The sequence below is a fragment of the Aliivibrio fischeri ATCC 7744 = JCM 18803 = DSM 507 genome, from assembly GCF_023983475.1.
Taxonomy (GTDB): Bacteria; Pseudomonadota; Gammaproteobacteria; order Enterobacterales; family Vibrionaceae; genus Aliivibrio; species Aliivibrio fischeri.
Map to the genome: position 1 here is coordinate 285,613 of NZ_CP092712.1, position 115,343 is coordinate 400,955.

Consider the following 115,343-nt stretch of genomic DNA (forward strand, 5'->3'; position numbering starts at 1 on the left):
GGGAGCACCCAATGATTCAAGGTGGTATTGATCTTGTTTTAACCGAAGGGGTAGGGGCAACAGCGGTTTCTTTATTGAAGAATAAAGCATTACCAGCAGGCACTTTATTATTAGAACTGGTTTATGTAGTAGATGCGCAAGCTCCTAAACAGAGTGGTATTGCTCGCTTCTTACCTAAAACGCCTATTCGTATCATGATGGATGGTAAAGGTAATGATCTTTCTGCTCAGGTTGAATTTGAAAGCTTTAACCGTCAGCTAAGTCCAGTTAATCGTCATATGGCGAGCAAGTTGGTTAATTCGGTTCAAAAAGAGATCCATGGATTAATCGATAAAGCGGAAATTAGCATGGAAGAGCGCTTAGAAAGCGTTCGCACTGATGCTGAAAAAGAGATGAAAGCAGCACTTAATTCAGAGCTTGAACGTTTACAAGCTTTGAAAGCAGTCAACCCAAATATTCGTGATGAAGAGTTAACTCAAATTGAAACTCAAATGAGCGAACTATCTGGTTATATTGGTAAAGCACAAGTTCAGTTAGATTCATTACGTCTAATTGTAGTGAGCCATAATTAAGTAACATCATGCTCTCTGAATAATGGTATGTTTCAGAGAGCATGCCTATAGTGAGTATAAGCATGGCAATGCTGGAATATTTACCACCCCAAGATCCGTGGATAGACATTGTTTATCAAGACGAATTTATTTTAGTGGTAAACAAGCCATCTGGTTTATTATCTGTACCTGGCCGAGCTCCTGAGCATTACGACAGTATGTGGAGCCGTTTAAAGGTTGAATTCCCTGATATTCAAGTTGTACATCGTTTAGATATGTCTACGTCAGGGTTAATGTTGTTTGCGATGAATAAATACAGCGAACGTCATTTAAAGAAACAGTTTCAGTACCGTCTAACGCATAAAATTTATTATGCGCGAGTATGGGGAAACATTGAGCAAGATGAAGGTGAAATTGATTTACCTTTAATTTGTGATTGGGAGAATAGACCAAAACAGAAAGTGTGTTTTGAGCATGGCAAACCTTCTCAAACTCGCTATCAAGTTGTAAGACGTGAAGAGAAAACGACGATTGTTCGGTTGTTACCGATCACTGGGCGCTCTCATCAATTACGTGTACATATGCTATCGATTGGGCATCCGATTGTTGGGGATGAGTTTTATGCGAATGAGGAAGCGAAAAATTTCTCTTCTCGTTTGGAGCTGCATGCGGCTGAATTGAGCTTTTACCATCCAAAATCGGATTGGGTTCGCTCTATTTTTGTCCCTTGTGATTTTTACCCTGAAGCACAAGAGATGATGTTCTCTATTTATGATCCAATAAGAAAGCTACCAGATTATAAAACATTGAAATCATCTTAATAAAAAATCAGTTCGAGATGAATGTCTCGAACTGAATCTTTTCATTATGGTTAGCCTTGTGGCTTTACAACCATGACATTGATTGGTGAGTTTTCAACAACTTTACTTGCCACCGAACCAAGCATCACCTTATCAATTTTTGAGCGTTTGTGACTTGGCATAACAATAAGATCAGCACCTAAGCGTTCTGCGTAATCAAGAATTGTGACATAAGGTTTTCCTTCTGACACATGAACTCTATATACGACTTCCTCATCAACAAACTTCGCAGCAAACTTGTTTAATTGTTCGGATACATCAGCTTTCATTTGCTTTGCCGCATCTTTCGGAAAGTATGTAGAGACCATAGACATATGAATCCCCGGCAATACATTTAAAAGATGCAGCTCTGCATTTGATTGTTTTGCATGCCAAACCGCTAATTCAACGGCTTTATCTGCAAACCCTTTTTCGTTTAAATCTACTGGAACCAAGATCTGTTTATACATATTTTTATTACCTAATTTGGGGAGATGATACTCCCCATAGATTCCATTCAATTATGCCGCTAAGTTATCCTTTTTTGCTCGGCGACGTTGATTTAAGCCTAATGCCAAAAGTAGTAGTAGAGTTGGAACAAATACCCACTCTTTTAATGGACGATCTGCATCAAGGACAACTTGTTTGATTTCCCAATCAAAATCAATACCAGATGCTTCAGCAGGACTTCCAAACTCAACCATATCGACAATCATTTTGTTGTCGACTTCAGATAGCATTAGCCCCATTGAACTGACTCGTTCTTCACCTGTAATAGCTCTCTCATCAAAAGGTAAACGAACAGTTTTGTTTATGATGTCACCTTCTAGGTTTTCACCACTCACTTGTAATTCCAGTGATTGTCCTATATTTAGCCCTTCTGCGATTTGAGCAATCTCAATTCCTTGGTGATAATCTTTTGCTGGATACAATTGATCCCACCAGTACCCCGGACGGAATAAAGAGAAAGTAATTAACAATAAAAGAGCGGTTTCCCACCATTTTGTTTTAGTAAACCACCAACCTTGTGTTGCTGCAGAAAAAGTAAGCATAGCAATGATCGATGAAATAACCGTTAATGCTAGGTGCCACCATGAATCAATCCCCATTAACAATAGTTGAGTATTGAAAATAAACATAAATGGCAGTATTGCAGTACGGATATCATAGGTAAAACCTTGGATACCTGTTCGTATTGGATCGGATTTCGCAATCGCTGCTGCTGCAAATGCAGCAAGACCTACTGGCGGTGTATCATCCGCTAAAATACCAAAATAAAAGACAAATAAATGAACAGCAATTAATGGAATGATTAATCCATGAGCAGCACCTAGTGTCACAATAACTGGAGCCATAAGGGTTGATACAACAATGTAATTTGCTGTTGTTGGTAATCCCATACCAAGAATTAAACTGATCACCGCAGTAAATAACAGCATTAATATGATGCTACCGCCAGAAATAAATTCTACGAAATCAGTCATAACAAGGCCGATTCCCGTAAGTGTTACTACACCAACAACCGTACCAGCTGCTGCCGTTGCAACACCGATACCAATCATGTTTCTAGCACCTGATACTAGACTTTCTAGTAAATCATCAAATCCTTGTTTTACACTTTCGAACATATCGTCATCTTTAGTAAAAAAGCTGATTAATGGTCGTTGAGTTAACAAGATAAAGATCATAAATACTGATGCCCAGAATGCAGATAGACCAGGAGAAAATCGCTCAACAGTCAAACACCACACTAATACCACGATAGGTAATAAGAAATGCAAACCTGATTTGATTGTTGGACCAGGATCTGGCACTTCAGTTAACTCTTCATCAATTGCCATCATGGCATGTTCTTGATATTTAGCTGAAATACGAATTAAGCCAACATAAGACAGCAGCAATGCAATAGTAACAATTGGGGTTGCTGCATCTCCAAAGACACCTTTTGTCCAACCGATACCATAATAAACAGCAGCACTAATAATACACAAACCAAGAATGGTTCCTGTAAAAGAGAGCAAACTTTGAACGAGTGTTGGGTTATGACGACGTGGTAAACCTTTCATACCTGCTTTACAGGCTTCAAGGTGGACAATATAAAGTAATGCGATGTAAGAAATAAGCGCTGGTAATAAGGCCGCTTTAATTACTTCAACATATGAAATACCCACGTACTCCACCATTAAGAATGCCGCAGCCCCCATAATAGGTGGTGTTAATTGACCATTCGTTGATGCTGCAACTTCAACGGCACCCGCTTTTGTTCCTGGGAAACCAACACGTTTCATTAGTGGAATGGTGAATGTGCCTGTTGTTACAACATTGGCAATAGAAGACCCTGAAACTAAACCTGATAAACCTGAAGCAACAACCGCTGCTTTTGCTGGGCCACCTTTCATATGACCGAGTAGAGAGAAAGCCACTTTAATAAAGTAAGCACCAGCACCTGCTTTTTCTAACATGGCGCCAAAAAGTACAAATAAGAAAACAAATGAGGTTGATACGCCTAAAGCAACACCAAATACCCCTTCAGTTGTTAGCCATAAGTGAGACATCGCTTTATTTAAGCTTGCACCTTTATGAGCAATAACATCTGGCATATGTGGACCAGCAAAGGTGTATAGAAGAAACACTGCTGCCACAACCATGAGTGGTGGACCTAATGCTCGTCGAGTTGCTTCAAGTAGTAAAATCATACCGGTAACAGCAGCCACAATATCAAATGTGGTTGGCGCACCAGAGCGACCTGCAAGTTCGGTATAAAAAATATAGATATAAGCAGCAGCGAAGCTGCCTAATAAAGCCAGAACCCAATCAATCGTAGGAATACGGTCTCTTGGTGAGTTTTTGAGTGCAGGGTAAGCGGTGAATGCTAAAAAAATAGCAAAAGCTAAGTGTATAGATCGCGCTTCTGTATCATTAAGTATGCCGAAATCAAAAATGAACGGTAAAGGGGAGGCATACCAAAGCTGGAATAAAGACCAACATAGTGGAACAAACCATAAAATACGGCCAGATAATCCTTGCGGCGAACGAGCCCCGGTATCAGATTGGGCCACCATTTCTTGCACATCTTGTGACGATGAAGATTGCGTCATGTACCTTTCCTTAGTGATGGTCGAATTTAATACTCTTTCAATTAAGTATTAGGTTTCCGAATATAGCCAATGTATAGGCCAAAAAAGCTGATCTTTAAATCCGTTTATCGTTATAACCATCGTATTTATTTTTGTTATAGCTTACTTTTTTAAAGTGAAGTTTGAACATTGAATAATAAGATAGCTATTACCAATTGAGCGGTTGGTATTATTATTGTCCGTTTAATAGAAAGATCAGAAAGTAGAGCGAAGAATAAAAGAGGCCATATGACCTCTTTTACCTAAAGAAGTGTTTCTATTTTAGTAGGCCGACTTCTTTGTAGTATTTCACTGCACCTGGGTGTAGTGGGATAGAAAGACCTGCTTTAACCATGTCTTCTTTTTTCAACGTTGCAAATGCAGGGTGTAAACGTTTAAACGTATCAAAGTTTTCAAATACCGCTTTTGCAACACTGTAAGCGACTTCATCTGAAACATCTGATGTAGTTACCATTGTCGCCGCTACACCAAAGCTATTTACATCACCTGTAGTACCACGGTACATACCTGCTGGCACAGTACTGTATGCATAGTAAGGATTGTCCGCTACGATCTTATCGATTTTAGGTCCAGTTGCTGAAACCAGTTTTGCATCACAAGATGTTGTCGCTTCTTTGATTGATCCATTTGGGTGACCAACCATATAGATGAATGCATCAATTTTATTATCACAAAGAGCTTGTGAACGTTCAGAACCTTTAAGTTCAGAAGCTAGCTTGAAGCTGTCGTTTGTCCAACCCATCGCATCCATAACAACTCCCATGGTTGCACGGTCACCAGAACCTGGGTTACCAATGTTTACACGCTTGCCTTCAAGATCAGCAACATTGTTAATGCCTGAGTCAGTACGAGCTATGATGTTAAAAGGTTCTGTATGAAGAGAGAACATCGCACGCAGTTTTTTGTAAGGACCTTGAGCTTCAAATTTACTAGTACCGTTATAACCGTGGTATTGCCAATCTGACTGTACAATACCAAAATCAAGCTCACCTGAGCGGATCGTATTTACGTTGTAGATTGAGCCGCCTGTTGATTCAACAGAACAACGAACATTGTGTTCTTTACGATCTTTGTTGACTAATTTACAGATTGCACCGCCTGTTGGGTAGTAAACACCTGTTACAGAGCCTGTACCAATAGTTATGAATTCTTGGGCACTCGCAGTTCCCATACCTGCAGTCATCATTGCCGCAGCTACAGCAGTTGCTTTAATTACATTTTGTAATGCCATGTTATTCCCTTCCTTTATTATTTTGTTTCTTATCACGCCACCTAATGAAAAGTATAAGATAAAAAACAGTATTTATTCACTTCATCATAAAGTGTTTTAAATTTCCTGTTACAGAAATGGCGTCCGAATGATAGCAAATTAACACAAGCAGTTTAAATTGATGTTAAATAAATTCTATCAAAAATGTGAAATAAACAACTATTGATAGAGTTATTTGTTGAAGCTTTTATCTAATTTAAGCGGTTTATGGCATGTTTAGTGTGGTTAATGAGAAGTGCAAAAATAGGGGAAAGCACTTTATAAGGGCATAAAGTGCTTAAAATTTTGAGGATTAAACTGAGTATTCAAATAAGTCACAAACTGAATCAAACAGTTCAGCAACTTCAATATTACGGGTTGGTGTAATAAAGATAGTATCGTCACCTGCGACAACACCTAAGATGCCTTCCGCTTTACCTAAAGAGTCAAGTAAGCGAGCAATTAGTTGCGCAGCACCAGGGCCAGTATGAATAACAACTAATGCATTGTTGTAATCAATATCCATGACAAGTTCACGTAAGGAGCTTGAAACAGTAGGTACACCAAGTTCAACAGGTAGGCAGTAAACCATTTCCATTTTTGCGTTGCGTGTACGCACTGCGCCAAACTTAGTTAGCATTCGTGATACTTTGGATTGGTTAATATTATCAAAGCCAGATAGACGAAGAGCGTCAACGATTTCACCTTGGGAGCCAAATCGTTCAGCTTTAAGAATGGCTTTAAACTCTTTAACTAATAGTTCTTGTTTTTCATTATTTCGCATACTGTTTTGATTCTTTTTGCAATAATTCCTACTATTCTCGCATAATTATTTATTTATAACCAAGTCAAAATGGCAAATTTGTGAATAATTACCAGTGATTAATCGGTATCATTGGTAACGAATTTGTAGCACGGATCAGATGTCATTGCGTAAGGTCGCAAAGCGAGGAAAACTTCGTTGAATTTCCATTGTCCTTACTATAACGTCAGATTCAGTCTGAAAGTAAAATCTTTAAATAATAACAATATTCCTACCATATCAAGGAGAACGAACATGAAAGTAGCTGTTATTGGTGCCGCTGGCGGCATTGGACAAGCGTTAGCATTACTTCTTAAGAACCGTTTACCAGCAGGATCAGATCTTGCTCTGTATGATATTGCCCCTGTAACTCCGGGTGTAGCAGCAGATCTAAGCCACATCCCAACACCAGTATCAATCAAAGGATATTGTGGAGAGGATCCAACTCCAGCACTAGAAGGTGCCGATGTTGTACTTATTTCAGCTGGCGTAGCTCGTAAACCAGGAATGGATCGTTCTGATCTTTTTAATATCAATGCCGGTATTGTTAAATCGTTAACTGAAAAGATTGCGGTAACTTGTCCAAAAGCATGTATTGGTATTATTACGAACCCAGTAAATACAACGGTAGCGATTGCTGCGGAAGTACTTAAAAAAGCTGGTGTGTATGATAAAAATAAATTATTCGGTGTAACTACACTGGATGTGATCCGTTCAGAAACGTTTGTAGCTGAGTTGAAAGATAAAGATCCAGGCGAGATCCGTGTGCCTGTTATTGGTGGTCATTCAGGTGTAACGATTCTACCTTTATTATCTCAAGTTCAAGGTGTTGAGTTTACTGCTGAAGAAGTGGCTGCGCTGACTCCTCGTATCCAAAATGCGGGAACAGAAGTGGTTGAAGCTAAAGCTGGTGGCGGCTCTGCAACACTATCTATGGGTCAAGCGGCATGTCGTTTTGGTTTGTCACTAGTAAAAGCATTAAGTGGCGGGCAAGGTGTTGTTGAATGTGCTTATGTAGAAGGTAACGGTGAACATGCTCGTTTCTTCGCGCAACCAATTCTACTTGGTAAAAATGGGGTTGAAGAAATTCAATCTTATGGTGAGCTAAGTGCATTTGAACAAGAAGCACTAGAAAGTATGCTAGATACGCTAAGAGGCGATATCAAAATTGGCGAAGAGTTTGTTCAATAAATACTAGATATTAATTGAAAGAGAAAGGGGCAGATAGTTTAACTATCCTGCCCCTTTTTATGTTTGAAAAAATTGAGGATTATTTGCTACGTTTAACGGCTAAGTGCGCTAATGCTTTCAGTGCTTCTTTATAATCTGATTCAGGGAGAATGGCTAATTCAGCAATCGCTTTATCAGCTTCTTCATCTGCTTTTTGTTTTGTGTACTCTAAAGAGCCAACTTCTTTCATACAAGCAAGGATTGGCTCTAGTTTATCTAAACCATTACCATTTTCTATTGCTTCACGGATCATTGCGTTTTGTTCTTTATTTCCGTGCATCATGGCATGTAATAGAGGCAGTGTTGGTTTACCTTCTGCAAGGTCATCGCCTACATTTTTACCCATGTCTTCACCATCAGAGGTGTAATCCATGACATCATCAATCAGTTGGAAGGCGGTACCTAAATACTTTCCGTAATTTTGTAATGCCGTTTCAATTTCTTGTGGGGCATCGTTTAGGATCGCACCGATCTGCGTTGCAGCTTCAAATAAACGAGCTGTTTTAGAGTAGATCACTTGCATATAACTTTCTTCAGTCGTATTAGGATCGTTACAGTTCATTAATTGAAGGACTTCACCTTCGGCGATCACATTTACAGCTTCACTCATTAAACTAAGGATCTTTATGGATCCTAAGCTAGTCATCATTTGGAAAGAGCGGGTATAGATGAAATCACCTACAAGCACACTTGCTGCATTTCCGAACTCGGCATTTGCCGTTGCTTTACCGCGGCGCATGTCTGATTCATCAACAACATCATCGTGCAATAGGGTCGCAGTATGAATAAATTCAATAAAAGCAGCTGCCATTGTATGGTCTTTGCCTTCGTATCCAAGAGCTTTAGCAGATAAAATGGCAAGAACAGGGCGTAGACGTTTACCACCGCCACTTACAATGTAAAAACCAAGTTGGTTGATTAGCGCAACATCTGAGTTGAGTTGAGCTAAGATGGTCTCATTGACGATTGCCATGTCATCAGCCGTTAGGGCTTGAATAGCTTTAAAATCCATTATTCTTCCAGCAAGGTTAGGGCCTAAATCAGGCTAAATTATAATAAGTGATTAACTAAATAATACACTAAAATGGGCCTAGCAATACAGTCGAAAATTGTCTCCTTATAGCTTAATGAGCATGTCGGCGATCTTTTCATCATTTTTCTTCATTTTTGGGTTGTCAGATTGAAATGATTCGCGTAGAATCCACGCCCTATTGATGACAAGTTTAACGCACACCAAAATTGTTGAGTAAACAAAATATATGGTAGTGCGGAAGTAGCGGAGTAAAATATGTACGCTGTTTTCCAATCTGGTGGTAAACAACACCGTGTAAGCGAAGGTCAAACTCTTCGTTTGGAAAAATTAGACGTTGAGACTGGCGCAACAGTTGAGTTCGACAACGTTCTTATGATTGCTAACGGTGAAGAAATCACTGTTGGTGCACCTCTAGTAGCTGGCGGTAAAGTAACTGCGGAAGTAGTTCAGCACGGTCGTGGCGATAAAGTTAAAATCGTTAAGTTCCGTCGTCGTAAGCATTCTCGTAAGCAACAGGGCCACCGTCAATGGTTCACTGAAGTCAAAATTACTGGCATCAGCGCTTAATCTAAGGAGAATAACAAATGGCACATAAAAAAGCTGGCGGTTCTACACGTAACGGCCGTGATTCAGAAAGTAAACGTCTTGGTGTTAAGCGTTTCGGTGGCGAATCTGTTCTTGCAGGTAACATCATCGTTCGTCAACGTGGTACTAAATTCCACGCTGGTACTAACGTAGGCATCGGTAAAGACCACACTCTTTTCGCTCTATCTGAAGGTAAAGTGAAATTTGAAGTTAAAGGTCCTAAAAACCGTAAATTCGTTTCTATCGAAGCTGAATAATAACTTTTTAAGTTAATTCTAAAGCCCTGCCAATTGGCGGGGCTTTTTATTTATGGATAGTCACCAGTTAAACACTCTTCATCTATAATAAGAGTACTTAACTAGTGACTATATTAATATATACGTAGCGTAAAGATCATTGACGATCCAATCTTAAGGTCTCATTCTGGTCTACAGTAAATGAAGCCGTACTTAATTAATAAAATAAGTACCAACGCTACAGCTCGGAGAAGAAAATGAAATTCGTTGATGAAGCGACAATTAAAGTAGATGCAGGCGACGGCGGTAACGGCGTTGTTAGTTTTTGGCGTGAAAAATTCGTAGCCAAAGGTGGTCCTGATGGTGGTGACGGCGGTGATGGCGGCGACGTTTATCTAGAAGCTGATGAAAACCTTAATACATTAATCGATTACCGTTTTAATCGTTTTTATAACGCTGAGCGTGGTAAAAATGGTAGTGGTGGTAACTGTACTGGTAAACGCGGCGAAGACATTACGCTTAAAGTACCAGTAGGTACACGTGCGATTGATATTGATACCGGTGAGAAAGTTGCAGAACTAATGACTCACGGTATGAAGCAAATGGTCGCAAAAGGCGGTTGGCACGGCTTGGGTAACACGCGTTTTAAATCATCTGTAAACCGTGCTCCACGTCAAAAGACATTAGGAACAAAAGGTGAAGTTCGTGAACTTCGTTTAGAGCTTCTTCTTCTTGCAGATGTTGGTATGCTTGGTCTACCAAATGCGGGTAAATCTACATTTATTCGTGCGGTATCTGCTGCAAAACCAAAAGTAGCGGATTACCCATTCACAACCTTAATTCCTAGCTTAGGTGTAGTACGTGCTCGTGGTAATAAGAGTTTCGTTGTAGCGGATATTCCAGGTCTAATTGAAGGTGCTGCTGATGGTGCTGGTCTTGGTGTTCGTTTCTTAAAACACCTTGAGCGTTGTCGTGTATTGCTTCATGTAATTGATATTCTTCCAATTGATGGCAGTGATCCGGTACAAAATGCCCTGACGATCATTGATGAGTTAGAGCAATATAGTGAGAAAGTTGCAGGTAAACCACGTTGGTTACTGTTCAACAAAACTGACCTTCTATTAGAAGAAGAAGCAGACGAGAAGATCAATGAGATCCTAGAAGCATTAGCTTGGGAAGACCGTTACTTTAAGATTGCAGCAGTAAGTCGTACTGGTACTCAAGAGTTATGTGATGAGTTAGCTGATTTCATGGATACACTACCAAAAGAAATCCAAACAGAAGAAGAAAAAGCAGCGAACAAAGTTGACTTCATGTGGGATGATTACCACAAAGATGCAATGTCTGGTAAAGACGTTGTTACTGAAGACGATTGGGATGATTGGGACGATGAAGAAGATGACGGTCACGTTATCTATGTTCGTGACTAATTTGTTTTGCTCTCATTGCAGATAATAATGATAAAAAACCGCACTTGTTGCGGTTTTTTTTATTTAAATCATTAAACACTGAGTTGAAAAGATTAGAATAGATTTTTATTTAACGAATCATTGCGAATAAACATGGATGAGAAGCAAAGAGAAATATCCCGCTTAGTAGCAAAAGCAGGACAAATGTTATTACAACATGGGGCTGAAAGCAGTTTAGTCTCTGATGTTAGCCGACGCTTAGGGATTGCTGTAGGGGCGGATGATGTTGAAGTATCTTTATCAGCGAGTTCATTAGTTATTACAACGGTGATTAATGAACGTTGTATGACAACGACCCGTAGGGCGCCTGATCGTGGAATCAATATGCGAGCCGTTACAGAGATCCAAAGGATCTGCATCATGTCAGAGAAAGGATTGCTTGATAGACACGATGCAACAGTAAAATTAGAAAAAGTGAGCCCAGAAAGATACAACCGTTGGTTAGTTGTGGTTATGATTGGTTTATCTTGTGCTAGTTTTAGTCGCCTAGCTGGTGGGGATTGGGCAGTCTTTCTCGTTACTTTTATTGCTTCTGCTTTAGGTATGATTGTTCGCCAAGAAATTGGGCACAGGAATTTTAATCCATTATTAAACTTCGGCGTTACTGCCTTCGTTACCACTCTTATTTCTTCTCAAGCCGTTATCTACCATATTGGTAATACTCCTTTTTTAGCAATGGCTTCTTCTGTTCTGATGTTGGTTCCCGGATTCCCATTAATTAATGCCGTTGCTGATATGGTTAAAGGCTATGTCAATATGGGAACGGCTCGCTGGACGTTTGCGACCTTACTTACCTTGGCAACCAGTATTGGTATTGTTGGTGCGATGAATTTGGTTGGAGCGTGGGGGTGGTTAAATGGATAGTTTGTCTTTAAGTAGTGGATTGGCGTTATTTATCGCATTATTAAATGATATGTTTTTTGCCATGATCCCTGCGGTTGGTTTTGCTTTGGTATTTAATGTGCCTGTTAAAGCATTAAAATATTGCGCGATCGGTGGTGCGATTGGGCATGGTAGTCGTTTTTTATTATTGCACTTTGGTGTGCCATTGGAGTGGGCGACGTTATGTGCTGCCACAACCGTCGGTATGATTGGTGTTCATTGGTCACACCGATTTTTAGCGCACCCAAAAGTATTTACAGTTGCAGCATTAATTCCAATGGTACCCGGTGTTTTTGCTTTTAAAGCCATGATTGCTGTTGTTGAAATTAATCACCTTGGGTATTCCCCTGAATTATGGGCAATGATGATTGATAATTTAATTAAGACCTTATTTACGGTTGCCGCATTGGCAATTGGCCTTGCTATGCCCGGGTTACTGTTTTACCGTAGAAAGTCGATTGTTTAAGTATAGTGATTAAGGAATAACTGTGAAAATTAGCATGATAGCCGCAATGGCAAAGAATCGTATTATTGGTATTGATAATCAGATGCCATGGCATTTGCCCGCTGATTTCGCTTGGTTTAAAAAATGCACTATGGGTAAACCTATTGTCATGGGACGTAAGACTTATGAGTCGATTGGTCGTCCATTGCCGGGTCGATTGAATATCGTATTAAGCCGCGATGTCAACTTACAAATAGACGGAGTGACTTGCGTTACTTCTATTGAAGAGGCTAAACAAGCCGCTGGTGATATTGAAGAGCTGATGATTATTGGTGGTGGTTCAATTTATCAAGCGTGTCTTTCTGATGCGGATAAGCTGTATCTGACTTTTATTGACGCTGACATTAAGGGCGATACTCAATTCCCTGATTGGGGTGAGGGTTGGGATCAGACTCATTCTGAAACGTATTCGAAAGATGAAAAGAATCAGTATGATATGGAGTTTGTGGTTCTTGAAAGGTAAGAGGCTACACGCTGCGCTAACTAGAGACTAGAGACTAGAGACTAGAGACTAGAGACTAGAGACTAGAGACTATAAGAGCGTGTATAAGTAGCATTGTGATAAATTAGGTTTCAGGACGCTGCGCTTGCAGGGTTCAGGTTTACTCGCTTTTGATTTTCCTGAAACCTGAAACCTGAAACCTCGTTCTTTGCTCTTATAGTCTCTAGTCAGCGAAGCGCATAGCTCCTAGTCTCTGATCTTCCTCGTCCTTCGAGCGTAGCGTCCTCGCATCTCGTTACTGCTCTATCGCCTTCTGCGTAAAATATTTCCCATCATCAATACGATACATCGTCATATATTCGCCCCATACACAGCCTGTATCGAGCGCTATTACGTTATTTCCTTCATGACCCATCAATGCCGCCCAATGACCAAAAATCACTTTGTGAGAAAGGGGAAGACGATTTTCTAATTCAAACCAAGGCACGAGCTCATCACTATTAATATCTTTAGGAGGTAGCTTGCATTCCATATCCAAGCGTCCATCTAAGTGACAAAAACGCATGCGAGTAAAGGCATTAATGATATAACGATAACGCTCTATACCTGATAATGTTACATCCCATGTATCAGGGTGGTTTTCATACATGTTTTCGAGTAACCAAACCCATCTATCAGACAGTAATACGGATTCAACTTCACGAGCGCATTTTATTGCCGTTGGCATATCCCATTGAGGCGAAATGCCTGCGTGAGTCATTACGATGTCATATTCAGAATGAACAGCTAGCAATGGTTGATGGCGCAACCAAGTAAGCAGTTCTTCACTGTCTGGTGCGGTAAAAATAGGAGCGGTTTTGTCTTTTTCTTTAACGCGTGAAATGCCTTGAGATACAGCAAGTAGGTGGAGATCGTGGTTACCCAGAATCGTGATGGCAGCGTTACCTAATGATTTTACAAAGCGTAAGGTCTCTAATGATTTAGGTCCTCTTGCAACCAAATCTCCAGTTAACCAAAGTTGATCTTTTTCTCGATTAAACTCAACGCGTTCTAATAATAAAAGCAGTTCATCTAAACAGCCTTGAATATCACCAACAAAGTAAGTTGCCATGCCATTCTCTCAAAATATGATAAATATAAAAAAGGTGACCATAAGGTCACCTCAATTGAAATCAGTTAATGCTTACTCTGCACTATGATTTGCGTCTAACCAGTTCGCCATATTAACAAACTGCTCTAATGTTAGGTTTTCAGGGCGCATAGAAGGATTGATACCTAATTCTTCTAACTGCTCTTTAGTTAGCAATGCTTTATAACAGTTACGAACTGTTTTACGGCGTTGGTTAAAACCTTCACGACATACACGGTCTAGCCATTTTAAGTTTGTTGCTGGGTAAGGTAGAGTCTCGTAAGGAACAAGACGAACAACCGCAGAATCAACCTTCGGTGGTGGAACAAATGCTGTTGGTGGCACTTCTAGTACTGGCATAACCTTACAGAAGTATTGAGCCATAACCGTTAAACGACCATATGCTTTTGTACCTGGGCCAGCCGCTAGACGATTAACCACTTCTTTTTGTAGCATAAAGTGCATGTCTTGTACGTCTTTATGGAATTCAAAAAGGTGGAACATTAACGGCGTAGAAATATTGTATGGTAAGTTACCAAAAATACGCAGTTTGTTGTTTTCTTTGATTAGCCGAGTGAAGTCAAAGCGCATTGCATCGCCTTCATGAATCGTTAGTTTACTGCCCAATTCAGGGTGGTTACGTAAACGTTCAGCTAAGTCACGGTCAAGTTCAATAACCGTAAATTTATCTACTTCACGCCCAACAGGCTCAGTGATAGCACCAAGACCTGGACCAATTTCTACAAGGTTTTGGCCTGGTAGAGGGTTGATTGCAGATACGATTCCATCGATCACATAAGGGTCATTTAAGAAGTTTTGACCAAAGCGTTTTCTTGCTTTATGGCCTAAATGGACATCATTTCTTGTACTCATTTATTTTCTACCAGTTCTATTGCATGGGTAAGTGCGGTAATAAAGCTTCCTGCATCTGCTTTTCCAGTACCTGCTAATTCCAATGCAGTACCATGGTCTACGGACGTACGGATAAATGGTAAACCTAATGTAATGTTTACGGATTTACCGAAGCCTTTAAATTTTAGCACAGGAAGACCTTGATCGTGATACATCGCCAGTACCGCGTCTGCTTCTTGTAAGTATTTATCTTGAAATAACGTATCGGCAGGTAATGGACCGATTAAGTTCATTCCTTCTTGCTCACGTAATTCATCTAATGCGGGTGCTATGATATCAATTTCTTCGCGACCAAGACAGCCATCTTCGCCTGCGTGAGGATTTAATCCGCAAACAAAAATAGATGGGTTAGCAATCCCAAACTTTGTTATTAAATCTTGGTGCAAAATACGGGTAACTTGCTTTAAGCGATCCGCTGTAATTGCTTTTGATACATACGCTAGTGGGATGTGAGTCGTTACTAACGCAACTCGTAGCCCTTCAGTAGCAAGCATCATCACAACTTGTTGTGTATTTGATTGTTCAGCAAAAAATTCAGTATGGCCACTAAAAGCGACACCTGCTCGGTTGATTACCCCTTTGTGCACAGGGCCTGTGACCACGGCATCAAATTCACCATCCATATTACCTTGTGCAGCACGACGCAATGTTTCAAGAACATAGTGCCCATTTGCTTCATTTAGTTCACCGGCAATAACGCTAGAGCCTAACTCGATATCTTCTACGAGTAGTGTGCCCGCTTTATGACTAGTCGCTGCTAATTGAGCGTTATAATCTTCAATTTGGATTTGAATACCAAGTTGCGCAGCTCTTTCTGCTAAAACTTGTTTGCTACCACAAATGACAAGTTGATGAGGCCAGTCTTGTTGAGCAATAGCAATAACAAGATCTGGACCAATACCTGATGGTTCACCTGGAGTGATTGCAATGCGTTTAATGTTATTCATTGTCATCTTCACCATCGTCGTCTTGTAAGATTTCAACATAAGCACTCGCACGGATTTCTTGCAGCCATGCTCCGGCTTCTTCATTAAATTTACGGTTAAGAAGAATTCGGTATGCCTTGTTTTTCATCGCAGCATCAGTTCTATCAACTTGGCGACGCTCTAATACTTCAGCAATATGCCAACCGTGAACCGTTTTAAATGGAGCACTGATTTGGCCTACAGGTAGTGTTTCAACTTGGTGTTTAAATTCTGGTACGTATAAATCCGGTGTTTGGAAACCTAGTTCGCCATCATTTGCAGCAGAGCCTGGGTCTTGGCTATAACGTTGTGCCATATCTGCAAAGGTTTCTTTGCCTGATTTAATATCATCGATGATCGTATTTAATAGACGTTGTGCACCTTCATCACTCATGATTACTGAGGTTTTGATTAGAATATGACGCGCATTTACTTCTGTTACAGCAACCGTTTCAAGGCCTTTTACATCATCAATTTTTAATATATGGAAACCAACGCCTGAACGGAATGGACCAATAATACTGTTTTTACCTTGGCCGGTAATTTGGTCTGCAAAGATAGTTGGCATTTCTTCTTTACGCATCCAACCCCAATCACCACCTTGTAAAGCTTTTGGACCTTTCGAGTAGGTGTAAGCCATTGTCGCAAAATCAGCACCTTGCTTTAATCGCTCTGTAAGATCTTCAGCTTGTTTCTCTAATGCTTCTTTATCTGCTTGAGTTGCGCCATCTTCAACTCTTAGCTGAATATGGCTGATTTTGTATTGAACTGTTGCTTGAGTTTCTTCTGCAAGTAGCTGAGCAAGACTCTCTACTTCTTGAGGAAGAATATTAATACGGCGACGTACTTGAGCATTACGAGCTTCACTTGCTGCGATTTCTTTACGAATTTGTTCGCGGAAATTGGCATAAGGAAGACCTTGAGCTGCGGTTTTTTGTTGTAACTGCGCCAGTGTCATGTTGTTTTCTTTTGCGATGTCATTCAATGCAGCTTCAAGGCGAGTATCATCAATACGAATACCCATTTTTTCAGCTTGCTGGCTTTGAATCGTATCAACAATGAGTTTCTCTAGTACCTGTTCACGAAGGACCGCTTCATCAGGAAGAGGTTGCCCCTTTTCTTGTGCGTTAATTTTTACTGTTTTTAATGAGGTATCAATGTCGCTTTGTAGTACAACTCCCTCATCAACGATCGCAACAACACGATCAAGCTCAACAGGAGCAGCATGCACATTGATGGTTAGCAGCAATAAAAGTGTGCTAATCAGTGGGAATTTCCAGTTTTTCATAGTGTCATCCAAGAGTAAGGAGAATGAAGAGCCTTAGAGTGTTGGCTCTTCATGTATTTCCATATAATTAATTATTTAGATAGAACGGGCGACCGTAGTCTAAGGCGTTATTTGCAGAGCCGGATGTAATTCCCGTATTGTTACCTAAGCCACGAATAGCAATAGAAAGCATTAAGTTACTTTCGTATTTTGGCTCATAAGAACCAATAGGTAACGCAGGATCATTACTTGGAGCGATTAATTGATCGCTGTAAGTTAATCCGAATGACCAACAATCGCTTAGATAAGTTACGCCTACTAACGCTTCAATCATTTGATCTTCTTTTGTATCGTGGAAATATTGCCCTTTAAGAGCCCAGTTTTTCCCTAGATTATATTCGCTTAAAAGACCGGCTTGATAGATACCGTGCTGCGTAATGAGACTCAGGTCATCTTCAAAGCTAACATTACTTTCGATGTAGTTTTTACTTACATAACGATAGTTTGCTTGGATATAACCCTTTGAAAAACGATATTCAAGCGTGCTGTTGGCTACTTGAAGTTCACTTACATTTGAGTCGTATTGAATACCACCATGATAAAAAAGGTAATCATCATAGTTAAAATCACTCTCCATTGCCCATGCAGATGAGTTCTTATTATCGTTAGTATCGTTAATAGTTCCTGAACCGTTCAAATATAGAATTTGTCCAAATGAAACATTCATTCGCTCTTTATATGAATCATCATAGAAGCGAGAGGTTGCACCAATACTAAATTGGTTTGCTGCAGCAATATAATCGACACCACTGTATTGACGATCTCTAAATAAGCCATAGTAATCCAACTGCAATTTACTGCTGTCATAACCACCTTCGCCACGGCCACCATAGATGGCACTTTGATCTACTTCTGGAACATAAAGATATTGTACTTTTGGTTCTAAGGTTTGTAAGTACTCACCTAAGAACTTATGAGTACTATCGAGGTAAATGGCCCCGTTAATACGAACCTCAGGAATGGTTCTTTCTGTTTGTTCTTCTAGATCAGATAAAGCAGCATACTTATCATCAAACTCTTGTGAGTAATAAGTGTAAAGTAAGCTAGCTTCAGGCGTGAGCGACCACCAAGTTGAGCTTAAAGGTAAACTCAGTTTTGGTTCCATATGAACACGTGTTGCTGATGGTTTACTTGGGTCATCAGTTGTAAATTTACTGACATGGCTGTGCAGCGTAAAGTCGAGTTCTTTATAAAACTGTGGTGCATAATAGTTAAACTCAACCTGCGGCATTAAGCGATACGGGAAGCTATCATCAACTAGTACTTGGAAATCACGTACACGCATGGTCATATCCCAATCTTGGCTACGATAAGAAACTTCACCAGATTGTTGTAGTTGACCTTCGTCACGAGTACCAATATTTGAGTTAAGATCTTGGAAGTAATCAATATCACTTACTTTTGAATACTCAACATCAAATTTCCAGTGTTGTTGATAAATACCAGAATGATCCCAGCTAACACCCCAACGAGAACCTTTGTCTTTGAATTTGGCATCTTCATTTAAGTATTCAACATCAACAGTACCTTTACCTAACTCAGTTAAGTATCGGAATTCAGCTTCTAGTTGAGTACCACGTCTTTCCATATAGTTAATGGTCGTGGTTGCATCGTAATTTGGTGCAATATTCCAGTAAATAGGAACCGAAAGTTCAAAACCATTTTTACTATCAAGACCAATGCTAGGGATCAATACACCGGTTTTACGAGTATCGCCAACCGGTACAGTTACGTAAGGTAAATAGAAAATAGGTACATCAAGTACTTCAAAACGAGCATTATAGAATGTTGCCCATTCATCTGATTGGTCTAACTCAATAGCGCTTGCTTTAAAACGCCAGCTATTATCATCAGCAGGACAGGTTGTAAAAGAGGCGTCTTCTAATTCGTAAATTTCTTGACCTGTCTTTAATACGCGTCCAGCTTGCCCACGAATTGGCTGACACGACATTTTATACGCCGTATTTACCATGGTTGTATCTTCAGTCGATAAGTTAGTGGTTACTTTATCTGAAGTGGTTCGCATCTCCATGCTTGAGTAATCAACATTACCTTCAGCAATCGCGATGTTTTCTTGTTGATGCAAAGTAATGCTATCGGCTTTAATTTCTTGTCGGCCTTTAATTATATGAACATTACCTTTATAAACGGCTTTTGAATTGTTGCTCGCTTCAACACTGTCTGCTTGAATTAATACAGGTTGTTGATCTTCTTCCTCTTTTGATTTTTTATCAGGGACTTCACAAGAGTTAACTGCATCAGTTTGCAGAGGAAAAACAATGCCATTTTCTGGAGATACAGGTTCACTACCATTATCAGCAATGGCAGGAGTGCCGTAAAGAAGGCATCCAGTAAATGAGGCAAGTAGGCTACGAGAAGTAAAAGACATCGAGTTAGACGTTCCTGTTTGTTATATTAATCCGCTGATATACTCAAAGATACTAGACAGAGTCACTTCTTTATAATAAAGCAAAAGCTATGCCCAAACCACCTTAAGATGTCGCGATCATTGATTAATCATTGTAAAGTGTAAGGCTCCATTTGCTCATGGTGTGACAGAGTAAAAATAGAAAAATTCATTAATTGGAATATAAAATGCAAATATTCGGCAAAATATTAGGCGGTTTTTTTGGTTTCCTATTTGGCGGCTTTTTTGGGGCTGCATTAGGGATCTTTATTGGCCATCAGTTTGATAAAGCCAAGCGTATGGCTAATAGTGGATTTACTTTCCAAACTGGCGGTGCATCTCAAACTCAGAGACAAGCTGAGTTCTTCCATGCGGCGTATGCTGTGATGGGGCATGTTGCAAAAGCAAAAGGTCAAGTAACACGTGAAGAGATCCAATTAGCATCAATGATGATGGATCGAATGAACCTTTCTGATGAACAAAAACGAGAAGCACAAGAAGCCTTTCGTGAAGGTAAAGAAAGTGATTTTCCACTACGTGAAACATTAAGAAATATCCGCTCAATTACAGGTGGCCGTTACGATTTATTGCAGTTCTTTTTAGAATTACAAATTGCAGCGGCGATTGCTGATGGTGATATTCATCCTAGTGAGCGTGATGTACTACATATCGTGGCTGAAGAGCTTGGATTTAGTGCAGAACAACTTGAAAAACGTTTGAGAATGCAAGAAGCTGCATTTCGTTTCCAACAAGGTGGTGGATTCTCTGGGCACCAAAGTGGTGGCTCACATCAACAAGGGCAATGGCAACAAGCAAGTTCTGCTAGTCAGTTAAAGGATGCATATAATTTACTTGGTATTAGTGAAGATGCAGATCCTAAAACAATTAAGCGTGCTCACCGTAAATTAATGAATGAGCATCACCCTGATAAGTTGGTAGCAAAAGGTTTACCGCCAGAAATGATGAATATGGCCAAAGAGAAAGCACAAGAAATCCAAGCGGCTTATGATTTAATAAAGAAAGAAAAGGGCATTAAATAGAGTCATCAAAGAAGTCATATGGGCATGTATTATGCCCATAGGAAGTATACTTATTTGAAATCAGGTTTATTGTTGATTTAATTTCCAGTTATAGTCATAACGAATATCGCCTTTGAATGGTTTTAATTCTGGGCGATATTTTTTTAGGTGCTCAAATAGCTGCTGTTGATTACCAAAATCAACAACAAACCAATCATAAATAGAAGAGAGTTGGACATTCTCTTCTTTAATTAAAACCCCTTTATCACTGTTAATGAATTCGCTTGCCGCTTTATCTAATAATTTATCGCTGTTTCTGGCAGTAAAGGCTTTAGGTTGTAAATTAGGACAGCCTAAACTTGCGCAATTTACAGCATAGTGAGTTCTAGGATCATTCCAAATCGGTCTTAAAATTCGATGCTCAATATCATTAAGAGTGAGTGCTTTTCCTGCAACCGTAATAATCTCTTCATCCCAAGGGCCAAAGCTGAATAATCCCCCCAGCTTGGTAATAGATTCAATTGGGTAATCCATTAGGATAAGTTTTACCGTAAGAGCATTGTAAAGGTTAACCCAATAAGCATATTGTTCTGATTTTTTATACTCTCTTGGGTCTATACGGCTCATTTGACGTAAATAACTATTGAGCGTTCGTTCATCCGCATCTGTGACGTGAGCATAGTCAAAAAGCGTGAATTCCCCTTTAGTAATAAGGTATTTATCTAATGTTTGCTGCCAGTATTGGTGAGATATTGTGGTGGCGTTTTTTTCATTACTTACGTTCCAGTAGCTCCATAATTCAGATTTTGGTGCAGCGAACGTATTGAATGAGAAAAGCAAAAGTAACGAGGATATAAAGGTTTTCATAAAGGGTTCCTGACTTTTGTTTTGGTTTAGTTATATGTGATTATAGATGACACTATTCTATAGACAAAAAAGAGGTTGATACGTTCATATCAACCTCTAACATTTCCTGAATACGAATCCTGAATCCTATTTTAAGAAACTCGGGATCTTCGCTTCATATTCCGAAATTTTATCGGCGTGTTGCAGGGTCAGTCCGATATTGTCTAAACCATTTAACAGACAATGGCGACGAAACTCATCAATTTCAAAAGAATACTGTTTATTGTTAGCGGTCACTAACATTACTTCTAAATCCACAGTAACTTCGGCGCCTTCGTTGCTTTCTACGAATTGAAATATCTCATCCACTTCAGATTCGGTCAGGCGAACTGGAACCATTTGGTTGTTGATTGAGTTGCCATAAAAAATATCAGCAAAGCTTGGTGCAATCATCACTTGGATGCCGTAATCAGCCAACGCCCAAGGTGCGTGTTCACGAGAAGAACCACAACCAAAGTTTTCACGGGCAAGTAGAACGGTAGCACCTTGATAGCGAGGTGCGTTCATGACAAATTCTGGATTGGGTTGCTCACCGGCATCATCAAGAAAACGCCAATCGTGAAATAGATGTTTACCAAAACCAATGCGATTTACTTTTTGTAGAAATTGCTTTGGTATGATGGCATCAGTATCAATGTTCGCCGTATCTAAAGGAACGACTAGACCTGTATGTTGCTTAAAACCTGACATAGTAGATTCCTTTTATGCTTGTTCTGTAATGGTGCGAATATCAACAAAGTGACCAGCAATCGCTGCGGCAGCTGCCATCGCAGGGCTCACTAGGTGAGTGCGACCATCACGGCCTTGACGACCTTCAAAGTTACGGTTCGATGTTGATGCACAACGTTCATGTGGACCTAGGCGGTCGTTGTTCATTGCAAGACACATAGAGCAACCCGGCAGACGCCATTCAAAGCCTGCTTCTTTAAAGATCACATCTAGACCTTCTTTTTCCGCTTGTGCTTTTACTTGCTCAGAGCCTGGAACAATTAGAGCTTGTACATGAGAGGCAACTTTACGTCCTTTAGCAATGGCTGCCGCAGCACGCATGTCTTCAATTCGAGAGTTAGTACAAGAGCCAACAAAAACTTTATCAACGTTGTAATCAGACAGAGATTTACCCGCTTCAAGACCCATATACGCTAAGGCTTTTTCTGCAGACGCTTTTTCTACAGGGTCGGCAAAGCTTTCTGGTGCTGGGATTGGTGCATCTACTGCGATTACTTGGCCTGGGTTGGTTCCCCAAGTTACTTGCGGTTTAATTTCAGAGGCATCAAGTGTAACGACTGCATCAAACTCAGCATCATTATCGGTTTTTAATGATGACCAGTATTCGATAGCGGCGTCTAAATCTGAACCTTGTGGTGAGAATTTACGACCCGCAATGTAATCAAATGTCGTTTGGTCTGGTGCGATTAGACCCGCTTTAGCACCTAGCTCAATGGCCATGTTACACACTGTCATACGACCTTCCATAGTAAGGTCAGTAATTGCTTCGCCACAGAACTCAACTACGTAGCCCGTACCACCAGCAGCCGTTGTTTTACCAATGATTGCTAGCACGATATCTTTTGCCGTGATGCCTTCAGCGACTTTACCTTTAACATCGATTTTCATGGTTTTCGCACGTGCTTGTTTTAGCGTTTGTGTTGCTAGTACGTGCTCAACTTCTGAAGTACCGATACCGAATGCTAGTGAACCAAATGCACCGTGAGTTGCGGTGTGTGAGTCACCACAAACAATCGTCATACCCGGTAAAGTAATACCAAGTTCTGGTCCCATTACGTGCACAATACCTTGGTATTTATGATTTAGATCGTAAAGGGTAACACCAAATTCTTCACAGTTTTTAGACAGCGTTTCCATTTGGATTCGTGCCATTTCACCAGAGGCATTAATGTCTTTGGTTTGTGTTGAAACGTTGTGATCCATCGTTGCAAAGGTTTTGCCTACTTGACGAACTTTACGTCCTTTTTCACGTAGACCATCGAACGCTTGTGGTGACGTTACTTCGTGAACCAAATGGCGGTCGATGTATAAAATAGGGTTTTCGCCTTCAGCTGCAACGGCAACATGGGCATCGTAAATTTTTTCGTATAATGTTTTTGCGTTAGACATTGCTTCTTCCTTGAATTACGAATTCAAAATGTACTCAGCGATTTTATCGCCCATTGCTGATGTAGTTAGTGCTGGTTTATCACCGGCTAGATCTGCCGTTAGTTCACCGGCTGATAGCGCTTTAGATACGGCAGCTTCAATACTTTGTGCTGCTTCTTCTTCACCTAGGCTATAACGTAGCATGAGTGCTGCAGATAAGATCTGAGCAACAGGGTTAGCAATATTTTTACCTGCGATATCAGGCGCTGAACCACCTGCAGGTTCATACAAACCAAAGTTGCTCTCATTTAAACTAGCAGAAGGAAGCATGCCCATTGAACCTGTGATCATTGCACACTCATCAGAGATGATGTCACCAAAGATGTTTGAACATAGCATCACGTCAAACTGAGATGGATCTTTGATTAGCTGCATGGTCGCGTTATCAATGTACATATGATTTAGGGTTACATCAGGGTAGCCTTTGGCCACTTCTTCTACTACTTCACGCCATAAAATAGAGCTTTGTAGAACGTTAGCTTTATCAATAGAGTAAACGTTTTTATTACGTAGACGAGCAGATTCAAAAGCAATTTTTGCAATGCGTTCAATCTCATAACGATGATAAATTTCAGTATCGTACGCTTTCTCTTGAGGACCTTCACCTTCACGGCCTTTTGGTTGACCAAAGTAGATACCACCCGTCAGTTCACGAACAACGACGATATCAAAACCACGTTCAGAAATATCAGCACGTAGAGGAGAGAAGTTTTCTAATCCTTTGTGGATCTGTGCAGGACGAAGATTACAGAACAGTTGGAAGTGCTTACGAAGAGGCAGTAGAGCACCTCGCTCTGGTTGGTCATTTGGTGGAAGGTGTTCCCATTTTGGGCCACCAACAGAACCAAATAATACCGCATCAGATTTTTCACAGCCTTTCACTGTGCTTTCAGGAAGTGGGCAACCGTGGTTATCAATGGCAATACCGCCAACATCATGTTGCTCACGTGAAAATGAAATTGCGTGTTTTTTCTCGATAGCATCCAGAACTTTATGTGCTTGCTCCATCACTTCAGGACCAATGCCATCACCTGGTAGAACCGCAATTTTGTATGTTTTGTTTGTCATGTTAATCCTTTAATCTTCAATATAGTTTGGCAAATAAAAGCAGAGAAAGGTTTATCTCCGCTTATTTATCATTTTTAGGCTCTAAACGGTTTCTACTTTTTTCTGTTTAATTTCAGCAATTTGATCAGCACGGTGAATACTATTGATTACGTGAAGTAGTGCCTGTCCTGATGCTTCGATAATATCGGTCGCTAAACCTGTACCGTGATATTTACGACCTTTGTAATTGGCAATAATGTCTGCTTGGCCTAAGCCATCTTCACCTTCGCCTTTAGCGGTTAAATCAAACTTATCTAGCACGATGTCGTAGCCTGTTAGTTTGTAGATACATTGATAAAGTGCGTCTACAGGACCATTACCGACAGCGGCTTCACATTTCTCTTCGTCACCACAAAGTAATTTGATACTCGTGGTTGCCATGACGCTGCCTGATTGCACACTTAGATAGTTCAACTTATAGAAGTCATCTTCATCGCGTAGGTTAGCAAAATGCATTAGTGCTTCTAAATCGTAATCAAATACTTGTCCTTTACGATCCGCCAGCTTTACGAAATCAGCATAAAGGGTGTCTAGGTTGTATTCGTCTTCTTTATAACCCATTTCATCCATATGGCTTTTTACTGCTGCACGACCTGAACGACTGGTTAGATTTAGCGCTTGGTTTTTTAGGCCAATCGACTCTGGCGTCATGATTTCATAAGTGTTTTTATTCTTTAGCATGCCATCTTGGTGAATACCTGATGAATGGCTAAAAGCGTTTGCGCCTACGATAGCCTTATTGCTTTGAATCGGCATATTACAAAGCTGACTCACTAGTTTACTGGTGCGGTGAATTTCATCGTGTTTAAGGTTGGTGTGTACGCCTAGATATTCAGAACGTGTTTTTAGGATCATGGCGATCTCTTCTAGAGAGCAGTTACCAGCACGTTCACCAATACCGTTAATAGTCCCTTCAACTTGTCGAGCGCCTGCCTGAACAGCTGCAATGGAGTTGGCAACCGACATACCCAAATCATCATGACAGTGCACAGAAATGATGGCTTTATCTATATTAGGAACACGGTTAAATAGGGTTTGAACAATGCCACCAAATTCTCCTGGAACGGTATAGCCAACAGTGTCAGGAATGTTGATGGTATTTGCACCTGCATCAATAGCGGCTTCAACCATGCGGCATAGATTATCGATAGGAGTACGGCCTGCATCTTCACAAGAAAACTCAACATCATCCGTATATTTACGTGCATGTTTTACCGCTTTTACGCCCATTTCAACCACATCATCGTAGCTACGACGTAATTTATCTTGAACATGAACGGTAGAGGTTGAAATGAAGGTGTGAATTCGGAACGCTTCAGCGACTTTTAGCGCCTCAGCTGCGGCATCAATGTCTTTTGCAACAGCACGAGAAAGACCACAAATTCGACTGTTTTTAATATGCTGGGCAATGGTTCTTACGGATTCAAAATCACCCGGAGATGACACCGGAAAACCGGCTTCAATGACATCGACTCCTAAACGCTCAAGCGCATAAGCAATCTGCAATTTTTCTTTAACCGTTAGACTTGCTGATAGTGCTTGTTCGCCATCACGTAGGGTGGTGTCGAAGATAATGACTTGATCGCTCATGAGCCTGCTTCCTTGTGTTTGTCATTTGCCTTGATGACGGATATCCATAAAAAAACCCGCCATGGTTAGCGGGTTTTAAAATTTGGTTTATGGTTTCTTTTGGTCCATAACCTACCCGCGTGAGATATTCACGATCAGGAGGAGGTTTAGAGCAAAAGAAGATACTGTTTTCATTTGAAATACAATCCATAAAAATAATTAACAAATTAATATCGTACTCAGTAAGTATCGTCAACCCCTAAATCCCATTTTCAGTGGTTATTAATGTTTTTTTGCTTAAATGTTACAAAATAAGAAGAAAAACGATTGCCTTGGTGTTTATTTGTGCGTATTGCTCGCTTTTTGATTCTTTTTGAATTTAATTAATCAAATGATTAAATGTGAGTGAATTAATTTGTTAGAACAAAGGGGGAAGTTATCTATAATTAATCAAGTGATTAACTGTCTTTAAAGTCGTCAACTGTAAATAAGGTGTTATTGGTAATGAAGCAGTCAGGAAGGCCTAAAGGTGAATCAGAAGTTCGAGAAAAACTCATTTTTCATGCGAGAGAGCTTTTTGTTTCCATGCCCTATAACAAAGTATCGACGAGGCTCATAGCCACTAATGCTAATGTAAATATTGCCATGATCCGTTACTACTTTGGTAACAAAGAAGGACTTTTTGAGGCGATGTTTAAGGAGACTATTGCTCCTGTTACGCAGCAATTTCAACGATTATTAAAAGATGATACAGAACAAGATCTGGTTGAGTTTATGCGAGCGTATTATAAGGCCATGATTAAAGTTCCAGCCTTCCCTAAATTAATCCTGCGCATTATGGATGCTGAGAGTGAACAGCAAGCGGCACTTCAGCAAATCATTATTGGGATATTGCAGCCAATGCAAAACAAATTATTCGATTCCCAAAAAAGTAAGGCGTTATTTAAAAATGGAGTTGATCCAATTAAAGCTCGTCTTTCGTTAATGAGTTTAATGATTTTTCCATTTCTTGCCCCTAAAAAAATGTTAGAGCTTCATAATATTGAGTTGAATGAAACGTTTTTGATGGAATTACTAGAACATAATATTCGTTTATTAGGCGAAGGATTATTAAAAAATAAAAGAGATACAGATAATGAAAATAAATAAGAAATACCTCTTTTTTCCTGTTGTTGCAGTTGGTGTGATTGTTCTTATTACCATCACAAAATTACGTCCAGACGCTGAAACTAAGCCACTTGAAGACCGTTCAAAAGTCGTCAATATCCAAGTATTAGAGTCTCAATCAATCGCACCTCAAGCCATTGGTTATGGAAAAATAAGACCGAAGTTTGAATGGAAAGCCATTGCGGAAGTATCAGGCAAAGTGGTGTATCGCCATCCTGAATTACATAAAGGAAATATCTTATTAGCCGGTACTGAAGTACTGAGAATAGATCCATTGGATTATGAGTTGAAACTCGCTCAAGCAGAAGCAGATTTAGGATCGAGCCAAACTCAATTGGCAAAAGTGGATTTAGAAGAAAAAAACATTCGAAATACATTAAAAATAGAAAAAAACCGACTTTCTATCAGTAAGAAAGAGTTAAGCCGTAAAATAAATTTGCAAAAGAAAGGATTAACGTCTCAATCGGATTTAGACCAGCAGAATCAATCTTATTTAGCACAGCAGAAAGTGGTTCAAGATATTCAAAATCAAATCTTATTATTGCCGGATGAAAGAAAAGTGGCGGCGGCAATGGTTAAGGTTAACCAAGCTAAATTAGAAGAAGCGCAACGCTCTTTAGAAAAAACCTCGATTATACTACCAACAGATGTGCGAATTTCTGAGGTGGATATTGAAGCGGATCAAGTGGTTAATCTACAGCAAACCATGTTTATTGCGCATGGAATTAAAACCATGGAGATGGAAGCGCAAATATCTATTCATGACATGCAGACATTAGCTCAAAGTGTGAAAGCCTTTGAGGTAAGTGAACAAGGTATGCCAAATATTGATTCATTACCATTAACGGCGAATGTGGAATTAAGCAGTGGTCGCTTTGATGCTAAATGGGAAGCGAAAGTCGCTCGTATTAGTGAAACTGTCGATCCAAATCAAGCAACGGTTGGTGTCATTTTAGAAATAGATCAAAACTACCGAGCTTTGCAACCTAACTCATTGCCACCATTAGTGAATGGGATGTTTGTGAAGGCAAGGATCGAGGGTGATGCGTCAGAACAATGGGTGATCCCTGAAAGTGCGTTGCATGGCGATAAGATCTATTTATTAGGGCAAGATAACAAATTAATTATCCTTCCGATTGAGATTGTTTATCGACGCAATAACCAAGTTGTCGTTGCCGGAGATATTAAGAGTCATGATCGTTTGATCTTAAATGATCTGCTGCCTGCGATTAATGGCATGCAATTGCGCTTGGCCAAATCAAATAATGATGAGGAGCCTGCTCAATGATCAAGTTCTTTGCTCGCCATCCAACCGCAGCTAACTTATTAATGCTCACTTTATTGCTGCTTGGTTTGGTTTCTTTATCTCAATTAAAACGAGAGACATTTCCTGAATTTAGTCCCCCTTATATTTTAGCTGGCGTTGTGTACCCAGGAGCTTCTCCGCAAGAGGTGGAAGAGAGCATTTGTATTCGTATGGAAGATGCGGTTGATGGTTTAGGTAATATTGAAGAAACCAAATGTGAAGCGATAGAAGGTTCAGTTCGACTGATTATTAAGTTGAATGAAAAAGCCGATATCGGACGAATGTTGGTGGATGTACAAACTCAAATTGACTCAATTAATGACTTTCCAAAAGAGATTGAATCGCCAGTTGTTCAAGAACTTGATTGGAACGAACCTGTGGTGGATGTGGCGATTACCGCAGATACCACATGGCCAGAATTAAAAGCATACGCAGAGAAATTAAAACAAAGCTTAAAACTTGATTACGATGTATCACTCGTTGAAGTGAGTGGTTTTTCTGATCATCAATATCGAGTGGAGTTGGATGAAAGTGCCATTCGTCAATTGGGATTAAATGTCAGTGATATTGCCTATCAATTAGCACAACAAAACATTAAATTACCCAGTGGTAATATAGAAACGCCAGAAAAGAACTTTTTAATTCGTTTTGATGAGAGAAAAACCACACCTGAGGAATTAGCAAAAACGGTAATAGGGGCATCAGAGAATGGCGCATTACTTCGCTTAGGAGACATTGCCACTATCACGGATCGTTTTGAACTTGATGAACAGAAAGTATTGTTTGATGGTAAGCCATCAGCGGTACTTAAGATCAGTAAAAATAAAGCTGACGATGCTCTGCGAATCAAAGATCGTGTTTCTGCATTTGTTGAATATCAGCAATCAGTCGCACCCGATGGTGTGACGTTAGAGATGACGAATGATCTCTCATCACTGCTTTGGGATCGTTTGACCATGATGGTGAAAAACGGATGGCAGGGGATCATTCTGGTTTTCTTAACCATGTGGCTGTTTTTTACTTTCCGCTATTCTTTCTGGGTTGCTGCTGGTTTGCCCGTGGCTTTTTTAGGTGGGCTGTTCTTAATGGCAAGCTTAGGGCTTTCTATTAATATCATGTCTCTTGTTGCCTTATTAATGGCCATCGGGATCATGATGGATGATGCGATTGTAATTGCAGAATCCATCGCTTCTCATCTAGATAGAGGACAAGAGATTGATGATGCGGTGTATAACGGGGTTAAAAAAGTCTTTCCCGGTGTTTTATCTTCTTTTTTAACGACGGTCTGTATTTTTGGTAGCTTGATGTTTTTACAAGGAGAGATGGGGGCGGTACTCAAGGTTATTCCACAGGTTCTGATTTTAGTTTTGTCATTGAGCTTAATCGAAGCGTTTTTAATTTTACCTAACCACCTTAGTCACTCATTACACAGGGCAAAAAACGATAAACCGATTACTGGGTTTAAAAAGAAAGTATTGGATCGTTTTGAGCACTTTAGAAATACCACCTTAGTGAATGCGGTAACGAAAGTAGTGGAATGGCGTTATGCGTTTTTAGGTGCGGTTATTGCGAGTTTATTGGTTTCTTTTTCTTTGATATCTGGCGGCGCATTAAAGTTTGTTGGTTTTCCTGAGCTCGATGGTGATATTGCCGAAGCGCGTATTATTTTGCCCCCTGGGTCTTCATTATCTCAAACTGAATTAGTCGTAGATAAGATTGTTAATGCAGCGAATAAATTGAATAAACAATGGAGTGAAGAAAAGGAAGGTGGTACGCCATTAGTTGAGCATATTACCGAGCAATTTAATACTAATGCTGACGCCAATGAATCTGGTCCTCATTTAGCCACAATACGCTTAGATTTATTGAGTGCGGAAAAAAGAAATACCTTAATTGATGATTTTATTGATGCATGGCGTGAGGAAGTGGGAGATTTGGCTGAGCCGATAGCGATGGTTTTTAAGCAGCCAACCATGGGGCCGGGTGGACGAGCAATTGAAATTCGTATGATGGATGATGATTTACACACATTGAAGTCAGCATCGTTAGAGGTTCAAGCCTATTTGAATGACTTTGCTGGCGTTTATGGTGTGCTTGATGACATGCGAATGGGAAAAGAAGAAGTATTAGTAAAACTTCGCCCTGGAGCTGAAGCGTATGGTGTGACGGGTCAATTGATTGCTAATCAATTACGTGCGGCTTATTTTGGACAAACTGCAGATGAAATTCAATTAGGTGTTGAGAACATTGAGATTGAAGTGCGTTTAAATAAACAACAAGCAGGTGATTTACATACTTTAGAGAACTTCCCAATCATTTTGCCTACGGGAGACCAAATACCTCTAGCCTCTATCGCAACATTAGATTTTCAAAGAAATTATGTGCGAATACAGCGAATTAATGGGTTAAGAACCTTAAGTGTTTTTGGTGATGTTCATGCATCACAAGTCAGTTCAACAGAAATACTGAATCAATTTAAAAAAGATCTCGCTCCTGAATTGAAAAAGAAATACCCAGGACTGCGTTTTGATTTTGAAGGGGAAGCGAAAGATTCAGCCGAAACGGGGCAATCTATAGGTACAGGATTTATGCTTGGGTTGTTTGGGGTATTTGTTATTCTCAGCTTCCAATTTAGAAGTTACTTAGAACCGTTTGTGGTGATGCTAGCGATACCATTAGCGCTAATTGGCGTGTTATGGGGACATGTTTTATTAGGCCACCCATTGAGTATGCCAAGTATTATGGGTTTTGTTTCTTTAGCGGGTATCGTTGTTAATGATTCCATTTTACTGGTGCAATATATACGACATCATGTTGATGATGGAGATTCTGTTTATGAGTCAGTCATTAAAGCAAGTCGTGAGCGTTTTAGGGCGGTATTCTTAACCTCAATTACGACGGCTGCTGGGCTGTTGCCATTATTATTAGAGACCAGTTTACAAGCTCAAGTTATTCAGCCTTTAGTGGTTTCAATCGTATTTGGTATCTTTACTTCAACCTTACTGGTGTTGTTTATGATACCAGCGGCTTATGCCATTTTAGCTGACTTTGGTTTAGTGAAGAAACACGAAGAACTTCATTAAACCGACTGATTCTAAAATGAAAACAGTAAGTTAATTGAGAATACGGAATCAGTTTTACTTAGCCCTGGAGGCACGCGATCTAAATACTGTTGTGATTGCGCAATCTTTAGGGCGATTTCTTCTGTGATGTTGTTTGTCACACTGACTTCTGAATCTACACGAGTGTTACTGTGACCTGCTGTTACGGTAACTTCTCCTGCTAATGTTAGGTTATCAAGCGCGTTCCAAGACATATTAACATTAGTTCGGATAATAGGTTCTTGAACCGTCTCTGGTAGGATTAGATCATCATCATCAATTTCATCAAGGTTCGGATTTTGGTAACGAAAACCTGGACCAAATTCCACTTCTAATAATAACTTTTCTGTATTACTGACTTGGTAACCCAAACCACCCGAAAAGGTATAGTCATTAAAGTATGCGCTATATTTGGTATTTAACCCTTTAAAGTTGGCATAGAGATAATAATCAGGGCTGATTTTATAGTCACTCTGTAAATTAATACTGAGCTGATCTTTATCTGCTTCGCCATCCTTTTCTGATAGGTAATATTTTATTTCACCAGTATGACGGTGCTGTCCAGATGTGTAGCTGCCCTCAAAACGGCTGTTGAGTGCTTGAGAATCACTATTTCCACTGTTTGACTGGTAGCCAAATTCCACTTGGCTTTCCCATGGAGAAGGGGGCGATGTGTCCATATCTTCAGTCTCACTTGCATGAACAGATGCACTGATTGCGATAAGCCCTGTAAGTAAACCTTTTTTTAACACACATGAATCCTGAGAGATAAAATCGTAGACGAGTATAAGTATATTATTACATTCGTGAGTTAAATTTGAGTCAAAATCTTTATTTTGCGAAAGGAGTGATGGAGATGGAAGGATAGTTATTTCATCCCTTTGCCAAATGGTTATAATGTAGGGCTAAATTTAGGATGGTGAAAGAGTAGTAATGGCTGATAATCGTAAGCAAAATCGCAAACCAGACGCACAAGTTGATGCGTTAAAAGTACCACCGCATTCGTTAGAAGCTGAACAATCGGTTTTAGGTGGCTTGCTACTTGATAATGAACGCTGGGATACGGTTGCCGAAAAAGTAGTGGCAAGTGATTTTTATAGTCGCCCACATAGACTGATTTTTGAATCACTTAAAGCCATCCTAGAAGACAGTTTGCCTTTGGATTTGATCACCTTATCAGAGCACCTTGAACGTCATGAAAATTTAGATTCGGTAGGTGGCTTTGCTTATTTAGCTGATTTAGCTAAAAACACGCCAAGTGCTGCAAACATTAATGCTTATGCTGATATCGTACGTGAGCGTGCAATGGTACGTAACCTGATTGGTGTTGCGAATGAGATTGCAGATGCAGGTTATGATCCTCAGGGGCGAACTTCTGAAGATTTACTTGATATGGCGGAGAGTAAAGTTTTTGCCATTGCAGAAGAGCGAACTACCGAAAATGAAGGCCCTCAAAATGTCGACTCAATTCTAGAGAAAACGCTAGAACGTATCGAAATTTTATACCAAAGCCCACAAGATGGTGTAACGGGGGTTTCAACTGGTTTTACTGACCTCAATAAGAAAACCGCAGGCTTACAAGGTTCTGATTTAATTATTGTGGCGGCACGTCCATCAATGGGTAAAACTACCTTTGCGATGAACTTATGTGAAAACGCAGCAATGGACCAAGATAAACCCGTTCTTATCTTTTCTTTAGAGATGCCCGCCGAACAGCTAATGATGCGTATGTTAGCGTCACTTTCTCGTGTTGACCAAACTAAAATTCGTACCGGTCAATTAGACGATGAAGATTGGGCGCGTATTTCGTCTACTATGGGCATTTTGACTCAAAAGAAAAACATGTATATCGATGATAGCTCAGGCTTAACACCGACAGAATTGCGTTCACGTGCTCGTCGTGTTGCGCGTGAATCGGGTGGTCTAAGTATGATCATGGTCGATTACCTTCAATTAATGCGTGTTCCTGGTTTGCAAGATAACCGTACGTTAGAGATCTCTGAAATATCACGATCGTTAAAAGCGTTAGCTAAAGAGTTGAACGTTCCTGTTGTGGCGCTGTCGCAACTTAACCGTTCCCTAGAGCAACGTGCAGATAAACGTCCGATTAACTCGGATTTGCGTGAATCTGGTGCGATCGAGCAGGATGCCGATTTAATCATGTTTATTTACCGTGATGAGGTATATAACCCTGAGAGTAATCGTAAAGGCATCGCTGAAATTATTATTGGTAAGCAACGTAACGGTCCTATCGGTTCTGTTAGTTTGACTTTCCAAGGGCAGTTTTCTCGTTTTGATAATTACGCAGGCCCTGCGTTTGATGATGAATAATAAGGCTGAATCATGAGTTATATGAAAGCGGCCACAGCGCAGATTGATATGTCTGCACTTGCCCACAATTTGCAAAAGATTAAGCAACAAGCGCCAAGCAGTAAATTACTGGCTGTTGTAAAAGCAAATGGGTATGGCCACGGATTGCTGAATATCGCCAAAGGTGCGCAAGGAGCCGATGCATTTGGTGTCGCTCGTATTGAAGAAGCGCTACAGCTTCGAGCTGGCGGTATTGTGAAACCTATTTTATTACTTGAAGGGTTCTACTCTGCTGGTGACTTACCTATTTTGGTGACTAATAACATTCAAACAGCTATTCATTGTAAAGAGCAGTTAGAAGCATTAGAAAGCACCGATTTAGAATTTCCAGTCGTTGCTTGGTTAAAAGTAGATTCAGGTATGCACCGTTTAGGTATTCGCCCTGAAGAGTTTCAAGAGTATGTTGATAGACTACATGCTTGTAAGAATGTAGCTAAACCTTTGCGCTATATGAGCCACTTTGGCTGTGCGGATGAACTTGATAGTTCAACGACAACAGAGCAAATCGATACCTTTATGTCGCTAACAAAAGGGTGTCAGGGAGAGCGTTCTCTTGCTGCATCTGCAGGCTTATTAGCTTGGCCTGATAGTCGTTTAGATTGGGTACGACCTGGCATTATTATGTATGGTGTTTCACCATTTTCAGAACAATCAGCACAAGAATTGGGTTATTTACCTACGATGACCCTTACCTCTCATTTGATCGCTGTTCGTGATGTAAAAGCGGGTGAAAGTGTTGGTTATGGGGCAATGTGGACCAGCGAACGTGATACCAAAATTGGGGTTATTGCGATTGGTTATGGTGATGGGTACCCTCGCACAGCTCCAAATGGTACGCCAGTGTTAGTTAATGGGCGTAAAGTTCCTATTGCGGGTCGAGTGTCTATGGATATGTTGACCGTTGATTTGGGTCCGGACGCTCAAGATAAAGTGGGAGATGAAGCCATTTTATGGGGACGAGATCTTCCTTCTGAAGAAGTCGCAGAGCATATTGGAACTATTGCCTACGAATTAGTGACTAAATTAACATCACGTGTGCAAATGCAATACACCTAATGAGAGTCTTCTTGAATTCATTTTCTTTTAAAAGCGCTACTGGTTTAGCGCTTTTTCTTATTTCTAACTTGGCTTTTTCAGAAAGCGATATTTGGCCAACGTCTTTACCCGAAACCGCTGCCGTCCCTTTTATGTACTCATCAGATAGCTTGGGGACTACCATAGGCGCTGCGGGTGTAATGAAAGGCGTTGGGCAACCTCAAGCAACATTGTTTGCCGCTGGTTTGTATTCCAGTAAAGGCTCTTATCTAACTTACTTATCAGCAAATAACTTTCAAATTAGTCATTCATGGTTAGTTGGAGCTAATGCTTATAACGCCAGTTTTAAAGACATGGATTATCATCTTGGTGCTGCGGGTACTAATGATTCGTTGCCAGAACAAGAGGTGTTTACGGACAGTGTTGAGGCTCAATATCATTTAATTGCACAATATGTCTTGCCTATTGGTAATGGGGAAAGTCTTGGGGCAAGAGCTGCGTATCAACCAGAACGAAAAATTAAGGGATTTAACCCTCTTGATAGCGGTGTGTCGAGTATAGAATTAAGTCCATTTTATTATTCTCGTGAATTGTCTGATGTCGCCGGATGGAATGAACCTGAATCGAATTGGGGTATGAAGGTTCATTTTGATTGGGATAATCGAAATAGTGTTCGAAACACTACGCATGGTTCTCGCACTGAATTAGATTTTACTTATTCACCAGAAGCGAGTTCACAGCAAGAGTGGTGGACGTGGGAGTTCCAACAAAGTGCCTTTTTTGATTTAGGCAGTTTAGGTGATGTGATCAATAAACAAGTTTTGGCTTTAGATATGTATATTGCAGACACGCCTAGTTGGGATGAGCAGCATCAACCTCCTGAATACGCAGGCATAAAGTTGGGTGGGTTATATCGATTAAGAAGTTTTGGTGGTGGACGCTTTCATGGACGATCTGCTGTGCATTACTCTGCAGAATATCGTGTTATGCCTGATTGGCAGCCTTTAGAAGAATGGCCTATCTTTAATCTTTATGATGTACCTTGGTGGCAGTGGGTCGCTTTTGTTGATGCCGGACGTGTGGCAGATGAATTCTCTTTATCGACACTTCATAGTGATATGAAATGGAGCGCTGGCGGTGCTATTCGTTTTCAGGTTGAAGGAATTGTTGTTAGAACTGAAATGGCGTGGGGTAATGAAGAAAGCCAATTTAGAGTGATGATAAATCAGCCTTTCTAGATATTTATGAGAAAAATGAAGTGAACTCTAGTGTTCTTTCATTTGGATTGGGATAATGTTCACTAATAAAAGTTTTAATGTGACCTAACTCAAAAAGGGTGAGCGTAGTTTTGGTCATAATAAATAAAGTTCACCAATTTTTAGATTCGTATAAACGGGGAGTTCTTAGTTAAGACTTTGGACTTACAAGCATATTACACAGGATATTTTTACCATGTTAAAAAACATCAACCCAACAGAAACTCAAGCTTGGGCAGACTTAACAGCGCACTTTGAAACAGCACAAGATTTTAATTTATCAGATTTATTTGCTGCTGATGCACAACGTTTCGATAAGTTTTCAGCAACGTTTGGCCAAGATATTTTAGTCGATTTTTCTAAAAACTTAATTACTGAAGAAACAATGAAGAAGTTGTTTGCACTTGCTGAGCAAACAGAATTATCTTCAGCAATTACAGCGATGTTCAGTGGTGAAAAAATCAATAAAACTGAAGGTCGTTCAGTGCTTCATACTGCACTTCGTAACCGTAGTAACACACCAGTAATGGTTGATGGTGAAGATGTAATGCCTGCAGTAAATGCAGTATTAGAAAAAATGAAAGGCTTCACAGAGCGTCTAATTTCTGGTGAGTGGAAAGGTTACACAGGTAAAGAAATTACTGATATCGTAAATATCGGTATCGGCGGTTCAGACCTTGGTCCATACATGGTTTCAGAAGCTCTAGCACCATACAAAACTCGTCTAAATATGCACTTTGTTTCTAACGTAGATGGTACGCACATTGTTGAAACACTGAAGCCGTTAAACCCAGAGACGACGTTATTCTTAATCGCTTCTAAGACGTTCACAACTCAAGAAACAATGACGAACGCACACAGTGCTCGTGATTGGTTCCTTGCTGAAGCTGGCGATCAAGCACACGTTGCTAAACACTTTGCAGCACTATCAACAAACGCACAATCTGTGTCTGAGTTTGGTATTGATACTGACAATATGTTTGAATTCTGGGATTGGGTTGGTGGTCGTTACTCTCTATGGTCAGCTATCGGTCTTTCTATCGCATTAGCGATTGGTTTTGATAACTTTATTGAGTTGTTAGAAGGTGCTCATGAAGTAGATAAGCACTTCGCTGAAACCGACCTTGAAAATAATGTACCTGTTATCTTAGCGTTAATCGGCCTATGGTATAACAATTTCCACGGTGCTGAATCTGAATCGATTCTTCCATACGACCAATACTTACACCGTTTTGCTGCGTACTTCCAACAAGGCAACATGGAATCAAATGGTAAGTGTGTTGATCGTAATGGTAATCCTGTTGATTACCAAACAGGTCCAATTATTTGGGGTGAACCAGGTACAAATGGTCAACATGCGTTCTACCAATTAATTCACCAAGGTACAAAACTTATCCCTTGTGATTTTATTGCTCCTGCAATTAGCCACAACCAAGTAGGCGATCATCATCAAAAACTGATGTCTAACTTCTTCGCACAAACTGAAGCGTTAGCATTTGGTAAAACAGAAGAGACTGTGAAAGCTGAATTTGCTGCTGCAGGTAAAACAGAAGCGGAAGTCGCTGAGCTAGTACCATTTAAAGTATTTGAAGGTAACCGTCCAACGAACTCAATTCTTGTTAAACAAGTTACTCCTAAAACACTAGGTAACCTTATCGCAATGTACGAACACAAAATTTTCGTTCAAGGTGTGATTTGGAACATCTTCAGCTTCGATCAATGGGGTGTAGAGCTTGGTAAGCAACTGGCTAACCAAATTCTTCCTGAACTAGCTGATGAAAAAGCAGTAACGTCTCACGACAGTTCAACAAACGGTTTAATCAACGCATTTAAAGCGTTTCAAGCTTAATTATATTTGTTGATGTGTTATTGAAAGAGCTGACTTCGGTCGGCTCTTTTGTATTTATACCAATCCACATAAATATTTGATCATTCTTGCTTGTTAAAATCGATTATAGCTGCGTTATAAATTTTGTAATTAGAGCCACTAGTTACTGCAATTTATGCCTTGCTTTAATCGATTTTTCCTACGCAATTATCTGATCAACTACTTATCCGGATTGGTATTATTTATCGATATTACAGGCAATAAAAAAGGTTGATACCTAAATATCAACCTCTATCATTCTAGTCCCTAGTCCCTAGTCCCTAGTCCCTAGTCCCTAGTCCCTAGTCCCTAGTCCCTAGTCCCTAGTCCTTATTACTCAAAACAGATTTCAATAAACGCATTACCCCATTCAGAAGCAAATGGCATGATAATTATCGCCCCTTCACATTTATGAGTAATGGTATGGCCTTTACCTGATACAACGATAGGCGTTGCCATATTAAATTCAAAACCACTTTCAGAAAGAATGCGCTTTGCACCACCAGTAACCATATTGGTAATTTCACCAACCATGTCAGTCACTTCTTCATTAATGCTGTTTGGGCGTTCACCCAACATGTTTTGCATTACTTGTAGAGCAAGTTGCTCATCAAAAGTAATCGACATTGAACCTTTACTTTGAGGGCCAACCATACCTATTAGACCTGATACATCACCACGGGCAATTTCATCTTTTTTGATACGAGGCTTTTGAGGTTTTAAGTCCATTGATGCCATCGTTTTAATAACATTCATAAATGAAGCTAAGAATGGGTTTACAAATTCAGCGCGCATGGTGAGTGATGTCCTTTAAATATTATTTTAATTTTTCTTATTGTTACTTAAACAAGTCTTGCAAGTGCCATGAGTTTCAACAATATGGTTCTCAACTGAAAAGCCGATTTGTTCAGCATGCTTAGTTAGCTGCTTAGTAATATCATTATCATGGAATTCAACAACGTCATCGCAAGTTCGACAGATGAAAAGTTGTGAGAAATGAGCGTGTTCACCGATCACACAGCAAGAAATATAGCTATTTATTGATTCGACCTTATGCACAAAACCTTGAGTGACCAAAAAATCTAATGCTCGATAGATGGTTGGCGGCTTTGCTTGGGGTTCTATTTGTTTTAATTGTTCTAATAGATCATAAGCACTGATCGCCCCCTGATGAGTCACAATCAGCTCTAAAACAGTTAATCGTTGTGGAGTTAACCTTACTCCACGTTGTTGGCATAGCAGCTCAACCTTTTGTTTTTGTGTACGATTCAATGAAAATATGTCTTATTTTTTGAACAAGTTGAGGAGTTTAACATAACTCTCGTTATTTTTTATCCACTATTTAGAGAATTATTATTTGTTATGTGAGTTGCCTAATAGAGTTTATGGGATGGTTGTTTGTGTTCTTATTATGTTAGAATTGAGGCCTTGATCACTGAAAGAATTAACCTATGAGCTCTTATCCACTACAACGTTTTTCTGTTGCCCCTATGCTTGATTGGACAGATCGTCACTGTCGTTACTTCCATCGTCAATTATCTGAGCATGCGCTTTTATATACTGAGATGGTAACTACTGGTGCGATCATTCATGGTAAAGGTGATTTTCTTGCGTATAACGAAGAAGAGCACCCAGTAGCCTTACAACTAGGCGGTTCAAACGTTAAAGATTTAGTTCATTGCGCAAAATTAGCAGCAGAACGTGGTTACGATGAAGTAAACCTAAATGTGGGTTGTCCATCAGATCGAGTGCAAAATGGTCGTTTTGGTGCTTGTTTAATGGCTGAACCAGACTTAGTAGCTGAATGTGTCGCTGAAATGAAAGCGGTTGTTGATATTCCTGTAACGGTAAAAACCCGTATTGGTATTGATGACCAAGACAGCTATGAGTTTTTAACTAAGTTTGTTTCAACAGTTCATGAAAAGGGCGGTTGTGATCAATTTACTATTCATGCTCGTAAAGCATGGTTAAGTGGTTTAAGCCCGAAAGAAAACCGCGAGATCCCACCTCTTGATTACCCACGTGCGTATCAAATCAAGAAAGATTTCCCACAATTAATTATTGCGGTTAATGGTGGTATTAAAACATTAGCGGAAGCAAAAGAGCATTTAGCGCATTTAGACGGTGTGATGATTGGACGTGAAGCTTACCAAAGCCCGTATTTATTAGCGGAAGTTGATCAACAACTTTTTGGTAGTGACAAGCCAATTAAAAAGCGTCGTGAAATTGTTGAGTCTATGTACCCATATATAGAACGCCAGTTAGAGAATGGAGCTTACTTAGGCCATATTACTCGTCATATGTTAGGTCTATTCCAAAGCATGCCGGGTGCGAGACAATGGCGTCGTTATATCAGCGAAAATGCGCATAAGCCAGGAGCTGGCATTGAAGTGGTAGAAACGGCTCTTGCTAAAATTCCTTCTGAATTAGATGTATAGATTTTAGTCGCTCTGTCGATAAATTAAGTTAGATACGTAAAAGAAGAGTATATAAATAAACCAAATCGTTTATTATTACTTCATATGAACCAAATAGCGTCGCAAATGGAGACTACGCATGAACAAACTATCCCTCGCCACTGTTGTTGCTTCTGCTGCCTTAGTTATGGCAGTACCTGCACATTCAGCAGAGAAGGAATTTACAACTAAAGTTGCTATTGATGCGTGGTTCCCTGATGGAAAAGTTGGTTCTAAAGACGGAGCGGTAAGAGATAATGATGTTGATGCATCACAAGCTTTCTCTATTGCTTTTGAACATCCATACCCAATTTTACCTAATGTAAAAGTACGTTATACACCAGTAAAAGCGGATCGTTTTGAATACGACCAAATTGACTACACCGGTTACTATAAATTATTAGAGACTGATGGTTTGCAATTTGATGTGGGTTTAACACTAACTCAATTTGCAAACGGTGAATTTAATAAAGGTGGTTCTGTTTCTACTGATCCTGCCCAACCTGCAAACCAGAGTTTTAGTGAAACAGCAATAAACATGTATGCAGATGCATCGATGCACATTCCAAACACAAACTTCCATATTTTTGGTCAGTATGATTTTGGTAGCAGCAGTGACACTCGTACAATGGATGGTCAAGCTGGTGTGAAATACATTCTTCCTGTTGATGCTGTCGATGTTGAATTCAAACTTGGTTATCGCGTAATGGATCATGAGTTTGGTTATTTTGAAGGTTTTGATAGTGATCAAGCAAACGTCATGGTTGATGGCTGGTTTGGTGGCTTATCATTTGATTTCTAATCGATAAAAACATACGAATTATTTTTAAGATAGCGATTCAGGTGACTGAATCGCTATTTTTTTATTTTAAATTTGCTCAAATTACGTTTATTGACCATGCTTATAAAGTGGATACTGCCATAAGTTGTGTTATGGCTGTTGTCGTAAGAAGGATGCCGTTATGACCACTTTAAGTGAATTAAAATTAATGTATCAAGAAGATCAATTGGTTGAAGCAGTAATAGAACCCGTTATTGTTGAAGACTCTTGGATCGTTGAGTTTCGCCATGTCCGTGGTGGTCTGGTTTTATTAACGGATTTAAAAGGAGGAGAGGTGAAATATCGTGATTTAGAAGCGGCCTCAAAGAGCGCATTGGCTGTTGGTTTTAGTCAGGTAAGAATCAACGAATAAACGATAAAAGTCATCCCATTAACGCAAAGCAACCATTTCTTTCTTCCAAAAAGTTATAAAACATACTTATCTATTCTTTCTTGTTATAGAAAATTCTCGCTAATCTAACATGACGCAATGAATAGGGATGTCGTCATGTTATTAAAGGAACTCTCCGCACTCGCTAGTCCACTTAATGACCAACAAATAGGTCAGTTACAGCAAGCAGCTTCTGAATTATCACCACAGCAATTGGCGTGGGTCAGTGGCTACTTCTGGGGGATAAGCCAAACATCAGGTGCAACACAACCAATCAATCAAGCTGCCGCAGCGGTATCAAACCAACCTGCTGGTAAGTTATCTATTATTTTTGCCTCTCAAACCGGTAATGCCAAAGGCGTTGCTGAAGCATTAAAAGAAGAAGCGGCAGCGGCTGGTATTGCTGTTGAGCTTTTTGATGCCAGTGACTACAAAGGTAAAAACCTCGCGAAAGAGACTCATGTCATTATTGTCGCTTCAACAAATGGTGAAGGTGAAGCGCCTGATAATGCCATTGAGTTACATGAATTTTTACAATCGAAAAAAGCACCTAAGCTCGATAATTTACATTATGGTGTTATTGGATTAGGGGATTCAAGTTATGAGTTTTTCTGCCAAACAGGTAAAGATTTTGATGCCTTCTTATCAAAACAAGGGGCAACACCGTTTATTGAACGTGTTGATCTTGATGTTGATTATGAAGCTCCGGCTGCAGAGTGGCGAAAGCAAGCACTTGATAAAGTAAAAGAGGCATTAGCTTCTGAAGCACAAAGTGCGCAAGTGGTTCAGCTTCCTGTTGGACAAGCCGCTCATACCTCTCAATACTCAAAACAAAATCCGTATACCGCTACGCTATTAACCAGCCAAAAAATCACAGGGCGAGATTCAGGTAAAGATGTTCGTCATATCGAAATTGATTTAGATGGTTCAGGATTAACTTATCAACCGGGTGATGCTCTTGGTGTGTGGTTTGAAAATAGCCCAGAGCTCGCTTCAGCAATTTTGAAGCAAGTCGGTTTAACGGGTGATGAAGCGGTTGAGGTGGATGGTGATTCAATATCGCTTCAAAAAGCGTTGGTTGAAAAATATGAAATCACCTCAGCAAATCCGCAATTAGTGACTCAATATGCTGAGTTGTCAGGCAGTAAAAAGTTAGAAAAGCTAGCAACAGATAAAGATAAGCTTCGCCAGTATTCAGGGAATACTCAAGTGATTGATGTATTGTCTGAGAAAAAGGCAAAACTCACCGCAGAGCAACTGGTTGGTTTGCTTCGTCGCTTAACTCCTCGTCTATATTCTATTGCATCAAGTCAGTCTGAAGTCGATGAAGAAGTGCATTTGACGGTAGGGGTTGTGGAGTATCAACAAGGAGATGAAACACGTTTTGGTGGTGCATCTAGCTTTTTATCTCATCGCTTAGAAGAAGGCGATGATGTGAAAGTATTTGTTGAACACAATAACAATTTCAAATTACCTCAAGATGATAATGCCCCAGTGATAATGATTGGACCAGGTACAGGTATTGCCCCATTCCGCTCATTTGTACAAGAGCGTGATAACCGTGATGCAGAAGGTAAAAACTGGTTATTCTTTGGTGATAGAACGTTTACTCAAGATTTTTTATATCAGGTGGAGTGGCAGAAATACCTTAAATCGGGAATTGTGAATCAGCTTGATGTTGCTTTTAGTCGTGATCAACAAGAAAAAGTGTATGTACAACACCGAATCTTAGAGCATGCCGCACAAGTATGGCAGTGGCTGCAAGATGGGGCGTATATCTATGTATGTGGTGACGCAACTCGTATGGCGAAAGACGTACACGAAGCATTGATTTGCGTTGTAGAGCAACATGGACAGAAAACGAGAGAAGAAGCAGAGCAATTTGTAAATGAGCTGCGTAAGGCAAAACGTTATCAAAGGGATGTGTACTAATGAGCGAATTAATTGACGTTAAAACGATTTTATCAGGGACAGAGCTTGGTCCACTTGCTGATAACGAGCGATTAAAGCGTGAAAGTAAGCATTTACGTGGCACGATCGTAGAAGATCTGCAAGATCGAATTACTGGTGGATTTACCAAAGATAATTTTCAGCTGATCCGCTTTCATGGCATGTATCAACAAGATGATCGTGATATTCGTGCTGAGCGTGCGAAACAAAAATTAGAACCCTTGCATAATGTCATGCTACGAGCTCGTATGCCTGGCGGCATTATTACACCAAAACAGTGGTTGGCGATTGATAAATTTGCTGAAGAACATACCTCTTATGGCAGTTTGCGCTTAACGACACGTCAAACCTTCCAGTTTCATGGTGTGTTAAAACCAAATATTAAATTAATGCATCAAACATTACACAGTATTGGTATAGATTCGATTGCGACAGCAGGGGATGTGAACCGAAATGTGTTGTGTACGACTAACCCTGTTGAATCTGAACTTCATCAAGAAGCGTATGAATGGGCGAAAAAAATCAGTGAGCATTTATTACCAAAAACACGTGCCTACGCTGAAATTTGGTTAGATGGTGAAAAGCTAGAAACCACGGATGAAGAACCGATTTTAGGTAGTAATTATCTGCCTCGTAAATTTAAAACCACCGTTGTTATTCCTCCGCAAAATGATGTGGACGTGCATGCGAATGATTTGAACTTCATTGCCATTGCAGATAATGGAAAACTGGTTGGCTTTAATGTGCTTGTGGGTGGTGGCCTTGCAATGACGCATGGCGATACAGCAACTTACCCACGTAAAGCAGATGATTTTGGATTTGTACCATTAAAGAAAACGTTAGAAGTAGCTGCTGCAGTGGTTACGACTCAACGTGACTGGGGTAACCGTTCAAATCGTAAAAATGCAAAAACCAAATACACATTAGATCGTGTGGGTTCTGATGTATTTAAAGCGGAAGTTGAAAAACGAGCTGGCGTTCAATTTGAAGAAAGTCGTCCCTATGAGTTAACGGAACGCGGTGATCGAATCGGTTGGGTTGAAGGGATTGATGGTAAGCATCACTTAGCATTATTTATTGAAAATGGGCGTTTATTAGATTATCCGGGAAAACCACTAAAAACAGGTGTGGCTGAAATTGCTAAGGTTCACCAAGGTGATTTTAGAATGACAGCAAACCAAAACTTGATTGTTGCTGGTGTCCCTTCTGAGCAAAAAGATCATATAGAGCAAATTGCTCGTGCGCATGGTTTGATTGATGATACTCATTCAGAGCAGCGTAAAAATTCAATGGCTTGTGTGGCGTTTCCTACGTGTCCATTAGCCATGGCGGAAGCCGAGCGTTTCTTACCTGAATTTGTGACTGAAATTGAAAGTGTATTGAAAAAACACAATCTGCCAGAAGAAGACAACATTATTTTCCGAGTTACTGGTTGTCCAAATGGTTGTGGCCGAGCGATGTTGGCTGAAATTGGTCTTGTTGGTAAAGCGCCAGGGCGTTATAACTTCCATCTTGGTGGTAATCGTAGTGGAACTCGAGTTCCTAAAATGTATAAGGAAAACATCACTGACCGTCAAATCCTTACTGAAATTGATCAACTTGTTGGTCGTTGGGCGACCGAACGTAATGAAAATGAAGGGTTTGGTGACTTTACGATCCGTGCCGGTATCGTAGATGAAGTGAAAGTATCAAAGAGGGATTTTCATGCCTAAATTGCAATTATCAGAGCTGTTATCATTAACCAAGGTTGAGCAAACATTACGTTTAGTTGAGGTTAATGTTGAGCTTGAGAAACTAACAGCCCAAGAGCGTGTTGTTTGGGCGTTAGAAAACTTAGAAGGTAACCCTGCGTTGTCATCCAGTTTTGGTATTCAAGCTGCGGTGATGTTGCAATTAGTTACTGAAATAAAATCAGATACGCCCATTATTTTGACTGATACCGGGTATCTATTTCCTGAAACTTATCAATTTATCGATCAATTAACGGATCGATTGAATTTAAATCTTCATGTATTTACTGCGGATGAGAGCCCAAATTGGCAAGAAGCCCGTTATGGAAAGTTATGGGAGCAAGGTGTAGAAGGCATTGAGAAATATAATAAACTCAATAAAGTTCAGCCTATGCGCCGTGCTCTGGACCAACTTGAAGTCGGGATTTGGTTTTCAGGGTTGCGCCGAGAGCAATCGGGTTCACGAGCAAATTTACCTATTTTAAGTATTCAAAATGGTGTTTTTAAATTTCTTCCTGTCTTAGATTGGACAAACAAAGAAGTACATTATTTTTTGAAAGAGTACGACTTGCCTTATCACCCATTATGGGATCAAGGATATTTATCCGTAGGTGATACGCATACAACTCAAAAATGGGAACCGGGAATGAGTGAAGAAGAAACTCGATTCTTTGGCTTAAAGCGAGAGTGTGGTTTACATGAAGATGACGGTGAACTTGGTGGTTCTGGAATTTAAATAGCAAATCTATCAATAATAAATCTAAAGGATTAAAGGCAGCGATAACGCTGCCTTTATTTGTTTATATTATTTATAAATCCATTACTTCCAAAGCGCCGTTAATGAATCTAGTAAACCAGAACTTGCATTTTGAGAGCTTAAGTATTCAGTAATTACAGGTGTAAATTGCGAGATTAAAGCTGGGTCTAATCCAAGAGCTGAAAAAGCTGCTTTTACACTGTCCATATTTGAAATCATACTACCTAATCCACCTGGAATTGCGCTTGTTAGAGATTCAAGACCAGGGATCATACTATTTAATTCAGAGCTTTCAGAATCCGATAGGCCATTACCTGCCATCGCTAATAGAGCGCCAGCGCCGCCAGCAGCTTGATCAGCTGAGATATCAAGGTTTTCAGTTAACATTCCAACTAATGGGTTAGAAGCGGTTGTCTCTTCTGTTTTGGCATCGTCACTGCCACCGAAAAGGTTAGAAAGAAAAGCATTAGCTGGTGCAGCTGCGGTGAGTGAAAGTGCAAGCGTTGATAAGATTAGCGTTTTTTTCATTGTCATTTCCTTTTAACATATCAATATTGTTTTTGTAACATTGTAGTTAGAGTATGACACAAAAAAAAGCGATACCCATAGGCATCGCTTTTTAATTTTATATTTAATCTTTTTTGAGAAAGATTAAAGGATATCTAGTAGTTCAACTTCAAATACTAGAGCAGCATATGGAGGGATTGCAGCACCAGCGCCACGCTCACCGTATGCTAGGTTTTGTGGAATAGAAAGTTTCCACTTAGAACCTACAGGCATTAGTTGAAGAGCTTCAACCCAACCAGCGATAACGCCAGTAACTGGGAATTCAGCAGGTTGGCCACGTTCTACAGAGCTATCGAATACAGCACCGTTAGTTAGCATACCGTGGTAGTGAACACGTACTGTTTTATCAGAAGTTGGAATTTCACCAGTACCTTCAGTTAGTACTTCATATTGAAGACCAGACTCAAGTACAGTTACTTCTGGACGAAGTGCGTTATCAGCTAGGAAAGCTTCGCCTTCAGCAGCAGCAGCTTTAGATGCTTCTGCACGAGCTTCTTCAGCGCGCATGTGAAGTGCTTGAAGAGCTTCGTTGATAGCGTCAACTTCGATTTCTGGCATGTCGCCAGTTAGTGAAGTAGCGATACCTTTAGCGATAGCAGCAACGTTTAGGCCTTCAAGACCTGATTGTGCTAGTTGTTGGCCCATTTGAAGACCAATGCCGTAGCTTGCTCTTTGTTCTACTGTTTCTAATTTTACTTCAGACATACAGTCTCTCTTTCTTTATATGGTATAAACGAAAGCATAAAGGATACAGAGATCTAAGCTTAAGGTAAACTTTTGTACTTCTTTGAACTCTGATATTAGAATAAAACGTGAGCTCACCAGTTTCGCATGAGGCGATGGTATGAATAAAAAGAAAAAAATGAATGTAAAACGCCCAGATTTTTCTGAGCAATTGGCTAATTTAAAGGAAAAGTGTGGGCCTCTTATTGAAAAAGTTGCACCTTATTGGCAGCGATTACCTCAATTTCATCAAAAAGCATTACGCATTTTAGTTCCTGTTACCTTTGTTTTAATTTTATTACCAAGTGGTGCTGAGGAAGAGGTAGAGAGTATTCAGCCTACCGTGATCCCTGCGCCTGAAATGCAGAGACAAAGTGTCAGCTTAAACCTTGAAGGGTTAAGTGAACAAGAGGCATCATCAAATCGTAATCAAAGAGAAACAACGATTAATAGAGAAGAAAAAGTACCAACTCAAACAGCCTCTATTGAAAAAGAAACAATGGCCGTTGAAGCTAAATGGCACGATTATCAAATTCAAGAAGGCGATACCCTTTATCAGGTATTTAGAAAAAATAATCTGCCATTAACTGAATTAAATAAAGTGGTGAAAATTGAAGGTGCAGATAAACCATTAAGTAATATTAAGAAAGGTCAACTGTTTCGCTTTAAACTCAATCAACAAGGCGATCTAGATATCGTACAAATAGAACGTGATGGTCAAGCGATCATGTACTTTAGAATGTCCGATGGTAGTTTTGGACGCAGTAAATAATCTCTCTTTTTACGATCTTCCTCTTATGTTCTTTAACCACGTTTTAGGCATAATAGGAATGACAATCAATGCAATTCCCACTGCTGTTAATATGTCTGGGATCTCGTCAAACCAAATCACACCAAATATAACCACAAAAATTAATCCTGAATATTCAGCCAAAGAAATCTGAGTAGCAGGAGCTTTTTTGTATGCAATGGTCGCTAACCCATTATAACTAATAATAAAAGTTGCGCTCAGAGCAATCCAAAGAACGTCATGATAATACAATGGTTGCCAATAAAGCCAAGCTAAACCGCCTGAAACCGGTAAGGATAATAATGTCGTCCAAAACAGTGTGGTGATGACAGATTGATCGTTAGGAATTTTTCTTACCAAAATATTATATAACGCTAGGGTTGTTGCAGTTCCTAAAGCAAAAATAGCAGCCCAGTGGAATTGAGAAGGACGAAGAATAATAAGAGCCCCTAAAAACCCGACTATGGTTTGAAATATTTTCTTTGTCGATGGCTTTTCATTAAGCAAGAGTATTGAAAGCGGGATCATTAACAATGGTGCAGTATAAAAAACAGCATTGGCAGTCGCTAAAGTTAAGTAGGTGATTGATACCACCATACAACCACTACCAATTAAAAGAACATGAGCTCGTATTAGCGTTACTTTAGGATTACTTAAGTATCTTAGTGTTGATGTTTGATGAAACCAAAAAGGAAACAGAAGAGCGAGTGAGATCAATTGACGCAGAAATATATATTGAAAAGGCGAAACTCCACCATCTAAGACTTTAACTGCAACATCAGAAAGTGAAGCAAGTAAATTTCCCAATATCAATAAGATAATAGCTAAATGAGTGGGCGTCATCATTGATCTCATACTCATCTTATTTTTCTAAACGCATATCAACATGGGGAATATCATCCTCAAGATACATATCAGAAATTACCTGAAAGCCATGTTTTTGATAAAAGTGAGTTAGATGTTCTTGAGCACCAATATCAATCGTCTCTCCTGGCCATAATTCTTCACAACACGCTAAAGCTTGTGATAGCAGTTTATGTCCTAAACCATCACCTCTTGCAGTGCCTTTGGTTGCAACTCGTCCAATACTGACATTGATATAACTGGTACCAGCTGGCAGCAATCGAGCGCAGGCTATAATTTCATTATCTTTAGTGCCAATTAAATGATAAACCCCATCTTGGCAATCTTTGCCATCAAGTTCTGGGTAAGGGCAGGTTTGTTCTACAACAAAAACATCGACTCTTAAACGGAGTAATTCATAGAGTTGAGAGGTGGTTAATTCGGTAAATGGTATTTTTTGCCAATGGATCATGGAATTTATCTCACTGAAAACGAAGAGTATCCAAGATACCTATGTTCACTTTTTTTGGCATTAACTTATGTTAACTTTTTAATTCTGTTTTTTATTCGACTTAAGCTGATATGAGTTATGCCAAGGTAAGCGGCAACTTGGTAATCGTTGAGTTGGGCTAATAGTTCTGGATAATTTTGACAGAAAACCTCGTAACGAGCTTGAGGTGAGTGTAATAACATAAAACGCTCTTTTCTTTCTTTATACAAAAGTTGTGTTTCTAATAATTTGATATAAAGAGGGTTTGCATTTTTTCGCCATTGATTCAGTTGAGCGATAGGTAATGTAATTAATGTTGTTTGAGTAATGGTTTCAAGAGAATAGGGAGATGAGGTTTGGTCTAATAATTCTTCAAATCCAACAACCCAATCTCCTTTCCAATAAAATTCTTTACTAAATTGCTTGCCTTGTTCGGTGAGATAACAAGAACGACAAAACCCATCAATAAGAAAATAGAATTCATTAGCAACGTTATTTTGTTTGATAAGTATAGACTTAGCAGGAAGAGTTTTTAGCTTACTTAACTTAACTATTTGAGATATTTCATGGGGAGTAAACCCGTGTGATTCCAGTTGAGTGGTAAAAAGATCATTCATAGTTAAGTACTTTTATTATTAGAAGATGATGTTTTAATAGTGGAAAACTTAGCATACAGATAAAAAAATAGCATGGTGAAATCACCATGCTATTTGTTTTGTAAAAGAGATGAATTTTATTTTGCTAAGTTAAGTTGATATACAGCAAAACCAACATCATCAGTCGCAACACGTTTCATTGGGTATTGACCTTTATCTTTAATAAACTGAGTTGCTTTTTCGCTTGGTGATGTTTCAAAGCGAATATCCAGTTTTTCGCCATTTTTTATTGGTGCGAAAGACCAGTTATTATCAGCTGATGGTTGAACTTGACCTGCCTCTTTACTAACTCGAGAAATGTAGTTAGCAAGAATGGTACGGTTTTCATCTGGGGAATCAAAAGCGATGAAATCAGCACCCGTGCCTGGGAACTTATTGCTGTAAGCTCGGTAGTTATTAGTTGCGATAAGGAAGTCTTGCTTCGCATCAATTGGTTTGCCTTGGTATGTTAAACCGATGATACGCTCAGAACCTTCATTAATTAAATTACAGTCACCGTCATATTTTGCTGGTTGAGTAATGTCAATTTGGTAGTTAACACCATCAATGACATCAAAGTTATACGTACGGAAACCATCCCAATCAATTAACTGTTGAGGTGCAGTACTGTTGATGTCGATTTGTTTAAATTGACCAGCAGAGCATTCAAGCCATTCTTTTACTTCTTTACCTGTTACTTTCATTGCAACTAAGGTATTCGGGTATAGGTATAAATCAGCCGCATTACGGAACGTCAATTGGCCTGATTCAACTTCTGTGAAGTTTGTTGGATCATTTCCACGACCGCCAGCTTTGAATGGCGCTGCCGCAGAAAGTACTGGAGTACCATCTAAATCAGGGTCGCCTTGAATGAAGCGTTCAACGTAATCTTTTTGTGCAAGGTTAACGATTTGAACGGTAGGATCATCTTGAACTAAAGCTAAGAAGCTATACATAACATCATCAGCTTTACCAATTGGCTGGTTAACGAAATCACGCGTGCCTTTATGATCAGCTTCTAAAGCTTGTACGATGCCTTTATCAGCGTCAGCCAGTGATTTCTGATTTGTTTTATCAAAAATAGGGCGAGCTTCTGATTGACCTTTTACTACACTCCATTTGCCATCTTTTTGCTCAAGAGTTAAATCCATTACACCAACATGGCTACCCCAGCGGCCAGGCATAACAGCAGCAACGCCGTTAATTGTACCGTTTTCGTTATCAATACCTTGCAGGTTATCGAATCCTTTTCCTGGGAAAACCGCATGTGAGTGACCAAAGGCAATAGCATCAATACCGTCTACTTCAGAAAGGTAGTAGGTTGAGTTTTCTTCACCTTGTTTGTATGGATTTGTTGATACGCCAGAGTGAGGAATTGCAACGATAACATCAGCACCTTCTGCTTTCATTTGAGGTACTAATTCTTCTGCTGTTTCTTTTATGTCACGAGCAAAAACTTTACCTTCAAGATTCTTTTTATCCCATACCATGATTTGTGGTGGAACAAATCCGATGTAGCCAACTTTGATTTCGTGCTCTACACCTGCTGTATCTTTTAGTTTATGAGTTTTAATGATGTATGGTTTGAAATAATGCTCTTTTGTTTTTGCATCATAAACGTTAGCACTGATGTATGGGAAATCAGCATCATTAATTGATTCTGCTAAAAACTCTAAACCGTAGTTAAATTCGTGGTTACCAATGTTACCTGCATCGTAATCTAATTGATTCATCGCTTTATATGCAGGGTGAACTTCACCAGCTTCAATGCCTTTATCTGCCATGTAGTCACCCATTGGACTACCTTGCAATAAATCACCATTATCAACTAAAACACTGTTTGTTACTTCAGCACGAGCTTCTTTTACCAATGTTGCTGTACGAGCTAAACCAATTTTTTGAGTCGGCTTATCTTTATAGTAGTCATAATCCATAAGGTTAGTATGGATGTCTGTTGTTTCTACCACTCGTAGATTAATAACTTCATCGGTATCGGTAACTGTTGGGCTACAACCTGAAAGGGTAAGTAGACCTAGGCCAGCTAATACTGCAATTGAAACAGGTTTTGCTGAGAGGTTCATAGTGTGTCTCCAAAAGGTGATAATCATAAAAGCGCCAATAAGATAACAGATTGGCTATGTTATAAATGTAACTGGCCTCTCAATGTGTGCAGTTGATCTTGTTTCAGTACGCTTTATGGTAATCAGATCACAGCTTTATTTTTTAATTAGTTAGTCATGGTATCGACCGATATTTTGATTTTCCTTTCTCGATTTTTCTTTATTTTTTCTGAATGAAACGCGTTAATTTTTTTGCGTTAGCATTAAATCGAATAAAAAATGAAATTTTAGAATTTCAGGTAATAAAGTAACCCGTCTATAGTGGTTTTATTGGAATGACAATTCGCCGCCTGCAACGATAAAAAGAAGTGTTAAGACTATCACCAGAAGCAGGAGCCATTACCAAATTTAGCCTAAAGGACAAAAGCACATGGACGCAAAACGATTGACCCACCTTCAGCAACTAGAAGCGGAGAGTATTCATATTATTCGCGAAGTGGCAGCTGAATTTGATAACCCTGTAATGATGTACTCGATTGGTAAAGATTCATCAGTGATGCTGCATTTAGCTCGTAAAGCATTTTATCCAGGAAAGATCCCATTCCCACTTCTTCATGTTGATACCGATTGGAAATTCAAAGAGATGATTGAATTTCGTGATAAAACAGCAGAAAAATACGGCTTTGACCTATTAGTACACAAAAACCCTGAAGGGTTAGAAATGGGCATTAATCCGTTTGTGCATGGTTCATCAAAACACACCGATATCATGAAAACACAAGGTTTGAAGCAAGCATTAAATAAATACGGATTTGATGCTGCTTTTGGTGGAGCTCGTCGTGATGAAGAAAAGTCACGTGCCAAAGAACGTGTTTATTCATTTAGAGATAAAAACCATACATGGGATCCGAAAAATCAACGCCCTGAGTTATGGAATACGTATAACGGACAAGTAAATAAAGGGGAAAGCATTCGAGTATTCCCGCTTTCAAATTGGACTGAACTGGACATTTGGCAATACATCTATTTAGAAAATATTGAAATTGTTCCTCTGTATTTATCAGAGAAACGCCCAGTAGTTGAGCGTGATGGCATGTTGATCATGGTAGACGATGAGCGCTTAAAACTGGAAGAAGGTGAAGAGATCCAACATAAAGATATTCGTTTTAGAACTCTAGGTTGTTATCCATTAACAGGCGCGGTGGAATCAAAAGCGAATACATTGCCTGAAATTATTGAAGAGATGTTAGTTGCGACCTCAAGTGAGCGTCAAGGACGAGCGATAGATCATGATTCATCTGGCTCCATGGAGCTCAAGAAGCGTCAAGGTTACTTTTAATATCAGGCATCTAAGGAAGGATTAAATAAATGAATAGTGCAGTAGAGCAACAATTGGCAGAGCTTGGTATTGAAGCTTATTTAAAAGAACATCAATACAAATCATTACTTCGATTTTTAACGTGTGGATCAGTAGATGATGGTAAAAGTACCCTCATAGGCCGATTACTCCATGATTCAAAACAAATCTATGCAGATCAACTAGATGCAGTTCATGCTGACAGTCAACGAGTGGGTACTACGGGTGAGCGTCCAGACTTGGCTTTATTGGTTGATGGTCTGCAAGCTGAGCGTGAGCAAGGTATTACGATTGATGTGGCATATCGTTACTTCTCAACTCAAAAACGTAAATTCATCATTGCAGATACGCCGGGACATGAGCAATACACTCGTAATATGGCTACGGGTGCATCAACCTGTAATGTCGCTGTGATTTTGATTGATGCTCGTAAAGGGGTGCTTGATCAAACTCGCCGTCACTCTTATATCGCGAACCTTCTTGGTATTCGTCATTTTATAGTAGCTGTGAATAAAATGGATTTAGTTGAATATTCTCAATCTCGTTTTGAAGAGATTAAAGAGGAATACTTAGCTTTTTCTAAGAAATTGAATAATCCAAATTTAGATATTTCTATTTTACCTTTATCTGCATTAGAAGGAGATAACGTAGTAAACCCAAGCGAGGCATTATCTTGGTATCAAGGTGATCCATTATTAGAAGTACTTGAAAGTGTGGATATTGATGCAGATAAAGGCAATGGTGAGTTTAGATTCCCTGTGCAATACGTTAATCGTCCAAACTTAGATTTTCGTGGTTTTGCTGGAACGGTCTCTTCTGGCGGAATTTCTGTTGGTGATGAAATTGTGGCTTTACCATCAGGTAAAAAATCGAAAGTCGCTCGTATTGTTACCTTTGATGGTGATTTAACATCAGCTCAAGCAGGCCAAGCGGTAACGCTAACACTTGAGGATGAAATTGATATTAGTCGTGGTGACTTGTTAGTTAAATCACAATCGAACTTGCAAGCCACGGATCAGTTTAAAGCAGAGATTGTATGGATGACGGAAAAAGGATTAGAACCGGGTCGTCAATACGATATTAAAATTGCAGGTAAGAAAACCGTGGGGCAAATTGATGCTATTCACCATCAAGTGAATATCAACAGTCTAGAAAAGTTTGATACTCAAGATCTGCCGCTGAATGGTATTGGTTTATGTGATGTATCGTTAACGGAAACCGTGAGTTTAGATCGCTATCAAGATTGTGCAGATACTGGTGGATTTATTTTTATTGACCGCTTAACTAATGTAACGGTAGGGGCTGGGATGATCCAAAACCTATCTGATTTGAGTGAGACTAAGCCAATTAATGACAATATCAGTGCGTTTGAAATTGAGCTAAATGCGTTAATTCGTAAGCACTTCCCACACTGGGAAACCCAAGATATTTCTAAGCTATTAGGCTAAGGACTGTCACTATGGCATGGGAACAAGGATTCGTTCTGGCGTTATTAACTCTGATTATTGTGAGTTTATTGGCAAGTAAGTTAAAACCAAGCGTCATATTTGCAGGCTCTGCATTTATTGCTTTTATGCTTGGTATGATTGATTTACCTAGCTTGGCAAGAAACTTTACTAATTCATCTTTGTTAACGCTAGTGCTGCTTATTTTAAGTTCTTGTGCTTTAGAAAAAACACGCCTTATCAGTTGGGTTGGGCGTTATATTTCTGAAGGGAGGTTAGGGAGTGTGGTAGGCAAATTAGGTCTATCTACTGCCTTACTTTCTTCTTTTACCAATAATACAGCGGTTGTTGTTTCACTGATTGGAGCAATCAAACGTAATCAACGACACGCGCCTTCACGATTACTTATTCCCTTATCTTATGCCGCTATCTTAGGTGGAACATTAACCTTAATTGGTACTTCAACCAACCTTATCATTAATAGTTTTGTGGAAGATACGGGTTTACCAAGTTTAAGCTTTTTTGCACCGACAACTATTGGTTTAGCCGTTCTATTTGGTGGTTTATTGATTTTAATTCCACTGAGTTATTTATTACCTCAATACGATGAAAGTCATCAAGATGAATTACCGTATTTTTTAGAAGCAAGAGTAGAGGGTGGCTCACCACTAGTCGGTAAATCAATCAGTGAAAATAACCTTCGAGCATTGCGTAAGCTGTTTTTAGCTGAAGTCATTCGTAATGGAAAAACCATACCATCGGTTGATCCAGATATGATTTTATTGGCAGGAGATAGGCTGCTGTTTTGTGGGGACATTGAAAGTGTTACGACGTTACAAGAAATTAATGGCTTAACCTTATTTGGTCAGCATCATTTAAATGGACAGAACCTACTTGAGGTTGTTGTAAGTCAATCGGCTTCTATTCGTGGAAAAAGTATTAAGTCAGCTCAATTTAGAGAACGCTTTGATGCGGTAGTGGTTGCTATTCGCCGAGGGCATGAACGACTTGAAGGTGGATTAGGAAAAATTGAATTACAAGCAGGGGATACATTAATTTTGGTTCCCGGCAAAGACTTTGAACAGAGCAAGCAACAACTAAAACGTGAATTCGTCATTATTAGTGATTTAGATTCAGCCGCAAAACTGGATGGAGATAAGAGTGCTTTAGTTTTGATTGGTTTTGCTGCTGTTATTACCGCCGCTTTACTTGATGTGTTTCCTATTATTAAAGGACTCTCTGTTTACCTACTTGGTATGCTGGCGCTAGGGATTATTAATTTAGGTGAAATTCGTAGACGATTCCCAATTGATATTGTTGTTATTGTTGGTGCAGCGCTTTCTATCGCACAGTTAATGTTGTCATCAGGACTATCTGTTCAATTAGGTGAAATGTTTATTGAGCTGTTTAATGGCTGGGGAGTAATGGGGGCATTAATTGCGGTATACCTTATTACGTTGGTGTTGACTGAACTTATTACCAATAATGCAGCGGCAGCACTGGCTTTTCCTATTGGTTATAGCATGGCATTAGGGTATGGCGTTGATCCCATGCCTTTTATTATGGCGGTGCTTTTTGGTGCGAGTGCCAGTTTTATTTCCCCTTATGGATATCAAACTAATCTACTCGTTTTTAGTGTGGGCAATTACACACTGCTCGATTATGTGAAAGTGGGATTACCCATGTCGATTATTTATTCGGTATTGGTATTAGCATTAATCCCTTATTTTTTCCCATTTTAATTCAAGGATGAAACATGACAGCACAATCAGTAATAAAAGATGAGAATGTCGTTTGGCATCAACATACAGTAACAAAGAAAATTCGTTCCGATCTTAAAAAGCAAAAACCGGCGGTGCTTTGGTTTACTGGATTATCGGGGGCAGGTAAATCAACCATTGCAGGTGCATTAGAAAGTAAATTGGCAGAGCTTGGGTATCATACCTATTTACTTGATGGCGATAATGTCCGTCATGGTTTATGTAAAGATTTGGGCTTTTCAGATCATGATAGGCAAGAAAACATTAGACGTATTGGTGAGCTTTCAAAGTTGATGGCAGATGCTGGGCTTATTGTATTAAGTGCGTTTATTTCACCTCATAGAGCTGAGCGTCAAATGGTTCGAGAATTACTGCCTGAGGGAGAGTTTTTAGAAGTCTTTGTGAATACCTCTTTGGATGAGTGTGAAAAAAGAGATCCGAAGGGCTTATATAAAAAGGCACGAGCCGGTGAGATAAAACATTTCACAGGGATAGACTCTGAATATCAACAACCGTTAAGCCCCGAAATTGATTTGCCCGCAGGAACTCAGTCGATAGAAGTATTAGTTGAACAGTGTTTAGAAGAGCTAAAAGTACGTTCAATTATCTAGAAGAAAAATAGCCCTAATAGTGATTGTTTTTGGAACTACTAGGGCTTTAATTATTTTTGATGCTTATCTATTAACTTAGACAACTAAGCCATCGTTGAAATGGATTTTGCAGCAACATCCGTTTCAACCATAAACTTCTGACTTAATAAACTGATGAGGTTATCGTAATAATTTTCATTCGGTTTATTGCCTAGCAGTTTACATAGCTCAGCACCAGTAGGACTAAATCGGTAATATACCAATCGAGACCCTTTCTGCATTGGTTTTATTGCGATGTTCTTCCCTTGATATTGCAAGGGTAAGGCGGGTTCAAACTCAATCTCTCCTGACTCTAGTTCAGTGCTAAGTAGTAAACCTAATTCAATAAGAAGCAATAAACTTGAATAAGGTAGTTTGTAGTTACCTAAATGAATGAGTTGAGGCCCATCGGTTTTATAGAAATTAAAAAAAGTACCAGCACACTTATAACCCAATAGGAGTTTTTTACTGTTGTCTTGTCCAAAGCTACATGCGAGTGAAGCTGCTCTTTGAAATGTTTGAGCTTCGCGTTGGGTCATGTCTTTTAGCACTTTAAGGGCTTTCATTGAAGTGGAACCTGGGCTGATCACTTCTTGTTTGAATATTTGGCTCCACAGTTTTTGCATTGATGAGTCGTGGATATCTTTTGCCATTTCAAAGAAACGATGTAGCCAATCAGGATCTGGGTCGCCTGCGGTTTCATCATTGCAATAATCGTGAGCGAGTTTTACGATTTTTTCTAAATTTTGTTGTTGTTGTTCACGCAATAATTTCTCACGATATAACGCACGTTTAAGCAGTGTTTCTTCTGGTTTTGGAGGCTGAAGATTGGCCGCAAGACCTTGCTGAATTGCAATTTCTTTTAGTCGTCTAGCGCTGCTAACTACATAATGTTCTTTTTTATGAGTTGGTTGTTCTTTTTTAGTTGTTTCATCTTTAGTGATGATAGTTTGCTGCGTATTCATGAGTTCGCCTAGCTTCGATTTAACATGATTTCCCATTATCTTATCGGTTGCTGAAAATAAAAACTTTAATCTCAAAGCAGTATTTGCGAGTTAGTCAAATAAAGTAGCAGGTAATTAGTGGTTAAATGATAAATTTTTGTTAAAATAAACCAGTTGATTAATAACGTTGGAGAGGGGAAATGAAAGAGTCAAATTTTAAGAAAATTCTATTTAGCGTTACATTAGTTAGTGTTTATGCAGTAACACTGGTTTATTTATCTAATTATATTTAACTAAATAAAATAAACCAGTGTAAGATATTTGTTAACTATTCGTCATCATCATATTCTTCTAATCTAACGCCTTCAATAAGATAACCGGTTTCAGCAAGTTCGCTATCAATGGTTTCTGTTTTTAACTTCCCAACAATATAAATAACATCCCATAGTTGCTGTATTGGAGCGCCTTTTTCGAATTTCACGTAAATAATCTGGTTTGGTGGTGGTGGTGGAACATGAATACACGCACCAAAGTAAGGCACTAACAGAAATTCTGTGATCATTTTATCGTCGCCCTCTAAAGGGATCACAAAACCGGGTATTTTTACCATACTTCCGTTTAATTCTTGTCTAACTGAACCCACTAAAGATTGCTGCATTTGACCACCATTATGATCAATTTTAGGCATTCCCATCGAGTCAAATTGATTTCTTTCTTGTTCAGGAATCAAATCAATCCAATCAAGTTTTAGTACCTCATTACTGAATGCACTAAAAGGCACCAGCATCAATAGGAAGATAATTATTTTCTTTTTCATTAAAAGGGTCCTTATAACCTTATTGTCATGCCATCACTTAAAGAGTGTCGGTAAGCTTGGATTGCTGGAATAACGCCAATCACAAAGCCTGAACACAAAACAAGACCAAGTAGCTTGAGTTCATAAAGTGTTGGTAGGGTTAACTCAATGGCAATGCCATAATATTGTTGGATTATAGGTTGTAGAATACTGAGAGATAAGTAAAGCCCCATTAGGCCTACTATGATCCCAAAGCTGGTTATTACTACGGCTTCACTAATCAATAAGATAAAGATATGCTTAGGTTGAGCCCCCATTGCACGCAAGATAGCCATTTCTCTACGGCGCTCTTGCAAGCTAGTTAATAGGCTTGTTAGCATTCCCATTAAGCCCGCGGCAACAACAAAAACAGATACGGCTAAGAGCGCTTGTTCTGCCACAGACATCATTCCCCATAATTCATGTAATGCGATACCTGGAAGAATGGCACTAAGTGGTTCTTTTGAATATTCATTAATGTAGCGTTGTAGAGCAAAGGTTTGAATCTTTGATTTTAATCCAAGCATGAAAGCTGTGATTTCTGCAGGTTCAAATTTTTGCTTTTCTAAGACTTTTGCATCTGGAGTATTGCCTAAATGCGCACCGCTTTCCCAGCCTACATGAATGGCTGATATTGCTTCTAGTGAAACATGTAGGGTTTTATCTACAGGTGTTCCTGTTGGTTTTAAAATACCTACGACAGTAAAAGGTAAATTATCGTGTCTGGTAAAAGACTTATCACTGATCCCGTGCGCAATAACCAATTTATCCCCTAAATGATAATTGAGTTTATTAGCAACATCAGCACCTAATACGACATCAAATAATCCATTAAATGATTTGCCTTCTTTAAACTCAAGAGGCTGTTTTTTTCCATATTGATAAAAACGAAAATAGTCTTGATTCGTCCCCATGACACGGAAACCTTTATGGGAATCACCTAGAGAAATCGGAATGGCCCACTTTACTGCTCTTTGATGAATGATTTCTTGATAGCTTTTCCAATCAATATTATTTGTCGCATTGCCTATTCTAAAAACAGAATAAAGCAGTAGGTTAACTTGACCAGAACGAGCACCAACAATCAAATCAGTATTCGAAATCGTGTTCGCAAAACTATTCTTAGCTTCTGTACGAATGCGTTCTACACCAACCAATAGCATTACCGAAATAGCAATTGTTGCAACAGTAAGTAATACGGTTGTTTTACGATTAATTAGACTTTTCCAAGCTAATTTTGTAATGCCTATCATGAGATGCCTCCTGCTTTATTCAATTCTCTTAAATCAATACTTTGATCGAATAAAGACTCTAAACTTGGGTCATGGCTGACAAAAAGTAAACTCGCGTTACTGTTTCTGCACTCATTCATTAATAACTCAATAAAAGCAAAACGAGTTTCGTGATCCAGTGCTGATGTCGGTTCATCGGCAATGATTAATTTAGGTTTTCCAATAAAAGCTCTAGCGGCGGCCACTCGTTGTTGTTGGCCAATACTTAAGTCTGTAATTGGCTTATTAAAATGAGACGCTGGTAATTGAAGCTGGGTTAAAAGACGTGTTGCTTCTATGCGTAATTCTTTTATAGATAATGTTTTTTTTGAAGAAAATTGATAAGGCAAAATTACATTATCGATAACGGATAAATAAGGTAGTAAGTTAAATTGCTGGAAAATATAACCAATATTATCAGCTCTGAATCTATCTCTTTGATTTGATGAGAGTTGATTAATATCAGTACCATTAATTGTTACACAACCAGACGTTGGTGAGAGGATACCCGTTAAAAGACTCAATAGGGTTGATTTACCACTTCCACTCGGACCTTTAATAAATAGTTTGCTTCCTTGTTTTTGAGTAAAAGAAGGAATATTTAATGTTAATTCACTTTGATTGGGCCAATGAAAAGTCAGGTTTGATAATTCAATAATGTTCATAGTAAAACTGGCGATGTTACCACCGCCATACCTAAGCTATAGAGTGATAACTGATGATTTTGGTGTTAATGACGCGGCTTTTTGTCCAGCATCACCAAGATATTGAATTGTCATTTTATGTGTATGAGGGAAGTGAGTGAACCACTGAGTTTCTATTTGATTTAGGTTTGAAATCGCTTCACAGTGATATTCATATTGAGCACTAAACTCACCATGCTTGCCATGTTCTTTATGGTGTTCACCATCATGGTGGTCGTGGTCGTGGTCGTGGTCGTGGTCGTGGTCGTGGTCGTGTTCATGGTCGTGTTCATGGTCATCATGATCGTTATGATTAACTAGGTTATGAGATACATGAGCTTCTTCAAATGTACATTTTGCATTTTCAGGAAGTGTAAAGATTAGGTTTGGGTTGTTTAATGTTTTTACTGCATTAGCAAGTACTTGCTTTTGAGCGTCATCCTTTGGAGCATGTTCAAAACCAACAACATCAGCACCAGGAGCGGTGATCTCAAAAAGTAAGTGATCACCATCTTGAGCAATATTAGTTTCAACAACACCATGGACATGAGCATCGTGGTGACGATGTTCAGTTTCATGATGCTCTCCATCATGGTGGTTATGATCATGGTGGTCATTAGCATTTGCAGCATAGCTTACCGAGAATAAAGAACCTGAAACGGCTAGGCAAAGAAGTGTTTTTTTATTACAGATAGACATAATAATTTCCTATTTTCTAAGAATGATAAATTGAATGTAATTATTGTTTAGAGAATAGACCGAGTTGGAGGTGCTCGCGAATGAACTGTTATGTTTAAAGGTGATGAGTTTTCAACTATAGAAAATAAAGAACAAATAATTAGCTGGGGAATAACTGGAGGTGATGTAATGTTGATACAAATTCCAGAGCTAAATGATTGAAACTGCTGGCAATGATGATCTTCATGATGATGTAAGTTGGTATCAACTTGGTGATTAGCAACCAAAATACCAAACAACGCTAGGAGTATTGCAAACCCCCAATTTAACCAGCGTTGTTTAGTAAAGAAATACGATTGCATTGTACTACCCTAATTGAATGAGTAGTAAATGTAATAATATAACATTTTATAAGCAAGGCATTATTTATAATTGAGTGTGAATTAGCGCAATAACTTGCTTAATTTCATCCTTTGATAACTTTCCTTCTTTAATAAAAAGAATTTTCCCTTCTTTATCTTGAACGATAATTGCTGAACTTTCAGGTTGTAAATCCCAAGCTTTTGCTACCTTACCGTGCTCATCTAATACCATTGAAGACCATGAAAACTCTTCTTTGCTTTCTTCAGCAGAAGACTTCACAAATCCACCAGTTCCCCAGATAGAATCATCTTGATTGATGATGGTTGTTGTTTGATATTCTGTTTCTGGGAACTTTTCTAATGTAATAGCACTCATAAGATCGGCGTTCATTGCTTTCGCACTGCTTCGACCTGCTATTGCCTGCAATACTCGAACTTTTCCTTTAAGTTGTTCAGTATTCCAGCTTTGATAGGTTGCAGCTGAGTTTTTAAAAAAGATTTCACCATATTGTTCAATCGAAACAGATGGAACTTCTTTATTAAGAGTTAGGTTGTGAGCAAATGAAAGAGAAGGGAGCAGACAAGCTGCAAGTGTAAGTAGTTTTACTTTTTTCATTTTTATTATCCTTGATGATTAACTTTCGTAGTTTAGTGTAGCGATAAGAAAAAAGCGATTCGACCAGTCCTTGCTGTTTTGATTTTCTCCTTGTTGAAAATAGTTTTGCTTCCTATAATGTTAATCACTTGTTTTGTTTGTAATAAAATAGTGTGAATTGGCGTTTGTTTTCAGGACTAATAAAACCTTTATATGGATAATCGGGGAATGGCTATGTTTAGAAATTTTAAGGCTTATCGACCATTGCAAGTCGCTCGTTTTGTAAAAACGTTATTTAAGGGTAATTTGCATATTGAAGGAATTGGAACTTTTGAGTTTGATGGCGGTAAAATTTTAATGCCAAATCAAGGAACTAAGAAAATGCTATTAGTTATGAGTGAAGTGAATCAACATATTCGTCAACTATCAATGATGCCTGCTTAAAATTATAGTAATAGTTAATAGAAGGTGCTCGTGGTCATGAGCACCTTTTTTGTTTATATGAAACAAACTCCAGTACCTTTTAGACCACAATAACCATCAGGGTTTTTAGCTAAATATTGTTGGTGATACTCTTCGGCAAAGTAAAAGGTTTGGGCTGGTACAACTTCCGTTGTAATAGCTCGCATGATACCTTGTTTTTGTAGAGCTGCTTGGTATTGCTGTTGAGTTTGTTTCGCTGTTTCCAGTTGCTCTTTAGATGTTGTATAAATAGCTGAACGATATTGTGACCCAATATCGTTACCTTGTCGCATTCCTTCTGTAGGGTCGTGTTTTTGCCAGAAAGAATGTAATAAGGTATCTAATGAAATTATTGTTGGGTCAAAAATGATTTTTACAACTTCAGTATGATTAGTTGTGCCTGTACAGACTTCTTTATAAGTAGGGTGTGATGTTGCTCCTCCGCAGTATCCAACCGCAGTAGAGTAGACGCCTTCTAACTGCCAAAAAAGACGTTCAGCACCCCAAAAGCAACCCATACCAAAAAATATTTGTTCAAAATTTGGCGGTATGAATTCTAAATTACGTTGAGAAATAAAATGAAGTGGTGGTGACGTTGGTTGTTTAGTTGTCATGTTGCATCCTTCAACTGAGTTAAGATAGAAGACATTTATCTTGTGCTACTCTATAAAACGAGTAAATTACCATTGCATATAATGCATTAATGAATCAATAGAATAATTACAAGTATGATAAAGAAGTTACCTTTATTCATTATAGTTTGTTTGCTTGCAATCTCATCTCAAGCCTTAGCAGAAACAGAACTAGAAATAGAGGGATTAGAAGGACCTTTGCTGAGTAATGTCGAAGCATATATCTCAGGTATTCCAGAAGAAGACTATTCTGTCTCTCTTCGTTTCCAAGCTCGTCTTCAAGAAAGTGTTACCGATGCCTTAAAAGCTCTTGGTTATTATCAACCAGTCACTACTTTCACTATCGAAGGAGAACAATCAGATCATACTTTAATTATGAATATCGAAGCAGGCGCACCTGTTATTATCTATGTCAGCGATATAGTGATTAGTGGTGAAGCTGCGACAGATGAGGATTTTATTAAGGCCGTAGATAATTCTGGATTAAATCTTGGACAAGTCATTAATCATGGTCGATATGAAAGTTTAAAAAGTACGCTACAAAATTTGGCATTGAGAAAAGGCTATTTTGATGGTGATTTTACGACGAATCTTTTGGAAATAGCACCTGGTCGACATCAAGCAATGGTTCGTTTGCATTATGATAGTGGTAAACGATACAGTTTTGGGGATACATCGATTGATGGTAGTCAAATTGAAGAAAAAAGAGTTCGCTCAATTATTCCGTTTAAAGCTGGAGACCCTTATCTTGCAAGTCAAGTCGGTGAATTAAATCAATCCCTTTCAAATACTGAGTGGTTCTCTTCTGTTTATGTTGAGCCAGATATCGACGCTGTTGGAAAAACATATCAACTGCCAATGAAAGTCCATCTTTCGCCTCAAGTTAAAAATCAATTAGAAACAAGTATTGGTTATGCAACTGACGTTGGTGCGAGGGGGAAAATTCGCTGGAAAAAGCCTTGGTTAAACCCTGAAGGACACAGTTTAGATACTGCTCTTTCAATTTCAAAACCAGAACAAGAAGCAACTATTTCTTATAAGATCCCGTTAGAGCAAGTTTTAAAAGATTATTACATCGTCAAATATGGTCTTAAAAACGTAGATAATAATGATACAGACAGTTTAGAGTCGAATTTAGCTTTTGAAAGACATTGGGTTTATGACTCAGGTTGGCATCGAACTATCTATACTCGTTTTTTATATGAAGAATTTACTCAAGGTGTACAAGATGGCACTGCATGGTTAGTGTTACCTGGTATTTCTTTTTCTCAAAGCCGTTCCCGTGGTGGCACCATGCCAATGTGGGGAGATAAAAAAGCATTTACCATTGAGGCAACAGATCAAGCCTTAACATCGGATGTGAAGTTATTACGTTTACAAGCTCAAGGTGCGATTGTTCGTAGTATCGGAGAAAACCATAGAGGTGTAGCTCGTGCCGATATTGGTGCTATATATACTGATGATTTTTATAAGTTACCGCCCTCAATTCGTTTTTTCGCTGGTGGTGATAATAGTATTCGTGGTTATGGCTATGAAGAAGTATCTCCAAAAGACAGTGAAGGTTATTTAACTGGTGGCCAATATATGGCGACAGCTAGCCTTGAGTATCAATATCGAGTAGTCGGTAATTGGTGGGTTGCAACGTTTGTTGATTATGGTGATGCATGGTTAGATACTCCAGATTGGAAAATGGGTACCGGTGTTGGTATACGATGGGCTTCGCCTGTAGGTCCCGTTCGACTTGATTTCGCATGGGGGCTTGATGCTGAGCCAGGCGATGAATTTAAAGTCCATTTTACCTTGGGGCCAGAAGTATGAGTTCCATTAACATGAACGAAGAACATAACAATCAAGAGTTGAAGAAAAAACGACGTTTTAGTCGCCACTGTCTTTGCTTTGCTCTTTTTTTTCCATCAATTTTATTATTACTCCTATTAATAGTAGGCGCCGTTGTCTTTACGAATTCAGGATTAAAGCTGATAGTTTGGGGCGCAGAAAAAGCACTTCCTGAACTATCAATTGAAGGTGTAGAAGGAAGTGTCATTCCTGAATTTACATTATCGAATATAACCTATGACAATAGACAATTGCTTAGTACGGAGATATCTCGCTTTCATTTTGCACTAACACCTAAATGTCTATTAATTCCTTCCGTTTGTATTGATGAGATTTCTGTGGATGGACTGACGTTAGATTTTCCAACACTCCCAACTTCAAATGAAGAAGAGCCAACGAATACTGCTGAAAATACGTTGTTGTCGATTCCTATCCCGATTGCAATAACCAATATTACCTTAAACAATATAGATGCGAATATTTTGGGAAATCATATTCAGTGGAAAACATTTTCTACTGGAGTGAATATCCATAAAAGTGAATTAACATTAACTCCTTTGAACTGGGATCATATTCGCTTAGAGCTTGCTTCAAGTGAAAGCACTGCTGTAAAAAATACAGAAAAAACAACATCGTCAAAAAAAGATGATGCACCTATCGTTTTACCTGAAGTATTTATCCCTTTAAATATAAAAGTTGAACAGTTCGCACTTCGTGATTTTATCCTACAGCAAGAGACCCCCGTAAAAGTAAACAAACTAAACTTCAAAGCAACTGCTGGTGAAAATAACGCGAGTATTAATGATTTTTACTTGGATGTACCACAGGCAAACTTATCACTTAATAATGAAGTGGTTTTAAAGGGGGATTACCCTCTTACTTTAGACGGATTGCTTGAACTAAAAGAAACGGAACTAAAAGGTCATAAGTTAGCTATAGAAGTTGATGGAAGTGTTGCTGATTTGAATGCTTCATTAACCTTGAGTGGTGGTCTAAAGGTTAAAGTCGATGCAAATGTTCATCCTTTAGATAAAAAATTTCCGTTTGATATACATGTATATAAAGGTGACCTGTACTGGCCATTAACTGGAGATAAAGACATTAAGGTTCACATCCCTAATATAAAGACAGAAGGTAATCTTGATCAATATAACTTTGCAAGTGCTCTATATATAGAGGGGAAATCAATTCCTCAAACAGATTTACGCTTAGAAGGAAGAGGAACCTTAGAGAAAGTCGATTTATCTGATTTGTTAATTGATACGTTAGGTGGATCCATTTCAGGAAGTGCAGAAGTCAATTGGGCTTCATTGGTATCGTGGAAAACAGATATTAATTTGCAGAATATACAACCCGGATTACAGTGGCCAGAAGCCGAAGGGGATATCAGTGGGCAATTGATTACTGATGGACATTTAACTGAAAATGGTGGCTGGGTTGTTGATGTACCGACTATAGATATTAATGGTGTATTCAGAAATTACCCTTTGCTAGTTCAGGGTGCATTAAAAGCTGATGATGTTCGAGGTGTGGGCGAACCTCATTTAAATATTTCCCAGTTAACAATTAACCATGGTGATAATGGTTTAGCGGTTTCTGGTGAATTAAACAAAGAGTGGGATCTAAACGTTAATATCGATTTCCCAGAGTTATCAGATAGCGTGCCAGATGTTCATGGCAAATTGATTGGTAATGTTGCATTAACGGGAGAGTTAACTAAACCTAGAATCGATCTTGATATCGATGCTCTAGGATTACAGTTACCTAAGAAGGCAACCTTAAATAAAGCTTCTATAGAAGGATATATAGTACCGTCTCCAACAATTGATGCCGATTTAAGTATTAAGTTATTAGACGGAAAATACCAAAAACAAGTATTGAATGATTTGATTATTCGATTTAGTGGTAAAGAACAAGCTCACAAATTGCAAATAGACTTAAATTCAAACGTTATTGATTCTCACCTTGTATTTAAAGGCTCACTTGATCGAACCCAAGGTTGGACAGGGGAATTAAGTGAAGCTGATGTGATTACTGAAATTGGACCATGGAATTTAGATAAAAAAGCAGACCTTGCTTATGACATTAAAAAAGAAGAATTATTTGTTCAGGCAAACTGTTGGAGTCAGGGAAAAACGGCGCTTTGTTTGAATAAAGATTTATATGCCGGTAAGTCCGGTGATGCTGATATAAGCATTAAACATTTTGAATTTAGTAAACTGCAAAAATTCATTCCAGAAGAAACCGTTATTAATGGTGAAGTTAATCTTGATGCATTAGCTAAGTGGTCTGTTGGTCAGCCTCCTTATGTTAAAGCTAAATTGCATCTTCCAAAGGGTAATATTCAACAGCAGATGGAAAGCCCACTTATTATTGGTTGGGACGATTTTACTGTTAATGCTGAAATGAAAGATGATGAGTTAGCTGCTGATTGGCTGCTAGCGTTAACTGATAATGGCCAATTAACAGGAAATATGAAAATTGACCAGTTAACAAAAGCAAAAACATTAACGGGTAACTCAAAGATAGAGCAAGTTTCATTAGCAATGTTAGAGCCTATTTTAGGTGAATATAGCCAACTGAGAGCGATGGTGAATTCTGATATTGATATTTCTGGGCCAATAGAACATCCGAAATTGTTAGGTAACTTGAGTATCGATGAGATAAAAGTCAAAGGTGAGGTATCTCCCGTAGATATTAATGAGGGAAATATTGATATTGTTTTCGCAGGTCATAGCGGAAAACTAAGCTCATTAATTACAACTGCTGATGGTGACTTGCATATTGATGGTACTGCGCATTGGAGTGATTTGAATAAGTGGGATGCTGGCTTAGATATTTTTGGGAATGAATTACAAGTTAATGTGCCACCAATGGTAAAACTCAAAGTTAAGCCTGATATGAAGATTCGAATTAACCCTACACTCGCTAAGATTACGGGTTCTATTGGAATACCATGGGGCAGGATTGTTGTTCAAGAATTACCAGAGAGTGCTATTGGAGTATCTAAAGATGAAGTTATTCTTGGCGATGATCTAAAACCAATAGAAAAACCATCACCATTACCTATGACGGTTGAAACCGATATTAATATCAATATTGGTAATGATGTACTGTTATCAGCGTTTGGTTTAGAAGGTGGGTTAGTTGGTAATCTTAATATTACTCAAAAAAATAAAGGGCCATTTATTACAGGTGAAGTAAATATTAAAGAAGGGACGTATCGTTCATTTGGGCAAGATCTACAAATTAGAAAAGGTAAAATTCTATTTAATGGTCCAGCAGACCAACCTTATGTAGATATAAAGGCAATTCGAAATCCTGAGAATACACAAGATGACGTTGTTGCTGGTATTAAGGTCACAGGTCCTGCTGATACACCAAGAGTGGAAATATTTTCATCACCAAGCATGCCTCAAGCTAATGCGCTTTCTTATTTATTAAGAGGACAAGATATTGATGGGGAGTCAGGTGGCAATGCAATGACAACCACTTTAATTGGATTAAGTTTGGCAAAAAGCGGAAAGGTTGTTGGTGAAATTGGCCAGGCATTTGGTGTACAAGATTTACAATTAGATACGGCTGGTTCAGGAGATGACTCACAAGTAACGATTAGTGGTTATATAGCCCCTGGATTACAAGTGAAGTATGGAGTCGGCATATTTAACTCATTAGGTGAATTTACATTGAGATATCGAATTATTAGTGATCTCTATATAGAAGCTGTATCAGGAGTAGATAATGCTGTTGATTTAATTTATCAGTTTGAATTTGATTAAAACAGGTCAGATGTGGATAACTTTGTGGGTAAGCTGTTGCCATGGTAAGGGTAAAAAAAGATAAGTTTTCTTTTGAATAAAATGCCATCAAACAAGCATAAAATATAAAAAAAAAGCTATTTTATGCTTGCTAATGAAATCGAACTCCCTATAATGCGACCTCACTGACACGGAGCGCTCAACCAAGAGCTGCAAAGGGTTGGTAAGAAAAACGGTTTGAAAATTAAATTTAAAAAAGTGTTTGACACGAAAGTTTAATTAGCTAAAATGACCGTCCTCTTCACAGAGAAGCGGAAACGCTTTGAAAGTAGAAGAAAAGCTCTTTAAAAATTAGAAACCTATTAATCTGTGTGGGCACTTGTGAATTGATAATCACTATTTGCGAAAGCAAACTGTTTGTTTTCATTTTTTAAAATGAAAGTAAATAGAATCAATGAACTGAGTGACTACACAAAATTACTTTTATGTAACAATCAGTATTAATCATTGAGTCGGTTTTGTTTCTGCTTCTCTTTATAGAAAAGACAGAGCAACCAAAAAAACTTTAATTGAAGAGTTTGATCATGGCTCAGATTGAACGCTGGCGGCAGGCCTAACACATGCAAGTCGAGCGGAAACGACTTAACTGAACCTTCGGGGGATGTTAAGGGCGTCGAGCGGCGGACGGGTGAGTAATGCCTGGGAATATGCCTTAGTGTGGGGGATAACTATTGGAAACGATAGCTAATACCGCATAATGTCTTCGGACCAAAGAGGGGGACCTTCGGGCCTCTCGCGCTAAGATTAGCCCAGGTGAGATTAGCTAGTTGGTGAGGTAAGAGCTCACCAAGGCGACGATCTCTAGCTGGTCTGAGAGGATGATCAGCCACACTGGAACTGAGACACGGTCCAGACTCCTACGGGAGGCAGCAGTGGGGAATATTGCACAATGGGCGAAAGCCTGATGCAGCCATGCCGCGTGTATGAAGAAGGCCTTCGGGTTGTAAAGTACTTTCAGTAGGGAGGAAGGTGTTGTAGTTAATAGCTGCAGCATTTGACGTTACCTACAGAAGAAGCACCGGCTAACTCCGTGCCAGCAGCCGCGGTAATACGGAGGGTGCGAGCGTTAATCGGAATTACTGGGCGTAAAGCGCATGCAGGTGGTTCATTAAGTCAGATGTGAAAGCCCGGGGCTCAACCTCGGAACCGCATTTGAAACTGGTGAACTAGAGTGCTGTAGAGGGGGGTAGAATTTCAGGTGTAGCGGTGAAATGCGTAGAGATCTGAAGGAATACCAGTGGCGAAGGCGGCCCCCTGGACAGACACTGACACTCAGATGCGAAAGCGTGGGGAGCAAACAGGATTAGATACCCTGGTAGTCCACGCCGTAAACGATGTCTACTTGGAGGTTGTTCCCTTGAGGAGTGGCTTTCGGAGCTAACGCGTTAAGTAGACCGCCTGGGGAGTACGGTCGCAAGATTAAAACTCAAATGAATTGACGGGGGCCCGCACAAGCGGTGGAGCATGTGGTTTAATTCGATGCAACGCGAAGAACCTTACCTACTCTTGACATCCAGAGAATTCGCTAGAGATAGCTTAGTGCCTTCGGGAACTCTGAGACAGGTGCTGCATGGCTGTCGTCAGCTCGTGTTGTGAAATGTTGGGTTAAGTCCCGCAACGAGCGCAACCCTTATCCTTGTTTGCCAGCACGTAATGGTGGGAACTCCAGGGAGACTGCCGGTGATAAACCGGAGGAAGGTGGGGACGACGTCAAGTCATCATGGCCCTTACGAGTAGGGCTACACACGTGCTACAATGGCGCATACAGAGGGCTGCAAGCTAGCGATAGTGAGCGAATCCCAAAAAGTGCGTCGTAGTCCGGATTGGAGTCTGCAACTCGACTCCATGAAGTCGGAATCGCTAGTAATCGTAGATCAGAATGCTACGGTGAATACGTTCCCGGGCCTTGTACACACCGCCCGTCACACCATGGGAGTGGGCTGCAAAAGAAGTGGGTAGTTTAACCTTCGGGAGGACGCTCACCACTTTGTGGTTCATGACTGGGGTGAAGTCGTAACAAGGTAGCCCTAGGGGAACCTGGGGCTGGATCACCTCCTTAAACGATAGATTGCGATTTATGAGTGTTCACACAGATTAATTAGGTTTTGAATTTAGAGTATCTTAGTGTCCCGTTCGTCTAGAGGCCTAGGACACCGCCCTTTCACGGCGGTAACAGGGGTTCGACTCCCCTACGGGATACCATCTTTAAATATTCTCTCTTTTGAGAGTCTTTAAAAATGGTTACACGCATAAGCGTGAAATCGCTCTTTAACAATTTGGAAAGCTGACTGATTTAAATAACTTACGAGTTATTCAAATCAAAATTTAAAAGTTCTTAATATCCTTTGTTTTACTTTGTAAAACGAAGAACAACACATTCAAGTGTTCTTGTATTTTGAATCCGGCGAAAAACCAGAACTCGCAATGACGAGTTCAACCTTGGTTGTTTATGCCATACGAAACCTCTTGGGGTTGTATGGTTAAGTGACTAAGCGTACACGGTGGATGCCTTGGCAGTCAGAGGCGATGAAAGACGTATTAACTTGCGATAAGCCCAGATTAGGTAGTAAAAACCATTTGAGTCTGGGATTTCTGAATGGGGAAACCCACGTGCATAAGCACGTATCACTACATGAATACATAGTGTAGTGAGGCGAACCGGGAGAACTGAAACATCTAAGTACCCCGAGGAAGAGAAATCAACCGAGATCCCGAAAGTAGCGGCGAGCGAAATTGGGTTAGCCCTTAAGCTTTTAATGAGACAGGTGAAGGCTCTGGAAAGTGCCGCGATACAGGGTGATAGCCCCGTAACCGACATCTCATCATCAGTGAAAACGAGTAAGGCGGGACACGTGATATCCTGTCTGAATATGGGGGGACCATCCTCCAAGGCTAAATACTACTGACTGACCGATAGTGAACCAGTACCGTGAGGGAAAGGCGAAAAGAACCCCTGTGAGGGGAGTGAAATAGAACCTGAAACCGTGTACGTACAAGCAGTAGGAGCACCCTCGTGGTGTGACTGCGTACCTTTTGTATAATGGGTCAGCGACTTATATTCAGTGGCAAGGTTAACCGTTTAGGGGAGCCGTAGGGAAACCGAGTCTTAACTGGGCGTTCAGTCTCTGGATATAGACCCGAAACCAGGTGATCTAGCCATGGGCAGGTTGAAGATTGAGTAACATCAATTGGAGGACCGAACCGACTAATGTTGAAAAATTAGCGGATGACTTGTGGCTAGGGGTGAAAGGCCAATCAAACCTGGAGATAGCTGGTTCTCCCCGAAATCTATTTAGGTAGAGCCTCGGACGAATACTACTGGGGGTAGAGCACTGTTAAGGCTAGGGGGTCATCCCGACTTACCAACCCTTTGCAAACTCCGAATACCAGTAAGTACTATCCGGGAGACACACGGCGGGTGCTAACGTCCGTCGTGGAGAGGGAAACAACCCAGACCGCCAGCTAAGGTCCCAAAGTTATAGTTAAGTGGGAAACGATGTGGGAAGGCTCAGACAGCCAGGATGTTGGCTTAGAAGCAGCCATCATTTAAAGAAAGCGTAATAGCTCACTGGTCGAGTCGGCCTGCGCGGAAGATGTAACGGGGCTAAACTATACACCGAAGCTGCGGCAATACAGTTTACTGTATTGGGTAGGGGAGCGTTCTGTAAGCGGTTGAAGGTGCGTTGTAAAGCGTGCTGGACGTATCAGAAGTGCGAATGCTGACATGAGTAACGATAAAGCGGGTGAAAAACCCGCTCGCCGGAAGACCAAGGGTTCCTGTCCAACGTTAATCGGGGCAGGGTAAGTCGACCCCTAAGGCGAGGCCGAAAGGCGTAGTCGATGGGAAACGGGTTAATATTCCCGTACTTCTTACAATTGCGATGGGGGGACGGAGAAGGCTAGGTGGGCTTGGCGACGGTCGTCCAAGTTCAAGTATGTAGGCTGTATTCTTAGGCAAATCCGGGAATACACTAGGCTGAGATACGATGTCGAGCTACTACGGTAGTGAAGCCATTGATGCCATGCTTCCAGGAAAAGCCTCTAAGCTTCAGATTGTAAGGAATCGTACCCCAAACCGACACAGGTGGTCGAGTAGAGAATACTAAGGCGCTTGAGAGAACTCGGGTGAAGGAACTAGGCAAAATGGTACCGTAACTTCGGGAGAAGGTACGCTCCTAGCGGTGATGAGACTTGCTCTCTAAGCTGCCGGGAGTCGCAGATACCAGGTGGCTGCAACTGTTTATTAAAAACATAGCACTGTGCTAAATCGTAAGATGACGTATACGGTGTGACGCCTGCCCGGTGCTTGAAGGTTAATTGATGGGGTTAGACTTCGGTCGAAGCTCTTGATCGAAGCCCAAGTAAACGGCGGCCGTAACTATAACGGTCCTAAGGTAGCGAAATTCCTTGTCGGGTAAGTTCCGACCTGCACGAATGGCGTAATGATGGCCACGCTGTCTCCACCCGAGACTCAGTGAAATTGAAATCGCTGTGAAGATGCAGTGTACCCGCGGCTAGACGGAAAGACCCCGTGAACCTTTACTACAGCTTGGCACTGAACATTGACCCTACATGTGTAGGATAGGTGGGAGCCTTTGAAGCAAGTACGCCAGTATTTGTGGAGGCAATCTTGAAATACCACCCTTGTATGCTTGATGTTCTAACGTTGGCCCCTTATCGGGGTTGCGGACAGTGCCTGGTGGGTAGTTTGACTGGGGCGGTCTCCTCCCAAAGAGTAACGGAGGAGCACGAAGGTGGGCTAATCACGGTTGGACATCGTGAGGTTAGTGCAATGGCATAAGCCCGCTTGACTGCGAGAATGACAATTCGAGCAGGTGCGAAAGCAGGTCATAGTGATCCGGTGGTTCTGAATGGAAGGGCCATCGCTCAACGGATAAAAGGTACTCCGGGGATAACAGGCTGATACCGCCCAAGAGTTCATATCGACGGCGGTGTTTGGCACCTCGATGTCGGCTCATCACATCCTGGGGCTGAAGTCGGTCCCAAGGGTATGGCTGTTCGCCATTTAAAGTGGTACGCGAGCTGGGTTTAGAACGTCGTGAGACAGTTCGGTCCCTATCTGCCGTGGGCGTTGGATGATTGAAGGGGGCTGCTCCTAGTACGAGAGGACCGGAGTGGACGAACCTCTGGTGTTCGGGTTGTCACGCCAGTGGCATTGCCCGGTAGCTAAGTTCGGAATCGATAAACGCTGAAAGCATCTAAGCGTGAAGCGAGCCCTGAGATGAGTCATCCCTGATACTTTAAGTATCCTAAAGGGTTGTTGGAGACTACGACGTAGATAGGTCAGGTGTGTAAGTGCTGCGAGGCATTGAGCTAACTGATACTAATTGCCCGTGAGGCTTAACCATACAACACCCAAGGGGTTTTGAACGGATTTGAAGTTGCAAGAAACAAATTGAATGTGATTAAGAACACAATATAGCTTTCCAGATACTCTTTATTAAATAAAGAGAAAGAATTTGCTTGGCGACCATAGCATTATGGACCCACCTGATCCCATGCCGAACTCAGAAGTGAAACGTAATAGCGCCGATGGTAGTGTGGGGTTTCCCCATGTGAGAGTAGGACATCGCCAGGCTTGAATTTGAATGAGAGCCCGTTCAGTTGAACGGGCTTTTATTTCGCTCCCAGACTGTCACTGTGAGCCAAGTCAACATAACGTTTTTAACGATTCAAAAACAATTGAAAAAGTTGAAAATATTATCTTGACTTTCAAATCAGACAGCGTATTATACGCAGCCTGAAACGACGAAGCGGAAACGCTAAGTGGTTGAAAGACAAGCTCTTTAACAATTTAACCAAATCAATCTGTGTGGGCACTTGTGAATTGATAATCAACAAATTATCAATGAACTGAGTGACTACACAAAATTACTTTTATGTAACAATCAGTATTAATCATTGAGTCGGTTTTGTTTCTGCTGAAACAAACCAAAAAACTTTAATTGAAGAGTTTGATCATGGCTCAGATTGAACGCTGGCGGCAGGCCTAACACATGCAAGTCGAGCGGAAACGACTTAACTGAACCTTCGGGGAACGTTAAGGGCGTCGAGCGGCGGACGGGTGAGTAATGCCTGGGAATATGCCTTAGTGTGGGGGATAACTATTGGAAACGATAGCTAATACCGCATAATGTCTTCGGACCAAAGAGGGGGACCTTCGGGCCTCTCGCGCTAAGATTAGCCCAGGTGAGATTAGCTAGTTGGTGAGGTAAGAGCTCACCAAGGCGACGATCTCTAGCTGGTCTGAGAGGATGATCAGCCACACTGGAACTGAGACACGGTCCAGACTCCTACGGGAGGCAGCAGTGGGGAATATTGCACAATGGGCGAAAGCCTGATGCAGCCATGCCGCGTGTATGAAGAAGGCCTTCGGGTTGTAAAGTACTTTCAGTAGGGAGGAAGGTGTTGTAGTTAATAGCTGCAGCATTTGACGTTACCTACAGAAGAAGCACCGGCTAACTCCGTGCCAGCAGCCGCGGTAATACGGAGGGTGCGAGCGTTAATCGGAATTACTGGGCGTAAAGCGCATGCAGGTGGTTCATTAAGTCAGATGTGAAAGCCCGGGGCTCAACCTCGGAACCGCATTTGAAACTGGTGAACTAGAGTGCTGTAGAGGGGGGTAGAATTTCAGGTGTAGCGGTGAAATGCGTAGAGATCTGAAGGAATACCAGTGGCGAAGGCGGCCCCCTGGACAGACACTGACACTCAGATGCGAAAGCGTGGGGAGCAAACAGGATTAGATACCCTGGTAGTCCACGCCGTAAACGATGTCTACTTGGAGGTTGTTCCCTTGAGGAGTGGCTTTCGGAGCTAACGCGTTAAGTAGACCGCCTGGGGAGTACGGTCGCAAGATTAAAACTCAAATGAATTGACGGGGGCCCGCACAAGCGGTGGAGCATGTGGTTTAATTCGATGCAACGCGAAGAACCTTACCTACTCTTGACATCCAGAGAATTCGCTAGAGATAGCTTAGTGCCTTCGGGAACTCTGAGACAGGTGCTGCATGGCTGTCGTCAGCTCGTGTTGTGAAATGTTGGGTTAAGTCCCGCAACGAGCGCAACCCTTATCCTTGTTTGCCAGCACGTAATGGTGGGAACTCCAGGGAGACTGCCGGTGATAAACCGGAGGAAGGTGGGGACGACGTCAAGTCATCATGGCCCTTACGAGTAGGGCTACACACGTGCTACAATGGCGCATACAGAGGGCTGCAAGCTAGCGATAGTGAGCGAATCCCAAAAAGTGCGTCGTAGTCCGGATTGGAGTCTGCAACTCGACTCCATGAAGTCGGAATCGCTAGTAATCGTAGATCAGAATGCTACGGTGAATACGTTCCCGGGCCTTGTACACACCGCCCGTCACACCATGGGAGTGGGCTGCAAAAGAAGTGGGTAGTTTAACCTTCGGGAGGACGCTCACCACTTTGTGGTTCATGACTGGGGTGAAGTCGTAACAAGGTAGCCCTAGGGGAACCTGGGGCTGGATCACCTCCTTAAACGATAGATTACGATTTATGAGTGTTCACACAGATTGATTAGGTTAAAAAATTAAGAGACTTAATGTTGGGTCTGTAGCTCAGTTGGTTAGAGCGCACCCCTGATAAGGGTGAGGTCGGTGGTTCAAATCCACTCAGACCCACCAATACTTCTCCAGAAAGTATTGGATAACATTATATTTGGGGTTATAGCTCAGCTGGGAGAGCGCCTGCCTTGCACGCAGGAGGTCTGCGGTTCGATCCCGCATAGCTCCACCATCTTTAAGTATTCTCATTTGAGAGTCTTTAAAAATGGTTTCGAAAGAAACATTGCTCTTTAACAATTTGGAAAGCTGACTGATTTAAATAACTTACGAGTTATTCAAATCAAAATTTAAAAGTTCTTAATATCCTTTGTTTTACTTTGTAAAACGAAGAACAACACATTCAAGTGTTCTTGTATTTTGAATCCGGCGAAAAACCAGAACTCGCAATGACGAGTTCAACCTTGGTTGTTTATGCCATACGAAACCTCTTGGGGTTGTATGGTTAAGTGACTAAGCGTACACGGTGGATGCCTTGGCAGTCAGAGGCGATGAAAGACGTATTAACTTGCGATAAGCCCAGATTAGGTAGTAAAAACCATTTGAGTCTGGGATTTCTGAATGGGGAAACCCACGTGCATAAGCACGTATCACTACATGAATACATAGTGTAGTGAGGCGAACCGGGAGAACTGAAACATCTAAGTACCCCGAGGAAGAGAAATCAACCGAGATCCCGAAAGTAGCGGCGAGCGAAATTGGGTTAGCCCTTAAGCTTTTAATGAGACAGGTGAAGGCTCTGGAAAGTGCCGCGATACAGGGTGATAGCCCCGTAACCGACATCTCATCATCAGTGAAAACGAGTAAGGCGGGACACGTGATATCCTGTCTGAATATGGGGGGACCATCCTCCAAGGCTAAATACTACTGACTGACCGATAGTGAACCAGTACCGTGAGGGAAAGGCGAAAAGAACCCCTGTGAGGGGAGTGAAATAGAACCTGAAACCGTGTACGTACAAGCAGTAGGAGCACCCTCGTGGTGTGACTGCGTACCTTTTGTATAATGGGTCAGCGACTTATATTCAGTGGCAAGGTTAACCGTTTAGGGGAGCCGTAGGGAAACCGAGTCTTAACTGGGCGTTCAGTCTCTGGATATAGACCCGAAACCAGGTGATCTAGCCATGGGCAGGTTGAAGATTGAGTAACATCAATTGGAGGACCGAACCGACTAATGTTGAAAAATTAGCGGATGACTTGTGGCTAGGGGTGAAAGGCCAATCAAACCTGGAGATAGCTGGTTCTCCCCGAAATCTATTTAGGTAGAGCCTCGGACGAATACTACTGGGGGTAGAGCACTGTTAAGGCTAGGGGGTCATCCCGACTTACCAACCCTTTGCAAACTCCGAATACCAGTAAGTACTATCCGGGAGACACACGGCGGGTGCTAACGTCCGTCGTGGAGAGGGAAACAACCCAGACCGCCAGCTAAGGTCCCAAAGTTATAGTTAAGTGGGAAACGATGTGGGAAGGCTCAGACAGCCAGGATGTTGGCTTAGAAGCAGCCATCATTTAAAGAAAGCGTAATAGCTCACTGGTCGAGTCGGCCTGCGCGGAAGATGTAACGGGGCTAAACTATACACCGAAGCTGCGGCAATACAGTTTACTGTATTGGGTAGGGGAGCGTTCTGTAAGCGGTTGAAGGTGCGTTGTAAAGCGTGCTGGACGTATCAGAAGTGCGAATGCTGACATGAGTAACGATAAAGCGGGTGAAAAACCCGCTCGCCGGAAGACCAAGGGTTCCTGTCCAACGTTAATCGGGGCAGGGTAAGTCGACCCCTAAGGCGAGGCCGAAAGGCGTAGTCGATGGGAAACGGGTTAATATTCCCGTACTTCTTACAATTGCGATGGGGGGACGGAGAAGGCTAGGTGGGCTTGGCGACGGTCGTCCAAGTTCAAGTATGTAGGCTGTATTCTTAGGCAAATCCGGGAATACACTAGGCTGAGATACGATGTCGAGCTACTACGGTAGTGAAGCCATTGATGCCATGCTTCCAGGAAAAGCCTCTAAGCTTCAGATTGTAAGGAATCGTACCCCAAACCGACACAGGTGGTCGAGTAGAGAATACTAAGGCGCTTGAGAGAACTCGGGTGAAGGAACTAGGCAAAATGGTACCGTAACTTCGGGAGAAGGTACGCTCCTAGCGGTGATGAGACTTGCTCTCTAAGCTGCCGGGAGTCGCAGATACCAGGTGGCTGCAACTGTTTATTAAAAACATAGCACTGTGCTAAATCGTAAGATGACGTATACGGTGTGACGCCTGCCCGGTGCTTGAAGGTTAATTGATGGGGTTAGACTTCGGTCGAAGCTCTTGATCGAAGCCCAAGTAAACGGCGGCCGTAACTATAACGGTCCTAAGGTAGCGAAATTCCTTGTCGGGTAAGTTCCGACCTGCACGAATGGCGTAATGATGGCCACGCTGTCTCCACCCGAGACTCAGTGAAATTGAAATCGCTGTGAAGATGCAGTGTACCCGCGGCTAGACGGAAAGACCCCGTGAACCTTTACTACAGCTTGGCACTGAACATTGACCCTACATGTGTAGGATAGGTGGGAGCCTTTGAAGCAAGTACGCCAGTATTTGTGGAGGCAATCTTGAAATACCACCCTTGTATGCTTGATGTTCTAACGTTGGCCCCTTATCGGGGTTGCGGACAGTGCCTGGTGGGTAGTTTGACTGGGGCGGTCTCCTCCCAAAGAGTAACGGAGGAGCACGAAGGTGGGCTAATCACGGTTGGACATCGTGAGGTTAGTGCAATGGCATAAGCCCGCTTGACTGCGAGAATGACAATTCGAGCAGGTGCGAAAGCAGGTCATAGTGATCCGGTGGTTCTGAATGGAAGGGCCATCGCTCAACGGATAAAAGGTACTCCGGGGATAACAGGCTGATACCGCCCAAGAGTTCATATCGACGGCGGTGTTTGGCACCTCGATGTCGGCTCATCACATCCTGGGGCTGAAGTCGGTCCCAAGGGTATGGCTGTTCGCCATTTAAAGTGGTACGCGAGCTGGGTTTAGAACGTCGTGAGACAGTTCGGTCCCTATCTGCCGTGGGCGTTGGATGATTGAAGGGGGCTGCTCCTAGTACGAGAGGACCGGAGTGGACGAACCTCTGGTGTTCGGGTTGTCACGCCAGTGGCATTGCCCGGTAGCTAAGTTCGGAATCGATAAACGCTGAAAGCATCTAAGCGTGAAGCGAGCCCTGAGATGAGTCATCCCTGATACTTTAAGTATCCTAAAGGGTTGTTGGAGACTACGACGTAGATAGGTCAGGTGTGTAAGTGCTGCGAGGCATTGAGCTAACTGATACTAATTGCCCGTGAGGCTTAACCATACAACACCCAAGGGGTTTTGAACGGATTTGAAGTTGCAAGAAACAAATTGAATGTGATTAAGAACACAATATAGCTTTCCAGATACTCTTTATTAAATAAAGAGAAAGAATTTGCTTGGCGACCATAGCATTATGGACCCACCTGATCCCATGCCGAACTCAGAAGTGAAACGTAATAGCGCCGATGGTAGTGTGGGGTTTCCCCATGTGAGAGTAGGACATCGCCAGGCTTTAAATTATGAACACTTGTCAGCGACGACAAGTAGTCCACTGCGGAGTGGTAGTTCAGTTGGTTAGAATACCGGCCTGTCACGCCGGGGGTCGCGGGTTCGAGTCCCGTCCACTCCGCCACTTATTTAAAAAAGCCCTAATCGAAAGATTAGGGCTTTTTTACATCTGTAGAAACAGGAATGAGTGAAGTTGAACACTGCGAAGCGGTAGTTCAGTTGGTTAAGCTTTTTATTGGAGAGCTTAGCTGCCTGTCACGCCGGGGACGTGTTGCTTTCAAGGTTGATAGAAAGTCCCGTAAACGTAGCCACTTATTTGAAAAGGCCCTAATCGAAAGATTAGGGCTTTTTTACGTCTATAGAAACCGAATAAGTGAATGTAGACACTGGGAAGTGGTAGCTCAGTTGGTTAGGCTTTTTATTGGAGAGCTTAGCAGCTTGTTGTATTGGGAACTTTCTGAGAAGGTTTGTTAATTATTTGAGTTAAAAAAAAGAGGCGAACAAGCGCCTCTTCTATTAACTTCAATTTCTACATTTCTTTTTCAAGCTTCTTAGCTTTATCAATCATAGGAGTGATTGTTGACCCTTGTACTAAAATTGAAAAAACAACAACAGAGTAAGTCATTACAAGAATGATTTCTCTAACATCTATATTCTTTTCGGGGATAACCATAATTCCAGCAGGTATAGCTAGCGCCATTGCTAATGCTAAACCGCCTCTTAAGCCGCCCCAAGTTAAAATACGTACTGATAATGGGTTGTAAGTTCTAAATCGATTAAAGCCAATGTATGAGATAAATACACTTAAATAACGGCTTGTTAAAACTAAAGGAATAGAAATTGCCATTAATATCCAATCTTCTTGATGGAATTGGAATAAAAGCATAGACATACCAATTAATAGGAATAGTACGCCATTGAGGAATTCGTCGACAAGTTCCCAGAAGTGATCTAAATGATCTTCACTTTCTTTTGAAAACCCAATAAATCGAGTCCAGTTTCCTATCATAATACCAGAGACAACCATTGCTAGCGGACCTGAAACATGAAGTACTTCTGCTAGAGCATAACCAGCGGTTGGTATACCAATGGTTAATAGTAGCTCCATTGAATGGTCATTGGTTGAACTTATTAGATAATGGAAAACTAGCCCAAGAATAAATCCATAGGCGATCCCACCAATGGCTTCTTGGAAGAATAATGCAGTTACACTTCCTACTGTCGGTGTTTCATGACCGAAAGCAATGGTAAAGAGGGTTACAAAGATAACAAGGCCAAAGCCATCGTTGAATAATGATTCGCCTTCAATTTGAGTTGAGATTCGTTGCGGAGCATTCATCTTTTTAACGATAGCAAGAACGGCTATTGGGTCAGTTGGTGATATTAATGCACCAAATAGTAAGCAGTAAATAAGTTCTAAATTAACGCCGATAACATTACAAATTGCCCATAAAACAAAGCCGATAAAGAATGTTGAAAATAACGTAGCTCCCAAGGCAAGAACCGTTATTTCCCATTTCTGATCTTTTAAATTTTGTAATTTAATACCTAAACCACCAGCAAAAAGAAGAAAACCTAAAATACCTTTTAATAAAAAATCTTCAAAGTTAATGTCGGTTAATGTTTCTGTAGCAACTTCTCTAAGGTTAAACCAGTCATTTTGACCAGCAATGATGATGCCTAATGAAAGCATCATGGATCCGGCAGTAATTGCAATCGTTGTTTGCATTTTTCCTATTTTACTATTGAAAAATGCGATTAACATTGCAGCTGCTGCGAGAAAGCAGAGTGTGTTATATACGGACATTGCTTAACCTCTAGATTCTATTTAATGTAACAAAATGTGATTTATATCATTTTCCGCTCTATTTGATAAATATCAAATTTTATTTTCGTTTTGGTGAAATAAAAATGCTTTTAGACGTCTAGATTTCTATAAAATGTGTGATAGGATTGTAACAGAAACGTATTATGGATGAGGTTGTACCGTGGCAGGAAGCAATATAAAAGTACAAATAGAAAAGCAACTTTCAGAGCGAATTTTATTGATTGATGGTGGTATGGGCACCATGATTCAAGGTTATAAGTTTGAAGAGAAAGATTATAGAGGGGGACGCTTTAATCAATGGCATTGTGATCTTAAAGGTAACAATGATTTATTAGTTCTTTCACAACCACAAATTATAAGAGATATACACGAAGCCTATTTAGAAGCTGGTGCTGATATCCTTGAAACTAATACCTTTAATGCAACAACTATTGCTATGGCTGATTATGATATGGAAAGCCTTAGTGAAGAGATTAACTTTGAAGCAGCAAAGCTTGCTCGTGAAGTTGCAGATAAATGGACAGAAAAAACACCAAACAAACCTCGCTATGTAGCAGGAGTGCTTGGACCAACAAATCGAACTTGTTCTATTTCTCCAGACGTAAATGACCCTGGCTTTCGTAATGTATCGTTTGATGAATTAGTCGAAGCTTATTCAGAGTCAACTCGAGCACTTATTAGAGGTGGTTCAGATCTTATCCTCATCGAAACTATATTTGATACATTAAATGCTAAAGCGTGTTCTTTTGCTGTTGAATCTGTTTTTGAAGAGCTTGGTATTACTTTGCCTGTTATGATTTCAGGGACCATTACCGATGCATCAGGAAGAACATTATCGGGGCAAACAACAGAAGCTTTTTATAATGCATTAAGACATGTAAAACCTATTTCTTTTGGTCTTAACTGTGCACTTGGTCCTGATGAATTACGTGAATATGTAAGCGAGCTTTCACGTATTTCTGAATGTTATGTTTCTGCGCACCCAAACGCTGGTTTGCCTAATGCATTTGGTGAGTATGATTTATCTCCCGAAGATATGGCTGAGCATGTTGCGGAATGGGCAAGCAGCGGATTTTTAAATCTTATTGGTGGGTGTTGTGGCACCACTCCTGAACATATTCGTCAAATGGCTTTAGTTGTTGAAGGTGTGAAACCTCGACAATTACCTGAATTACCCGTAGCTTGTCGTCTTTCCGGATTAGAGCCTTTAACAATAGAAAAAGATTCTTTGTTTATTAATGTTGGTGAACGTACAAATGTTACTGGATCTGCACGTTTTAAACGCTTAATTAAAGAAGAGCTTTATGACGAAGCACTAAGTGTTGCTCAAGAGCAAGTTGAAAACGGTGCTCAAATTATCGATATCAACATGGATGAAGGCATGCTTGATGCTGAAGCATGTATGGTTCGTTTTTTAAATCTTTGTGCATCAGAACCTGAAATATCTAAAGTACCAGTGATGGTTGATTCTTCTAAATGGGAAGTAATTGAAGCTGGATTAAAGTGTATTCAAGGTAAGGGGATAGTTAATTCAATCTCTTTAAAGGAAGGCAAAGAAAAGTTTGTACATCAAGCCAAGTTAATACGTCGTTATGGTGCTGCAGTGATCGTTATGGCTTTTGATGAAGTTGGCCAAGCGGACACTCGGGAGCGTAAAATTGAAATTTGTACCAATGCCTACAATATTTTAGTTGATGAAGTTGGCTTCCCACCTGAAGATATTATTTTTGACCCTAATATTTTTGCGGTTGCTACAGGTATCGATGAACATAATAACTATGCAGTAGACTTTATTGAAGCCGTTGGTGATATAAAGCGAACGCTTCCTCATGCAATGATTTCAGGTGGTGTTTCTAACGTCTCTTTTTCTTTCCGTGGAAATAACTACGTTCGTGAAGCTATCCATGCCGTATTTTTATATCACTGTTTTAAAAATGGTATGGATATGGGCATCGTAAATGCGGGGCAGCTGGAAATATATGATAACGTACCAGAAGATCTGCGTGAAGCGGTTGAAGATGTGGTATTGAATCGTCGAGATGATTCTACGGAGCGTTTACTTGATATTGCAACTGAGTATTTAGAACGAGCTGTTGGTAAAGTTGAAGATAAATCTGCTTTAGAGTGGCGTGACTGGCCTGTTGAAAAACGTCTTGAGCATTCTCTAGTGAAGGGGATAACAGAGTTTATTGTCGAAGATACAGAAGAAGCACGAATCAATGCAGAAAGACCAATAGAGGTAATTGAAGGGCCATTGATGGACGGAATGAACGTCGTTGGTGATCTTTTTGGGGAAGGAAAAATGTTCCTTCCCCAAGTAGTAAAGTCTGCTCGTGTAATGAAACAAGCTGTTGCTCATTTAGAACCGTTTATTAATGCGTCTAAAGAAGTTGGAGCAACAAACGGTAAAATACTTTTAGCAACAGTAAAAGGTGATGTTCATGATATTGGTAAGAATATCGTTGGCGTGGTTTTACAGTGTAATAACTATGAAATAATTGATCTTGGTGTCATGGTCTCTTGTGAAACTATCTTAAAAGTAGCCAAAGAAGAAAATGTAGACATCATTGGTTTATCTGGATTAATAACACCATCATTAGATGAAATGGTCCATGTTGCTAAAGAGATGGAACGACAAGGGTTTGATTTACCATTGTTGATTGGTGGAGCAACAACTTCAAAAGCACATACAGCGGTAAAAATTGAACAAAACTATTCTCAACCTGTTGTGTACGTTAATAATGCTTCTCGAGCTGTAGGTGTATGTACTTCATTACTTTCAAATGAACTAAAACCTTCTTTTGTTGAGAAGCTAGATATTGATTACGAACGTGTTAGAGAGCAGCATAGTCGTAAACAACCGCGAACTAAGCCTGTGACTTTAGAGGTTGCTCGAGCGAATAAAGTCGCTATTGACTGGGCTTCTTATACACCTCCTGTCCCACTAAAGCCTGGTGTACATATATTTGATAACTTTGATGTTTCAACATTGCGTAATTATATTGATTGGACCCCATTTTTTATGACGTGGTCTCTTGTTGGAAAATACCCGAAGATCTTAGAGCATGAAGAAGTTGGTGAAGAAGCCAAACGATTATTTAAAGATGCAAATGATCTATTAGATCGAGTTGAAAAAGAAGGGTTACTTAAAGCCCGTGGAATGTGTGCGCTATTTCCAGCTTCCAGTGTTGGTGATGATATTGAAGTATATACTGATGAATCACGCACTACAGTTGCAAAAGTACTTCATAATTTGCGACAACAAACGGAGAAGCCGAAAGGTTTTAATTATTGTTTATCTGATTATATAGCACCCAAAGAGTCGGGTAAAAATGATTGGATCGGTGGTTTTGCTGTAACTGGTGGTATTGGTGAGCGTGAACTAGCTGATGAATATAAAGCAAATGGTGATGATTATAACGCTATCATGATTCAAGCGGTGGCTGATCGTCTAGCTGAAGCTTTTGCTGAATATTTACATGAAAAAGTACGTAAGGAAATTTGGGGTTACTCTCCTAATGAGACGCTTTCAAATGATGATTTAATCCGTGAAAAATACCAAGGCATTCGTCCTGCTCCTGGTTACCCAGCTTGTCCTGAACATACAGAAAAAGGGGCTTTATGGGAGTTAATGAATGTTGAAGAATCTATTGGAATGTCTTTAACATCAAGCTATGCAATGTGGCCCGGTGCATCTGTGTCAGGAATGTATTTTTCACACCCAGATTCTCGTTATTTTGCGATTGCTCAGATTCAGCAAGATCAAGCCGAAAGCTATGCCGATCGTAAAGGTTGGAATATGCTTGAAGCTGAGAAGTGGTTAGGTCCAAATTTGAATTAATAGTCAATTGACCTTTTAAACTAAAAAATGCCCATTAAATGTAATGGGCATTTTTGTATGTATCAATTATTGTTCAAAAAGTTCTTTGTGCAAGATTTTAACGGCTTGTTTAGATTCAGACTCATGAAGTAAGAAACATAAGTTATGTTGACTAGCTCCATAACAAATCATACGTAAATTAAACTCCTCTAAAGTACCAAATACTTGTTTTGCAGAGCCTTTTGAATGACTCATTTTGTTACCTATTAATGCGATTAAACAAAGATTATGTTCAACTTCAACAGTACACAATTCTTCTAATTCTTTTTGTGCTTCAAGTGGAAGCTCTGGTGCTTTACCATTGGTGTTTGTTTGATCTAAAGTAAGAGCAACGCTTACTTCTGAAGTTGTAATTAAATCTACAGAAATTTGGTATTTAGCTAAAATCTTGAAAACTTCAGCTAAGAAGCCATATGCATGGAACATACTTGGGCTATGCAGTGTTACCATCGTTTGGTTACAACGAAGGGTTAGCGCCCTAAATAAAGGAGTACTATCAACTTTTTCTTTAATCCAAGTGCCTCCTTTTTCAGGTTCTTTTGATGAACCAACAAAAACAGGAATTTGATGACGAAGCGCAGGGAGAAGTGTTGATGGGTGTAAGATCTTTGCACCGTAGTTTGCCATTTCAGAGGCTTCGCTAAAGCTAATTTCTGGAATTGGTGACGCTTTAGGAGCAATGCGAGGATCTGTGGTATAAATCCCAGGTACATCAGTCCAAATTTCTAAACCACATGCATTTACAGACTCAGCAATAAGTGCTGCACTATAGTCACTGCCACCACGGCCCAAAGTCGTTGTATTTCCTTCGCTATCAGAACCAATAAAACCTTGAGTTACCACAATCTGTTGCTGACAAAGTGGTGTCAGTTTTTCTTGAGCTAAACGAGATATATCATTAAGTTGTGGTTCACCTTTTCCAAAACGAGAATCAGTGCGCAAAACAGTGCGAATGTCAAAACGTACTGCAGGGTTTCCTCGCTCAATGAGTAATTGAGTGAATAAGTGAGTAGACATGAGCTCACCACAAGATACGAGATGATCGGTTAATTTATCATTTGATTGGGATGTTGCTGTATCTGCTGCTTTTTCAATATCATTCAATATATCTAAGATAGCTTGCTCTGGAATGAGTGGATCTGCGAGCTGATCTAATACAGAAAAATGAATGGTTTTTAATTCTTCAAGAATTGCTTTTTTTCTGTGATTATCTTGAACGCCATTAGCAAGCTCAACAAGAAGATTAGTAACGCCAGAGCAGGCGCTAATCACTACAAGGTGAGTATTTGGATTTTGTTCAATGACACTTGCACTTTTCGTCATTGCTTCGAAATTTGCAACGCTAGTACCGCCAAATTTGGCAACATTAATAGGGTTCACTATCCTGTCTCCGACTACATCCAGTGTAAAAATAAATGTGAAGAAGCGATAGCAATAAGAGTGGTTTGCTAGAAGCTCTTCACTTAATAAATTAAGTGACAATCGTTAGGATTCAGCCTAAACGACCGACAATCCTACTCCCAATAGGATCATCTCGGCATTACTCTCCCTCACTTATTTGTGTTGGAGTTTGGGCTCCACAAATTAAGCTACCTAGGTAATGCTCCTCTTCTTTATATTTCCAAAATGAAATACGTTTCAATAATGTGCTTTTTTATGAATCAAATGTCAATTGTTGGTAATGCTTTTTTTACTTTTCTTTTGTTTTAAGTAAAAAGTACCTTTATAGGGCTATTTTTCGTAATTAAGTCACTCTAATCAAATAGTCTAATTGAGTTTAATTTTTCTTATGTCTATTCTTTAATCACCTCATATTGATAGGAGTTTATAATGCAAAGTTTTATACCACCGAAAAGAACCCTTATGGGACCTGGTCCTTCTGACATTTCTCCTCAAGTTTTACAAGCATTAAGCCGTCCCACTATCGGTCACCTTGATCCATTATTTATTAAAATGATGGATGAAGTTAAAGAGCTACTCAAGTACGCATTTCAAACTAAAAATGACTTTACTATTGCGGTTTCAGCCCCAGGTAGTGCAGGGATGGAAACATGCTTTGTGAATTTAGTTGAAGAAGGCGAGAAAGTACTAGTATGTCGTAATGGTGTATTTGGTGAACGAATGCGACAAAATGTAGAACGCTGTGGTGGTATTCCTATTATTATCGATGATAAATGGGGTGAACCTGTTTCATTAGATAAAGTCGCGCAAGCATTGGAAGAAAACCCTGATATTAGCGTTGTTGCTTTTGTGCATGCGGAGACATCTACTGGTGTTCTTAGTGACGCAAAAGCGATTGCACAAATTGCGAGACAATATAATTGTTTAACCATTGTGGATGCGGTGACTTCGTTAGGTGGCGTACCTTTGTTAGTTGATGAATGGCAGTTAGATGCGGTTTATTCTGGTTCTCAAAAATGCTTATCTTGTACTCCTGGATTATCTCCTGTTACTTTTTCTGATAAAGCGGTTGCTAAAATGAAATCGAGATCCTCGGTAGTACAAAGTTGGTTTTTAGATCAAAGTTTGGTTCTTGGGTATTGGAGTGGAGAAGGAAAGCGTAGTTATCACCATACTGCACCAGTAAATAGTTTATATGCTTTGCATGAATCACTGTTAATGCTTAAACATGAAGGAATTGAGCAGGCGTGGCAGCGTCATGCTGATTATCACCAAGAGTTAAAACAAGGCCTTGAAGCGTTAGGGATTAAGTTTATTGTTGATGAAGAATATCGTTTACCACAATTGAATGCCGTATATATACCTGTAGGTATTTCTGATATTCAAGTTAGAGAGCAGTTGCTAGAGGAATATAATTTAGAGATTGGTGCAGGTTTAGGCGAGCTTGCTGGCAAGGCATGGCGTATTGGTCTTATGGGATACGCAGCAAAAAAAGAGAATGTCGCATTGTGCTTAAAAGCATTATCTGATGTTTTAAAGTAAATGTTAAATAAAACAGCCACTTAATCCCGTGGCTGTTTATGCTAATAGTTTTTAGTTAGTCATCCGTAATTTCTCATCGAGTTGTACGGATTCAAATTTACTTTTTGGAAAGAGGAATATGGCTTCTCTTCTTATATCTTCCGCTCTTTTTTCATCTCCCAACGCTTGATAAGCAATGATTAAGTTTTGATAAAAAGCAGGTCTTGGTTTGGTTTTTATTAATTCTTGTGACCACTCAATATAGGGTTTAATTAGCTCTGGCTTTTTATTAATAATACCGATTTTTAATTGTGTTGAAAGTACGTCCCAATTGAATCTATCCTCCCACACAACAGGGTTGGTTACTCGACTTAAAATGTCTGGGTTCATTGGTTTTGTGGTTTCAAATTGAGTTAATACCCAGTTTGTATGTAGCGTTGATAGCATATAAAAACCAGTCACAATCGGTAATACTAATGAACTGACACGTAGGGTTATTTTACTGATATCACTGATTCGATATTTTTTGTATTTACAGCTTAATTGGTCAATCCAAAATAAAAGAATAATAAAGGTAAACCAATGAATCATTGAATGATAAAAAGGATACTCTAACTGACTATGAATAAAAATGGGGGCAATTAAAGCGAGTAGAGCAAATTGAGTATCCAGCTTGCTGCGTCGTATCTTGGCTAAAACACCACCTGCGGCAAGTAATAAACCTAAAATAGCGACAATACCACCTTCAACTCCCCAGTATAAGATCTCGTTATGAGGGTGATCCATTGAAGGTAGCCCCGGTTTGTAGTCAGAAGATAATTGATGTTGTTTCGCTGTATAAAGAATGTATTCAGCTTCGTAATTACCGTAACCATAACCTGTGACGGGTTTTTCTAAAAACATATCTAGAGCTTGGGGGAAGGTGTATCTTCTTGGGCTATCTAAATCCGCTTTTTGGCTAGCAAGCGATACCTTTGAAATATCATCATTTTTGGATACATCGAGTAGAGCAAAACTTCCACTAAAACCAATGACTAGCGCTAACAGCCAAGAAATAAAACGCGGTTTAGTACAGTATTTCCACATATAAGGAACAAGCAGAACTAAACTGAAAGTAGCTGATAACCAACCTGTACGAGAAGCTAAAACAACAATTAAAGGTAGAGTGAATATGATTGTTGCGTAGAGCAAAGTTAATGCAATGATATTTTCTCGATACTTTATAGGTTGTCTTGCAAGGAAATAAGAAGCAATGGCTAAACCAGTTACAAGAAAGCTCGCCATAACATTGGGTTGTTGGAAAATGCCATAAGGGCGATTTGCTATTACGTTATAACCAAATGAATTCCCAGCTTCTAAAAACAGATATTGAATATAACCAAATAGAGTTTCAATAAGAACTGAACCAATGATGCACCATAACAGCCATTGCTTCTGTTTATTTGAAAATGAAAACTGTTGTAGAGTAATAAAAAAGAGCAATCCAGCCCATAGGCCTAAAAATTTTCCGGTAGCAAGGTGTGGGGATGCTTCTTGATAAAGTAATGGAATTGATAATAAACATACCGAGATGAATAGTACGATGGTTAATGTCGAAAACTTAAGTATGCCTTGCTTTGCAATATGAAAAAGAGCAATGGCAATGGCGATACTTGCAGGGATCCAAGAAGCGGCATTAAATGCAAGGTGAAGGCCAGAACCGCCAGGGTTTGGCTGAAAAAAGTGGGCACAAACAAAGAAAAGAATGGTAAGGCTGAGTAAAAAAGATTTGGTTAGAGGCTTTTTGATTTTTTTTGCTTCTAATAGGGTGCCTTGAGTTAAGAGCGTAGCCATTTTCCAACTATTTCCTTATATAATAAAGCCAACAAAAATGTTGGCCTTATTCTATCTTATCCATAGGTGAAAGTGCGGACTTTCTGCTGAGTTACGTTATTTTAGCATCGGTTTTAAGAAGCGTGCCGTATGAGAGCCTTCAACTTGTGCAACATCTTCAGGTGTGCCTTCTGCAATGATCTCACCACCGCCTTGTCCGCCTTCTGGACCTAAATCAACAATCCAGTCAGCTGTTTTCACTACATCTAAGTTATGCTCAATTACGACGATTGTATTGCCTCGCTCACGTAGACGATGAAGAACCGTTAATAATTGTTGTATATCATGAAAGTGAAGACCTGTTGTTGGTTCATCAAGGATATACAGTGTTTTACCTGTATCTCGTTTTGAGAGCTCTCTTGCTAGTTTTACACGTTGAGCCTCACCACCAGAAAGAGTCGTTGCAGCCTGACCTAAACGAATATAAGAGAGGCCAACGTCCATTAAGGTTTGTAGTTTACGAGCAATAACAGGAACTGGCTCAAAGAAGGTATGAGCATCTTCAATGGTCATTTGAAGGACTTCATCGATACTCTTTCCTTTGTATTTTACTTCTAATGTCTCACGGTTATATCGCTTACCCGCACACACATCACATGGAACATAAACATCTGGTAGAAAGTGCATTTCTACTTTGATAACACCATCACCTTGGCACGCTTCACAACGTCCACCTCGAACGTTAAAGCTAAATCGGCCTGGTTTATAACCGCGAGATCGTGATTCTGGCGTTCCAGAGAAAAGTTCACGTATCGGTGTGAAAATACCAGTATAAGTTGCTGGGTTTGAACGAGGTGTTCGACCTATTGGGCTTTGATCAATATCGATAACTTTATCAAAATGTTCGATACCTTTAATTTTTTTATACGGAGCTGGCTCTGATGTGGTGGCTCCGTTCAATTGAGTATGAGCAATTTTAAAGAAAGTATCATTGATTAAGGTTGATTTACCTGAACCGGAAACCCCTGTGATACAAGTAAATAATCCCACTGGCAGTTTTAACGTCACGTTCTTTAAGTTGTTTCCTGTTGCTCCAATAAGTTCTACTTGTTTTTTAGGATCGGCCTTAACACGTTCATTTGGTACCGCAATTTTTTTTGTACCATTTAAATATTGGCCAGTTAATGAGTCTGGATTTGAAATAATGGCTTCATAATCACCTTCGGCAACAATATGGCCACCATGAACACCTGCACCAGGGCCAATATCAATAATATGATCGGCACTGCGAATAGCATCTTCATCATGCTCTACTACGATAACTGTATTCCCTAAATCTCGGAGGTGATTTAGCGTTTTTAATAGGCGTTCATTATCTCGTTGATGCAGGCCAATAGATGGTTCATCAAGGACATACATTACACCGACTAGGCCGGCTCCGATTTGACTGGCTAAACGAATACGTTGGGCTTCACCACCGGATAAGGTATCGGCACTGCGTGATAAATTGAGGTAATTAAGGCCAACATTAACCAAAAAGTGAAGGCGTTCGTTAATCTCTTTCATTACTTTATCGGCAATTTGTGCTTTTTGTCCTTGTAACGTTAACGAACTAAAGAAAGCCATTGAGTCTTGAATACTCATTTCGCAGATTTCAGGTAATGTGGTATCACCCACAAACACATTTCTCGCCTCTAAACGTAAGCGTGTACCGTGACAACTTGAACAAGATTGAGTTGAAATATATTTGGATAGATCATCTCGAACGGCACTTGATTCCGTTTCTTTATAGCGACGATCTAGGGTGTTTAGTATTCCTTCGAATGGATGGCGTTTGACTCGTAGATCGCCGCGATCATTACTGTATTGAAATTCAATTTCTTCACTGCCTGAGCCATTAAGAATAATGTTTTGGAATTTTTTTGAGATGGATTTAAATGGTGCGAATAAATCAAAACCATAATGTTTAGCTAATGACCCTAGCATTTGAAAATAGTAATAATTTTTTTGATCCCAACCTTTAATAGCACCTTCTGCGATACTTAGCTTATCGTCTAAAACGACTCTATCGGCATCAAAGTATTGTTGTACGCCTAATCCATCACAAGTGCCACAGGCCCCTGCTGGATTATTAAAAGAGAACAGGCGAGGCTCAAGTTCCTGCATGCTATAACCACAATGTGGACAGGCAAAGTTCGCAGAGAAGATTAAAGGATCGTGTTCGCTGTCATCCATATAATCGACAACCGCAATACCGCCTGTTAATTCCAAAGCAGTTTCAAATGATTCTGCGAGGCGTTGTTGAAGATCATCTCTGACCTTAAAGCGATCAACCACAACTTCAATGGTGTGTTTTTTATGTAATTCTAGTGTCGGAGGATCAGAAAGATCGCAAACTTCTCCATCAATACGAGCCCGAATAAACCCTTGCGCAGCTAGGTTTTCAAGGGTTTTAACATGTTCACCTTTGCGTTCTTTAACAATAGGAGCTAATAGCATCAGCTTTGTGCCTTCAGGCAATTCCAATGCTTTATCTACCATTTGGCTGATGGTTTGTGCGGTTAATTCAACATGGTGCTCAGGGCAGCGAGGCTCACCAATACGAGCATAAAGAAGACGCAAATAATCGTAAATCTCGGTAATAGTTCCAACCGTTGATCTAGGGTTATGAGAGGTGGACTTTTGTTCTATTGAAATGGCAGGAGAGAGACCTTCAATGTGGTCTACATCAGGTTTTTCCATTAGAGATAAAAATTGACGAGCGTACGCTGATAAAGATTCAACATAACGTCGTTGGCCTTCTGCATATAAGGTATCAAAGGCTAAAGAAGACTTACCTGAACCTGAAAGTCCTGTAATTACAATCAACTTATCTCTTGGGATAGTTAAGCTGATGTCTTTTAGGTTATGGGTTCTGGCCCCTCTAACTTCAATTTTATCCATGGGAGTCTCACTGCAATAAAAATAACTAAGGGTTAAGTATTGCACAGAGTAAGAAAACAGAAAAGCATTTTACTGGATAAAAAAACAGTGTAGTGATGATGGGATTAGAGAGGTGAAACAAAACGCCCCATGTCTAAACATGGGGCGTTATTATTTATTTAAGTGTTAGGGTTATTTTTTACCCGTTACTTTTTTTGCTAATTCTGATGATTTTTTATCTTTTAGATAAATGTTTTCATAACAGTGGTTCGTTGCTTCGATATAACCTTCAACGCTGCCACAGTCAAAACGCTTACCTTTAAATTTATAAGCTAAAACACAGCCTGATTGTGCTTGTTTTAGTAGAGCATCGGTGATTTGAATTTCACCGCCTTTACCTGGTTCTGTTTGCTCGATTAATTCAAAAATATCAGGAGTTAGGATGTAACGACCAATAATAGCTAGGTTGCTTGGTGCTGTTCCTGGCTCTGGCTTTTCTACCATGTTATCAACACGGTATAAATCATCTTTGATCATTTCACCAGAAATCACACCGTATTTATGTGTTTCGTTGTCTGGTACTTCTTCTACAGCAACGATAGAACAACGGAATTGCTTGTATAAAGCAACCATTTGAGCCAATACGCCTTGCTCTTCGTTCACACATAAGTCATCAGCAAGTACAACTGCGAAAGGTTCATCACCTACAAGTTCACGACCGGTTAAAATTGCATGACCTAAGCCTTTCATTTCACGTTGACGAATATAAGTGAAATGAGCTGAATCAATCAGTTCACGAACATCTTCAAGAAGTTCTTCTTTGTTTGTACCACTGATTTGGTGTTCTAATTCGTAGTTTTTATCAAAGTGATCCATTAAAGAATGTTTACCACGACCAGTAACAATACACATACCGTCCATACCAGCATTGATTGCTTCTTCAACACCGTATTCAATAAGAGGCTTGTTTACAACAGGCATCATTTCTTTTGGCATTGATTTTGTTGCTGGTAAAAAGCGTGTGCCGTAGCCTGCGGCAGGAAATAAACATTTTTTGATCATAATTCAGTCCTAGAAAGACAATATTTAAAAATTTAATGGAGGCTTCATTTTGAGCCTCATTATTATCGACGCAGTTTATCGACTTAGGTGCATGAAATGAAGTGCTTTCATCAAAAATAGAGCTCCGTATCATTATTAATGTGATTTTCTCTTTAATAAGCATGAAAACCACATGTAAAACTAATGCTGCATTAACTCTTTAAACCAATCCCAAACACCAAAAGAAAAGTTATGGAAAATATCAATTCCTAAGGCCGATTTGATCAGATACAAAGCAAAAACAGCTAGCCCTAATATACAAAAAATGCCGATAGATATAAGAAAGGTAAGCATTAATAATGCAAAAGGGGATTCTTTACGTAACTGCTGTCGATAATCTCGTCCGAGAAGGAAAACGAAAAAGTAGCGCTTATTAAAAACAGAAATACTTTTTCTAATATCAACGCGATTATTTGAACCTAACCCCGTCGCAATGATCGCGCGTTCAATGGATTCTTTTTGTTCTTCAGTGAGCTCATCAATGACATTCTCATCTAAAGATGAGTAGAAATGCTCAAGTAACTTTTGTTGTTTATGATTGTTCACTTGATGCCTTCTTAGTTAACGCGTTTTGATATACCGCCATAGTTTGAGTCGCTATTTTTTCCCAGTCGTAGTATTCAAGATAGGATGCATAATTGATGTTGCTATATTCATTTTTAGCATGCTGAACGAGTTGTACTGTTAACTCTTCGGTATTACCAACAGAAAAATATGTATCTGGAGTTAGTTTCACCTCTAAGTTAGCCGGAATATTACTGACAATTGCAGGTAAAGAATAAGACATAGCCTCAAGTAGAGCGATAGGCAAGCCTTCATGATATGACGGCATTACAAATGTTTTTGCTTGAGAGAAAATGGCTTGCAGTTCGTCACCTTTTAAAAAACCAGTAAGAATGACGCCATCAACATCTCTTGCTTGTTGTTTGAGTTTTTCACTATAAGGCGTAGGGTGATCGGTATCGCCCATAATAACCAATGGAATATTAAGGTTAGCTTGTTGGTAAGCATTAATGAGGTCATGAAACCCTTTCTCTTCAACAAACCGGCCTACTGCAACAAAGTAACTTCCTGCTGTGAGTGAAAATTTAGATAGAGTAGAGTCTATTTTTTCTTGCGGCAATTGTGTAGGTAGTTTCACACCATTATAAATAAGGTGAGCATCGTAGCGATTGTATTTTTCTTTGATGATGTTATTGATTACTTCTGAAATAACAATAACTTCATTTGCGTAAGTAGCCGCTAACTTTTCACCTAATTGAAGAATGCGTTTGGCAAACCCTCCCCATTTTTGACGGTCATAATCAGGACCATGGTGGGTGAAAACAACTTTTTTTCCTAATAAGCGCAATAAGGGAACAACGAGTCCTGGTCCTATTGCGTGTACGTGTACAACTTTAGAACCGTCAAATAGTGTGGTTAACGATGCGAGTGTTGAATGAATTATCGCTTCAAGGGATTTTTTCTTAGGAGCCCAAACGGCTTTAGTTTGAACCCCTTGATATGAGGATATTTTATAGTCCACATAAGGTGAGCGTGCTATTACGCAGATATCATTATTAAATTGACGATGAATTTCAGGATAAAGGTGTTGGCAATGAGTTTCTACGCCACCTAATACATTAGGGATGCCTCTAGTGCCAATGACGGTGATTTTTTCTGTCATGTTATTATCCTTTCAATAATTCTTGATATAGATTTAGTAAATCGTTTTTATGTTTAGTTAGCGTGTACTTACTTAAAAAACGCTCTCTTGCATTTTTTCCCATATCAATGGTTTTTACAGGTTCTTTTACCAGTAGATCCAGTTTATCAGCAAGCGCTTGAGCATTACCGGCTTCAAATAAATAGCCGTCAATCTCATCTCTAATTTGTTCTGGTATCCCACCAATTTTTGAACCAATAACTGGCTTTCCATAAGACATGGCTTCTATCACTGACATCGAGCAGTTTTCATAACACTCTGATGGGACAATCACGGCTTTAGCTTCTTTAATTAGCGTTAAAAGCTCTCCACCACTTTTAAAACCAAGTAGCTCTGCTGTGGGGTAATTATCTTTTAATTGATTAAATTCAGGACCATCTCCAACGATTTTTAAGCCAGCTTTCTCTGTCATTAATTGATGAGCTTCTGCTAGCGTAGGAACTCCTTTTTCTTGACTTAAACGCCCAAGATAAAGGTAGTAACCACTATCTTTTATTCCCTCTAAAGAAACGTTTTCATCAATACCATTAACGATGACTTCAATGCGGTTATGTGGCAGTTTTTGTTGAATGAATCGTCCTAAAAAGCGACTTGGAGAAACGATAGCATCTAGATATTGATAATTTTTGCTGATTTTTTGATATATCGCTTCTACAGATAATAAAAAGCTTTTACTTAGAGACCCTTCTTGGCAGCGATACTTAGTCGCATTCCAAACTGAGCCATGAACACAAGCTTCACATGTATGGCCATTGCGGTACATGGTGTAGCTTGGACAAGCTATTTTAGTATCGTGGGCAGTAAGTACTGTTTTACAGCCAAACTGCTTAGCTACTTTAATAATTGATGGTGTGAGCTGATGATAGATATTATGAAAATGCACCAAGTCGGGCTTTTCTTGTTCTAATAGAGCCTGCAACTTTTCACATGCTTGTCGGTTATGAATGAAATTCATAGCTGTTGCTAGTTTATCTTTTATGGTCTGCTTCTGATAATAATCGACATTTTGAACAAAAAACTCAGAGTATTCTGATTCAATATTTTTCTCATGCTGCATCGAGAACTCAACAATTTTTACTCCTTCAGAAAGGAGCATATCTCGTTCTTGGAAGTAAACCGTTTCTGCGCCACCTTTCATAAAAAAGAATTTATTAACTAATAGAATTTTCATTTTTTACCCTCGTTAATAACGGTATGTGGTGGTGGTGTTTTTGGGTCTTTTAAAGGGATAAATAATCCTCTAATTAATCCTGCTGCAAAGACTGAAAGATTTAATACGCTTTGAAGGGCATCTCTGATAGAGCGATTTTTTAGTGTTTTTAATCCGAGGAAAGCGAATAAAGGTAAGGAAGTCGCTCCAATTAACATCGGATTAAACGAAAATAGTGAGGCGAATAGAATAAATAAATAAACAGCAAAGATAGCTTCATTCTTAATGGTTTTTAGAGCATGTGAAAATAATGGCGTCCCAAAAGCGCCTTTCACTAATTCTCCTGGAGCAAAAAGGTAACCGCCTTTCCAGCGATGTTTCATTAATGCTAATGATGACATGGTATATGATGTATGGAAAAAATAAGGAACATCAAGTCGATGTAATTTATATCCTGCGTGAGTTAAACGCATTCCAAGCTCTGATTCTTCATAAGCATGAAGGTTGCGATTGGTTAAATACCCAATCTCATCAATGGCCGTTTTTCGATAAAGACCGCCACCACCTAAATGTGAGCAATCACCGATAGGATAAATTTGATGCAGGCGCTGTTTACGAGATTTAAACTCATAACTATCAACATCATCCATTTCTACAGAACCGGCAACACCTGCATATTGAGTGTTTTCAAGTAAGAAGGAGACACCTTGTTTAATAAATCCTGATTCCAATTCCATATCACCATCAAGAAGTAGCAGGAAATCACCTTCACTATAAAGGTAACCAAGTTGATGTCCTACACCGCAACAACGATCTTCTGGTTCAGTAAGAGAAACAACCGTTACGTTCATTTTGGTGGCGATATCTTGAGTGTTGTCGGTAGACAAACTATCCGCAACAATAATTTTATGAGGGAATACCCCCATATTTTTTTTGATACTGGAGATAGTTTTCTCTATGCCTGCTTCTTCATTATAAGTCTTGATAATGACTGAGATAAATGGAAGTTTAGTCATGGTTTTCTGCCGCCGTGATCAGTGATTTTCGGATCACTAGGTTTGAGCCTAATGATAAGTAAAAAAGAAATTGAAGCATGGGAACAAGCATCAATATTTGACTATATGGAAGGCTTAATAAACACCCGATGGCAAATGCATTAAATGCTGGCGGGTAGCTCATTAACCTGATGTCTTCTTTGGCTACATCCTTGCGATTAAATAAGGGAGTAGGTTTACAGACCTTAAGGATATAGATTGTCATTGAAATGAAAAAAAGCGTACCTATGATGCCTAATTCCCACAAAAGAACACTGAGAGCTGTTGAATCGAGAATGACATTAAAAACCACATTTAAAAAACCGGGAGCTACAGCACTACCGTGGTTGGTGGTATTTAACCCATAACCAAATAATGTACTTGGTAAACCGAATAAATCGTTATGCTCTAACCAAAAGAAAATAGTGGTCATTCGGCCTAGCTCACCTGATGGCATGATGTAGTTGGGATCAAAAATATATTCTAATGAATCAATAAATATATCTAACGGTCCTTTGGTTGGGTCACTACCAAAAGCCGATGAGTAAGAGAGAGAAAGCAGTAAGATAGCGATACTCATAAGTAGTAGCATGCCACTCACAATAGCTAAGATAATTTTAATATCATAACTTTTCATTCCCTTAATATAACTTGGAGAAAGCCATACATAAGCCAGTAGAATTGGGGAGAGTAAAATGACAAATTTAATCTCACCTAAAATACAGAGAGTAAAGGCGGCACCAATATGTAAAATCGTCGATTTTATTGTTGTTAAACCATGCTTATATTCTGAAAGTTTTAATAGCATTATTAATAAACAGAATAATCCCATCGCAGCGGTATTCCCTCCACCCATAGGGTCGCCACCAAAGGTTCCTACGACGGAATCCCACTTTTCAAACTCACCTTCAGATGCAACCCGTTGGGGTAAAATAACAAACACTTGATATAAGACGACGGGAAATTGAGCATAGAAAATCCAATAGAGTGTTTTCGTTACTCGGTAGATTTGTGATTCACGACAAAATCGAAGTAATAAACAAAACAGTATTAATGAGAGTGCAAGTTCATTCTTTAGACCAACGATTGTTATCGTAACTCCGTTTTGTAAGTAAGTACTAACTAAGGCTATACCAAAAAAACCAAGAAAGAGTATCAATATGATCATTTCTTTATGGTCTAAATTCAGGGGAGAATAACGAACTTGTAGTAATAATAACCCCGTCATGGCGAAAGCGAGCAAAAACGGTAGCCATAAAACAGCAGAAACACCTGTAAAATATTGTGTCGAGCCGCAAAAAATAAGAGTAAATATGGCGTAGATTTGAAGATATAAGCCCGTGTTCATTTTCATTATTAAGCATCTTCCTTAGCTAAAAGGTGTGCTCTTTTGTTTACTTTTAAATAAATAAAGGCGTAACGAATAAAGGATAAGACCGCAAATAATAAAACAGAATAAGCGTAATCTTTGTGGAAGTAAGGAAATACAACAAAAGCGAGCACGATTACTAGTAATTGCTCAATTTGAATGCGAAGGAAATATTTTGGTGAACCAAATACCAATTCAATCACTGTTAGAGGACACACTGCCAGTGCCGGTAATAAATAAGGAAGCATATAGCGAGAGGTTGGTACCGAGCTTAGCCATTCATCATTAAAACCTAATTGCATGATTAAAGGATAAAAAATTAATACACCAGCGGTCGCGATTAAACCTAATACCAATAACATTAAGCGAACTTTTTTAAACTCTTGAAAATTGAAGGTGTTATTTCGAAAATCAATGGACCACTTAGAAAAAATAGAGTTTCTGACCGCATTACCAACAATGGTCACTGGAGCCAAACAAAAGCGATTAACAACAGCAAAATAGCCAGCGGTTAATGGAGAAAACCAAAAGTTAATTAATAGTGTCGGTAGGTTATTGTTGGCCATCGCAAGTACTTCTGCACTCCCAATCCCTGATAAATGAGCTCGGTTTTCTTTAATAAATGCTAAATTATTTGAAAGCGAAAAGTGAGATATTGAAATTTGAGTAAATGAGACTGAATAGGTTAGCCATGCACAGATAAGGAATAATAATCCGGCTGCCCAACAAAAATAGAATAACTCGATATTCGGAGTAAGGAATATAGCGCCGATAACCAATAATGAAACAGAGATTCGTTGGAAGGCTAATAAACGGATATTTTCTACGCGTAGCAATAAGTTTTCAGATACAAGAATCCAAGCATGACAAAGCGTTAGAACATAGAGTATGTATCCATTTTGCTCAAAAAATAGCGTCATGATGTAGCTGTAAGGAAGAGCAATAAGCATACTTTGAAGTAACGAGAATACGATATTTTGCGATAAAGTATGGTCATTTTGCTTTGGTAACAATAACTGTGATGCAAAAGTACAAATTTGAGCCCCAATTAAAACAATACTGTACACAAGTGCGTAAATGCCGACCTGTGACATATTGTATTTATGAGATATCAGCCAAATTGAAACTGCACCAATGATCTGAGAAATCACTGATGCTCCTGCTATTGTAGTAATACTTTTTAGCAAGCTCATATTATTAACCTAAAACGTCATCATTTTGGTGGATTAATTGTTGCTTGGCTTCTTCTGTTTCTAATTCGTCGTTTTGAACATCAGTAAGTATTACACCCATAATTGGTGTTTGAACTTGTCTAACTTTTTCAATGTTAGCAAGGATATGATTAGCACTTAGTTCACCTGCTTGCACAGTGTAAATTACACCGGATAGATGGCGAGCGATTAGTTGAGCATCTTTGCTTTCTGTCATTGCTGGTAAATTAACGATAACTTGTTCAAATTGCTTGCTTAACTCTTTTAGTTGGTTACTTAGCTCTTCTGAAGCTAAGGTGATTAATGGTGTTTCTGTTAATGTGCCACGAGGTAAAAATGTTAAGTTATTTTCAATTTTTATTAGACAATCGTTGATTGGGTGTTTTTGTTCTAATGCCTCTGCTACACCCATTACTGTGGATGTTGGGACCGTTTCGAAATCATCACTATTCTCTGCTTTTTTAGTATCAACCTCGTTTTCTTTCTGCATTAGGATTGCTTCAGTTAACGAAATTTCCTTTCTATAATCTAAATCAATAAGTAAGGTTGAGCGGTCTTGTGAGAATGAATATGCAAGTAGATAGCTATTTAGTTCATTGCTTTCAGTCGATTCAGTTGATGCTAAACCAATGATAGGCCAAGGCTTATCATCTAAAAGAATGGTTGTACGAATAGCATGAACAGTTTCTGCTGAATAACTATTTTTAAAGAAGTTTTTAGTAAATAAAGCCAACTCATCAATATAATTTAGACTGATTAGCTCCCCTATACCTTGTAAGCCTAAGCGAGTATTAACTTGAGTTAAATTATTGATTGATTTGTTTAATGCTGATTTTATGATGATAAATAGAAGACTAAAAATGATCGTCATAGCACAAACCATAATTAACAAGAGTGCTTTATTAGGTTTGCTTGGTTTGTGAGGTGGTGTAGCAGCATCAAGTAAACGAGCAACCGGTTCACGATATAAAACGGTTAGTTCTTGTTCTTTGCTGCGTAAAAATATTTTTTCATACAGTTCTTGAGTTTTATCAAGATCTACTTTCATTGTATTATAAGTATCTTTTTTTGCTGCTAATGCAGTGAAATCTTTTTTCTGCTCAGCAAGTAAAGCTCTGTATTTGTTTTCTCTCTCAATCGCAGCTTGATATTCTTTGTATAATCCTGTTTTAAGTTCTTTTAAAAGAGCAGTTGTTTGGAGTTCAATCGCTTTTATTTGAGCGTTAGCTTCTAATATTTGACGGTTTTTAGGACCATACATTTTTTGAAGATCGAATAAGGTGCGTTTTGCTTGAATTAACGCAATTCTAAGATCTTGTAATTGAGCATGGTTAGAAATACTTGGTAAAGTAGCAACGTCTTCTAGAGGGTAGCCGAGAGCTTCGCTTATTGTGTTGTAATTAGCTTTGGCAGTGATTCGTTTTTCTTTGGCCGTTGCAAGTCGATCGTTAACTAACGCTAATTGTTCTGTTTCAAAACCATCAACACCTTGATAGGTAAGTAATCCATTATCTGACAAGAACTTATCAATATCGGCTTTCTGTTGTTTAATTTTCTCTTTTAGCTCACTCATACGAGTGTTATTCCACTGTTGAGCTTGTTGAGTTTTTTCTATTTTTCTTTGTTCTTGTTGCTCGATATAGCTTTCAACGACAGCATTAGCAACTAATGCTGACATATCGGAGTCTTTAGATTCATAAGAAACATGAACTAATTGGCTAAAACGTACTGGAGAGATAGAGAGCTTTTTCTTGATTGCTTTTACTATTGAATAGAGTTGCTCTTCTTCAGATTGAGGGATATTTTCGTCTTTATCCTCAGCTTCAAAGATTGGACTATTAATAAGATCTAATTTTTTAGCGGCTGCTTCAATAACGGTTTTTGATTGAAGTAATTCCGCTTGAGTTGGGTAGTATTCAGCTTGAGTTGCATCAAAGTCTTCTACTTGATCAATTGGAGTGGAGTTATCTGTTTTAGCTTTTAAAACGATAGTTGCCGTTGCTGTATATTGAGGTGTCATTCCGTTAATTAACGGAAATGCAGCCAATGTTATAGCCAAAACAACGAGTAGCACGCGCAGACGATATTTTTTAAACTCTTTTAAAAAGTTCGAAAAATCGATTGTACTTTCTAGCTTTTTGCCATTTTCAATAATTGATAGTGCCATAATTTAGAAAAAACTCTGTTCAATGATAACTACATCGCCCGGACCTACAGGGTAGGTTGGAGCCACATCTTCGATTAACTCATTTGTTGCTGCTGAGCGTACGTTTATAGAATCTCGATCTGATCTATCTGTGAAGCCACCAGCCATAGCAATAGCTTGCTCAACAGTTAAACCAGGCTGAAATTCGTATCCATTTGGATTTGCCACTTCACCACTGATAAAGAACTTGCGAAATGCTTCAATACTGACGGTTACCATTGGTTGTAGAATATAGCCGTCAGCTAATCTTGCTTCGATATCTTCTTCAATTTGCGTAGGGGTTCTACCTGATAGTTTTATTTCACCAAGATAAGGGAAATTAACATAGCCTCCACGGTGTATTTTTAGGCGAGTTGTCATTTCTGGTTCTTTGAAAACTGAAATTTGAATAGTGTCCCCAGCACCTAAAATATAACCAAGATCTTCTTTCGGTTGGGATTGTTCAGCTTTTGCTTTTTCTTGTGTATCAGAAGGCGTGTCTTGAGCTTCAGATGCAAATGCATTAGAAACAAAAGATAGAAATAGGCAAAAAGAAATAAATAAGGGTTTCATCTAAATTTGCACCTTAGTTGTAAACATAATAAGTGATTTATCATAGCCTAACGTTTGAGTAACCGTTTCGACTGAATTAATGGTGAAATCATCGAATTCCTTATTGGATTCATTCACAAGTTGTTGGTAGCTCAGTTCAAATTGAATCGAAGGTCTAAATTTATAGGTAATTTTAGCTATAGCTTCTGTTTTTGTTTCAACTTTATCTGAGCTTTTATCTTTATCTGCGCTGGTTTTATAGCGGTAACCCAATGTGGTGGAAAGTCTACTCGACCACCAAAAATGTTCCCAATTGGTTCCATATTCAGTATTTAAAACATAGCCACCAATTTCTGTAGGATCCTCTACTGATTGATCTGTGTAAAAATGAAAACTAGAGTGTCTGACTGGGCTCCATTTAATGTCTATATCCCAGTTTAACCCTCCAAAATGTTCAGAATCAGGGTTATTAGGAAAGTCCTTATAGAGCCAAGCAATATTGGCATCAATAGTTGTTTTTCCTGTTCTGATCGTTTTAATGCCAGCGATAAAAAACGTTTCATTCGTGTCTTTAAGGTTATTAATTTTGTAATGCCTTAAGTTACTAACAATAGAATAACGAAACCGAGTTCGACTGGATGCTTGATCAAATAGTTCAATAGTGAACGTGGTTTGATCCCACTCTTGATCTTCTATGTATTGGTTAAAGTTATAGATACTCCCAGATGCAGAATTGGAAGTTCTGTCATCATAAGTGAAGTCTTTGTATTGAACTGCAAAGCTTAACTTTCCAATACTATCTTGCTTATCAATACTATAGCGTAATTCTGTATGAAACATGTTTGTTTCTAAAACATCAGTAATACCATATTTTTGAAACTGTTCAGCAGATAAGCCATCAGTTAACCCTTCGCCTCGGTTTTCATGACCAATTGTATTTTCTATGGTGAAAAGTAAATCGTTGTTCAATCCTTTTTTCCATGAGCCAATAAACGCAATGTGGTGGTCATAGTAATCATCGGATGTATTATTTTCTTGGTACTGTCTATAGTCGCCAGTGTATTGCAAGGTATAGACATCTGCATTATGAACCCCTTTTAGTTGGACAAAGGGCTTAACATTAAAGAAATCAGATTGTACATGTGGCGTATGGTCTGATTGATAATTTACGTTATCATCATAGCCATAATCTACCGCTACATTACTTTGGTATTCTACGCCTGCCGGGCCGATATGTGGTTTTGGTGTTAGATAAGCATAACAAGAACTGCTTACTAATGAAGTAGTAAGCAGTATAAGTTTGTTGAAAGATATGGGCGTTTTAGTAGGCCGTATCACTCACAAATCCTTTAAAAACAGTTAAGAAAATAATCTTAAGGTCCATTGATAGAGACCAGTTTTGTAAGTACTTAATATCATACTCTACACGCTTTTCCATCTTATCTAATGTATCGGTTTCTCCACGGTAGCCATTGATTTGTGCTAGCCCTGTAATACCGGGTTTAATTTTATGTCTTACCATGTAATTGTCGACTAATACTCGGTACTCCTCATTATGTGCAACAGCATGAGGTCGAGGGCCAACAATAGACATACTTCCTTGTAATACATTAATAAACTGTGGGAGTTCATCTAATGATGTTCTGCGAATAAAACTCCCAAAGCGAGTCACCCTAGGATCATTTTTGGTCGCTTGAGTAACTACTTCAGAATTTTCCATCACTTTCATTGAACGGAACTTCCAAACTTTAATTTTTTTACCACCTAGGCCATATCTGTCTTGTTTAAATAGAATAGGACCTGGAGAGCTTAATTTCACACCTAAAGCGACAATACATAGAACCGGTAGGATTAATAATGTAATTAATGAGCCGATAACAATATCTTCAATGCGCTTAATGATCGCTCCTAGCCCTTCAAACGGTGAGCTGAAAATACTAAATGTATGTACATTTCCAATGCGTTTTATTTGTGAAACGCTTAATTTATACGTGTAGAGATCTGGAACAATGTAAGCATTAACGGTTGAGTTTGATAATTGATGAATGATGTCTTTGATACGATCTTTAGCCACCATAGGCAGTGCAATATACACACTTTGAATTTCATCATTTTTTACTTTTTCAATCAGCTCTGAGACTTTACCAGCATAACCGCTTTTATTTACATAACTAAAACGACTGCTTGAACGGTCATCATAAAACTCAATACTAACTTTTTGATTTTTGTATTTTGAAATTAGTGCTTGTTCAATTGAAAGGCCTGCAGGTGTTAAACCAATGATCGCGATCTTATTGGTCTTTAATCTTGGTATTACAATGTAGGTGTAGCTTAAGGTGCAAATTGTTCGAGAAAGAGAGAGCACACACCAAACACAAATATACCAAAGAAGGGATATATGCGAGTTTAGATTGCTGATCTTCATGCCTTCTAAATTTGCGAGACGAAGCTTTAATATAAAAAATATTGATACAGTAAGGAGTAAAGAGAAAGTTAGCCTTAAAAGATATTTCTTTAACTCAATTTTTGTATTAATAGTGTAGAGACCCGAATATTCGCTAATAAGTAGAAAAATAGTAGAAAATAAGAGACCCGCAGATAGATCGACTGCGGTTTCTTCAAGCCCATAAAAAGATAGAATAGAGGTCAGTAATAAGTTAATTGCTATAAAGTCAAATGCCTTTGTTAAGGTACGATAACTATCACTTATCATTTTTATATTTTGTTGTTTCATATCGCTCCTGGGCATTAGGGGGAGTAATCACCATTATAAATGATGAATAAACTTGTAAAGTTAGCGTTTCGTCAAAAAAATGACATCATATATTTTGATAGTTGGGAGCGCAATCTCATCTTTTGCGAACTTGATGAATTTTATAATAAATTGAACGTTAAATTGTGAGAAATTACTCTCTAATTTTTATTACTATAGTATGCTTTCTCCGTTTAGGGGTATCAGATTTCACAATGAACGTGTTAGACTGATGACTACTGTATATATAACCGGGTGAAAACCGTTTTCCCCCTTAATAATCTGGAGCAAACTATGGCCAGCCGTGGTGTAAATAAAGTTATCCTTGTTGGTAACTTAGGGCAAGATCCTGAAATCCGTTACATGCCAAGTGGCGGTGCGGTAGCGAATATTACAATTGCAACGTCTGAAACTTGGCGTGATAAGGCAACTGGTGAGCAACGTGAAAAAACAGAATGGCACCGTGTTGCTCTGTTTGGCAAATTAGCAGAAGTTGCTGGTGAGTACTTACGTAAAGGCTCTCAAGTTTACGTTGAAGGTCAATTACAAACTCGTAAATGGCAAGATCAGAATGGTCAAGACCGTTTTACAACAGAAGTGGTTGTTCAGGGCTTTAACGGCGTAATGCAAATGCTTGGTGGTCGTGGACAAGGTGCTCCAGCTGGCGGTCAACAACAGCAAGGCAATTGGGGCCAGCCTCAACAACCTGCGCCACAGAATAATTTTGCGCCTCAGCAACAGCAGGCTCCTCAACAACAAGCTCCACAAGCAGCTCAACCTCAATATAATGAGCCGCCAATGGATTTTGATGATGACATTCCGTTCTAAGAATCGGACGTGTGTTAACTGATTTAAAATAAAAAAGCCTCGATGATATCGAGGCTTTTTTCTATCTGTTAGTTATCTGGCATTCTAATCTTTTATTTGAATAGAAAGAGTTGGAAACTGCTCAGATATGTAAGTTGTTGCCGTGTAGATTAATGTTGCAATACCAAGCATTTCAAGGGTTTCTTCAATGCTGTAACTTATGGCATAAACTAACGCATCTGTACCGTGTTGCTCTGCAATTTTTCCACCAATGAGCTCCATAACTAGAGCGCCAGAAACATAAATTACACCAGCAAGAATTAATCGATTTCGGGTCTTGATAGGAAGTCTAAATAAAAATTTAAAATAGGTTAAGCCAAAACTAAAAGCAATGCCGCATAAGGAATAACCCATGCAAAATAGAGAATTCCTGTTGTATTTAATGAATTCCGAACTGGTCCTACTAACATCTCATGCAGCTCGGTCATTTCATCTAAAGCTAAAAATAAAAAGATAGCGCTTAACCCAGCCCAAGCTAGATATTTTTCACTTTTATTAAAGTGTACATAAGCAATAAGCCCTAAAAGAAGGCTTGCGAAAATCATGGCACAAGATGAGTATAACGTTGGGATGTTCATTTCTTTATCCACGTTAAAGAGGCGAATAATGGTTTCCATATGAGAGTACGATAAAAAGTGCTCAGAAATGATGGCAAAACCATTTGCTATAACAAGGAGTGCGATAATTGAAATAAAAAACATAAATAGCTTTTTGGAATTAAGTTCAATATTCACGTTAATACCTTAAATGTAGGTTAATGGGTTAAGTTGGTTTACTCGGGATTATATTAAGTTTCGTGTTAGCAACGTGGCGCATTGTATAGAGTTATTCGTAAAATATTTGTATTATATCTAATACGTATTTAGAGAATGTTCTAAATTTATCAATGAATTTGTGTCTTAATTCACAATCTATTTTCTTCAAGGAAGAAGAGGTTAATGAGAAAAACACCTAGTTTACGTTTAAGTAACCGCTTAATTTCGTTTGTTACTCTAATGGTTTCTGCCGCAATATTTATATTGTTTATTGGTGGTACTATATCGGTTAAACAAATTGGCACTGAGTACCTCGATCATTATTTAACAGGGGTTGTTACTGCTGTCGATGAAGAGTTAGTGAACCCTGAAAAAGCGAAATCCATGGAAACGTGGCTACCAAAACTACTGAAAGCCAGTAATGTGGTTAGCATGGAGCTGTCTTCTTCTACTGGGCCTATATACTCTTTTCAAAGCTTGGCTATTATTCCTGATGATAGTTTGTTGTACCACAAAACACTTCCACTACAAATTAATAAAGGATATGAAATTTCCTTTAAGTCAGTACCTCCTTACAGTGCTTTTACTTATTCATTGGGAGCTCTTTTTTCTATTACTGCTGCCATTGCTGTTATCGTTGTTTCACTTTTATGGGGTGTTGTTTGGCTGAGAAAACAACTACATGGCTCTGAGTTATTAGAAGAAAGAGGCAGGATGTTATTGGCAGGGAAACTTGACGATTACTCTATTGGTAGTGAAGAAGAATGGCCAGCCACGGCAAGTTTAGCATTAGATAATATTATTGCAGAATTAAAAGATGCAAGAAAAGAACGCAGCCGTTTTGATACCTTTATTCGAACTCATACTTTTTTAGATCAATTAACGGGCTCGGCGAATAGAGTGTTATTTGATAGTAAATTAGAATCTATTTTGCAGGAATCTCAAAGCCAAGGGGTTTTATTATTACTCCGTATTAATGGCTGGGAGGAATTGGTTGAAGAGCAAGGAAATGCTGTTGGTGATGAGTTAATTGTTGAGGTAGGAAAGCAATTAAATAATATCATGCAGCGTTACAGTGACAGCGTGCTTTCTCGTTATTATCAATCGGATTTTGCTTTATTGGTTCCTCAGCAATCGTTGAAAGAAGCAAAATCATTAGCAGCTCAATGTTTAAAATTAATAGAAAAGATTAACCCACCTAGTAGTTTGGACCGTGATAATTGGTGCCATATTGGGGTTAGTATGTTTGTAAGTGGTGAACGACGTGGTCGTTTAATGGAAGAGCTTGATATGGCTCATCGTAGCGCTTTACTTCAAAACAATAACACTTGGTCGTTATTTAAAAAGCAGCAGCAATTAGCAGAGAGTTTAGGCAGTGTTCGATGGAGAACCTTATTTGATGCTATTTTTCAGCAAGATAAATTAATTATTTATAAGCAATCAACTTTTTTATTTGAGGGTAATGAACTTGTCCCTCTTCATTTAGAGCTATTTTCACGAATAAAAGATGAAAATGGTGTTCAAATTAAGGCTTCACGTTTTTTACCTGCAATTAAGCAAGTGGGGTATCAAGTTAAACTTGATAGTGCGGTTTTAAAACAAGTTTTCCCTCTATTAAGTGACCCTGAATTAAGCCAACATTCGTTTTCTGTTCATTTACAGGTTAAAAGTATTACTAATGCGGCATTTATCCGTCAATTAAGAAATCGTTTATTACAAACGCCAAGAGCGCAGCTTCAGCGGTTAAGTTTTGAGTTAATTGAAGGTCAGGTTGTTACCTATTTAGATGCTGTAAGACCCGTCGCAAAAATGTTAAAAAGTTTTGGTTGTCAATTGGTGGTTGAGCAAGCGGGAAGAACAATTGTAAGTACTCATTATATTAAAGATTTGAATGTTGATTTTGTAAAACTTCACCGTAGTTTAATGAAGGACATTCATCAAAGATATGAGAATCAATTATTTGTTCGTAGTTTGTTGGGAGCATGTGAAACCACGGGGGCTCAAGTGATTGCTGTTGGTATTGAAAAAGAAAAGGAATTTAGTTTATTAAAAGATCTTGGCGTTGAAGGTGGGCAAGGACGATTTTTTGAATCAGAAACGGCTTTATATCATCGTCAAGAAAAGATATCCATACCTAAAAGAAGAAGCCGTTGGGGTAAATAAAATTCTCTTATTTTGTTAATAACGGTCGTATCCTAAAAGAATAGAATGTTGTATGATTGCGCGTCACTTGTGTTCTTTATAAGAACGTTGTAAGTAAAGTAAGAAAAGTCGAGCAATCAATGAAAATGATGGATGCATTCAAAAAGCTGAAACTATCTCGTTCAGTAAAAACTACTACGTCAATTGTAATATTGCAGGGTGGTATTTATATTGCGAAAAGTGATGGATTTGATGAGCTTAAAGAGCATTATTTTACTCCAACAAGCCAGCCTCAAGCGTGGAAAGACGTTATTGTTGAAGCATGTGAAAAGGCTGGAGTAACCAATTCTAGTGCTAATGTAATCTTAGGATCTCACCTATATCAATCTTTCCAAATAGATAATCCTAACTTACCAAAAGAAGAGTTAACGGGTGCTTTACCATTTTTGGTAAAAGATCTTATTACCGATCGTATTGCTGATATTGTTGCTGATGGTATAGAAACGATAAATGGCAAGCTACAGGTTTATATCTCTCAAGTTGCTACGCTTCACACATTGATTGACTCATTAAGTCCTCTTTCGATTCAAATAAATAATGTGACTCCAGATGAACTACTTTGGGCTTATTCTCAGCCTGAAGACGGTGGCTTTATGTTATTAAATCATAGTCAATCTGCTGATTTTAAGCTGTTAGCGTTTAATAATGGACATCTACATCTTAACCGTTCTTTACGTGGTATTGTTGCACCATTAACGGGCGACCAAACTAATAGTTTTCAAATGGACAGCTTGGCATTAGAGTTGCAGCGCTCCCTTGACTACTTAAGCTCTCAATTGCATGGCGTAAGTATTAATAATTTGTATTTCCGTTGCGATGATGAAGATGATGCGCTTTTAGCGCTTGAGCTACAGAATCGATTGGGTGTGCAGGTTGCTTCACTACTTATTGATGAACCAAGAGCCTTTCGTTCTGGTGAGGTTTTAGCTTGGTTAGCTTTATTTAACACTCCAAATATTAATTTATTTCATGAAAGCCTTAAGCCTAAAGTTGATTATTTTACATTACAAAATGTGATGATCAGTTGGGGGATAGGACTAGCATTAAGTATTGCTGTTGTTGGGTATTACCAATGGCAAATTTACAATCTAGAGGCAACGATAAACGCGAATTCATTAAAAGAAAGTAGTTATAAACAAGAATTAGCGACGTTAAATAAAAAATTAGAGAGCCACAAACCTTCGGCAGCTAAGTTAGCTGCGATTAAGCGATTAAATGATGATATTCAATCGAAAAAAGCCTCGTTAAAGGTGATTGATAATTTTGATGAGGGAATGCAAGTAGGCTACTCGGGTGTGATGAGTAGCTTGACTCAACTAGGAAAAGGAAACATCTCGCTTAATAAAATTTATATCTCTGGCGATAAGGTTAATTTTGCTGGTTATGCTCGCACACCTGATGTTATTCCTCGCTGGGTTCAGAGTTTTGATAGTGAGTTACATTTAGTTGGACGAACTTTTGATCAACTTGAAATAAAAACAGACGATAAAGGTCTGGTGTCATTTATTCTAAATACTAAGGCATCAGAGGGTAATCATGAGTAATTGGAATCAAGTAAAAGAGAAATTTGGTGCTTTGTCGCAAAGAGAAAAAGTACTCATTACATTGGTTGGTTGGGTTGCGGTAATCTTTATTTCATTAAGTTTGTTTATTGAACCTAAAATTGAGCAATATCATCAATCTCAACAAAAAGTAGTGCGTATTACTAATTCTATTTCATCTCTAAAACAGCAGATAGAATTAGCTGAATTTCGTTTAAAGAAAGATCCTAATGTTGAAATCAATAAACAATATCAGCAATTAATGATAGAGAGTCAGGATTTAGCTGATCTGCTTTTTAGTCGTGTCGCGTCATTGGTTTCTCCAAGCCAGATGGCTTCTCTATTAGAAAAAGTATTAAAGAAATCGTCAAAGTTAAAGTTACAGTCTATGACCACATTGCCATCTGAACGCTTGCTTGATGAAAATAATAATGCAGGTTATTACATTCATCCGGTGAAGATTGTGTTGTCTGGAGAATATTTTGATATTGAAGAGTACCTCTCTCACTTAGAGGCGCTACCTGTAAAATATTACTGGCGAAACTTCCGTTATGAAGTGAAAAAATACCCTATTGCAGAAGTCACAATCGAAGTTTATACCCTTGGGTCAAGTCGCGGGTTTATTGGTGGTTAATATGAAAAATCGCTTTTTAGTTTTTATTCTTATGTCTTTACCGCTTTCTGTATCTGCATCTGAAGCGGTATTGGGGCATGATCCTACAGAACCATTAAGTTGGAGTACCCCTGCTCCAGTTCAAAAAAAGGTAATAAAAAAACGTCAATATTTCCCTTCTTTGCAAGCAATAAATTGCAATGCAGAGTCTGATTGTTATGCCGTATTAGATGATAAATCAATGAAAAGAGGCGATAAAGTTTCTGGTTATACATTATTAACAATTGGTGAAGAAAGCGTTTCGATTGGTCGTGCGGGTAAGCAATGGCAACTTTCTCTATTTCCACAAAATATTAAAAATTAAGGTTTGCAGTAATGAAAGTACGTAATGTCATCATTGGTTTCATGGTTGCCTCTTTAACGGGTTGCTCAATGGGTCATCGTGATCCTGTTGAAATTAAGCAGACCTTAGATAAATCCATTAATGAAAATGGTGGTCAGCTACTTGCTGATTTACCCGCTTCGGTGCAAGCTGATTTAATGCCTGATCTAAACACGCCTCATGTTGAGGTTGAAGAGCCAGTTAAACGTTTCAGAGTCAGAGCAAATGGTGTAGGCGCAAAAGCATTTTTTACGAGTTTAGTGAAAGGAACTGAATACAGTGTCGTTATTCATCCTCAGGTTTCTGGTCGTATTACGATGAATTTGAGTGATGTTACGATGGATGATGTGCTTTCATCGGTTGAAGACTTATATGGTTACGATATCGTTAAAGCTGGAAAAGTATTACAAGTTTACCCTGCGACGATTCGTACAGAGACTATTCCTGTTGATTATTTACAGCTTACTCGTAAAGGACGTTCATTAACGACGATTACAACAGGTTCGATTACCAATTCGGATAATAATTCATCAAATAACAATAATTCAAGTTCTAAATCGAACAATAATTCATCATCTTCGTCATCTTCTGCTACAGGTGGAACTGAGATTGAAACCACGAGTGAGAGCGATTTTTGGAAAGAGTTAGAAACAGCTATTTCTGTGATGATAGGAAATGGAGCTGATCGAAGTGTTGTTGTATCTCCTCAAGCGAGTGTTGTTACCATTACTGCCTCTCCTGATGAATTACGTAAAGTTAAACAATTTTTAGGAACTTCTCATAAGCGATTACAACGTCAAGTGATCCTTGAAGCTAAATTACTTGAAGTCACATTAAGTGATGGTTATCAACAAGGTATTAATTGGTCTAATTTGACTGCATCGTTAGGTGGAACTGATGTTGTTTTTGGACAGACTCCAGGACTTGTTCAAGGCGCATTGCCTGGAATGGATACCATTGGAACATTATTAGGTGGTCAAACAAACATTACGGTTTCAGATGGTAACTTCCAAGCCGTATTAAGTTTTATGGATACTCAAGGTGACTTAAATGTCCTTTCAAGTCCAAGAGTGACTGCTGCAAATAACCAAAAAGCGGTGATTAAAGTTGGTCGTGACGAGTACTACGTAACTGAAGTATCAAGTGTTACTGGTAGTGGTGACAACTCTAATGCTTCTCCAGAAGTAACATTAACGCCTTTCTTCTCTGGTATTTCTTTAGATGTAACACCTCAAATCGATGATAAAGGCAATGTCATGTTACATGTTCACCCATCAGTTATTGATGTGGAGAACGAGGTAAAAGAGATTGATTTAGGTGA

At 39.4% G+C, this 115,343-nt stretch carries 88 protein-coding genes, 4 tRNA genes, 6 rRNA genes and 1 riboswitch (2 of these 99 only partly in view); of the genes, 49 read left to right on the plus strand and 49 right to left on the minus strand.

Going from position 1 to position 115,343, the window contains the following annotated elements; translation table 11 throughout:
• Together rapA and rluA are read left to right on the plus strand one after the other, a co-directional pair.
• On the plus strand, nucleotides 1-572 hold the final stretch of the coding sequence (gene rapA / locus AVFI_RS01345) for an RNA polymerase-associated protein RapA (protein WP_188863555.1). 2,338 nt of this gene lie to the left of the window's left edge; 572 of the gene's 2,910 nt are visible here — the last part of the coding sequence; its start codon lies off the left edge, out of view; the stop codon is at nucleotides 570-572.
• A 62-nt stretch (nucleotides 573-634) separates the two neighbouring features.
• Nucleotides 635-1,372: a bifunctional tRNA pseudouridine(32) synthase/23S rRNA pseudouridine(746) synthase RluA gene (gene rluA, locus AVFI_RS01350; RefSeq protein WP_054775575.1), complete on the plus strand. Its 738-nt coding sequence runs from the start codon at nucleotides 635-637 to the stop codon at nucleotides 1,370-1,372.
• Nucleotides 1,373-1,422: 50 nt separating this feature from the next.
• On the opposite strand, the gene AVFI_RS01355 is transcribed toward rluA, so the two are convergent.
• The 4 genes from AVFI_RS01355 to argR form a co-directional block, all read right to left on the minus strand.
• Nucleotides 1,423-1,860, minus strand: coding sequence for a universal stress protein (locus AVFI_RS01355; RefSeq protein ID WP_011261090.1), 438 nt, complete (start codon nucleotides 1,858-1,860; stop codon nucleotides 1,423-1,425).
• A gap of 51 nt (nucleotides 1,861-1,911) precedes the next feature.
• Nucleotides 1,912-4,488, minus strand: coding sequence for a TRAP transporter permease (locus AVFI_RS01360; protein WP_188863554.1), 2,577 nt, complete (start codon nucleotides 4,486-4,488; stop codon nucleotides 1,912-1,914).
• 295 nt (nucleotides 4,489-4,783) lie between these two features.
• Entirely contained in the window at nucleotides 4,784-5,758 is a 975-nt protein-coding gene (locus tag AVFI_RS01365) for a TAXI family TRAP transporter solute-binding subunit (protein ID WP_005417296.1), read from the minus strand.
• A gap of 331 nt (nucleotides 5,759-6,089) precedes the next feature.
• The gene (gene argR, locus AVFI_RS01370) at nucleotides 6,090-6,560 is read right to left on the minus strand and encodes a transcriptional regulator ArgR (protein WP_005417299.1); all 471 of its coding nucleotides are present in this window, start codon (nucleotides 6,558-6,560) and stop codon (nucleotides 6,090-6,092) included.
• Between the two features lie 273 nt (nucleotides 6,561-6,833).
• Here argR and mdh point away from each other — a divergent pair, with 273 nt between their 5' ends.
• The gene (mdh, locus tag AVFI_RS01375; RefSeq protein ID WP_188863553.1) at nucleotides 6,834-7,769 is read left to right on the plus strand and encodes a malate dehydrogenase; all 936 of its coding nucleotides are present in this window, start codon (nucleotides 6,834-6,836) and stop codon (nucleotides 7,767-7,769) included.
• 79 nt (nucleotides 7,770-7,848) lie between these two features.
• Here mdh and ispB read toward each other — a convergent pair whose 3' ends face one another.
• Nucleotides 7,849-8,820, minus strand: coding sequence for an octaprenyl diphosphate synthase (gene ispB / locus AVFI_RS01380; protein WP_054775576.1), 972 nt, complete (start codon nucleotides 8,818-8,820; stop codon nucleotides 7,849-7,851).
• Between the two features lie 276 nt (nucleotides 8,821-9,096).
• Here ispB and rplU point away from each other — a divergent pair, with 276 nt between their 5' ends.
• The 6 genes from rplU to folA all read left to right on the plus strand — a co-directional run bounded on the left by rplU (nucleotide 9,097) and on the right by folA (nucleotide 12,981).
• Nucleotides 9,097-9,408 carry a 50S ribosomal protein L21 gene (gene rplU, locus AVFI_RS01385; RefSeq protein ID WP_005417305.1) on the plus strand — a complete coding sequence of 104 codons (312 nt, stop codon included), beginning with the start codon at nucleotides 9,097-9,099 and terminating at the stop codon, nucleotides 9,406-9,408.
• A gap of 17 nt (nucleotides 9,409-9,425) precedes the next feature.
• Entirely contained in the window at nucleotides 9,426-9,683 is a 258-nt protein-coding gene (gene rpmA, locus AVFI_RS01390) for a 50S ribosomal protein L27 (protein WP_005417307.1), read from the plus strand.
• 236 nt (nucleotides 9,684-9,919) lie between these two features.
• A complete protein-coding gene (cgtA, locus tag AVFI_RS01395; RefSeq protein WP_005417309.1) occupies nucleotides 9,920-11,092 on the plus strand; it encodes an Obg family GTPase CgtA in 1,173 nt (390 codons plus the stop codon).
• A gap of 132 nt (nucleotides 11,093-11,224) precedes the next feature.
• A complete protein-coding gene (locus tag AVFI_RS01400) occupies nucleotides 11,225-11,995 on the plus strand; it encodes a threonine/serine exporter family protein (protein ID WP_041941297.1) in 771 nt (256 codons plus the stop codon).
• A complete protein-coding gene (locus AVFI_RS01405) occupies nucleotides 11,988-12,479 on the plus strand; it encodes a threonine/serine exporter family protein (RefSeq protein ID WP_005417313.1) in 492 nt (163 codons plus the stop codon). Before AVFI_RS01400 ends, AVFI_RS01405 begins: the two co-directional genes overlap by 8 nt.
• Nucleotides 12,480-12,501: 22 nt before the next feature.
• Nucleotides 12,502-12,981 carry a type 3 dihydrofolate reductase gene (gene folA / locus AVFI_RS01410; RefSeq protein WP_065624672.1) on the plus strand — a complete coding sequence of 160 codons (480 nt, stop codon included), beginning with the start codon at nucleotides 12,502-12,504 and terminating at the stop codon, nucleotides 12,979-12,981.
• A 274-nt stretch (nucleotides 12,982-13,255) separates the two neighbouring features.
• Here the strand turns inward: folA and apaH are convergent, their stop codons facing one another.
• The 5 genes from apaH to lptD form a co-directional block, all read right to left on the minus strand.
• Nucleotides 13,256-14,071 (minus strand): bis(5'-nucleosyl)-tetraphosphatase (symmetrical) ApaH, encoded by an 816-nt coding sequence (gene apaH, locus AVFI_RS01415; RefSeq protein WP_054775577.1) that lies wholly within the window; start codon nucleotides 14,069-14,071, stop codon nucleotides 13,256-13,258.
• A gap of 72 nt (nucleotides 14,072-14,143) precedes the next feature.
• Nucleotides 14,144-14,962 (minus strand): 16S rRNA (adenine(1518)-N(6)/adenine(1519)-N(6))-dimethyltransferase RsmA, encoded by an 819-nt coding sequence (gene rsmA / locus AVFI_RS01420; RefSeq protein WP_054775578.1) that lies wholly within the window; start codon nucleotides 14,960-14,962, stop codon nucleotides 14,144-14,146.
• Nucleotides 14,959-15,948, minus strand: a complete 990-nt coding sequence (pdxA, locus tag AVFI_RS01425; protein ID WP_065597958.1) for a 4-hydroxythreonine-4-phosphate dehydrogenase PdxA — start codon at nucleotides 15,946-15,948, stop codon at nucleotides 14,959-14,961. Before pdxA ends, rsmA begins: the two co-directional genes overlap by 4 nt.
• The gene (surA, locus tag AVFI_RS01430) at nucleotides 15,941-17,254 is read right to left on the minus strand and encodes a peptidylprolyl isomerase SurA (RefSeq protein ID WP_005417328.1); all 1,314 of its coding nucleotides are present in this window, start codon (nucleotides 17,252-17,254) and stop codon (nucleotides 15,941-15,943) included. Before surA ends, pdxA begins: the two co-directional genes overlap by 8 nt.
• 67 nt (nucleotides 17,255-17,321) lie before the next feature.
• Nucleotides 17,322-19,682, minus strand: coding sequence for an LPS assembly protein LptD (gene lptD, locus AVFI_RS01435; protein WP_069582064.1), 2,361 nt, complete (start codon nucleotides 19,680-19,682; stop codon nucleotides 17,322-17,324).
• A gap of 206 nt (nucleotides 19,683-19,888) precedes the next feature.
• Between lptD and djlA the strand changes: the two genes are divergently transcribed.
• Complete coding sequence (djlA, locus tag AVFI_RS01440) at nucleotides 19,889-20,740, plus strand: co-chaperone DjlA (RefSeq protein WP_005417332.1); 852 nt, start codon at nucleotides 19,889-19,891, stop codon at nucleotides 20,738-20,740.
• A gap of 66 nt (nucleotides 20,741-20,806) precedes the next feature.
• Here djlA and AVFI_RS01445 read toward each other — a convergent pair whose 3' ends face one another.
• The 5 genes from AVFI_RS01445 to leuA all read right to left on the minus strand — a co-directional run bounded on the left by AVFI_RS01445 (nucleotide 20,807) and on the right by leuA (nucleotide 26,479).
• Nucleotides 20,807-21,586, minus strand: coding sequence for a DUF547 domain-containing protein (locus AVFI_RS01445; RefSeq protein ID WP_012532658.1), 780 nt, complete (start codon nucleotides 21,584-21,586; stop codon nucleotides 20,807-20,809).
• A gap of 126 nt (nucleotides 21,587-21,712) precedes the next feature.
• Nucleotides 21,713-22,315, minus strand: coding sequence for a 3-isopropylmalate dehydratase small subunit (gene leuD, locus AVFI_RS01450; RefSeq protein WP_065597959.1), 603 nt, complete (start codon nucleotides 22,313-22,315; stop codon nucleotides 21,713-21,715).
• 12 nt (nucleotides 22,316-22,327) lie between these two features.
• Complete coding sequence (gene leuC / locus AVFI_RS01455) at nucleotides 22,328-23,743, minus strand: 3-isopropylmalate dehydratase large subunit (RefSeq protein WP_155662565.1); 1,416 nt, start codon at nucleotides 23,741-23,743, stop codon at nucleotides 22,328-22,330.
• A 15-nt stretch (nucleotides 23,744-23,758) separates the two neighbouring features.
• Complete coding sequence (leuB, locus tag AVFI_RS01460; protein WP_054775580.1) at nucleotides 23,759-24,850, minus strand: 3-isopropylmalate dehydrogenase; 1,092 nt, start codon at nucleotides 24,848-24,850, stop codon at nucleotides 23,759-23,761.
• An 81-nt stretch (nucleotides 24,851-24,931) separates the two neighbouring features.
• Nucleotides 24,932-26,479, minus strand: coding sequence for a 2-isopropylmalate synthase (gene leuA, locus AVFI_RS01465; protein ID WP_065596505.1), 1,548 nt, complete (start codon nucleotides 26,477-26,479; stop codon nucleotides 24,932-24,934).
• Between the two features lie 483 nt (nucleotides 26,480-26,962).
• On the opposite strand from leuA, the gene AVFI_RS01470 reads away from it, so the two are divergent.
• From AVFI_RS01470 to AVFI_RS01480, 3 genes are read left to right on the plus strand one after another with little or no spacing between them, the layout of a single operon-like run.
• Nucleotides 26,963-27,607, plus strand: a complete 645-nt coding sequence (locus AVFI_RS01470; protein WP_054775581.1) for a TetR/AcrR family transcriptional regulator — start codon at nucleotides 26,963-26,965, stop codon at nucleotides 27,605-27,607.
• A complete protein-coding gene (locus AVFI_RS01475; protein ID WP_069582061.1) occupies nucleotides 27,594-28,913 on the plus strand; it encodes an efflux RND transporter periplasmic adaptor subunit in 1,320 nt (439 codons plus the stop codon). Before AVFI_RS01470 ends, AVFI_RS01475 begins: the two co-directional genes overlap by 14 nt.
• A complete protein-coding gene (locus tag AVFI_RS01480; protein WP_188863552.1) occupies nucleotides 28,910-32,014 on the plus strand; it encodes an efflux RND transporter permease subunit in 3,105 nt (1,034 codons plus the stop codon). The genes AVFI_RS01475 and AVFI_RS01480 overlap by 4 nt, the downstream gene beginning before the upstream one ends.
• Nucleotides 32,015-32,025: 11 nt before the next feature.
• On the opposite strand, the gene AVFI_RS01485 is transcribed toward AVFI_RS01480, so the two are convergent.
• Nucleotides 32,026-32,712, minus strand: coding sequence for a DUF481 domain-containing protein (locus AVFI_RS01485; protein WP_155691092.1), 687 nt, complete (start codon nucleotides 32,710-32,712; stop codon nucleotides 32,026-32,028).
• 253 nt (nucleotides 32,713-32,965) lie between these two features.
• On the opposite strand from AVFI_RS01485, the gene AVFI_RS01490 reads away from it, so the two are divergent.
• The 4 genes from AVFI_RS01490 (at nucleotide 32,966) to pgi (ending at nucleotide 38,542) form a co-directional block, all read left to right on the plus strand.
• A complete protein-coding gene (locus tag AVFI_RS01490; protein WP_012532865.1) occupies nucleotides 32,966-34,363 on the plus strand; it encodes a replicative DNA helicase in 1,398 nt (465 codons plus the stop codon).
• Between the two features lie 12 nt (nucleotides 34,364-34,375).
• Nucleotides 34,376-35,458 (plus strand): alanine racemase, encoded by a 1,083-nt coding sequence (alr, locus tag AVFI_RS01495; RefSeq protein ID WP_017018265.1) that lies wholly within the window; start codon nucleotides 34,376-34,378, stop codon nucleotides 35,456-35,458.
• Entirely contained in the window at nucleotides 35,458-36,675 is a 1,218-nt protein-coding gene (locus AVFI_RS01500; protein ID WP_035457399.1) for a BamA/TamA family outer membrane protein, read from the plus strand. The genes alr and AVFI_RS01500 overlap by 1 nt, the downstream gene beginning before the upstream one ends.
• A gap of 214 nt (nucleotides 36,676-36,889) precedes the next feature.
• A complete protein-coding gene (pgi, locus tag AVFI_RS01505; protein WP_146864629.1) occupies nucleotides 36,890-38,542 on the plus strand; it encodes a glucose-6-phosphate isomerase in 1,653 nt (550 codons plus the stop codon).
• A 351-nt stretch (nucleotides 38,543-38,893) separates the two neighbouring features.
• Here the strand turns inward: pgi and AVFI_RS01510 are convergent, their stop codons facing one another.
• Nucleotides 38,894-39,355, minus strand: a complete 462-nt coding sequence (locus AVFI_RS01510; protein ID WP_005417353.1) for a chemotaxis protein CheX — start codon at nucleotides 39,353-39,355, stop codon at nucleotides 38,894-38,896.
• 27 nt (nucleotides 39,356-39,382) lie between these two features.
• Nucleotides 39,383-39,832 carry a zinc uptake transcriptional repressor Zur gene (zur, locus tag AVFI_RS01515; protein WP_011261113.1) on the minus strand — a complete coding sequence of 150 codons (450 nt, stop codon included), beginning with the start codon at nucleotides 39,830-39,832 and terminating at the stop codon, nucleotides 39,383-39,385.
• Between the two features lie 179 nt (nucleotides 39,833-40,011).
• Between zur and dusA the strand changes: the two genes are divergently transcribed.
• The 6 genes from dusA (at nucleotide 40,012) to AVFI_RS01545 (ending at nucleotide 46,643) form a co-directional block, all read left to right on the plus strand.
• Entirely contained in the window at nucleotides 40,012-40,998 is a 987-nt protein-coding gene (gene dusA, locus AVFI_RS01520) for a tRNA dihydrouridine(20/20a) synthase DusA (RefSeq protein WP_012532763.1), read from the plus strand.
• A gap of 118 nt (nucleotides 40,999-41,116) precedes the next feature.
• Entirely contained in the window at nucleotides 41,117-41,818 is a 702-nt protein-coding gene (locus AVFI_RS01525; RefSeq protein ID WP_011261115.1) for a TIGR04219 family outer membrane beta-barrel protein, read from the plus strand.
• A 160-nt stretch (nucleotides 41,819-41,978) separates the two neighbouring features.
• On the plus strand, nucleotides 41,979-42,209 hold the full coding sequence (locus AVFI_RS01530; RefSeq protein WP_005417357.1) for a hypothetical protein: 231 nt from the start codon (nucleotides 41,979-41,981) through the stop codon (nucleotides 42,207-42,209).
• Between the two features lie 135 nt (nucleotides 42,210-42,344).
• Nucleotides 42,345-44,159 carry an assimilatory sulfite reductase (NADPH) flavoprotein subunit gene (locus AVFI_RS01535; RefSeq protein WP_188863551.1) on the plus strand — a complete coding sequence of 605 codons (1,815 nt, stop codon included), beginning with the start codon at nucleotides 42,345-42,347 and terminating at the stop codon, nucleotides 44,157-44,159.
• On the plus strand, nucleotides 44,159-45,889 hold the full coding sequence (gene cysI, locus AVFI_RS01540) for an assimilatory sulfite reductase (NADPH) hemoprotein subunit (protein ID WP_188863550.1): 1,731 nt from the start codon (nucleotides 44,159-44,161) through the stop codon (nucleotides 45,887-45,889). Before AVFI_RS01535 ends, cysI begins: the two co-directional genes overlap by 1 nt.
• A complete protein-coding gene (locus AVFI_RS01545; RefSeq protein WP_188863549.1) occupies nucleotides 45,882-46,643 on the plus strand; it encodes a phosphoadenylyl-sulfate reductase in 762 nt (253 codons plus the stop codon). The genes cysI and AVFI_RS01545 overlap by 8 nt, the downstream gene beginning before the upstream one ends.
• An 84-nt stretch (nucleotides 46,644-46,727) precedes the next feature.
• On the opposite strand, the gene AVFI_RS01550 is transcribed toward AVFI_RS01545, so the two are convergent.
• Both AVFI_RS01550 and AVFI_RS01555 read right to left on the minus strand, forming a co-directional pair.
• Nucleotides 46,728-47,192 carry a DUF2780 domain-containing protein gene (locus AVFI_RS01550; protein ID WP_012532795.1) on the minus strand — a complete coding sequence of 155 codons (465 nt, stop codon included), beginning with the start codon at nucleotides 47,190-47,192 and terminating at the stop codon, nucleotides 46,728-46,730.
• A 123-nt stretch (nucleotides 47,193-47,315) separates the two neighbouring features.
• Complete coding sequence (locus AVFI_RS01555; RefSeq protein WP_005417363.1) at nucleotides 47,316-47,936, minus strand: FKBP-type peptidyl-prolyl cis-trans isomerase; 621 nt, start codon at nucleotides 47,934-47,936, stop codon at nucleotides 47,316-47,318.
• Nucleotides 47,937-48,075: 139 nt separating this feature from the next.
• Here AVFI_RS01555 and AVFI_RS01560 point away from each other — a divergent pair, with 139 nt between their 5' ends.
• Nucleotides 48,076-48,726 carry a LysM-like peptidoglycan-binding domain-containing protein gene (locus AVFI_RS01560; RefSeq protein WP_012532823.1) on the plus strand — a complete coding sequence of 217 codons (651 nt, stop codon included), beginning with the start codon at nucleotides 48,076-48,078 and terminating at the stop codon, nucleotides 48,724-48,726.
• A gap of 9 nt (nucleotides 48,727-48,735) precedes the next feature.
• On the opposite strand, the gene AVFI_RS01565 is transcribed toward AVFI_RS01560, so the two are convergent.
• The 4 genes from AVFI_RS01565 to AVFI_RS01580 form a co-directional block, all read right to left on the minus strand.
• Nucleotides 48,736-49,587 (minus strand): DMT family transporter, encoded by an 852-nt coding sequence (locus tag AVFI_RS01565; protein WP_188863560.1) that lies wholly within the window; start codon nucleotides 49,585-49,587, stop codon nucleotides 48,736-48,738.
• Between the two features lie 19 nt (nucleotides 49,588-49,606).
• Entirely contained in the window at nucleotides 49,607-50,059 is a 453-nt protein-coding gene (locus AVFI_RS01570) for a GNAT family N-acetyltransferase (RefSeq protein ID WP_011261122.1), read from the minus strand.
• A 65-nt stretch (nucleotides 50,060-50,124) separates the two neighbouring features.
• Complete coding sequence (locus tag AVFI_RS01575; protein WP_188863548.1) at nucleotides 50,125-50,694, minus strand: Crp/Fnr family transcriptional regulator; 570 nt, start codon at nucleotides 50,692-50,694, stop codon at nucleotides 50,125-50,127.
• Nucleotides 50,695-50,810: 116 nt separating this feature from the next.
• Nucleotides 50,811-52,793, minus strand: coding sequence for a bifunctional 2',3'-cyclic-nucleotide 2'-phosphodiesterase/3'-nucleotidase (locus AVFI_RS01580; protein ID WP_188863547.1), 1,983 nt, complete (start codon nucleotides 52,791-52,793; stop codon nucleotides 50,811-50,813).
• 409 nt (nucleotides 52,794-53,202) lie between these two features.
• Between AVFI_RS01580 and cysD the strand changes: the two genes are divergently transcribed.
• The 4 genes from cysD to cysC are packed head-to-tail and all read left to right on the plus strand — an operon-like array spanning nucleotide 53,203 to nucleotide 57,945.
• Nucleotides 53,203-54,111 (plus strand): sulfate adenylyltransferase subunit CysD, encoded by a 909-nt coding sequence (cysD, locus tag AVFI_RS01585; protein ID WP_005417374.1) that lies wholly within the window; start codon nucleotides 53,203-53,205, stop codon nucleotides 54,109-54,111.
• 29 nt (nucleotides 54,112-54,140) lie between these two features.
• Nucleotides 54,141-55,577, plus strand: coding sequence for a sulfate adenylyltransferase subunit CysN (gene cysN, locus AVFI_RS01590; protein ID WP_054775582.1), 1,437 nt, complete (start codon nucleotides 54,141-54,143; stop codon nucleotides 55,575-55,577).
• Between the two features lie 11 nt (nucleotides 55,578-55,588).
• Complete coding sequence (locus AVFI_RS01595; protein WP_188863546.1) at nucleotides 55,589-57,316, plus strand: SLC13 family permease; 1,728 nt, start codon at nucleotides 55,589-55,591, stop codon at nucleotides 57,314-57,316.
• A gap of 14 nt (nucleotides 57,317-57,330) precedes the next feature.
• Nucleotides 57,331-57,945, plus strand: a complete 615-nt coding sequence (cysC, locus tag AVFI_RS01600) for an adenylyl-sulfate kinase (protein WP_155662574.1) — start codon at nucleotides 57,331-57,333, stop codon at nucleotides 57,943-57,945.
• Nucleotides 57,946-58,028: 83 nt separating this feature from the next.
• Here cysC and AVFI_RS01605 read toward each other — a convergent pair whose 3' ends face one another.
• The 7 genes from AVFI_RS01605 to AVFI_RS01635 form a co-directional block, all read right to left on the minus strand.
• On the minus strand, nucleotides 58,029-58,928 hold the full coding sequence (locus AVFI_RS01605; RefSeq protein WP_005417387.1) for a TIGR03899 family protein: 900 nt from the start codon (nucleotides 58,926-58,928) through the stop codon (nucleotides 58,029-58,031).
• Between the two features lie 307 nt (nucleotides 58,929-59,235).
• Complete coding sequence (locus AVFI_RS01610; RefSeq protein WP_012532832.1) at nucleotides 59,236-59,724, minus strand: DUF3299 domain-containing protein; 489 nt, start codon at nucleotides 59,722-59,724, stop codon at nucleotides 59,236-59,238.
• An 11-nt stretch (nucleotides 59,725-59,735) separates the two neighbouring features.
• Nucleotides 59,736-60,995, minus strand: coding sequence for an ABC transporter permease (locus AVFI_RS01615; RefSeq protein ID WP_011261129.1), 1,260 nt, complete (start codon nucleotides 60,993-60,995; stop codon nucleotides 59,736-59,738).
• Nucleotides 60,992-61,678, minus strand: coding sequence for an ABC transporter ATP-binding protein (locus tag AVFI_RS01620; protein WP_012532759.1), 687 nt, complete (start codon nucleotides 61,676-61,678; stop codon nucleotides 60,992-60,994). The genes AVFI_RS01615 and AVFI_RS01620 overlap by 4 nt, the downstream gene beginning before the upstream one ends.
• Nucleotides 61,679-61,714: 36 nt before the next feature.
• Complete coding sequence (gene zrgA, locus AVFI_RS01625; protein ID WP_054775584.1) at nucleotides 61,715-62,395, minus strand: zinc uptake protein ZrgA; 681 nt, start codon at nucleotides 62,393-62,395, stop codon at nucleotides 61,715-61,717.
• A 47-nt stretch (nucleotides 62,396-62,442) separates the two neighbouring features.
• Entirely contained in the window at nucleotides 62,443-62,736 is a 294-nt protein-coding gene (locus tag AVFI_RS01630) for a DUF2607 family protein (RefSeq protein ID WP_072055390.1), read from the minus strand.
• Nucleotides 62,737-62,800: 64 nt separating this feature from the next.
• The gene (locus AVFI_RS01635) at nucleotides 62,801-63,352 is read right to left on the minus strand and encodes a YtfJ family protein (protein ID WP_012532800.1); all 552 of its coding nucleotides are present in this window, start codon (nucleotides 63,350-63,352) and stop codon (nucleotides 62,801-62,803) included.
• Nucleotides 63,353-63,559: 207 nt separating this feature from the next.
• On the opposite strand from AVFI_RS01635, the gene AVFI_RS01640 reads away from it, so the two are divergent.
• Nucleotides 63,560-63,775: a DUF1107 domain-containing protein gene (locus AVFI_RS01640; RefSeq protein WP_005417417.1), complete on the plus strand. Its 216-nt coding sequence runs from the start codon at nucleotides 63,560-63,562 to the stop codon at nucleotides 63,773-63,775.
• A 53-nt stretch (nucleotides 63,776-63,828) separates the two neighbouring features.
• Here AVFI_RS01640 and msrA read toward each other — a convergent pair whose 3' ends face one another.
• Nucleotides 63,829-64,407 (minus strand): peptide-methionine (S)-S-oxide reductase MsrA, encoded by a 579-nt coding sequence (gene msrA, locus AVFI_RS01645; protein ID WP_005417419.1) that lies wholly within the window; start codon nucleotides 64,405-64,407, stop codon nucleotides 63,829-63,831.
• 114 nt (nucleotides 64,408-64,521) lie between these two features.
• Between msrA and tamA the strand changes: the two genes are divergently transcribed.
• The 12 genes from tamA to AVFI_RS01705 all read left to right on the plus strand — a co-directional run bounded on the left by tamA (nucleotide 64,522) and on the right by AVFI_RS01705 (nucleotide 81,363).
• Nucleotides 64,522-66,243, plus strand: coding sequence for an autotransporter assembly complex protein TamA (gene tamA / locus AVFI_RS01650; RefSeq protein ID WP_005417421.1), 1,722 nt, complete (start codon nucleotides 64,522-64,524; stop codon nucleotides 66,241-66,243).
• Nucleotides 66,240-70,040, plus strand: a complete 3,801-nt coding sequence (gene tamB / locus AVFI_RS01655) for an autotransporter assembly complex protein TamB (RefSeq protein ID WP_155662576.1) — start codon at nucleotides 66,240-66,242, stop codon at nucleotides 70,038-70,040. Before tamA ends, tamB begins: the two co-directional genes overlap by 4 nt.
• 545 nt (nucleotides 70,041-70,585) lie before the next feature.
• Nucleotides 70,586-72,138, plus strand: a 16S ribosomal RNA gene (locus AVFI_RS01660).
• Nucleotides 72,139-72,205: 67 nt separating this feature from the next.
• Nucleotides 72,206-72,281, plus strand: a tRNA-Glu gene (locus tag AVFI_RS01665).
• Between the two features lie 276 nt (nucleotides 72,282-72,557).
• A 23S ribosomal RNA gene (locus AVFI_RS01670) occupies nucleotides 72,558-75,448 on the plus strand.
• A gap of 114 nt (nucleotides 75,449-75,562) precedes the next feature.
• Nucleotides 75,563-75,678, plus strand: a 5S ribosomal RNA gene (gene rrf, locus AVFI_RS01675).
• A gap of 364 nt (nucleotides 75,679-76,042) precedes the next feature.
• Nucleotides 76,043-77,595: ribosomal RNA gene (locus tag AVFI_RS01680) — 16S ribosomal RNA — on the plus strand.
• A gap of 69 nt (nucleotides 77,596-77,664) precedes the next feature.
• A tRNA-Ile gene (locus AVFI_RS01685) sits at nucleotides 77,665-77,741 on the plus strand.
• A 36-nt stretch (nucleotides 77,742-77,777) separates the two neighbouring features.
• A tRNA-Ala gene (locus AVFI_RS01690) sits at nucleotides 77,778-77,853 on the plus strand.
• Nucleotides 77,854-78,121: 268 nt separating this feature from the next.
• Nucleotides 78,122-81,012, plus strand: a 23S ribosomal RNA gene (locus tag AVFI_RS01695).
• Nucleotides 81,013-81,126: 114 nt separating this feature from the next.
• Nucleotides 81,127-81,242, plus strand: a 5S ribosomal RNA gene (gene rrf / locus AVFI_RS01700).
• The 16S, 23S and 5S rRNA genes sit together here with 4 tRNA genes alongside, the layout of an rRNA operon.
• A 44-nt stretch (nucleotides 81,243-81,286) precedes the next feature.
• Nucleotides 81,287-81,363: transfer RNA gene (locus AVFI_RS01705), tRNA-Asp, on the plus strand.
• Nucleotides 81,364-81,768: 405 nt separating this feature from the next.
• Here the strand turns inward: AVFI_RS01705 and AVFI_RS01710 are convergent.
• The gene (locus AVFI_RS01710; RefSeq protein ID WP_041941302.1) at nucleotides 81,769-83,046 is read right to left on the minus strand and encodes a cation:proton antiporter; all 1,278 of its coding nucleotides are present in this window, start codon (nucleotides 83,044-83,046) and stop codon (nucleotides 81,769-81,771) included.
• A gap of 181 nt (nucleotides 83,047-83,227) precedes the next feature.
• Here AVFI_RS01710 and metH point away from each other — a divergent pair, with 181 nt between their 5' ends.
• Nucleotides 83,228-86,908, plus strand: coding sequence for a methionine synthase (metH, locus tag AVFI_RS01715; RefSeq protein ID WP_188863662.1), 3,681 nt, complete (start codon nucleotides 83,228-83,230; stop codon nucleotides 86,906-86,908).
• A 66-nt stretch (nucleotides 86,909-86,974) separates the two neighbouring features.
• Here the strand turns inward: metH and lysC are convergent, their stop codons facing one another.
• Entirely contained in the window at nucleotides 86,975-88,327 is a 1,353-nt protein-coding gene (gene lysC, locus AVFI_RS01720) for a lysine-sensitive aspartokinase 3 (protein WP_012533012.1), read from the minus strand.
• A 64-nt stretch (nucleotides 88,328-88,391) separates the two neighbouring features.
• Nucleotides 88,392-88,566, minus strand: a riboswitch (Lysine riboswitch).
• Nucleotides 88,567-88,777: 211 nt separating this feature from the next.
• Between lysC and AVFI_RS01725 the strand changes: the two genes are divergently transcribed.
• Nucleotides 88,778-89,890, plus strand: a complete 1,113-nt coding sequence (locus AVFI_RS01725) for a pyridoxal-phosphate-dependent aminotransferase family protein (protein WP_065623431.1) — start codon at nucleotides 88,778-88,780, stop codon at nucleotides 89,888-89,890.
• Between the two features lie 51 nt (nucleotides 89,891-89,941).
• Here AVFI_RS01725 and AVFI_RS01730 read toward each other — a convergent pair whose 3' ends face one another.
• From AVFI_RS01730 to AVFI_RS01790, 13 genes are all read right to left on the minus strand, one after another.
• Complete coding sequence (locus AVFI_RS01730; protein ID WP_065597590.1) at nucleotides 89,942-91,702, minus strand: PglL family O-oligosaccharyltransferase; 1,761 nt, start codon at nucleotides 91,700-91,702, stop codon at nucleotides 89,942-89,944.
• A gap of 96 nt (nucleotides 91,703-91,798) precedes the next feature.
• On the minus strand, nucleotides 91,799-94,624 hold the full coding sequence (gene uvrA / locus AVFI_RS01735; protein ID WP_054775765.1) for an excinuclease ABC subunit UvrA: 2,826 nt from the start codon (nucleotides 94,622-94,624) through the stop codon (nucleotides 91,799-91,801).
• A 171-nt stretch (nucleotides 94,625-94,795) separates the two neighbouring features.
• Nucleotides 94,796-95,665: a UTP--glucose-1-phosphate uridylyltransferase GalU gene (gene galU, locus AVFI_RS01740; RefSeq protein WP_005417439.1), complete on the minus strand. Its 870-nt coding sequence runs from the start codon at nucleotides 95,663-95,665 to the stop codon at nucleotides 94,796-94,798.
• Nucleotides 95,666-95,845: 180 nt separating this feature from the next.
• Nucleotides 95,846-96,250, minus strand: coding sequence for a hypothetical protein (locus tag AVFI_RS01745; protein WP_054775767.1), 405 nt, complete (start codon nucleotides 96,248-96,250; stop codon nucleotides 95,846-95,848).
• Nucleotides 96,237-97,370 carry a glycosyltransferase family 4 protein gene (locus AVFI_RS01750; RefSeq protein WP_012533790.1) on the minus strand — a complete coding sequence of 378 codons (1,134 nt, stop codon included), beginning with the start codon at nucleotides 97,368-97,370 and terminating at the stop codon, nucleotides 96,237-96,239. Before AVFI_RS01750 ends, AVFI_RS01745 begins: the two co-directional genes overlap by 14 nt.
• Nucleotides 97,371-97,374: 4 nt before the next feature.
• Nucleotides 97,375-98,580, minus strand: a complete 1,206-nt coding sequence (locus tag AVFI_RS01755) for a glycosyltransferase family 4 protein (RefSeq protein WP_188863663.1) — start codon at nucleotides 98,578-98,580, stop codon at nucleotides 97,375-97,377.
• The gene (locus tag AVFI_RS01760; RefSeq protein WP_155662628.1) at nucleotides 98,577-99,575 is read right to left on the minus strand and encodes a glycosyltransferase; all 999 of its coding nucleotides are present in this window, start codon (nucleotides 99,573-99,575) and stop codon (nucleotides 98,577-98,579) included. Before AVFI_RS01760 ends, AVFI_RS01755 begins: the two co-directional genes overlap by 4 nt.
• The gene (locus AVFI_RS01765; RefSeq protein WP_188863664.1) at nucleotides 99,568-100,947 is read right to left on the minus strand and encodes a capsular biosynthesis protein; all 1,380 of its coding nucleotides are present in this window, start codon (nucleotides 100,945-100,947) and stop codon (nucleotides 99,568-99,570) included. Before AVFI_RS01765 ends, AVFI_RS01760 begins: the two co-directional genes overlap by 8 nt.
• Before the next feature lie 2 nt (nucleotides 100,948-100,949).
• The gene (locus AVFI_RS01770; RefSeq protein WP_012533563.1) at nucleotides 100,950-102,155 is read right to left on the minus strand and encodes a lipopolysaccharide biosynthesis protein; all 1,206 of its coding nucleotides are present in this window, start codon (nucleotides 102,153-102,155) and stop codon (nucleotides 100,950-100,952) included.
• Nucleotides 102,156-102,159: 4 nt separating this feature from the next.
• Nucleotides 102,160-104,340, minus strand: a complete 2,181-nt coding sequence (locus tag AVFI_RS01775) for a polysaccharide biosynthesis tyrosine autokinase (RefSeq protein ID WP_188863665.1) — start codon at nucleotides 104,338-104,340, stop codon at nucleotides 102,160-102,162.
• Nucleotides 104,341-104,343: 3 nt separating this feature from the next.
• Entirely contained in the window at nucleotides 104,344-104,931 is a 588-nt protein-coding gene (locus tag AVFI_RS01780) for a polysaccharide biosynthesis/export family protein (RefSeq protein ID WP_054775768.1), read from the minus strand.
• A complete protein-coding gene (locus AVFI_RS01785; RefSeq protein WP_188863666.1) occupies nucleotides 104,932-106,248 on the minus strand; it encodes an outer membrane beta-barrel protein in 1,317 nt (438 codons plus the stop codon). It lies immediately after the preceding gene.
• A complete protein-coding gene (locus AVFI_RS01790) occupies nucleotides 106,232-107,644 on the minus strand; it encodes an undecaprenyl-phosphate glucose phosphotransferase (protein WP_054775769.1) in 1,413 nt (470 codons plus the stop codon). The genes AVFI_RS01785 and AVFI_RS01790 overlap by 17 nt, the downstream gene beginning before the upstream one ends.
• Before the next feature lie 312 nt (nucleotides 107,645-107,956).
• Between AVFI_RS01790 and AVFI_RS01795 the strand changes: the two genes are divergently transcribed.
• Nucleotides 107,957-108,490, plus strand: a complete 534-nt coding sequence (locus tag AVFI_RS01795) for a single-stranded DNA-binding protein (RefSeq protein WP_054775770.1) — start codon at nucleotides 107,957-107,959, stop codon at nucleotides 108,488-108,490.
• 84 nt (nucleotides 108,491-108,574) lie between these two features.
• Here the strand turns inward: AVFI_RS01795 and AVFI_RS01800 are convergent, their stop codons facing one another.
• A complete protein-coding gene (locus tag AVFI_RS01800; protein ID WP_236783576.1) occupies nucleotides 108,575-108,883 on the minus strand; it encodes a hypothetical protein in 309 nt (102 codons plus the stop codon).
• Nucleotides 108,841-109,263, minus strand: coding sequence for a hypothetical protein (locus tag AVFI_RS01805; RefSeq protein ID WP_236782089.1), 423 nt, complete (start codon nucleotides 109,261-109,263; stop codon nucleotides 108,841-108,843). The genes AVFI_RS01800 and AVFI_RS01805 overlap by 43 nt, the downstream gene beginning before the upstream one ends.
• A gap of 204 nt (nucleotides 109,264-109,467) precedes the next feature.
• On the opposite strand from AVFI_RS01805, the gene csrD reads away from it, so the two are divergent.
• From csrD to mshL, 5 genes are all read left to right on the plus strand, one after another.
• A complete protein-coding gene (gene csrD / locus AVFI_RS01810) occupies nucleotides 109,468-111,447 on the plus strand; it encodes an RNase E specificity factor CsrD (protein WP_188863667.1) in 1,980 nt (659 codons plus the stop codon).
• 119 nt (nucleotides 111,448-111,566) lie between these two features.
• Complete coding sequence (locus AVFI_RS01815; protein WP_155662634.1) at nucleotides 111,567-113,030, plus strand: MSHA biogenesis protein MshI; 1,464 nt, start codon at nucleotides 111,567-111,569, stop codon at nucleotides 113,028-113,030.
• On the plus strand, nucleotides 113,023-113,661 hold the full coding sequence (gene pilO, locus AVFI_RS01820) for a type 4a pilus biogenesis protein PilO (protein WP_017020160.1): 639 nt from the start codon (nucleotides 113,023-113,025) through the stop codon (nucleotides 113,659-113,661). Before AVFI_RS01815 ends, pilO begins: the two co-directional genes overlap by 8 nt.
• A gap of 1 nt (nucleotide 113,662) precedes the next feature.
• Nucleotides 113,663-114,004: a hypothetical protein gene (locus AVFI_RS01825; RefSeq protein WP_012534271.1), complete on the plus strand. Its 342-nt coding sequence runs from the start codon at nucleotides 113,663-113,665 to the stop codon at nucleotides 114,002-114,004.
• A gap of 11 nt (nucleotides 114,005-114,015) precedes the next feature.
• Nucleotides 114,016-115,343, plus strand: the 5' portion of a protein-coding gene (mshL, locus tag AVFI_RS01830) for a pilus (MSHA type) biogenesis protein MshL (RefSeq protein WP_017020159.1). Its footprint extends 313 nt past the window's final position; the window shows 1,328 of its 1,641 coding nt (coding positions 1-1,328); its start codon is at nucleotides 114,016-114,018; its stop codon lies beyond the right edge, outside the window.

Excerpts from the sequence above, each read along its gene's own strand:
- rluA (WP_054775575.1), top strand. The coding sequence starts at position 635 with ATGGCAATGCTGGAATATTTACCACCCCAAGATCCGTGGATAGACATT.
- AVFI_RS01355 (WP_011261090.1), bottom strand. The coding sequence starts at position 1,860 with ATGTATAAACAGATCTTGGTTCCAGTAGATTTAAACGAAAAAGGGTTT.
- AVFI_RS01360 (WP_188863554.1), bottom strand. The coding sequence starts at position 4,488 with ATGACGCAATCTTCATCGTCACAAGATGTGCAAGAAATGGTGGCCCAA.
- AVFI_RS01365 (WP_005417296.1), bottom strand. The coding sequence starts at position 5,758 with ATGGCATTACAAAATGTAATTAAAGCAACTGCTGTAGCTGCGGCAATG.
- argR (WP_005417299.1), bottom strand. The coding sequence starts at position 6,560 with ATGCGAAATAATGAAAAACAAGAACTATTAGTTAAAGAGTTTAAAGCC.
- mdh (WP_188863553.1), top strand. The coding sequence starts at position 6,834 with ATGAAAGTAGCTGTTATTGGTGCCGCTGGCGGCATTGGACAAGCGTTA.
- ispB (WP_054775576.1), bottom strand. The coding sequence starts at position 8,820 with ATGGATTTTAAAGCTATTCAAGCCCTAACGGCTGATGACATGGCAATC.
- rplU (WP_005417305.1), top strand. The coding sequence starts at position 9,097 with ATGTACGCTGTTTTCCAATCTGGTGGTAAACAACACCGTGTAAGCGAA.
- rpmA (WP_005417307.1), top strand. The coding sequence starts at position 9,426 with ATGGCACATAAAAAAGCTGGCGGTTCTACACGTAACGGCCGTGATTCA.
- cgtA (WP_005417309.1), top strand. The coding sequence starts at position 9,920 with ATGAAATTCGTTGATGAAGCGACAATTAAAGTAGATGCAGGCGACGGC.
- AVFI_RS01400 (WP_041941297.1), top strand. The coding sequence starts at position 11,225 with ATGGATGAGAAGCAAAGAGAAATATCCCGCTTAGTAGCAAAAGCAGGA.
- AVFI_RS01405 (WP_005417313.1), top strand. The coding sequence starts at position 11,988 with ATGGATAGTTTGTCTTTAAGTAGTGGATTGGCGTTATTTATCGCATTA.
- apaH (WP_054775577.1), bottom strand. The coding sequence starts at position 14,071 with ATGGCAACTTACTTTGTTGGTGATATTCAAGGCTGTTTAGATGAACTG.
- rsmA (WP_054775578.1), bottom strand. The coding sequence starts at position 14,962 with ATGAGTACAAGAAATGATGTCCATTTAGGCCATAAAGCAAGAAAACGC.
- pdxA (WP_065597958.1), bottom strand. The coding sequence starts at position 15,948 with ATGAATAACATTAAACGCATTGCAATCACTCCAGGTGAACCATCAGGT.
- surA (WP_005417328.1), bottom strand. The coding sequence starts at position 17,254 with ATGAAAAACTGGAAATTCCCACTGATTAGCACACTTTTATTGCTGCTA.
- lptD (WP_069582064.1), bottom strand. The coding sequence starts at position 19,682 with ATGTCTTTTACTTCTCGTAGCCTACTTGCCTCATTTACTGGATGCCTT.
- djlA (WP_005417332.1), top strand. The coding sequence starts at position 19,889 with ATGCAAATATTCGGCAAAATATTAGGCGGTTTTTTTGGTTTCCTATTT.
- AVFI_RS01445 (WP_012532658.1), bottom strand. The coding sequence starts at position 21,586 with ATGAAAACCTTTATATCCTCGTTACTTTTGCTTTTCTCATTCAATACG.
- leuD (WP_065597959.1), bottom strand. The coding sequence starts at position 22,315 with ATGTCAGGTTTTAAGCAACATACAGGTCTAGTCGTTCCTTTAGATACG.
- leuC (WP_155662565.1), bottom strand. The coding sequence starts at position 23,743 with ATGTCTAACGCAAAAACATTATACGAAAAAATTTACGATGCCCATGTT.
- leuB (WP_054775580.1), bottom strand. The coding sequence starts at position 24,850 with ATGACAAACAAAACATACAAAATTGCGGTTCTACCAGGTGATGGCATT.
- leuA (WP_065596505.1), bottom strand. The coding sequence starts at position 26,479 with ATGAGCGATCAAGTCATTATCTTCGACACCACCCTACGTGATGGCGAA.
- AVFI_RS01470 (WP_054775581.1), top strand. The coding sequence starts at position 26,963 with ATGAAGCAGTCAGGAAGGCCTAAAGGTGAATCAGAAGTTCGAGAAAAA.
- AVFI_RS01475 (WP_069582061.1), top strand. The coding sequence starts at position 27,594 with ATGAAAATAAATAAGAAATACCTCTTTTTTCCTGTTGTTGCAGTTGGT.
- AVFI_RS01480 (WP_188863552.1), top strand. The coding sequence starts at position 28,910 with ATGATCAAGTTCTTTGCTCGCCATCCAACCGCAGCTAACTTATTAATG.
- AVFI_RS01485 (WP_155691092.1), bottom strand. The coding sequence starts at position 32,712 with ATGGACACATCGCCCCCTTCTCCATGGGAAAGCCAAGTGGAATTTGGC.
- AVFI_RS01490 (WP_012532865.1), top strand. The coding sequence starts at position 32,966 with ATGGCTGATAATCGTAAGCAAAATCGCAAACCAGACGCACAAGTTGAT.
- alr (WP_017018265.1), top strand. The coding sequence starts at position 34,376 with ATGAGTTATATGAAAGCGGCCACAGCGCAGATTGATATGTCTGCACTT.
- AVFI_RS01500 (WP_035457399.1), top strand. The coding sequence starts at position 35,458 with ATGAGAGTCTTCTTGAATTCATTTTCTTTTAAAAGCGCTACTGGTTTA.
- pgi (WP_146864629.1), top strand. The coding sequence starts at position 36,890 with ATGTTAAAAAACATCAACCCAACAGAAACTCAAGCTTGGGCAGACTTA.
- AVFI_RS01510 (WP_005417353.1), bottom strand. The coding sequence starts at position 39,355 with ATGCGCGCTGAATTTGTAAACCCATTCTTAGCTTCATTTATGAATGTT.
- dusA (WP_012532763.1), top strand. The coding sequence starts at position 40,012 with ATGAGCTCTTATCCACTACAACGTTTTTCTGTTGCCCCTATGCTTGAT.
- AVFI_RS01525 (WP_011261115.1), top strand. The coding sequence starts at position 41,117 with ATGAACAAACTATCCCTCGCCACTGTTGTTGCTTCTGCTGCCTTAGTT.
- AVFI_RS01530 (WP_005417357.1), top strand. The coding sequence starts at position 41,979 with ATGACCACTTTAAGTGAATTAAAATTAATGTATCAAGAAGATCAATTG.
- AVFI_RS01535 (WP_188863551.1), top strand. The coding sequence starts at position 42,345 with ATGTTATTAAAGGAACTCTCCGCACTCGCTAGTCCACTTAATGACCAA.
- cysI (WP_188863550.1), top strand. The coding sequence starts at position 44,159 with ATGAGCGAATTAATTGACGTTAAAACGATTTTATCAGGGACAGAGCTT.
- AVFI_RS01545 (WP_188863549.1), top strand. The coding sequence starts at position 45,882 with ATGCCTAAATTGCAATTATCAGAGCTGTTATCATTAACCAAGGTTGAG.
- AVFI_RS01550 (WP_012532795.1), bottom strand. The coding sequence starts at position 47,192 with ATGAAAAAAACGCTAATCTTATCAACGCTTGCACTTTCACTCACCGCA.
- AVFI_RS01555 (WP_005417363.1), bottom strand. The coding sequence starts at position 47,936 with ATGTCTGAAGTAAAATTAGAAACAGTAGAACAAAGAGCAAGCTACGGC.
- AVFI_RS01560 (WP_012532823.1), top strand. The coding sequence starts at position 48,076 with ATGAATAAAAAGAAAAAAATGAATGTAAAACGCCCAGATTTTTCTGAG.
- AVFI_RS01565 (WP_188863560.1), bottom strand. The coding sequence starts at position 49,587 with ATGACGCCCACTCATTTAGCTATTATCTTATTGATATTGGGAAATTTA.
- AVFI_RS01570 (WP_011261122.1), bottom strand. The coding sequence starts at position 50,059 with ATGATCCATTGGCAAAAAATACCATTTACCGAATTAACCACCTCTCAA.
- AVFI_RS01575 (WP_188863548.1), bottom strand. The coding sequence starts at position 50,694 with ATGAATGATCTTTTTACCACTCAACTGGAATCACACGGGTTTACTCCC.
- AVFI_RS01580 (WP_188863547.1), bottom strand. The coding sequence starts at position 52,793 with ATGAACCTCTCAGCAAAACCTGTTTCAATTGCAGTATTAGCTGGCCTA.
- cysD (WP_005417374.1), top strand. The coding sequence starts at position 53,203 with ATGGACGCAAAACGATTGACCCACCTTCAGCAACTAGAAGCGGAGAGT.
- cysN (WP_054775582.1), top strand. The coding sequence starts at position 54,141 with ATGAATAGTGCAGTAGAGCAACAATTGGCAGAGCTTGGTATTGAAGCT.
- AVFI_RS01595 (WP_188863546.1), top strand. The coding sequence starts at position 55,589 with ATGGCATGGGAACAAGGATTCGTTCTGGCGTTATTAACTCTGATTATT.
- cysC (WP_155662574.1), top strand. The coding sequence starts at position 57,331 with ATGACAGCACAATCAGTAATAAAAGATGAGAATGTCGTTTGGCATCAA.
- AVFI_RS01605 (WP_005417387.1), bottom strand. The coding sequence starts at position 58,928 with ATGAATACGCAGCAAACTATCATCACTAAAGATGAAACAACTAAAAAA.
- AVFI_RS01610 (WP_012532832.1), bottom strand. The coding sequence starts at position 59,724 with ATGAAAAAGAAAATAATTATCTTCCTATTGATGCTGGTGCCTTTTAGT.
- AVFI_RS01615 (WP_011261129.1), bottom strand. The coding sequence starts at position 60,995 with ATGATAGGCATTACAAAATTAGCTTGGAAAAGTCTAATTAATCGTAAA.
- AVFI_RS01620 (WP_012532759.1), bottom strand. The coding sequence starts at position 61,678 with ATGAACATTATTGAATTATCAAACCTGACTTTTCATTGGCCCAATCAA.
- zrgA (WP_054775584.1), bottom strand. The coding sequence starts at position 62,395 with ATGTCTATCTGTAATAAAAAAACACTTCTTTGCCTAGCCGTTTCAGGT.
- AVFI_RS01630 (WP_072055390.1), bottom strand. The coding sequence starts at position 62,736 with ATGCAATCGTATTTCTTTACTAAACAACGCTGGTTAAATTGGGGGTTT.
- AVFI_RS01635 (WP_012532800.1), bottom strand. The coding sequence starts at position 63,352 with ATGAAAAAAGTAAAACTACTTACACTTGCAGCTTGTCTGCTCCCTTCT.
- AVFI_RS01640 (WP_005417417.1), top strand. The coding sequence starts at position 63,560 with ATGGCTATGTTTAGAAATTTTAAGGCTTATCGACCATTGCAAGTCGCT.
- msrA (WP_005417419.1), bottom strand. The coding sequence starts at position 64,407 with ATGACAACTAAACAACCAACGTCACCACCACTTCATTTTATTTCTCAA.
- tamA (WP_005417421.1), top strand. The coding sequence starts at position 64,522 with ATGATAAAGAAGTTACCTTTATTCATTATAGTTTGTTTGCTTGCAATC.
- tamB (WP_155662576.1), top strand. The coding sequence starts at position 66,240 with ATGAGTTCCATTAACATGAACGAAGAACATAACAATCAAGAGTTGAAG.
- AVFI_RS01710 (WP_041941302.1), bottom strand. The coding sequence starts at position 83,046 with ATGTCCGTATATAACACACTCTGCTTTCTCGCAGCAGCTGCAATGTTA.
- AVFI_RS01725 (WP_065623431.1), top strand. The coding sequence starts at position 88,778 with ATGCAAAGTTTTATACCACCGAAAAGAACCCTTATGGGACCTGGTCCT.
- AVFI_RS01730 (WP_065597590.1), bottom strand. The coding sequence starts at position 91,702 with ATGGCTACGCTCTTAACTCAAGGCACCCTATTAGAAGCAAAAAAAATC.
- uvrA (WP_054775765.1), bottom strand. The coding sequence starts at position 94,624 with ATGGATAAAATTGAAGTTAGAGGGGCCAGAACCCATAACCTAAAAGAC.
- galU (WP_005417439.1), bottom strand. The coding sequence starts at position 95,665 with ATGATCAAAAAATGTTTATTTCCTGCCGCAGGCTACGGCACACGCTTT.
- AVFI_RS01750 (WP_012533790.1), bottom strand. The coding sequence starts at position 97,370 with ATGACAGAAAAAATCACCGTCATTGGCACTAGAGGCATCCCTAATGTA.
- AVFI_RS01755 (WP_188863663.1), bottom strand. The coding sequence starts at position 98,580 with ATGAAAATTCTATTAGTTAATAAATTCTTTTTTATGAAAGGTGGCGCA.
- AVFI_RS01760 (WP_155662628.1), bottom strand. The coding sequence starts at position 99,575 with ATGACTAAACTTCCATTTATCTCAGTCATTATCAAGACTTATAATGAA.
- AVFI_RS01765 (WP_188863664.1), bottom strand. The coding sequence starts at position 100,947 with ATGAAAATGAACACGGGCTTATATCTTCAAATCTACGCCATATTTACT.
- AVFI_RS01770 (WP_012533563.1), bottom strand. The coding sequence starts at position 102,155 with ATGAGCTTGCTAAAAAGTATTACTACAATAGCAGGAGCATCAGTGATT.
- AVFI_RS01775 (WP_188863665.1), bottom strand. The coding sequence starts at position 104,340 with ATGGCACTATCAATTATTGAAAATGGCAAAAAGCTAGAAAGTACAATC.
- AVFI_RS01780 (WP_054775768.1), bottom strand. The coding sequence starts at position 104,931 with ATGAAACCCTTATTTATTTCTTTTTGCCTATTTCTATCTTTTGTTTCT.
- AVFI_RS01790 (WP_054775769.1), bottom strand. The coding sequence starts at position 107,644 with ATGAAACAACAAAATATAAAAATGATAAGTGATAGTTATCGTACCTTA.
- AVFI_RS01795 (WP_054775770.1), top strand. The coding sequence starts at position 107,957 with ATGGCCAGCCGTGGTGTAAATAAAGTTATCCTTGTTGGTAACTTAGGG.
- AVFI_RS01800 (WP_236783576.1), bottom strand. The coding sequence starts at position 108,883 with ATGGGTTATTCCTTATGCGGCATTGCTTTTAGTTTTGGCTTAACCTAT.
- csrD (WP_188863667.1), top strand. The coding sequence starts at position 109,468 with ATGAGAAAAACACCTAGTTTACGTTTAAGTAACCGCTTAATTTCGTTT.
- AVFI_RS01815 (WP_155662634.1), top strand. The coding sequence starts at position 111,567 with ATGAAAATGATGGATGCATTCAAAAAGCTGAAACTATCTCGTTCAGTA.
- pilO (WP_017020160.1), top strand. The coding sequence starts at position 113,023 with ATGAGTAATTGGAATCAAGTAAAAGAGAAATTTGGTGCTTTGTCGCAA.
- AVFI_RS01825 (WP_012534271.1), top strand. The coding sequence starts at position 113,663 with ATGAAAAATCGCTTTTTAGTTTTTATTCTTATGTCTTTACCGCTTTCT.